Here is a 113,007-nt window from a genome sequence, read left to right as displayed (position 1 = left end):
CCCACCTGCCTTCCAGACCTCGGCGATACCATGTGACCGCCGCCACGGAGCGGGCTCAAAGTCCCCTACACATATAGGCCTCACTCCTACGGTGGAACTACCAGCACACCTCACGAGCATGCGGCTTAGCCCCCGCCATGGAAGGAAGGCTCACATGACTGCTGTGGAAGAAAAGAACGCCGGAGCCCAGGGCGAACAGCTCGACCCGTGGCGCGGTTTTAAGACCGGCGACTGGAACGAGAACATCAACGTTCGCGAGTTCATCCAGCTCAACTACACCCCGTACGAGGGCGATGCCGAGTTCCTCGCGGGTGCGACCGACAAGACTCTTCGCGTGTGGGACACCCTCGAGAAGAAGTACCTCTCGGAGGAGCGCCGCCGCCGCGTCTACGACGTGGATACGAAGACCCCCGCCGACATCGACGCCTTCCCCGCTGGCTACATCAGCGAAGATGACGACGTCATCGTCGGCCTTCAGACCGACGTTCCCCTCAAGCGCGCGATGATGCCCTTCGGTGGCTGGCGCATGGTGGAGACCGCGATCAAGGAAGCCGGTAAGGAACCGGATCCGGAGATCAAGAAGATCTTCACCAGGTACCGCAAGACCCACAACGATGGCGTGTTCGACATCTACACCCCGCGCATCCGCGCAGCACGTAGCTCCCACATCATCACCGGTCTTCCCGATGCCTACGGTCGCGGCCGCATTATTGGCGACTACCGTCGCCTCGCGCTCTACGGCGCGGACTTCCTGATCGCCGAGAAGAAGGCCGCGAAAGACGCGGTTTCGGATCAGCCGTTCAGCGAGCACTGGGCACGCTTCCGCGAAGAGCATGCCGAGCAGATCAAGGCTCTCAACAAGCTCGTCATCCTCGGCGACTCCTACGGCCTTGACCTTCGTCGTCCCGCCGCTACCGCTCAGGAAGCCGTGCAGTGGGTCTACATGGCCTACCTCGCCTCGGTCAAGAGCCAGGACGGCGCCGCCATGTCGATCGGCCGTCTCTCGCCGTTCCTCGACGCGTACATCGAGCGCGACCTGCAGGAGGGCCGCATCACGGAGACAGACGCGCAGGAGATCATCGATGCCCTCGTGATCAAGCTCCGTATCGTGCGCTTCCTCCGCACGATCGACTATGACCAGATCTTCTCGGGCGACCCGTACTGGGCCACCTGGTCGGATGCCGGCCTTGGTGAGGACGGCCGTTCGCTCGTCACGAAGACCTCCTTCCGCCTCCTCCAGACCCTTCGTAATCTCGGTCCGGCGCCCGAGCCGAACATTACGATCTTCTGGGATCCGAAGCTCCCGCAGGGCTACAAGGACTTCTGCTCGGCCATCTCGATCGAGACGAGCTCCGTGCAGTACGAGTCCGATGAGCAGATCCGTAATCGCTGGGGCGACGACGCAGCAATTGCGTGCTGTGTGTCCCCGATGAAGGTCGGCAAGCAGATGCAGTTCTTCGGTGCGCGCGTGAACTCCGCGAAGGCGCTGCTTTACGCGATCAACGGCGGCCGCGACGAAATGAGCGGCAAGCAGGTCACCGAAGAAGGTCTGTTCGCCCCCATCGAGGGCGAGGGCCCGCTCGACTTCGACGAGGTCTGGCAGAAGTACGAAGAGATGCTTGACTGGGTGATCGGCACCTACGTTGAAGCGCTCAACATCATTCACTACTGCCACGACAAGTACGCCTACGAGGCGATCGAGATGGCGCTTCACGATTCGGATATCACGCGCACGATGGGCTGCGGCATCGCTGGCCTCTCGATCGTCGCGGACTCGCTCTCCGCGATCAAGTACGCCAAGGTGTACCCGATCCGCGACGAGTCCGGCCTCGTTGTCGACTACCGCACCGAGGGTGACTTCCCGATCTACGGTAACGACGACGATCGCGCCGACGACATCGCCGCGACCGTTGTGCACACGATCATGTCGAAGATCAAGGCAATCCCGATGTACCGTGACGCGATCCCGACCCAGTCGGTGCTCACGATTACGTCGAACGTCGTGTACGGCAAGGCGACCGGCTCGTTCCCCTCGGGCCACGAGAAGGGCACGCCCTTCGCCCCGGGCGCTAACCCGGAAAACGGCATGGATAGCCACGGCATGGTGGCCTCGATGCTTTCCGTTGGCAAGCTCGACTACAACGACGCGCTGGACGGCATCTCGCTGACCAACACGATCACCCCGCAGGGCCTCGGTCGCACGAAGGACGAGCAGGTCAAGAACCTGGTCGGCATTCTCGACTCCGGCTTCATCATGGACGACGAAGACTGATCGTCTGAACCCCTAAATGTGAATCGGTCGGGCGCGAGCCCCTCGGGCTCGGCCGGTTTTCACCCCCACATTTCCATCACTCTGATTGAGGAGAGAATAATGGCAGTCAAGACTTTCGACGAGCGCCTTGAGTCCATGAAGACCAACCGCGCAGCAAACAACATGGAGTCGGGCCTCTACCACGCGAACATCAACGTGCTCAACAAGGAGACCCTTGTCGACGCGATGGAGAACCCGGAGAAGTACCCGAACCTCACGGTTCGCGTGTCGGGCTACGCCGTGAACTTCGTGAAGCTCACGCGCGAGCAGCAGCTCGACGTTCTCAACCGCACCTTCCACCAGGGCGCCTGAGACATCCCCTTTACACGCATGATGCGCAATAATTGACGCATCGAAGCGTTCACCTGTTGGGCCTGGAAGCTCCGGTTTCCGGGCCCAACTCTTTAGGGCGCATGCCCCCGATCGGCGGCACGTGTGCCCACCACGATTTTCACGAGAGGCGTTTCATGACCGAGTCCGAGGCCAAGAGCATCAGCCAGGTTGACCTTCCGCTTCACAAGAGGCGCCAGGGCGCCGGCATTGAGGGGCTCGAGGAAACGCACCTGGAGCGCCCTGATCGACTCCAGGCGGTACGCGAAGGCGAACTCGCCTCGATTCACTCGTGGGAACTTGTGACGGCAGTCGACGGCCCCGGCACTCGCCTCACGATCTTCTTCAGTGGCTGCCCGCTTCGCTGCCTGTACTGCCACAACCCCGACACGTTCGAGGCGAAGAACGGTCAGGACGTGACCGCTGACGAGATCATTGGGAAGATCCGCCGCTATCGCCGCATTTTCAAGGCCTCGGGCGGCGGCATTACGCTCTCGGGCGGCGAGGTTCTCCAGCAGCCCGCCTTTGCCAAGCGAATCCTCGAGGCTGCCAAGGACATGGGTGTCCACACCGCGATCGATACGTCGGGTTTTCTCGGCCGCAATGCCTCAGACGACCTGCTTGAGTCGGTCGATCTCGTGCTTCTCGACGTTAAGAGCGGCGATCCCGACGTGTATAAGCGCACGACTGGCCGCGACCTGCAGCCGACGATCGATTTTGGCGATCGCTTGAACGCGAAGGGGATCGAGGTGTGGGCGCGTTTCGTGCTCGTTCCTGGACTCACCGACGACTATGACAACGTCGAGAAAGTCGCCGACATCGTTGAGCGGTGGCGCTCGAACGTGAGTCGTATCGAGGTGCTGCCCTTCCACCAGATGGGCACCGACAAATGGGATTCACTCGGCCTCGACTACAAGCTGCGCGATACCCGGCCGCCGGAGAAGGAACTCGTCGAGCGCGTGCGTGAGCAGTTCCGCGCGCGCGGAGGCTTCGAGGTTCATTAATTCCGCCGCGCCGCTGCGCCGCTAAAAACTGAGGGTACGACCCTGCCCGGGTTCGGTACCCACGGGCCAATCTCGCACTTCGCATTCCTTGGGAGCGAAGGCGCGCGACTGTTTCAGATAGATCGCTCGCCCCTCGGCAGAGGCCACGCGATCGTGCACGGGGATCGCCACGGCAGGTTTCACAATTCTGAGGAAATCGATCGTTTCGTGCATTTTCGACCACGGCGCGACGAGGGGAAACGACAGAACGTCAGCCCCGACGATTTCGGGGTGCGGGGCGAGCGAGTCACCGGTGTGCACAAGTGTTTTCTCGCCGGCCGCTTCGACGATAAGCGCCACGTTTCCCACGGGCGGGATAGACGGGTGGATGGTCGCGTGGGCTCCCCCGGCTGCGGTGACGGTGACGGGGAAGGGCCCGACGCTCGCTCGCTGACCTGGCGCGAGAGGCGTGAAGCGCTCCCGAAAGCGTGAGGTCTCGGGGTTGTCGCTTAGAGCCTGCGCGGTTTGAGGCTCGAGAAGGATTGCTGCCTCGGGGTTGTGCGCGAAAAGCTCCGCAAGGAATGGCGGGTGCGCGTGATCGGGATGCTGGTGGCTGATCGCAATCGCGTCAAGATCGGTAAGGTGCGTGAGCGAAGGCTCGCTCAAATTGCCGGGGTCGATGAGGAGCCGGGTGGTGTCGGACTCTCCCGCCCCTCCCTCCCCCGCGCGCGCTCCGGTGCCGCCGCGGTACGAAACGAGCAGAGCGGAATGGCCAAAGTGTGTAATGTCCATGCCGCCACAGTAGGGGCAAAAGATGAGGACAGGCCGCACTGGCCGGTAGAATCATCGTGTGCGCGACGCGCGCAGTTTTCGACGACACTTTCGTGCCTACTGTTTTCTGGAGATGACATGCCCCGCCTCATCGTCGACGTAATGCCGAAACCCGAGATTCTTGACCCACAGGGAAAGGCCGTTCTCGGCGCTCTTGGACGACTCGATTTCGAGAACATCACCTCGGTCCGTCAAGGCAAGCGTTTTGAGCTCGAGGTTGAGGGCGACGTGACCGACGACGTGCTCGAGCGCGTGCGCGAGGCGGCAACCGAGCTGCTCTCGAACCCCGTTATCGAAGATGTCGTGTCGGTGCGCGTCGAGGAGGAGCAGGCCTGATGCCCGCAATCGGTGTGGTGACCTTTCCCGGGACCCTCGACGATCGCGACGCACTTCGCGCCGTCACGATCGCCGGCGGTGAGCCGGTTGCGCTGTGGCACGCGGACGACGACCTGCGTGACGTCGATGCGGTGATCCTTCCGGGCGGCTTCAGCTACGGGGATTATCTGCGGGCGGGCGCTATTTCCCGTTTCGCGCCGATCATGGAACGCGTGGTCGATGCGGCCAAGGGCGGCATGCCCGTGCTCGGGATCTGCAACGGCTTCCAGATCCTCACCGAGACGCACCTGCTTCCCGGTTCGATGATCAAGAATGCGCACCGGACGTTCGTGTGCCGCGATCAGCCGCTTCGCGTTGAGAACACGCGAACGGCGTGGACAACCGCATACGCCGAGGGCCAGATCATCCGAATCCCTCTGAAGAATCAGGACGGCCTCTACGTCGCTGATGAGAAGACTCTCGACGAGCTCGAGGCCGATAATCGCGTGGTGTTCCGTTACGCCGAGGGCGCCGTCGGCGGCCCCGCTGGTTTCGAGGACAACCCGAACGGCTCCTATCGCGGGATTGCCGGAATCACGAACAAGTACGGCAACGTCGTGGGGCTTATGCCGCACCCGGAGCACGCCGTCGAGGCAGGCTTCGGCCCGGACATGCCGGGAGAAGGTACCCGCACGGGCGTGGATGGCCTCGGCTTTTTCACCTCGGTCATGAAGTCGATCCTCGCCTAAGGAGCTCCCCAGCGTCCTTACTTTTTCGCGCTGAGCACGGTGAACGTGCGGTCCCGGCTCACCTCTCGGGTGGCGGCAAATCGCCGCTTAAGGAGGGGCCGGTAGCGCAGGTGCGAGTTATGCACGAGGAGCAGTTCTCCGCCCGGCTCGAGAATGCGGTACGCCGCCTCGATGAGCGGCTCGACGAGCGTCGCATCGATACGCGTGCCGTCGTGGAACGGCGGGTTGAGGAGCACGAGGTCGGTCGAGGATTCGGGGTGCTGGGCAGCGGCAGAATCCCACGTGAGAGTGAGAGTGGCGCCGGGTTGTGCCCGGTAGGGCTCTAGCGTGGCGCGCGTCGAGCGAACCGCATCGAGGTCAATATCCGTCGCGGCGAGCGTGAGGGCACAGGCCGTTCGCGCAGCCGCCTCGCATACCGCGAGCGAGAGCATGCCGTTGCCGCAGCCAAGGTCGAGGACGCGCGTGGCGGGCGCCGCATGCTGTGGGCGGGCCGCGAGCCATGAGGCCGCTGCATTCGCGAGCGCCTCTCCCCCGCGGTCAGGCTTAGCGCCCGAGAACACGCCGCCGAAGGCGGTAAGCGTCCCGCCGCCCCACCGCTTCGTGCGCGGGGGCATTACCGTCACGGATTCGCGCGGCGTGGACGCCTCGAGGCACCTAAATTTCCCCTTTCCCAGAAGACCCCGGACTTCGGTGAAGCCGGTCGCGAGCGCATCGTTCATCGAGCGCGTCATGTGCTTCGTGGCGCCACCGAGCACCACGATCATGTCTGTGCCGCTTCGACGCGCGTGCCTCGCGAGCATCCGCGCGTTCTCTTCTAGCGCGGCGAGTGATTTTGGCAGGTGCCCGAGCACAAGTCTCCCCGAGAATCCGTGGGCGGCAAGGAAGGATTCGAGATCGAGCTCGCTTCCGTCGAGACCTGCGATGAGCACTCGATTTCGATCCGCCCGACCCGACGTCGCGGCGGCCTCGTGCGCCGCCGCTTGCACGGTCGATGCATGAGCGCGCGACACCGTGCGCACGAACACCCGCGAATGCGGCCCCACGTGCGCGAGTGCCCATTGAGTCAGTGCGCCGGAGCGGTCATCGAGAACGAGGATGTCTCCATCGCCGCTACCGGGCTGTGCGACGTGCGCGCTCGCATCGTGCATGATGAGGCGGTCGAGGGCGTCGGTACGTGCGTCGGGAAATGTCATGCTCACGAGCCTACGGCACGTGACGAGGGGGCGCGCCAACCTCCACTGGGTTGGCGCGCCCCCTCAGGTGCAAGGAGCGTTCGCGGGTATGAACGCTTCTTTGCCTTACGCGTTCGCGGCGCGCGGCGCCCCGATGCCCGGATCGATCTTCGGCACGTCGCCTGCGCCGGGGCGCACGTCGATGTCGAAGATGGCGGTCGGGATGTACACGGTCGCGCACGAGTTCGGGATGTCAACGACGCCCGAGAAGCGGCCCTCGATCGGCGCGGCACCGAGCAGGAGGAAGATCTGCTCCGGCGTCCAGCCGAAGGTCGTGAGGTAGTCGATCGCGTGGAGGCAGGCGCGCTGGTAGGCAAGCTGCGAATCGAGGTAGCGCTGCTCGCCGTCGAGCGTCACGGACGTACCCGAGAAGGAAATCCACTCGCTGTAGCGCGGCTCGACATTGCCGGGCATGAAGATCGCGTTTTCCTTGACGTTGTACTTGTCCATGCCGCCAGGGATGACATCCACGTGCACGTCGATGAAGCCCGACATCTCGATGCCGCCACAGAAGGTGATCTCGCCATCGCCCTGCGAGAAGTGCAGGTCGCCTACCGAGAAGTGCGCGCCATCCACGTAGACGGGGTAGAACACGCGCGTGCCCTTCGAGAGGTTCTTGATGTCCTGGTTACCGCCGTTTTCGCGCGGCGGAGCGGTGCGTGCACCCTCGGCTGCGACGCGATCGAAATCGTCGCCGGTGAGCGTGCCAAGAACTGCATCCTTCGGTTCGGGCGGGAGCGCGAGCGGAGGCAGGCGGTTCGGGTCCGTGGCGATCAGCGCGGCCTCGCGGTCGTTCCACTTCTTAAGAAGCTCGTGCGAGGGCGCCGTGCCCATGAGGCCCGGATGGATGAGACCCGTAAACGACACGCCAGGCACGTGGCGCGAGGTCGCGGTCTGGCCGTTGAAGTCCCACACAGCCTTGTAGGCATCCGGGAACTGATCCACGAGGAAGCTGCCGCCATTGTTCTTCGCGAAGATGCCGGTGTAGCCCCAGCCCTGACCCGCGAGGGGGCCCTCATCTTCCTGCGGAATCGGGCCAACGTCGAGGATGTCCACGATCAACAGGTCGCCCGGCTTCGCACCCTTAATGTGGAACGGGCCCGAAAGTGCGTGGACCTTGCTCACGGGGGCTTCGAGGATGTCCTGGGCGCTGTCATCGTTCTTGATGTCGCCGTCGAACCACTCGCGGCAGTCGATGCGGAACGTGTCGCCGGGGTTTACCGTGACAGCCGCCGGAATGTCCGGGTGCCAACGGTTGTGGCCAACGATGTCCTGATCTTTGAACGACTTCGTGGAATCAAGCGGGAAAAGATTCTTAGGCATGGCTCTGTGTGCTCCTTTGCTTGCCTACTCGGGGCGTCAGGGACGCGGAAGTGCACGATGGCGCGGATCGTGCGATACAGGGGTTGGCTTGGCGCCTCGCGAAGAGGGAAGCGAAGAATGAACCTGGGGCTCATAGGCGCTGCGCTTCGCTGAATCAATCGCGTTTGTCAGTGCTGGATCGAGCGACCGCACAGCGGGAGCGCTCACGAGGCGCCTCGCGGTGGTGTCGCACTCGGGGCACTGGCGTTCTCGAGTCGTGCTGCTCATCGGCAGCAGTGCTTCGCTGAGGTGACCTTCACCGCACCGAAACTCGTACAGGGGCATGGCACTCCTTCGTCCGCACCTTCGGCGACGCAATTCCCGCGCCACCTTCGTCTTTGCTTAAATCACGCTAACGCCCACCGCATCGAGGTTCCTGAAATCTTCTTGAGTTTACTGAGGCCACGCGGGGCTCTCATGCGCCTCCAAGGACCGTTACGCGGCCAGAAAAGGCACGGTGCGCCGTGCGATCGGCAGGCGTCGGACCCCGCAGGCTGAAGCCTGAGAACGCGACCGAACTGCCCTTCGTTCCTTCCTTCGGCTCCTCTCGCCCGTACCGCACCCACACCGTTGCGGGCAAAGGCGGAAGCGACGGGAACTCGAGTTCCCACAAAAGCGGAGAGTGCGCCCCTACTCCGGCTTCGCTGAGCGCACGCGATCCCAGGAACATGCCGTGGGCGAGCGGCGAAGGGGCACCAAGCGCACGTGCGCTCAGTGCGCTCACGTGAATCGGGTGGACATCGCCGCTCACTCGTGCGAACTCGCGCCCCACACCCGCGGAGAGCTTCCATCGCGACGGAGACGCCGCCGAGGCGAAAGGAGCCGCCTCGGTCTGGAGAGACTTTGCACGCATCGCAGAATTACCGGAGCCACGCAGCAGGTACGTCGAGACGTCGGTCGCGACGATGTCACCCCCGCTCGACAACACCGAGACCACTTCGCACGCGCTCCCCCGTGAAGAGCGTGCGAGGTCCCCAATACGTGTCTCAATGTCGATCCTCTCCCCTATGCACACTGGCCGGTGCAACAAGAGCGAATTCTTGACGTGCACAAGCCCGAGCGCGGGAAGCGGAAAACGCGGAGCCGCCATGAGCGCGAGCCCGAGCGGATGCGCGAGGGCATGCAAGAAACCGGGATGGGCGAGATGCGCATCAGCCCACGCGTCCCTTCCATGAGGCGCAACGACGCGCGAATAGCGCAGGGCGCGCCGCTCCTCAATGGCAACACCGCGCACGCTATAGCGGCGATCGGGAACGTCCTCGGCGCGCGCGACGGGCGCGCGGGTGAGAATCGCTGCCCACGCGGCGGCAGCGTTCGGCACACGCGCAAGAGTCTTCGTGGAAGGCGACATGTCTCTACTCTGTCATTCCGCGTTACCGTGCGCGACGTCGTAAAATACGAGGTGCTGAGAACAACCGACACGGAGGACAGCCGCGAGCATGAACACGCACGAGCCAGACACGATCGAGCGGGCGCGTGAAACCCCGAACGAACAGCAGCCGTGGGCCGATCTGGGCCTCAAGGAAGAGGAGTACGCGAAGATCCGCGAGCTCCTCGGCCGCCGCCCCACGAACGCCGAGCTCGCCATGTACTCCGTTATGTGGTCTGAGCACTGCTCGTACAAGTCCTCCAAGATCCACCTCAAACAGTTCGGCCAGAAACAGACCCCCGCGATGAAGGAAAACCTCCTCGTGGGTATCGGCGAGAACGCTGGCGTCGTTGATATCGGCGACGGCTGGGCCGTGACGTTCAAGGTCGAATCGCACAACCACCCGAGCTACGTCGAGCCTTACCAGGGGGCTGCGACCGGCGTTGGCGGCATCGTCCGCGACATCATCTCGATGGGGGCCCGCCCCGTCGCCGTCATGGATCAGCTCCGATTCGGCGCGATCGACCACCCGGATACTGCACGAGTCGCCACCGGCGTCGTCGCCGGTATCGGCGGATACGGCAACTGCCTCGGTTTGCCCAACATCGGTGGTGAAACCGTGTTCGACCCCGCCTACCAAACCAATCCCCTCGTCAACGCCCTCGCCGTGGGCGTGCTTCGCCACGAGGACATCCACCTGGCCTCCGCGACAGGCGCCGGCAACAAGGTCGTGCTGTTCGGTGCACGCACAGGTGGCGACGGAATCGGCGGCGCGTCGATCCTCGCCTCCGAAACCTTCGAGGACGAGGGCCCGGCGAAACGCCCGAGCGTCCAGGTCGGCGACCCGTTCATGGAGAAGCTGCTCATCGAGTGCTGCCTTGAGCTCTTCGCGAAAGGCACCGTCGAAGGCATCCAGGACCTCGGCGCCGCCGGCATCTCGTGCGCAACGAGCGAACTCGCGTCCAACGGCGGCTCCGGCATGCACATCGACCTCGAAAACGTGCTCCTTCGCGACCCGACGCTGACCGCGGGCGAGATCCTCATGAGCGAATCGCAAGAGCGCATGATGGCCGTCGTCTCCCCCGACAACCTCGAGGAATTCCTCGCCATCACCGACAAGTGGGGTGTTGAAGCCGCCGTCATCGGCGAAGTCACGGGCGAGGGACGGCTCACGATCGACCACTACGGCAAGCGCATCGTCGACGTCGATCCCACGACCGTCGCGCACGAGGGCCCCACCTATGACCGCCCCTACGCGCGCCCGGCATGGCAGGACGCCCTCGAGGCCGACCACGCCGAAGGCCTCCCCCGCCCTGCAAGCACCGACGAACTCGTCACGCAGCTGTGGGCACTCACGACCTCCCCGAACCTCGCGAGCACCGCGTGGGTCACCGACCAATACGACCGCTACGTCGGCGGCAACACCGCGCTCGCGATGCCCGACGACGCAGGTGTGCTCCGCATCGACGAAAAAACGGGCCGCGGCATCGCCATCGCCACCGACGGCAACGGCCGCTTCGCGATGCTGAACCCGAAAGAAGGCGCACGCGCCGCGCTCGCGGAGGCCTACCGCAACGTCGCCACGGCAGGCGCACGCCCTCTCGCCGTGACCGATTGCCTCAACTTCGGCTCGCCCGAAGACCCGGACCGCATGTGGCAGTTCGTCGAAGCAATCACGGGGCTCGCCGACGCCTGCCAGGAGCTCGAAGTTCCCGTGACCGGCGGCAACGTCTCCCTGTACAACTCCACGGGCGAGCCCGGCCGCCTCAACTCGGCAATCCACCCGACCCCCGTCGTCGGCGTCCTCGGCGTGTTTGACAACGTCGCGACGCGGGTGCCCTCCGGATGGCACGAAGAAGGGCTTGCCATCTACCTTCTCGGTGAAACTCGCGAGGAGCTTTCGGGCTCCGCGTGGGCCGACGCCACCCACGCTCACCTCGGCGGCACACCCCCGCGCGTGTCGCTTGCACACGAAAAAGCCCTCGCTACCGTACTCATCGGTGCGGCCGACCAGGGAATCGCACGCGCAAGCCACGACCTCAGCGAAGGCGGCCTCTTCCAGTCACTCGTCGAATCCACCACTCGATTCGACACGGGCGCATCGATCGACCTCACGACCGTGATCGACCGTGACGGCATCGACGCGTTCACAGCCCTCGTCTCCGAGTCGCACGCGCGGGCCATCGTCGCGGTGCGCCCTGACGATGCTCCTGCCCTCGAGGAACTCGCACGCAGTGCGTCGGTCCCCGCGGCTCGCATCGGCACAAGTGGTGGCGACGGCCTGGAGCTGGCTGGCGTCGGAACGTTCCCCCTCGCGGAGCTTCGCGAGCGCCGCGCCCAAACGCTCCCCGAGCATCTCGCTTAACCCGGTCAGATGACGCACGCGGGCCTTCCCAGCGAAGGCCCGCGTGCGCTATGGTAAGGCCGACTTCCCCTCACAAGAAAGCACTTCCCCATGACCTTCGAAAAATCCCCCCTCAATCGTCGCACCCTACTCAAGGTCGGTGCCGTCACCCCCTTCGCCGCAGCCGGAGTGGGCGCTCTCGGAATGGGCCTTGCCCTTGCCGACGACTCCCCCGCCCCCAGCGGTGGTGACACCGCCGTTGTGGATCGCGACCTCGCGCGCACTAACACCGTCGAAACGCAAGGCGCCTCGGAAAACAACCCCGAACTGAACGGTGCTGCGGCAAAGCATGTCGCCGGCTATGTCACCATGGCCGCGGCAACCTGGCCCGCCGATATCGACGCGCCCGACGTGGTGGAGTTCCAGGGCCAAGACATCAACACTGGCGACTGGGGCGATTGGCTCAGCGCAGAGCTGATGACCGACATTGAGGAAAACGCGAGCGAAGCCGTGTGGGTCGGGCCCTCGAGCGCGGTTAATGTCCGCGCCTTCCGCGATGGCATCGACATTTCCGAGCAGCTCACCGCGCACCTCATCACCACGTCGGAATCACGCAGCGACGTGCGCCTCGCCTCAAGCGGTAGCGGTTCCGGCATCACCCGCATTCTGCCTGCTACCGTGACGCCCGGCACCGGCGCGCCAACGTTCATCACCCGTGAGGAATGGAGCGCCGGCACGGTCAACACTTCACGTTTGAGCTACGCGAAGGAACTCAAGGCGATCTGCATCCACCACACGGGCGGCTCCAACACCTACACCGCGGCGCAAAGCCCTCAGGTTGTGCGCGGGATGTTCACCTACCACACTAAAACCCTCGGTTGGGCCGATCTCGGCTACAACGTCGTCGTCGACAAATACGGACAAATCTTTGAGGGGCGCGCGGGTGGCCTGCACCGCAACGTTGCCGGCGCCCACGCCCGCGGCTTCAACACGGGCTCCTGTGGCATCTCCGTCATGGGTGACTACATGGACATTCCCGTGCCCACCGCGGCGCTCAACGCCATCGCAACCGTGGCTGCGTGGAAGCTCGCCAGCACGTTCACTCAGGACGTGTACGGCACCGAGACCTGGACCGTCACCACCTCGAACGTGAAGCGCAGCGGCACCTTCTCCATGCCCCACCTCTTCGCGCACCGCGACGTGAACTACACGGATTGCCCGGGGGACACCTACTACGGCCAGCTTCCGAAGCTGCGCAGCCTCGTGCAGCAAAAGCTCAACGGATTCAAGGAGCGTTACCCCGAGCACCTCGTTGCCTACGTCAACGGCGGCGGGCGCGGTGCGTTCGGAACCGTCACGCACGTTCGCCGGGCAGAAGGGGCCTACGACGTCACTCGCCTCACGGGTGGGCTCATTCTCACGGCAGGTGGTCGCACGAGCGCTCACAAAAGTGCCTTCGGCGCCGACTGGACGTCTGCCTGGGGACGCCCCCTCGAAAGCACGACGGGCACTACCCAGCGCTTCGAGAACGGCACCGCAACACGCGCCAATGGCAGGGTCACTTTCACGCCGCAGAAGAACACGACCTCGCCTTCAGCCGAAGGCGTCACCGGCGCGATCGGGGCTTTCTACGTGAGCAACGGTGGCGCAACGGAATTTGGTGCCCCGCAAGACGCGGAATTCCGCATCGACGGCGGATACCAGCAGAAATTCGCTCGTTCAACCATATCGTGGCACCCTGCGACCGGCGCTTACGATACGCGTAACGCTATCGGCAACAAATGGGATTCCCTTGGCGCAACCGGATCCAGGCTCGGGTTCCCCACGAGCCGCGAGCGAGTTCTGAGCGACGGAGGATTCGCACAATCCTTCCGCAATGGGCAAATTGTCTGGTCCCGCGCTACTGGAGCCGTAACGGTAAGCGAGGCTATCCTCCACTACTGGAACAAGCTCGGCGCCGAAAAAAGCTGGCTAAAGTATCCCGCCCGAGATCCTTTCGCCGGGCTTAGGAATGGCGGCAGCTCGCAATTTTTCCAAGGTGGAATTGTGCTCCACGATGCAAAGAACGGTAAAACCTTCGCCGTCAAGGGCGCGATCCGCGGTGTTTATGTGCGCGAGAACTTCGAGCGCGGAAGTCTCGGTTACCCCGCCAGCGAGGAAGTCGCTGTCAAGGGCGGTGTATACCAAGCGTTCGAGAACGGTCAACGAGTGTATTGGTCGCGTGCAACCGGCGCACGCATTATTAAGAATGGTTTCCTCACCTATTGGCTTCACAGAGGGGGAGAAAAAAGCACACTCGGCTTCCCAACCACGAACGAGTTCAAAGACTCCCGCGGACGCACCGTTCAAGATTTCCAAGGCGGGCGTCTCACGTGGGATCCCAAGAGGCGATCGGTCGCTTTTACTCGACGCAGCTAAGACTCAGCAGTGTGTCGTCCTGCGTGGTTACGGCTGCGCTTAAGGCACGACCGTAGTCGACAACAATAGAGGAAACGGCCCGACACCCCATTCACGGGGGTCGGGCCGTTTCCTCTACGTGAAGAAGAGCCGTGGATCAGGCCTCGGTGTTCTCCGTGGTCTCCTCTGCAGGCGTTTCCTCAGCCGCGGTCTCTTCGACCTTCGTCTCCTCAGCGGGAGCTTCGTCGGCCTTTGCGGATGCCTTGGCAGCGCCTTCGGCTTCCTTCACGACGGCCTGCTTCGGCGAGTACTCTTCCTCCACGAGCTCAAGAAGAGCCATGGGGGCGTTGTCGCCCTTGCGGTTCTCGAGCTTCGTGATGCGGGTGTAACCGCCGGGGCGGTCCGAGAACTTCGGAGCGATCTCAGTCATGAGAACGTGCGCGGCAGTCTTCGTCTTGAGCGTCTGCATCACGCGGCGGCGATTGGCAAGGTCGCCCTTCTTCGCCTGGGTGATGAGGCGCTCAGCGAGGGGCTGAACGCGCTTCGCGCGGGTATGCGTCGTGGTGATGGCACCGTGCTCGAAAAGGGCAGTCGCGAGGTTCGCGAGAATAGCCTTCTCGTGAGCCGGGGACGAGCCGAGTCGAGCGCCCTTAGTGGGTGCAGGCATGTTGTTTCTCCTCGAAGAAAAAGATGGAAATCAGAACTGCTCGCCGAACTCGTCGTCGCCGTACGAGTCAAGAACAGTGGAAGGATCGAAACCGGCCGGGGAATCCTTGAGCGAGAGGCCTAGCTCAGCGAGCTTCGCCTTGACTTCGTCGATGGACTTCTGGCCGAAGTTGCGGATGTCGAGCAGGTCCGCCTCGGAGCGATTGGTGAGCTCACCAACGGTGTACACACCCTCGCGCATAAGGCAGTTGTACGAACGAACCGTGAGGTTGAGGTCGTTGATCGGAAGCGCAAGGTCGGCGGCAAGGGCCTGATCGGTCGGCGAAGGACCAATCTCAATACCCTCTGCCTCGTGGTTGAGCTCCTGTGCGAGACCGAAGAGCTCCACGAGGGTCTTGCCAGCCGAAGCAATGGCATCGCGCGGGGCGATCGCCGGCTTCGTTTCGACATCGATGATGAGTCGATCGAAGTCCGTGCGCTGCTCAACACGAGTGGCTTCAACCTTGTACGTCACCTTGAGAACAGGCGAGTAGATCGAGTCGACCGGAATGCGGCCAATCTCGCTCTCGGCGCCCTTGTTCTGCTGGGCCGAAACGTAGCCGCGGCCACGCTCAACGATCAGCTCGACCTCGAGGCGACCCTTCGAGTTGAGGGTCGCGATGTGAAGGTCGGGGTTGTGAATCTCGACGCCTGCCGGCGGGGTGATGTCGGCGGCGGTCACGACGCCCTCACCCTCCTTACGCAGGTACATTACGACCGGCTCGTCGTTTTCCGACGACACCACGAGGTTCTTGATGTTCAGGATGAGCTCGGTGACATCTTCCTTCACACCCGGAACGGTCGAGAATTCGTGGAGGACGCCGTCGATGCGGATCGACGTCACTGCCGCGCCCGGGATGGACGAGAGCAGTGTGCGGCGCAGCGAGTTGCCGAGCGTGTAGCCGAAGCCCGGCTCGAGCGGCTCGATGACGAACCGTGAGCGGTAGTCAGAAACGACCTCTTCGGTCAGCGTGGGGCGCTGTGCAATGAGCACGTTGTGTCCTTTCTTGGAACGTCCGCTATATGACGTTCGCGGTGGCGGTACGACACTGATGGATGACGGTTATCGTTTCGCGCACCCGAGCAATGCTCAGTTGCGGCGACGCTTCGGCGGGCGAACGCCGTTGTGCGGCTGGGGGGTAACGTCCTGGATCGAACCGACCTCGAGGCCCGCTGCGGTGAGCGAACGGATCGCGGTTTCGCGGCCCGAACCCGGTCCCTTAACGAAGACGTCGACCTTCTTGAGGCCGTGCTCCTGGGCGCGGCGCGCGGCGGCCTCGGCGGCCATCTGCGCAGCGTACGGGGTGGACTTACGCGAGCCCTTGAAGCCGACTTGGCCCGAGGAGGCCCACGAGATCACAGCACCGCTCGGGTCAGTGATCGACACGATGGTGTTGTTGAAGGTGCTCTTAATGTGTGCTTGGCCGTTGACGACGTTCTTCTTGTCCTTGCGGCGAGGCTTACGCGCCGCGGCGGCCTGACGTGACTTGGGAGGCATGTGCCAAAACTCCTTGAGTTCGTGAAAGGTGATCGATACGGGTCAGTGCCGAACACTGCCCGTGGAGTAACTGCCGCTCAGCGAGCAGCCTTCTTCTTGGCGGCCACGGTGCGCTTCGGGCCCTTGCGGGTACGTGCGTTGGTCTTGGTGCGCTGACCACGGACCGGAAGGCCGCGGCGGTGACGCATGCCGGCGTACGAGCCGATCTCGATCTTGCGGCGGATGTCAGCTGCGACCTCGCGTCGCAGGTCGCCCTCGACCTGGTAGTTCTCTTCGATGTAATCGCGCAGCTTGACGAGGTCCTCATCGGAAACCTGGTGGACGCGCTGGTTGCCGTCAACGCCGGTGGCGTTGAGAGCTTCGATTGCGCGGGTGCGACCCACGCCGTAAATGTACGTCAAGGCGACTTCCAGGCGCTTTTCGCGCGGGAGGTCGACGCCAACGAGACGTGCCATGAGCAGTTCTCCTACTGTTTTACTCAGGGGCCTGATCCAGCATGTCGCTCCCGTCTAGGCGGTGCGCCGCGGCCCCTGGCCCGCGGGTGATCCTCGCAATGAGGTTCATGCTGTCTCTTTACTTATAGGTGCGGCGTGAGCCGCGGGGTGCCTCCCGTTGGAGGCGGTGCACTCAGCCCTGGCGCTGCTTGTGGCGCGGGTTCGTGCAGATAACCATGACACGCGAGTGGCGACGAATCACCCTGCAGTTGTCACAGATACGCTTCACGCTGGGGTAAACCTTCATGATGCCCTTCTACAGTTGATCTGCGCTCAGGCCCTGCGGGCCCGAGAGCGTAGCTGACCGCATGCGCGGCCCGGCTTACTTGTATCGGTAAACGATGCGACCCTTTTCAAGGTCGTACGGGCTGAGCTCGACCACAACGCGATCCTCGGGGAGGATCCTGATGTAGTGCTGGCGCATCTTGCCCGAGATATGCGCGAGTACTTTGTGGCCGTTGTCCAGCTCAACGCGGAAGCGCGCGTTTGCGAGCGCTTCGGTCACGGTGCCCTCGACTTCGATCACGCCGTCTTTTTTCGCCATAGTCTCTACTGTCCCTCTGCCCCTTGCGGGGACTGGTTTCGCATGTGCTACCTTCAAGCGCGCACTTTTCAAGCGGCGAACCGCTTAAATTTTCGGGGTTGCCGAAAGAGCGCACTCGACTGTCAATCGTACACGCGCACGCGGGCCGCGATAAGTGGCTTGGCGCGTGCGATCGCTCACCTTCCGTTGACGGTGTGGTCCGACGGTTCCTCAGCGATCGTCACGCCACGCTTTGCAAGTTCAGCTTTGCCGCCGTCTGCGGCACTGAGCACGAAGATTCCCGTGTCGGTCACCGCGACGGAGTGCTCGAAATGGGCTGCGCGCCCACCCTTTGTCGCCACGACGGTCCACTCGTCGTCGAGGATGTCGAATTCACCGTCGCCTTGGATGAGCATGGGTTCGATGCACAGGGCCATACCGGGCACGATTTTCGGGCCGCGATCGCGCGTGCGGAAGTTCATGACGTCGGGCGGCTCATGCATGGCTCGGCCGATGCCGTGCCCTCCGAATTCCTCGAGGTGCTGGATCCGCTCCCCTGCACAGTCGGCGACGTAGTCTTCGATAGCGGCGCCGATCTCTCCCACGCGGCTCGCGGTGGCAAGCGTCGCGATGCCTTCCCACATCGCGCCCCTGGTTACGTCGACGAGCTCGCGATCGGCTTCGCTTCGCGCCGTGCCCACGATATGGGTGCGGGCGGCGTCGGAGTGCCATCCGTCCACGATGCAGCCAGCATCCACGCTCACCACATCACCGTCGCGAATCACCCGGGTGCCGGGGATCCCGTGCACGATTTCCTCATTCACGCTCACGCACACAGTCGCCGGGAAGCCGTGGTAGCCGAGGAAGTTGGACTTCGCACCGGCTTCGGCAATGACGGCACGAGAGATTTGGTCGATGTCTGCCGTCGTCATACCGCTGCGGAGGTTCTTTTCGATCTCATCGTGGATACGGTCAAGCAGAAGCCCCGCGCGGCGCATTGCCCCGAGCTGTTCGGGGGTTTTGAGGCTCACGCGGGGCTTGCGGCGAAAGGACATCCGGGCTCAGACTCCGAGCGCGACGAGGATATCTGCGGTCACAGCGTCGATATCTTTCATGCCGTCGACGCGCTTGACGAGACCTCGCTTGTCGTAGATATCGATGAGGGGCGTGGTCTGCTCGCTGTAAACGTCGATGCGGCGGCGAATGGTCTCTTCGTTGTCGTCGCTGCGGCCCTGCTCTTTTCCGCGCTGAAGAAGCCGCTGCACGATAGCTTCACTCTCAACGTCGAGGAGAATGACGGCGTCGAGCGCCACGCCGAGCTTCTCGAGAATTCCATCGAGAGCCTCCACCTGCGCCACGGTGCGGGGGTAGCCATCGAGGAGGAAGCCGTTCGCGGCATCATCTTCACCAAGGCGGCTCTCCACCATCTCGTTGGTGACCGAGTCGGGAACGTACTCGCCCTTATCCATGTAGGACTTCGCGAGAACACCAAGCTCAGTTTCATTGGAGACGTTCGCACGGAAAATATCGCCCGTGGAAATGGCGGGGACGCCGAGCTTCTCGACAATGCGCTCCGCTTGCGTGCCCTTGCCGGCACCCGGAGGTCCAACAATGAGGAGGCGGCGGGCCGGAGTGGAGGCGGTCATCGGAGAATCCCTTCGTAGTGATGTTGTTGGAGCTTGGAGCTGATCTGCTTCAAGGTATCGAGGCCAACACCGATGATGATGAGGAGCGAGGTTCCGCCGAACGGGAACTTCTGGTCTGCACCAAGAAGCGCGAACGCGATCAGGGGAACAAGCGCCAAGATACCGAGGTACAGGGAGCCCGCGGAGAGCACGCGGTTGATGACGTACTCGAGGTAGCGCGCTGTTGGGCGGCCCGCACGGATACCGGGAACGAAGCCGCCGTACTTCTTCATGTTGTCTGAGATCTCTTCAGCGTTGAAGGTGATCGACACGTAGAAGAACGCAAAGAACACGATGAGGGCGAAATAGACAAGCGAATATATCCACGAGAAGCCCTGGCCGAGCACGAAGTTGGCGTGGATCCACTGCACCCATCCGGACCTCTGGTCGCCAAACGAGGCTATGAGCTGCGGCAGGGCAAGAAGTGAGGATGCGAAGATAATGGGGATAACGCCGGCCTGGTTCACCTTGATCGGGATGTAGGTCGAGGAGCCGCCCACGAGGCGACGGCCCACCTGGCGTTTGGCGTATTGGACGGGGATGCGGCGCTGCGACTGCTCGACGTAGATCACGGCGATCACGATGATCATGCCGATCAGCATGACGATGGAGAAGGTCATCCACCCCTGGAGCTTCAGGATCTGACCGAACGAGGCGGGAAAGCCCGCGGCGATCGACGTGAAGATCAGCAGGGACATGCCATTGCCCACGCCCTTTTCGGTGATGAGCTCGCCGAGCCACATGATAACGAGGGTGCCGGTCGTCATCGTCAGGATCATGAGGACGAGCATCCACCACGACTGATTGGGCACGAGCGGGAGGTTGCAGCCCGCGAAGAAGGCGCCGCTGCGCACGAGGGTGATCACGGTGGTGGACTGCAGGACCGCGAGGCCGATGGTCATGTACCGCGTGTACTGCGTGAGGGTCGCCTGACCTGCTTGGCCGTCCTTGTGCAGCTCCTCGAACTTGGGGATCACGACGCGTAGCAGCTGCACGATAATCGACGCCGTAATGTATGGCATCACGCCGAGCGCAAAGACGGACATCTGCAAGAGCGCCCCGCCGGAGAACAGGTTCACCATGCCGAGCACACCGCCACCGGCACCGTTCAATGCCTGTTCGGTACACGCAGCGATGTTCGTGTAGTCGAATCCGGGGGTCGGCACGAACACGCCGAAGCGGTAGATGGCGAGCATTCCAAGGACAAACAGCAGCTTGTTCCTGAGCTCAGGGGTTCGGAAGGCGCGCACGAAGGCGTTGTCCACCAGGTTCCTCCTGTCGGGCGGCCCGAGGGGTGGGCCTATCATGCACACGGAGCGCATTTGAACTAGGGGCTATTGGCCTATAAAAACAGGCACCGCGCCTCAAAATATCCTGAGTCGCGGTGCCTGGTCAAAGAAGCACTATGAAAATTGCTTCAACTCACGCCACGGTGATCGAGCCGCCAGCGGCGGTGATCTTCTCCTCGGCCGAAGCCGAGAATTTCTGGGCAGTGATGTCGATCTTCACGGTGATGTCGCCAGAGCCGAGCACCTTGACGGGCTGGTTCTTGCGCACGGCACCCTTCGCGACAAGATCCTCGACGGTGACGGTGCCACCCTCGGGGAACAGCGCTTCGATGGTGTCCAGGTTGATGACCTGGAACTCCACACGGAAGGGGTTCTTGAAGCCACGAAGCTTGGGAAGGCGGCGGTGCATCGGGGTCTGACCACCCTCGAAGCCTGCCTTCACCTGGTAGCGCGCCTTCGTACCCTTGGTACCGCGACCCGAGGTCTTACCCTTCGAGCCTTCACCACGGCCCACGCGAATCTTAGCGGTCTTCGCGCCGGGAGCCGGGCGAAGATCGTGGAGCTTAAGCGGGTTTTCGTTCGCCATGGATCAGTCCACCTCTTCAACCGTCACGAGGTGACGGACGGCATTGATCATGCCGCGAATCTCGGGGCGGTCTTCTTTGACGACGACGTCGCCGATGCGCTTGAGACCGAGGCCTCGCACCGTCGAGCGCTGTGCGTCGTTACCGCCGATTACAGACTTGACCTGAGTAACCTTGAGCTGCATCAGGCACCTACCTTCTCTTCACGCGCCTCGCGAGCCGCTGCGCGACCCTCGGCCTGTGCACGAAGCAGGTAGCCGGGGGCGACGTCCTCGAGGGGAAGGCCGCGGCGAGCTGCCACTGCTTCCGGCTCCTCGAGCTGCTTGAGGGCCTTGACGGTCGCGTGCACGATGTTGATCGTGTTCGAGGAACCGAGCGACTTCGACAGAACGTCGGCGACGCCCGCGCACTCGAGAACCGCACGCACCGGACCACCGGCGATTACACCGGTACCGGGAGCAGCCGGGCGGAGGAAGACAACGCCTGCGGCGTCCTCTCCCTGAACCGGATGCACGATCGTGCCCTGGATGCGGGGAACGCGGAAGAAGTTCTTCTTCGCTTCCTCGACACCCTTCGAGATGGCGGCGGGAACTTCCTTCGCCTTGCCGTAGCCGATGCCAACGGTGCCGTCACCGTCGCCAACCACGACGAGCGCGGTGAAGGCGAAGCGGCGACCGCCCTTGACAACCTTCGACACGCGGTTGATTGCTACCACGCGCTCAAGGAAGGCCGACTTCTCTTCCTGACGACCGCCACGGCCCTCGCCGCGACGCCCGCCCTGGTTGCGGTCATTGCCGCGACCGCGGTTGTTACGATCCTCGTTCTCGCCCCTCCGACCGGAGGCCGCGGGACCATTGTTACGCTGCTCAGCAGCCATGTGAATCCTCTTCTCGTCCTATTTCCGGGGGGTGGTCACAGAGTCAGTCCGGCCTCGCGTGCACCGTCAGCGACGGCGGCCACGCGGCCGTGGTACTTGTTGCCGCCACGGTCGAAGACCACGGCGTCGATACCGGCTTCCTTCGCGCGCTGGGCCACGAGCGAGCCGACCTGCTTGGCCTTCTCGGTCTTCGTGGCTTCCGACGAGCGGAGGTCTGCTTCCATGGTCGATGCCGATGCGAGGGTGATGCCCTTCGTATCGTCGATGACCTGAACGTACATGTGGCGCGCCGAACGGGTCACGGCGAGGCGGGGACGCTCAGCGGTACCCGCAACGCGGCGACGGAGGCGCAGGTGACGACGGCCACGTGCGCGGACGCGGCTCTTGCGGTCACCACGAGTGTGCTTTTCAGCGAAACCCATTATCACTTACCAGCCTTTCCGGCCTTGCGCTTCACGGTCTCGTCGGCGTAGCGCACACCCTTGCCCTTGTACGGCTCGGGCTTACGAATCTTGCGAATCTTCGCGGCGGTCTCGCCGACCAGCTGCTTATCAATGCCCGATACCGAGAACTTCGTGGGGCTCTCCACGTTGAACGTGATGCCCATGGGGGCCTTCACGAGCACGGGGTGGGAGAAGCCGAGCGCGAACTCGAGATCGGTTCCCTTCGCGACGACACGGTAGCCGGTGCCCACGATTTCGAGCTTCTTTTCGAAGCCCTCCGTGACACCCTCAACCATGTTCGCGATGAGAGTGCGTGCAAGGCCGTGGAGGGCCTTGTTCTCACGCTCTTCGTTGGGGCGGCGCACGACGATCGAGCCATCCTCAGCGCGCTCAACGCTGAGAGGCTTCGGAACCTCGTACTGAAGCTCGCCCTTGGGGCCAGCGATCTGGACGTGCTGGCCGTCGATAGTCACACCAGTGACGGAAGCCGGTACGGAAACCGGTCGAAGTCCAATGCGGGACATTACGGTTCTCCTTTCCGGTTACCAGACGTAGGCGAGGACTTCCCCACCCACGCCTTTCTTCGTGGCCTGCTTGTCGGTGAGGAGGCCGGAGGACGTGGACAGGATGGCCACGCCGAGGCCGCCGAGCACCTTGGGCAGGTTGGTGGACTTTGCGTACACGCGAAGGCCGGGCTTCGAGACACGGCGGACGCCCGAGATCGCGCGCTCGCGATCGTCGGTGTACTTGAGTTCGATGACGAGGTTCTTTCCAACCTCGGCTTCTTCCTCGCGCCAGTCCTTGATGTACCCCTCGGCCTTCAGAATCTCCGCGATGCGGGACTTAAGGTTCGAGTACGGCATGGTCACGGAATCGTGGAACGCGGTGTTGGCGTTCCGGATTCGCGTGAGCATGTCCGCGATCGGATCAGTCATTGTCATGTCGAATGCTTCTTTCTCACCGTGGTTTCCCTCGCGTAAAGCGGGGACCTGTGGCGATAGTCCTTACCAGCTGCTCTTGGTGACACCGGGCAGTTCACCGCGGTGGGCCATCTCGCGAAGGCACACGCGGCAAAGGCCGAACTTGCGGTACACCGAGTGCGGGCGACCGCACTTCTGGCACCGGGTGTAGGCGCGCACAGCGAACTTGGGCTTGCGCTGCTGCTTGTTCTTAAGCGCTGTCTTGGCCATATCAGTTCTCCTTGAAGGGGAAGCCGAGCGCACGAAGCAGCGCACGTCCCTCGTCATCGGTCTTGGCGGTGGTCACCACGGTGATGTCCATGCCGCGAACGCGGTCGATCTTGTCCGGATCGATCTCATGGAACATGACCTGTTCGGTGAGACCGAAGGTGTAGTTGCCGTTGCCATCGAACTGCTTCGGCGAAAGGCCGCGGAAGTCGCGGATACGCGGAAGCGCGGTCGAGAGCAGGCGGTCGAGGAACTCCCACATGCGGTTGCCGCGCAGGGTCGTGTGGCAGCCAATGGCCTGGCCCTCACGAAGCTTGAACTGCGCGATCGACTTGCGGGCGCGCGTCACCTGAGGCTTCTGGCCGGTGATCGCGGTGAGATCCGCGATGGCACCGTCGATGACCTTCGAGTCACGTGCGGCATCGCCGACACCCATGTTCACAACGACCTTCGTGAGGCCGGGGATGAGCATCGGGTTGGCGTAGTTGAACTCGCTCTGGAGCGAATCCTTAATTTCTTCGCGGTACTTGGTCTTAAGGCGCGGGGTGGTCGTCTCGGTCATCAGATGTCCTTCCCGGTGCGCTTCGAGTAACGCACACGAATGGTCTTCGTGCGGCCGTCCTCGAGCTCGACCTTCTCTTCACGGAAGCCGACGCGGGTCGGCTTGCCGTCGTCAGCCACGAGGGCGACGTTCGAGATGTGGATCGGGGCTTCGACCTGCTCGATGCCACCAGCCTGGCCGTTGTAGCCGGGCTTGTTGTGGCGGGTGATGCGGTTGACGCCCTCGACGAGCACGCGCTGGGTGTCGGGGAACACCTGGAGCACGCGGCCCTGCTTACCCTTGTCGCCAGCGGCGAGCTCGCCCTTGCCCTTTGCGGCGCGGGTCTCGTTGCGCTTGGCGATTTTGTCTGCGTCGCTCGTGCGACCGGTGATGACCTGAACGAGGTCACCCTTCTTAATCTTCATGCTCATGTCACAGCACCTCCGGTGCCAGCGAGATGATCTTCATGAACCGGCGGTCACGCAGCTCGCGGCCCACGGGGCCGAAGATACGCGTGCCACGCGGCTCGCCGTCGTTCTTGAGGATGACGGCTGCGTTCTCATCGAATCGGATGTATGAACCATCGGCACGACGGCGTTCCTTCGTGGTGCGAACCACGACGGCCTTCACAACATCGCCCTTTTTGACGTTTCCGCCAGGGATTGCATCCTTGACGGTCGCAACGATGGTGTCACCAATGCCGGCGTAACGGCGACCGGAGCCACCGAGAACACGGATGCAGAGGATCTCCTTTGCACCGGTGTTGTCGGCGACCTTGAGTCGCGACTCCTGCTGAATCACTAACGTTCTCCTTGCGTCTCGCCGGTTCTCTCGGCGTTCGCCTCAAGCCTTGCGGAACGGATATCGGACTTGTTTTCCACCGCACTCACGTGGGGCGCAGCGGCTTCCAGTTCCCGGGCATCAAAAAACCCCGAGCCGGACTCAGGCACTGCCGAAAGGCGATGCAAGGTCTCCGACTGGGATGGGTCCCACTTGGGGCCCGAGGACCGGGTCCTGTGCTCAGTGGCGCATCCCGCCAACCTCCCGGTTTTTTGGGTGCGTTCACACAGCAACCCGTCTAGTTTACGGCACGCGGGCACCGAACGTAAGGGGGCGAGGGGCCCTGCGCGTGTGTGCTTGGTCTCGCTGCGTTTGGCACCGCCGGTTCAGCGAGTGCGGGGGCGCCGTTTGTCAGGGTCCGACGGTGGACGGCAAGCGTCGGACCTTCTTTTCATACGTGCCCTTAGCCCGACCCGCTCTTTTTCCAGGTGTTTTACCGCGCGGGCCCCGCAAACGGGAGGGTAAGGCTCACGGATGTCCCTTCGCCATGCCACGACGTGAGGGTCGCAGTGCCTCCATGGCGTTCAACGATCGCTTTAACCATGGGCAACCCGAGGCCCGAGCCCTCGATTCCGCGCACCTCGCTCGCGCGTCCGAGCTCTTCCCATACGAGCGGAAGGTCGTCCGGGGAAATCCCGAGTCCGGTGTCGGCGACCTCGAGCACAATGCCGCTTTCGAGCTGGCGCCCCCGCACTTCGATCGCATCGCCCGGCCGCGAATACTTCACGGCGTTGCTCAAGACGTTAACGAGGCACAGGAAGAGGAGGTCTTCGTCACCGTTGATCGTCGGCAGAGGGCGCGGAGCCGTGGGAAGCGAGACGCGGATCGAGCGTTCGCTCGCACCGGGCACCTCGCGCGCGGTCTCGATGGCATCGTGGACGAGGCGCGAAGGGTCGATCTGCGTAATCTCGAGCTGGGTGTGCTCGACCTCCCCAATTTTGCGCAGGTCGCTCAGAAGGGAGGTGAGGCGGCGTGATTGGGCGTCGATGCTCGAGCGCTGGCGCTCGGACGGTTCGTCGGCAAGCGCCGCTCGAATGCCCTGGATCGGGTTCTTTATTTCGTGGTCGAGTCGGGCGATGAGCCGACGCCGGCTTGCCGTCTGCTCGGCCACTGTTTCGCGCCGCGCCTTGCTCACGGCGTGGCGCGTGTACCACCACGCGCCAAGGGCTGGGAGCACGGCGAGGGTGAGCACCGCGCCAATCGTGAGCGGGAGCCAGGCGAGCGACATAGAGAAGTAGATGTGCCTCGATTCGCCGAGGACGCTCCATACGAGGGACGCCACCACGCCGATCGCGAGGGGAAGCGCGGCGAAAGCCGAGGCGTAGGCAAGTGGGTGTTTCTTCATGAACGTTCGACCTTCTGGGCGAAGCGATAGCCGAGGCTCGGGACTGTCTCGATGTACGTGGGGGAACCGTCGGCGGAACCAATCACGCGGCGAATCTCGGCGATGCGGTGATCAACGGCTCGCGTGGTCACGATCGCATCGAAACCCCACACGGTCTGCAGGAGCCGCTCACGCGTGAACACTTCGCCGGGGTGCGCCATGAGGTACTCGAGGAGCGCGAACGCCCGCGGCGTGAGCTGGTCTTCCTTGCCACCCACGAAGATCCGCCGGGCCGTGCGATCGATGCGCAGCTCACCGGAGGTGAGTGTCGAGGACGTGCTGAGCGGGGCCGAGCCGCGCGAGCTTCGACGCAGAACTGCCCTGATCCGCGCGAGGAGCTCGTGAGGGTCGAACGGCTTATTGAGGTAATCGTCGGCCCCTTCGTCGAGCGCGGACGCACGCTCGAAGCTCTCCCCCACCTGGGTAAGAAGGATGACGGGTAACCATTCATGGCGTTCCCGGATCCGGCGAAGCGCTTCTCGACCGTCCATGACCGGCATCATGACGTCGAGGATGACGAGATCGGGTTCCTCCTCATCGAGCCTCTCGAGTGCCTCGGCACCGTTCGCTGCCATGCGCACATCAAGCCCGCTGCGTGAGAGCACTCCCCCGAGATGCTCGCGAATCGTCTCATCGTCGTCCACGAGCAGGATGCGCTGACGCGCCGGATCGGCCGGCTCCGCTGAACCGGCCGATCCCGACGCGAATGAAGGAGTCTGGCTACCCGTCATAGCGGATCTCCACGCGCCTGTTCTTAGCGCGCCCTTCAGGGTTGTCCTCGTCGCCGTTCTTGTTCGGCTGCACGGGTTTCGTGTCGCCGTGGCCCGCGACCTCGAGCTTGAGGTCAGGGCGGGCCGCGGAGATCGCGTCGGCCACCGCCTGCGCACGCTCCTTAGAGAGCACGTCGTTGCCGCGATGGTACGGAATGTTGTCAGTGTGACCATCGACCTTCACGGTCGCACCCTGCGGAACGTCTTTGACGAGCTCACCGATGCGCTTTTTCGCGGGGTCCGAAAGCTCGTTGGATCCGTAGTCGAAGAGGATGTCCGAGTTCAAGGTGACGACCTTGGTGTTGCCCTCTTGTGTATCGGTGTTGAGGTCTTCAATATTTTGCTCGAGATCGTAAATGTTTTGGTCGAGCGAGTAGATATTGGACTCGTAAGTTCCGATTTGCGACGGTGGCTCGGGGGCGGGCGTTTCGCCGCCATTGTCCGCGAGGGCTGCTGGCCCCGCAGCGAATACGAAAGCCACGGCCGTGAGGCTTACAAGGTGACGCTTTCTCACTTGATTTCGACCCCCTTCGCGACCTCAGTGCCGTCCATAAGACTCACGTCCATCTGCTTGACGTCCGCCGGCGGCGCGGCAAAGGTTGCGAACGCGTACGTGGTTTGACCGGGCATGAGGTCCACGTCTTCCATAGGAGTCATCGCATAGTGCTGGCTATTCGTCGTCGAAAGTGGCGTGTGCTTCTTCAAGTTCACGTTGTCAATAAGGAATGGCTTCCAGATCAGACTCCCATTGAGGAAAAAGAAGTCCTTAGCCTCTTTCGCCGTCGAGTTGAGTGTGAAAGAGACGTAAGCGGTGACCGTATCACCCTCGCGCTTGAGCTGATGAAGATTGACGGTCAATGTTGCGTTCGGATCTTCTTTCACCTCAACAGGACGCTCGGTCGTGAAAATCGGCGCAGGATAGTTCGCCTTATTCTGACCTCCGCTGGCCGGCTTCCCGTTCTCGCCGCCCTGATCGGAACCTGCCGCAGCGCCGCCGTCATCGCTCGCGCCCTGCGCGGGATTCGCGCCGTCGGACCCGCTTCCCTGATCGCCGCCATTGCCGTTGTCTGCCGGGGCTGCCGCGCTCGTCTGTTCCGTGGGCTTCTCATCGCTGCTACCGAGCACGCCGAACGAGCACCCGCTTGCACCGGCAACAAGAAGAGACGCGGCTGCAAGGGCTGCCGCGAGGCGGCGCTTCGTCATCGTGGTCGTCGTCATGGGATTCACTCCTCAAAGTCACGGGAGCCGCTTCTCGCCTCCTCGTTACCTCCACGCTATTGCCCGGATATCGCGGCGGCGTTGCGACGCGGTACCTACTCTGCCATGTCGTGTCGCAGATTTGCGACAACTGTCGTCACGCGTATGACCATCGGTCATCGTAACGCCACGAGGGCGTGAACGCCCGCTCAATAGCGGAAGGGGCCGCCCGCTGAGCAGCGGACGACCCCTTCTCGGAGATCTTTCGGGACTGAGCCCGACAGATTTACTTAGCCTTCTCGATGATTTCGACGAGACGCCAGCGCTTCGAAGCACCCAGCGGGTAAGTCTCCATGATGAGAACGCGGTCGATCTTGTCCTGATCGATCTCATGGAACATGACCTGTTCCGTGAGGCCAAAGGTGTAGTTGCCGTTGCCGTCGAACTCCCTCGGCGACAAGGCCACGGTTCCCACGAAGCTCACCGCCAAGAACAAGAAGACCGGAGAGACGGACACAAAGACCTCAACGTTCACCCTCGTCAAGGAAGATGGAAAGTGGGTCATCTCCGACGGCGGAAACATGTTTGAGAATTAACCCTTTTCCACCGAATGTGGGGCCGGCCGCCTTTGGCCGGCCCTACATTGCCTTGCCAATCCTCGTTGTTGTTCGCGCGTCACACGGGCGAGCTTCTCGCCCGTGACCCCAACCGAAGCCCAAGCCCAAGTTGCGCCCTACCTCCCAATCCCCAAGCCTCCGCAACACATGTTTGCACGTGCAAACTCAAGCGCGTATCTTTGCAACTGTAACGCAGGTCATGCGAAAGGTGCACAATGACCTACCCCCACTACTCCCCTGCACCCCCTCCCCCATACGTCCGCCCCCAAGGTTCCAGTAGGGGCGTTTTTTGTGGCATTTGCGGTTGCCTAAGCTTGCTCAGCCTCGCCGGTATCGCCGCCCTCGTTCTCGTCATCGGCGGTGGAGCGGCCCTCATCCATGGGCCCAAGAACACTGTGGACGACATGTTCGCTGCCATTGAGTCCCAGGATTGTTCGGCATTCACGGGCGCTCTCGAGGATCAAGCGGCTGACAGCGTCGATTGCGAGCGTTTCAAGAAAGCCGCAGCGGAAATCGACCGTCGCGGCGGATTCGACTACGACATCACGCACATCAGCACCGAAAACACCAAGGCCCAGGTGGAGGTCACCACCACACTGCACGACCCAGCCGTGAGCGTCCCCGAGACAGACCACGTCTTCGACCTCGAGCTCCAGGATGGCGAATGGAAGATCACTGGAAGCAAGAGCAGCAACAACAGCTGGAAGATGCCGTGACAGCGAAGCCCAAGGCCGCCATTATCCTCACCGCGTGCACCGCCCTCGTTATCGCTGGGCTTTGTGCCGGAACCCTCACATTGTGGCTGCTGCTCACCCCGGACAGCGAAGAAGACACAATCAAGGAATCCGCTCATGCATGAGCCATGAGCGTCCGGCAAGATTCGTGCCCCGGGTTGAAGGCAACCGTCGGCCCCGCTTCCCGCACAGCTGCAGCGAACTCCAGAAGCCGCTCATTGCACCACCCCGCCCCCGAATGCCCGAAGACGGACGCGTTGCGGGTATCGATGTTCGCGGCAGGATTGCCCGGGTCCAGTACGAGTACGGCGACGCGGCACATATGGGCTTCACGCCCGAACTCACCGGGTCCCTCACGTTGGCAAAGCAGGCCGACGGCAGCTGGCGCGTCACGAACCTCGAACGTGGGAAGCACTCGCAACCCACACCACGAAGGCACAAAAGAGAGGCCGGGGTGGATCCGCATTGCGGGTCCACCCCGGCCTCTCTATGTTCAGGCGAACCTGAGAACGGCTTACTTAGCCTTCTCGAGAATCTCCACCAGACGCCAGCGCTTGGAAGCGCTCAGCGGGCGGGTTTCCATGATGCGAACAAGATCGCCGACACCGGCGGTGTTCTCCTCATCGTGGGCCTTGAACTTCTTGTGCTTCTTCATAACCTTGCCGTACAGCGAGTGCTTCACGCGCTCCTCGACCTCGACGACGATGGTCTTATCCATCTTGTCGGAGACGACGTAGCCGCGCTGAGTCTTGCGGTACGGACGCTCTTCAGCGACCTGATTTTCGTTCATTACCTAACCTCGCTCGTTCACTCGGCCGAACCGGGGGCCTGGCGGATCCCCAACTCGCGCTCGCGCAGGATCGTGTAGATCCGTGCGATGTCCTTCTTGACCGAACGCAAGCGAGCGCTCGACTCGAGCTGACCGGTCGCGCCCTGGAAACGGAGCTTGAAAAGCTCGTCCTTGGCCTTCGCGAGTTCTTCGGTGAGCTTCGCGTCATCGAGCTTGTTGAGCTCGTCAGCGGTAAGCTTCGTGGCTGCCATCAGATGTCACCACCCTCTCGGCTGAGGATTCGGCACTTCATGGGGAGCTTGTGCATGGCAAGGCGCAGTGCCTCGCGTGCAGTCGGCTCATCGACACCGGCAACCTCAAACATGACGCGGCCGGGCTTGACGTTCGCTACCCAGAACTCCACCGAACCCTTACCGGAGCCCATGCGGACCTCGGCAGGCTTCTTCGTGAGGGGGCGATCGGGGTAGATGTTGATGTACACCTTGCCGCCACGCTTCATGTAGCGCGTCATGGCGATACGTGCGGCCTCAATCTGACGGTTGGTGACGTAGGCGGGCTCGAGAGCCTGGATACCGTAGTCGCCGAACGCGAGATCGAAGCCACCCTTGGCCATACCGGTACGGGTGGGGCGATGCTGCTTGCGGTGCTTGGTCCTACGCGGAATCAGCATTGGACTCAGGCCTCCGTTCCCTTATCGGCCGGAGCGGCAGCGGGAGCCTCGGTGGCGGCCTGAGCCTGAGCCGAAGCTTCCGCCTTCTCACGGCGGGCGGCGTTGCGCTCGTTGCGGCGGCCACGGGGGCGCTCAGCGCGCGGACCACGGCCCTGGCGCGGAGCCTGGGCGGCCTGCTGTGCAGCGAGTTCCTTGGACGTGATGTCGCCCTTGTAGATCCACACCTTCACGCCAATGCGGCCGAATGCGGTGCGGGCCTCGTAGAAGCCGTAGTCGATGTTCGCGCGAAGCGTGTGCAGGGGCACGCGGCCTTCACGGTAGAACTCGCTGCGGCTCATTTCGGCGCCACCGAGGCGGCCCGAAACGGCGACACGGATACCCTTCGCGCCAGCACGCTGCGCGGACTGAATGCCCTTGCGCATAGCGCGGCGGAAGGACACGCGGCTCGCGAGCTGCTCGGCGATGCCCTGAGCAACGAGCTGCGCGTCTGCCTCGGGGTTCTTGACCTCGAGGATGTTGAGCTGAATCTGCTTGCCCGTCAGCTTCTCGAGCTGACCGCGGAGACGCTCGGCCTCCGCGCCACGGCGACCGATCACGATGCCGGGGCGTGCGGTGTGCAGATCAACGCGAACGCGATCGCGGGTGCGCTCGATCTCGACCTTCGACACGCCAGCGCGCTCGAGCCCCTCGGAAAGGAGCTTGCGGATGGCGACGTCTTCCTTCACGTAGTCGCGGTAGCGCTGACCTTCCTTCGTGGAGTCGGCGAACCAGCGGCTCGTGTGGTCGGTCGTAATACCGAGACGGAACCCGTTGGGATTGACCTTCTGGCCCACTAGCGGGTCTCCTTCTTCTTCGACGGGGCAACAACCACGGTGATGTGGCTGGTGCGCTTCTTGATCTGGAATGCGCGACCCTGAGCGCGCGGCTGGAACCGCTTCATGGTCGGGCCTTCGTCGACGAATGCAGCGGACACGACGAGATCCTGCTCATCGAAACGCTCCCCTGCTTGATCTGCCTTCACGCGGGCGTTGGCGATCGCGGACTTTACGAGCTTCGAGACGGGCTCGCTGGCGGCCTGCGGTGCGAACCGCAGAATCTCCAGTGCTTCACCCGTGCTCTTACCACGAATAAGGTCAACGACGCGCCGGGCCTTCATGGGCGAAATACGGATGAACCGCACCTGCGCCTTGGCTTCCATTGCTGTCCTGCTTTCTTTAGTGAATAGCGAGGGAAATCATCACTTCGCCACGTGGGCGATCAGCGACGACGTCCCTTCTTGTCGTCCTTGTCATGGCTGCGGAAAGTGCGCGTGGGAGCGAACTCGCCGAGCTTGTGGCCAACCATCGACTCGGTGACGAACACCGAGACGTGCTTGCGGCCATCGTGCACTGCGAAAGTGTGGCCGAGGAAGTCCGGCGTAATGACCGAACGGCGCGACCAGGTCTTGATGACATTCTTGGTACCGGCTTCGTTCTGAGCGTCGACCTTCTTCTGAAGGTGATCGTCAACGAAGGGGCCCTTAGCAATACTGCGTGGCATAACTGTTTATCCCTCGTCCTATCAGCGCTTTTTGCCGGTACGGCGGCGGCGCACGATGAGCTTGTCGCTTTCCTTGTTCGGCTTGCGGGTACGGCCTTCCGGCTGGCCCCAAGGCGAAACGGGATGACGACCGCCCGACGTGCGGCCCTCACCACCACCATGCGGGTGGTCCACGGGGTTCATCACAACACCACGGACGTGCGGGCGCTTGCCCTTCCAGCGCATACGGCCGGCCTTGCCCCAGTTGATGTTGGCTTGTTCGGCGTTGCCCACCTCACCGATGGTCGCGCGGCAGCGCGCATCGACGTTGCGGATTTCGCCGGACGGCATACGAAGCTGGGCGTACTTGCCTTCCCTCGCGACGAGCTGCACGGAGGCACCCGCCGAGCGGGCGATCTTCGCGCCGCCACCGGGGCGGAGCTCGATTGCGTGCACAACGGTACCCACGGGGATGTTGCGCAGCGGAAGGTTGTTGCCGGGCTTGATGTCGGCGCTCGGGCCGCTTTCGAGCACGTCACCCTGGCGAAGCTTCGCCGGGGCGAGGATGTAGCGCTTCTCGCCGTCCAGGTAGTGGAGCAGAGCGATGCGAGCGGTACGGTTCGGGTCGTACTCGATGTGGGCGACCTTGGCGTTGATGCCGTCCTTGTCGTGACGACGGAAGTCGATCACGCGGTAGGCACGCTTGTGGCCACCGCCGCGGTGACGCGAGGTCACGCGGCCCTTGTTGTTACGGCCACCCGTCTTGGACAGGGGGCGGACCAGCGACTTCTCCGGCTCACTACGAGTGATCTCGACGAAGTCGGCGACGCTCGAGCCGCGGCGGCTCGGCGAGGTCGGCTTGTTCTTACGAATTCCCATCGTGGGTTTCCTCAGACTCTCTCGTTTGTCTTCGGGTCACGACCGCTCAGGCGGTCGCGCCTCCGAAGATGTCGATGGATCCGTCCTTGAGGGTGACAATGGCGCGCTTGGTGTCGTTGCGCTTGCCAATGCCGAAACGCGTGCGACGCGTCTTGCCCTGACGGTTGATGGTGTTCACCGAAGCAACCTTGACGTCGAAGATCTCCTCGACGGCAAGCTTGATTTCGGTCTTGTTTGCGCGGCGATCGACGAGGAAGACGTACTTCCCTTCGTCCATCTGGCCGTAGGACTTCTCGGTGAGGACCGGCGCGAAGAGAATGTCGCGCGGGTTCTTGTTAATCGAGGTCACTTGGCTTCCTCCTCATCGGCCGGGCGAACAGCGTTCACGAAGCCGGCAGCTTCCGCTGCTTCGGGCGTCGCGAACCAGACCTCAGCCTTAGTGCGGCCGTACCACGGCGAATCCTCGGTGTGGTACTTCATGGAGTTGCTGTTGCCCTTGATGGTGAAACCTTCGGGGGCCTTGCCACCGTCGAGCGGAAGGGCGCTGCCTTCGCCGTAGGGAGCCTCAACAGCCGCAGCTTCGCTCTTCACCTCAGCCGTGGCGGCCGCCTTGGGGGTTGCCGCAGCCTCGGGCTGCGCGGGAGCCTTCACAGCGGCGAGAGTCGCGCCTGCCACGAAGTCCTCGAGCGCACCTTCGGTGAAGACGACATGGTCGGATGCCATGACGTCGTAGGTGTTGAGCTGATCGGCGAACAGCACGTGCGCGTTAGCGAGGTTGCGCGAGCTGAGCGCGCCGACCTCGTCGTCGCGCCGAACAACCAGGAGGAAGTTCGAGCTGTCCGAGACGGTAGCGATGGTCTTCGCCACAAGCTTCGTCGAGGGCTTGTCGCCGTCGAGAAGCGCGGTGAAAACGTGGATGCGGCCGAAACGGGCGCGATCCGAAAGGGCACCGCGGAGCGCAGCAGCCTTCATCTTCTTGGGCACACGCTGCGTGTAGTCGCGCGGAACCGGGCCGTGAACGACGCCACCGCCGGTCCACTGAGGTGCGCGGATCGAGCCCTGGCGAGCGCGACCGGTACCCTTCTGCTTCCACGGCTTACGGCCGCCGCCGCTAACCTCGCCGCGAGTCTTGGCCTTGTGCGTGCCCTGACGCGCAGCGTTGAGCTGAGCGGTCACGACCTGGTGGATAAGCGCCACGTTGGTCTGAACATCGAAGATGTGAGCGGGCAGCTCGGCAGTGCCGGTCTTCTTTCCTGCGGGGTCGAGAACGTCGACCGTCAGGTTGTTAGCCATGAAAATCAGGCTCCCTTCTTCGGACCCTTGACGGCCGAGCGAACCAGAACGATGCCACCCTTGGGGCCGGGAACGGCACCCTTGATGAGCACGAGGTTCTTCTCGGCGTCCACCGCCTGAACGGTGAGGTTCTGGACGCTATTGCGGTTACCGCCCATGCGGCCCGCCATGCGCATGCCCTTGAACACGCGAGCGGGGGTCGAAGCGCCACCGATCGAGCCGGGCTTGCGGTGGTTGCGGTGCTGACCGTGCGAGGCGCTCACACCGGCGAAGCCGTGACGCTTCATGACACCAGCGTTGCCCTTACCCTTGGTCGTGCCAACGACGTCGACCTTCTGGCCGGCCTCGAAGATCGAAGCGTCGATCTCCTGGCCGAGCTCGTACTCCGCGGCGTCGTTCGTGCGGAGCTCAACGAGGTGACGGCGCGGCGTCACCCCGGCCTTCTCGAAGTGACCCTTGAGGGGCTTCGTCACCTTACGGGGATCGATCGCGCCGTACGCGATCTGGACAGCGTCGTAGCCGTCAACGTCCTGCGAGCGGACCTGCGTGACGACACACGGGCCGGCCTGAACCACGGTCACGGGGACGATGTTGCCGTCCTCGTCCCACACCTGGGTCATGCCAAGCTTGGTGCCGAGCACGCCGTTGATGACGCGATCGCGCTGCCCTGTCAGTTCGTTACTCATGTGTTCCGATACCTCAGAGCTTGATCTCGATGTTGACGTCCGCAGGCAGGTCGAGGCGCATCAGCGAATCCACAGCCTTGGGCGTGGGGTCGACGATGTCGATGAGGCGCTTGTGGGTGCGCATCTCGAACTGCTCACGGGAATCCTTGTACTTGTGCGGCGACTTGATCACAACGAAAACGTTCTTCTCAGTCGGCAGCGGCACCGGGCCCACGACCGTTGCACCAGCGCGGCTGACAGTGTCGACGATTTTGCGCGCCGAGCTGTCAATCACCTCGTGGTCATACGACTTGAGCCGGATGCGGATCTTCTGTCCCGCCATAGCCTAGGTCTATCTCTTTCTCTAAAACCGCTCTTACATGGAGTGGGCCAGACCGACACCCGCGGTCGGGTGTGTCGCTCTTGCGAGGCGCAAAAAGGCCGCGCGAAACCCTTGTCCTTGCGACTTTTCCCTCGAACGATGCGCCCTCAGCGGAGTATCCACACTGTTCGCATCCTTGGGCTGAGCGTCATCCGGTGGTCATTCCCAGAGACGGGGAACGGAACCGGGCATGGCCGCTCGCGCAAGCAACTCATCTAGTTTGCCACGTATCGCAAACGCGCACCAGGGGTCGTGGCGTGGAACGCCTCACAAGCATTCACCGTCGGACATCGACCGTCGGACTCCCCCACCGCGCGCTCTCGCGCTCTGCCGCAGGCTCTCACCCTCGCGTCCTCACACCCTGCCGCAAGCTCACACCGTCGGACTCTCCCGCCGCGCACTCTCGCGCCCTCGCACTCTGCCGCAAACTCGCACCCCCGCGCGCTGCCAAGCTCTCACCTTCGCGCAGGCTCCAGCGCCATGCCACAGCCTCCAGCGCCGGGCGCCTCACTGTTTCGAACAGACGCGCAGGTGAGCATCCTAGAGTGGGCCCATGAGCCAACAGCCGCACAGCCCGCTCCAATCGCAGGCATTTTCACTCGAATTTCCGCAATCGCTCGGCACATATAAGGAGTATGCCGACGTTCAGCGCATGGTCGACATCCTCGCCGACGCCGGTTTTCCAGTACAGAACACCCTCATTGTGGGAACCGACCTGCGCCTCATCGAGCGCGTGACCGGACGCAAGACCTGGGGCCGAGTCATCCTTGGAGGCGCGCTCAGCGGCATGTGGATGGGACTTTTCGTGGGCCTGCTGTTCAGCATGCTTTCCTCGAACTGGCTTTCGACGATCCTCAGCTCCGTTCTCCTCGGCGCCGTGTTCTTCACGGTCTGGGCGGTAATTGGGCACGCCATGAGCGGTGGTCAACGCGACTTCACGTCCATGACCGCAACGGTCCCCATGCACTACGAGCTCCTCGTCGAGCACCGCAACGTCATGGACGCGCGCCGCATCCTCACCGGCGCAGGCATCCGCCTCGGCGACGGCGCCTTTGGGGGCAGCGGCTATGGTGACTCCGCAAAGAATCGACCGACAGGGCCCGGCACACAGTCGCCTGGCACTCAATCGCCTGGCACGCAACCTCTTGGTTCGCCCAGCTACGGCGCGGACGGTCCGTCGTCTGCCCGCTCCAATCGACCCCAGTACGGGCAAAGCGCACCTGAGAGCCGGGATCCGATGGAACCGGCACAAGGTTCGATGGCGTCAGGGGCCACCCGCGACGATGCTCACAGCTTCGGCGATTCCACTTCGCTGAAGAGCGACGATGCCGAAGCTCCGAAGCGACCAACATTCGGGTTGCCGTCGGACCCTGATTCCGCGCGCGGCACCCACGGCGATGACGAGCCGCACCCGCGCGGTTAGACGGAACTGACCTCGGCAGAGCACCGAGCACCCCGACCACCCGGCACCCCGACCCCACCTTCTTCTGAACCAGCAAACTAACCCCAACGTTTGCGGCGGTATCACGCCCAATTCCGCCACAAACGTTGGGTACAGATCCGCGGAAGGGATTCCAGCCCGCCCCGAGCACGAAAGGGACTCCACCCCGCCCCGAGCAGCCGTAGCACCCCGTGGACCTCGGGCGCCCCAACCCTTCTCCCCCTCCCCGCAACGCAAAGAGAGGCGCCCCGGACGAATCCGGAGCGCCTCTTCTCTTAACTCTGCAGGCTATGCAGCGCTAGATCACTTGATGATCTTGGTAACGCGGCCCGAGCCAACGGTGCGGCCACCCTCACGGATAGCGAAGCCGAGGCCCTCTTCCATAGCGATCGGCTGGATGAGCTCAACGGTCATCTCGGTCGAGTCGCCAGGCATGACCATCTCGGTGCCCTCGGGGAGGGTGATAACGCCGGTCACGTCCGTGGTACGGAAGTAGAACTGCGGGCGGTAGTTCGAGTAGAACGGGTTGTGGCGGCCACCCTCGTCCTTCGAGAGGATGTAGACCTGAGCCTCGAAGTCGGTGTGCGGGGTGATCGAGCCCGGCTTCACAACAACCTGGCCACGCTCAACGTCTTCACGCTTGGTGCCACGGAGGAGGAGGCCACAGTTCTCGCCTGCCCAAGCCTCGTCCATCTGCTTGTGGAACATCTCGATACCGGTAACGGTGGTCTTCTGAGCCTCGCGGATACCCACGATCTCGATTTCCGAGTTGATGGCAAGCTTGCCACGCTCGACTTTACCGGTCACAACGGTGCCACGGCCGGTGATGGTGAAGACGTCCTCGATCGGCATGAGGAACGGCTTGTCCATGTCGCGAACCGGATCCGGGATCGACTCGTCGACGGCAGCCATGAGGTCCTGAACCGACTTGACCCACTTCTCGTCGCCTTCGAGCGCCTTGAACGCCGAAACGCGAACGACGGGAGCGTCCTCGTCGAACTCCTGCGAAGCGAGGAGCTCACGGACCTCCATCTCGACGAGCTCGAGGATTTCCTCATCGTCGACCATGTCGCACTTGTTGAGTGCAACGAGAAGGTAGGGAACGCCAACCTGGCGAGCAAGAAGAACGTGCTCGCGGGTCTGAGCCATCGGGCCGTCGGTGGCGGCAACCACGAGGATTGCGCCGTCCATCTGCGCAGCGCCGGTAATCATGTTCTTGATGTAGTCGGCGTGGCCCGGAGCGTCGACGTGAGCGTAGTGGCGCTTGTCGGTCTGGTACTCAATGTGGGAGATGTTGATCGTGATGCCGCGCTGCTTTTCCTCAGGGGCATTGTCGATCGTATCGAAGTTGCGCTGCTCGTTGAGGTCAGGGTACTGGTCGTACAGAACCTTCGAGATGGCAGCGGTAAGCGTGGTCTTGCCGTGGTCAACGTGACCGATGGTGCCGATGTTGACGTGCGGCTTAGTACGCTCGAACTTGGCCTTAGCCATAGTGTGTCCTCCTAGGACTTTGGTTGGGTGTACTTCTATTGAACGGGTGGGGCGCCCCCCGGAAGGGGGCGACCCAAGCGGTCCGAGAATCAGCGAACAGATCTACTCTACCCGCAAATCCTCGTAAGGCTTACTCGCCCCGCGTCTTCGCGATGATCTCTTCCGAGATGTTCCTCGGGACCTCCGCGTAGCTGTCGAACTGCATCGTGTACATCGCGCGGCCCTGCGTGAAGGAACGCAGGTCGCCAATGTAGCCGAACATTTCGGACAGCGGGACGAGAGCACGGATAATCTTGACCCCGCTCGCGTCCTCCATCGACGAAACCTGACCACGTCGCTTGTTCAGGTCGCCGATGACATCTCCCATGTACTCCTCGGGAGTACGAACCTCGACGCTCATGATCGGCTCGAGGAGAATCGGCTGGGCCTTCTTGAGGGCCTCGCGCGTCGCCATCGAACCGGCAATCTTGAACGCCATTTCCGAGGAGTCCACGTCGTGGTAAGCACCGTCGATAAGCGATGCCTTGACATTCACCACCGGGTAGCCGGCGAGAACGCCGGACTGGAGCGCATCCTGAATACCCGCGTCAACGCTCGGGATGTATTCACGCGGGATTCGGCCACCGGTGACGAGATTTTCGAACTCGTAGAACACGCCTTCTTCAGCGTCGGTAAGAGGCTCGAAGGTGATCTGAACCTTACCGAACTGACCGGAACCACCGGTCTGCTTCTTGTGCGTGTAATCGAACTTCTCAACGGTCCTCTTGATCGACTCGCGGTAGGCCACCTGCGGCGAGCCCACGTTCGCTTCGACCTTGAACTCGCGGCGCATACGATCCACGAGCACGTCGAGCTGAAGCTCGCCCATGCCCTTGATGACCGTCTGGCCGGTTTCCTCGTCAAGCTCGACCTGGAAGGTCGGGTCTTCCTTGGCGAGACGCTGAATCGCGATACCGAGCTTCTCCTGGTCGCCCTTGGTCTTCGGCTCGATGGCCATCGAGATCACGGGCTCCGGGAAGGTCATCGACTCAAGAGCGATCGGGTGCTGCGCGTCGCACAGCGTGTCGCCGGTGGTCGTGTCCTTCAGACCGATGAACGCGTAGATGTGGCCCGCGAATGCCTCGTCGACAGGGTTCTCCTGGTTCGAGTGCATCTGGAAGAGCTTACCGACGCGCTCCTTCTTGCCCGTGGTGACGTTGAGCACCTGAGTACCGGTCTCAACGTGGCCCGAGTACACGCGCACGTAGGTGAGCGAGCCGAAGAACGGGTGCGCGGCAACCTTGAACGCGAGCGCCGAGAAAGGCTCGTCAGCCGAAGGCTTACGAGTGAGCTCCTTCTCCTCATCGTTGACGTCGTGGCCCACCATCGGCGGGACGTCGAGCGGCGAGGGAAGGAAGTCAACGACGGCGTTGAGCATGGGCTGCACGCCCTTGTTCTTGAACGCCGAGCCACAGAACACCGGGTAGGCCTGCGAGGAAATCGTGAGTTCGCGAATACCCTTCTTGAGGTCCTCAACCGAGAGTTCGCCCTCTTCGAGGTACTTCTCCATGAGCTCTTCGCTTGCCTCGGCGACGTCCTCGACGAGCTTCTCGCGGTATTCCTCAGCCTTGGCCTGGAGATCCGCGGGGATCGGGATCTCCTTCTGGTACTGACCGAGAGCGGCATCGCCCTTCTTCTTGTTGAATTCAGGGGCGTCCTCTTCGAACTCTTCGGGCCACTCGTAGGCCTTCATCTCGAGGAGGTCGATCACGCCGCGGAAGTCCGCTTCAGCGCCGATCGGCACCTGCATGACGAGCGGCTTCGCCTTGAGTCGGTCAACGATGGTGCCGACGGTGAAGAAGAAGTCCGCACCCATCTTGTCCATCTTGTTGACGAAGCAAATGCGCGGCACGTTGTACTTGTCGGCCTGGCGCCACACGGTCTCCGACTGCGGCTCGACACCTTCCTTGCCGTCGAACACGGCAACAGCGCCATCGAGAACGCGCAGCGAGCGCTCCACCTCAACGGTGAAGTCGACGTGGCCGGGCGTGTCGATGATGTTGATCTGGTTGTCGTGCCAGTAGCAGGTCGTTGCCGCGGACGTAATGGTGATGCCGCGTTCTTTTTCCTGCTCCATCCAGTCCATGGTGCCGGCACCATCGTGGGTTTCGCCAAGCTTGTAGTTGACGCCGGTGTAGTACAGGATGCGCTCGGTGGTGGTGGTCTTACCAGCATCGATGTGTGCCATGATGCCGATGTTGCGGACCTTGCTGAGGTCCTTAAGCACTGCAAGTGCCACGGGCTATGCCTTTCTGCGCTTCGGTTCGAGTACCGCCGGCGATTACCAGCGGTAGTGAGCGAAGGCCTTGTTGGACTCCGCCATCTTGTGGGTGTCTTCGCGGCGCTTCACAGCGGCACCGAGGCCGTTCGAAGCGTCGAGGATCTCGTTCATCAGGCGCTCGGTCATCGTGTGCTCACGGCGAGCACGCGAGTAGCCAACGAGCCAGCGCAGCGCGAGGGTCGTCGAGCGGCCGGCACGCACCTCGACGGGCACCTGGTAGGTGGCACCGCCGACGCGACGGGAACGAACCTCGAGGGACGGACGGATGTTGTCCAGAGCCTTCTTGAGGGTCGCAACCGGGTCCTGACCGTTCTTCTCACGGCAGCCTTCGAGAGCGCCGTAAACGATGCGCTCGGCGACGGTCTTCTTGCCGTCGAGGAGAACCTTGTTGATGAGCTGAGTGACGATGGGCGAGCCGTAGACCGGGTCGACCACGAGCTGACGCTTGGGAGCTGCACCTTTACGTGGCATTACTTCTTCTCCTTCTTCGCGCCGTACCGCGAGCGTGCCTGCTGGCGACCCTTCACGGCCTGGGTATCGAGCGAACCACGAACGACCTTGTAGCGGACGCCCGGGAGATCCTTCACACGGCCGCCGCGAACGAGGACGATCGAGTGCTCCTGGAGGTTGTGGCCTTCACCGGGGATGTAGGCCGTAACTTCGACACCGGAGGAGAGACGAACACGTGCAATCTTTCGGAGCGCCGAGTTCGGTTTCTTGGGGGTGGTGGTGTACACACGGGTGCACACGCCGCGGCGCTGGGGCGAACCCTTGAGCGCGGGCGTGCTCGAGGCGACAGGCTTATCCTGGCGACCCTTGCGCACCAACTGCTGAATAGTAGGCACTTTTTCTCTTTCTGTCGCTAGCCGCGCTCTTCACACGGCCAGATCACCTTCTTTGCCCACAGGCGCCGAAGCACCGGGTCCACGGGTGTGGAGTGGGCCGCGACCCGAGATGACGCCGCGAGGGGTGTCAATCTCGACCCGCACGGACCCCTCATGAGGCCCGGTGACTGCGGTACCGTACCCCCGCTCATTACACTCGCACGAGGCGAGGCCGCGAGAGGGCATAGGGCACCCAGGCACAGTTCATCAGTCTACGTTGCGCCTTTTATTCCGGTCAAAGGACTGGGGCCAGTTCGTCGTACATCACATGCACGGGAACCTGGAAGTGTCGCGCAGGCAACAGCAAAGGAAACGGGCCGACGGTAGCTGAGTACCGTCGGCCCGCTTTTTGTCATGGTGGCTTACTCGACGATCTGCCAGTCGACGCGCGCCACGCCGGAGCTCACGCCGCCGATGCTCTTCATCGCCGCGTAGGAAAGGTCGAGGCAGCGACCGCCCACGTATGGACCACGGTCGTTGATGCGCACGACCACGCTGCGGCCGTTGGCCTTGTTGGTCACGCGCACGCGGGTGCCGAAAGGCAGGCTCTTGTGGGCCGCGGTGTACGCATGCGTGTTGAAACGCTCGCCGCTTGCCGTGGGGCCGCCGTCCGTGCCGTCGCCGTTGCCGTAGAACGAGGCACCGCACGAACGAACGCCGCTCACAGCCTTGCCGCCTTGAGGCGCGGATTCGCTGCGCTTTTTGCGGCTCTGCTTCGGGGCGTCGCCACTATCTTTGCTCACGTTCTCGCTCTTCGGTTCCGCGTTCTTCGGTTCCTCAGCGGGGCGCTTCTTGGTGCCCTTGGCGACGACCTCGGTGACGGGTTCCTTCGTGACCTCTTCCTTCACGACTTCCTCGCCCGTCACTTTCCCGTCGGTCGTCGAAACCTTCTTGACGATAGTTTTTTCGCCCTTCTCACCCTTCGTGACCACGCGAGTTTCGCCTTCGTAGATCGCGTCATCTTTGCGAGTCTCGGTCTTGTAGTCGATCGCGACCTTCTCGGTCTTTTCCTCGGAGCTGAGGCGCACGAGGTGAATCGTGTCGCCATTCTTGAGCACGGTGTCACGCGAGGGCGTGACGTCGTCGTCGGCGTCAACCGAGTCGGCGAAGTACTTATCGAGGAGGTCCTGAACGGTTCGAACGGTCGTGCCCTTCGCAACCCAAGAGCCGTTCATGCCGGTAACGGTGATGTCCTTGGGGGTCGTCACGGTCACAGGACCGTCGACATCCTCAAGTTTGGTGTCGGGCTTCGGGGAAATCGCGGCCCCTTCGGCGTCGATTCCGGCCTGCGCGAGGGCATCTGCAACGGTGTCGCCCTCGACGAGGACCGACTGCTCTGCGCCGTCGACACTGAGCTTGACCTCGTCGCGTTCTTTCACAACGATCTTGTCACCCGAGTCGACGGTCTCGCCGAGAGCCGGCTTCACGAGATCGGTGTGGGAGACATCCACGCCGTGCGCTTCGAGGATGTCGGCCACCTGCGTGTCGAACGTGCGGAACGTTGCCACGCGGCCGTAGGCGTTCACGGTGACTTCGTTCGACATCGCGTAGGCTGCGCCACCGCCACCGCCCGCGAATACGGTCGCGAGTGCGGCTGCGGCGATAATCGGAGTCTTCTTCTTCACGAGTGTCCTTCGCATTGACGAGTGCACGGGAAGCGTCGCGCACGGTGGGCGCGAGTGCGGATTTCGGATGTCTCCATCTTGTCGCGCACGAAAGCGGGACGGTACCCGCAACACCAAGCCTTAAAACAAGACAAACCGCTATTTTGCCAACGCTTGACGCTCGCCGCGGTTTGTCTCACACATGCGCAGGCAGCGCTGCGATCGGCGCGGCAACAGAGAAAAGAGAGGGCCGGCCCTCCCCCGCTTGGGGAAGGACCGGCCCTCCGGTGACGCCCGAAGGCGCGAAGATCAGCGGAAGTCCGTATTGAACGGATCCGAGTAGCTAAAGTCGTCGAGGTTCAGGCTCGAGCCGGCACCACTGAAGTCGGTGAGACCGAAGTCGTCGTATCCGGGAACCGTGTACATCTGCGCCTTCGCCTCGTCGGTCGGCTCCACCTCAAAGTTGCGGAAGCGGGGAAGGCCCGTGCCCGCGGGGATGAGCTTACCGATGATGACGTTCTCCTTGAGGCCCATGAGCTTGTCGCTCTTGGAGCTGAGTGCAGCCTCGGTGAGAACGCGAGTCGTCTCCTGGAACGAGGCGGCCGAAAGCCACGACTCGGTCGCAAGCGACGCCTTCGTGATACCCATGAGCTCGGGGCGGCCCTGCGCGGGCTCCCCACCTTCGGCGAGGGCAGCGCGGTTGGCTTCGATGAACGCGGCGTTCTCGACGAGGTCGCCGGGCAGAAGCTTCGTGTCGCCGGAGGCCACGATCGTCACGCGGCGCAGCATCTGGCGAACGATGACCTCGATGTGCTTGGCGTGAATGTCCACACCCTGGCTGACGTACACCTTCTGGACTTCGTCCACGAGGTGCTTCTGCACGGCGCGCGGGCCGAGGATGCGAAGCACCTGCTTCGGGTCAACCGAGCCCGGGGAGAGCTGCTGGCCGACCTCGACGTGGTCGCCGTCGAAGACGAGCGGGGTCACGCGACGCGAAAGCGTGTAGGTCACGGGTTCGCTGCCGTCATCCGGCGTCACGGTGAGCTTGCGCTGCTTTTCGGAGTCGTCGACGCTCACGCGGCCCGCAACCTCGGTGATCGGGGCGAAGCCCGCCGGGGTACGTGCCTCGAAGAGCTCCTGCACACGCGGGAGACCGTGCGTGATGTCGCCCTCAGCCGACGCCACACCACCGGAGTGGAAGGTACGCATCGTGAGCTGGGTACCGGGCTCACCAATCGACTGGGCGGCGACGATGCCAACGGCCTCGCCGATGTCCACGAGCTGGCCGGTCGCGAGGGAGCGTCCGTAGCACTGCGCACACGTGCCCACGGCGGAGTCACACGTGAGAACGGAGCGGACCTTCACCTCGGTGACACCCGCTGCGAGGAGCTTCTCAATGAGCACATCGCCGACGTCGTCACCGGCGGATGCGAGAACCGTGCCGTCTTCGCCTGCCACGTCCTGCGCGAGCGTACGGCCGTACGCCGTGATCTCAACGTTGTCGGCGGGCACGATGACACCGTCGAGGTCCTGACCGATGGCCATCGTGAAGCCCTTCGAGGTTCCACAATCGCCCTCACGCACAATGACGTCCTGGGAGACGTCCACGAGACGACGCGTCAGGTAACCCGACTGCGCGGTCTTGAGTGCGGTATCGGCAAGGCCCTTACGCGAACCGTGCGAGGCGATGAAGTACTCGAGCACAGAGAGACCCTCGCGGTAGTTCGAGAGGATCGGGCGGGGAATAATCTCGCCCTTCGGGTTGTTTACGAGGCCACGCATACCGGCGATCTGGCGGATCTGCATCCAGTTACCACGGGCACCGGAGTGCACCATGCGGTAAATCGTGTTGTCCACCGGGAAGTTCGCCTTCATCGCCTCGGCAACCTCGTTGGTCGCCTCGGTCCAGATGTCGATGAGCTCGCTGCTGCGCTCAGCTTCGGAGACGAGACCAAGGTCGCGGTTCTCCTCGACCTGCGCGGCCTTCGCTTCGTACTTCGCGATGATCTCCGGCTTGTTCGGCGGCGCCACAACGTCACTGAACGCGAAGGTCACGCCCGAGTAGGTCGACCACGAGAAGCCGTAGGACTTGAGCGCGTCGAGCGAGGCCGACACCTGGCCCTTGTCGTAGCGTTCGGCGAGCGCGTTCACGACGCCACCGAGGCGCTTCTTGCCAACCTGGCCTTCAACGTAGGGGAAGTCCTCGGGGAGGGTCTCGTTGAAGTAGTAGGTGCCGAGCGTGGTCTCGAGGGTGATCGGGTCACCCTCGCTCCAGCCCTCGGGAGCCTTCCAGTCCGACGGCGGCACGACATCGGTGAAGCGCACCTTGATCGGTGCGTTCAGGTCGATCTCGTTGTTATCGAAAGCCATGATCGCCTCGGCGATCGACGAGAACGAGCGGCCATGGCCGAGTGCCTCGGGCTTCGGGGTCGTCAGGTGGTAGAGGCCGATGACCATGTCCTGTGCGGGCATCGTCACGGGGCGGCCGTCCGACGGCTTGAGGATGTTGTTCGAGGAGAGCATGAGGATGCGCGCCTCTGCCTGCGCCTCGGGCGAAAGCGGGAGGTGCACGGCCATCTGGTCACCGTCGAAGTCAGCGTTGAAGGCGCCACACACGAGCGGGTGCAGGTGGATGGCCTTGCCCTCGACGAGCTTCGGCTCGAACGCCTGAATACCGAGGCGGTGAAGCGTGGGTGCACGGTTGAGCAGCACGGGGTGCTCGGTGATGACCTCTTCGAGAACGTCCCACACCTCGGGGCGCGAACGCTCGACCATGCGCTTGGCGGCCTTGACGTTCTGCGCGAGGGAGAGATCCACGAGGCGCTTCATGACGAACGGCTTGAACAGCTCGAGAGCCATGCCCTTCGGGAGACCACACTGGTGAAGGTGCAGCTCCGGGCCGTTCACGATAACCGAGCGGCCCGAGTAGTCCACGCGCTTACCGAGCAGGTTCGCACGGAAACGACCCTGCTTGCCCTTGAGCATGTCGGAGAGCGACTTGAGCGGGCGGTTGCCGGGTCCCGTGACGGGGCGGCCGCGGCGGCCGTTGTCGAACAGCGAATCAACCGACTCCTGAAGCATGCGCTTTTCGTTGTTCACGATGATCTCGGGCGCACCGAGGTCGATGAGGCGCTTGAGACGGTTGTTGCGGTTGATGACACGTCGGTACAGGTCGTTGAGGTCGGAGGTCGCGAAGCGGCCACCGTCGAGCTGCACCATGGGGCGAAGATCCGGCGGGATCACGGGGATGCAGTCAAGCACCATGCCGGCGGGCGAGTTGGTCGTCTGCTGGAACGCCGAAACGACCTTGAGGCGCTTGAGGGCGCGAGCCTTCTTCTGCCCCTTGCCGTTCGCGATGACCTCGCGGAGCTTCTCAGCCTCGGAGTCGAGGTCGAAGTCGAGCAGGCGCTGCTGCACGGCCTCGGCACCCATGCCACCTTCGAAGTAGTGGCCGTAGCGGAGCTTCATCGCGCGGTAGAGCTGTTCGTCGCCCTCGAGGTCGGCAACCTCGAGGTTCTTGAAGCGCTCCCACACGTTCTGCACGCGCGTGATCTCAGCGTCATACTTCTTGCGGATCTGTGCCTGCTCGCGCTCCGCGGAATCGCGAACCTTACGCTTCGCGTCGGCCTTCGCGCCTTCTTCCTCGAGCTGAGCGAGGTCCTTCTCGGCAGCTACCGCGCGATCGTTGATCGCGGCATCGCGCTCATTTTCGAGTTCACGGATCTCGAGGTCGTGGCGGCTCTGAAGCTCGGGCATGTCGGTGTGACGGGCCTCGTCATCGACCTTCGTGATCATGTAGGCCGCGAAGTAGATGACCTTCTCGAGATCCTTCGGCGCGAGGTCGAGCAGGTAGCCGAGGCGGCTCGGCACGCCCTTGAAATACCAGATGTGCGTCACGGGAGCCGCAAGCTCGATGTGGGCCATGCGCTCACGGCGCACGGAAGACTTGGTGACCTCTACGCCACAGCGCTCACACACGATTCCCTTGAATCGCACGCGCTTGTACTTGCCGCAGTAGCACTCCCAGTCGCGGGTCGGGCCGAAGATGCGCTCACAGAAGAGGCCGTCCATCTCGGGCTTGAGGGTGCGGTAATTGATGGTTTCGGGCTTTTTAACTTCGCCGTATGACCAGGAACGGATGTCGTCGGCCGTCGCGAGGCCGATCTTGAGCTCGTCAAAGTGGTTGACGTCGAGCACGTGTGTCCTTCTCTCGTCTAAAAAGTCGTCAAGGTCTGAATGGTTGGGGCTGAGATCTTCGGGGGATGAAGGTCCGACGGTCGCTGGGCAATCGTCGGACCCTCCCCCGACGATCGATCAGACCTCTTCGATATTGATCGCGCCCTCGTTCGGGCGGCTCGACAGGTTGATCCCGAGTTCCTCCGCGCTGCGGAAGATGTCTTCGTCGCGGTCGCGCACCTCGAGGTTCTGGCCGTCGGCGCCGAGGACTTCGACGTTCAGGCACAGGGACTGCATTTCCTTGAGGAGCACGCGGAACGACTCGGGAATGCCCGGCTCGGGAATGTTGTCGCCCTTGACGATCGCCTCGTAGACCTTCACGCGGCCCGTGATGTCGTCCGACTTGATCGTGAGGAGCTCCTGAAGGGCGTAGGCGGCGCCGTAGGCCTCGAGTGCCCACACCTCCATCTCGCCGAAGCGCTGACCGCCGAACTGGGCCTTACCACCGAGCGGCTGCTGGGTGATCATCGAGTACGGGCCGGTCGAGCGAGCGTGCAGCTTGTCGTCGACGAGGTGGTGCAGCTTGAGGATGTACATGTAGCCGACCGAAATCTCGTGCGGGAACGGCTCGCCGGTGCGGCCGTCGAGCAGGCGTGCCTTACCGTTCGGGCGGATCATGCGCTCGCCGTCGCGGTTCGGCCTGTAGTTCTCGACGAGAGCGCCGAGCTCAGTGTCGCTCAGGCCGTCGAACACGGGCACGGCAACCGGGGTGCCGGGCTCACCGTGCAGGGCGTCCTTCGGGAGATCCTTAGCGGCGGGGTTGGATTCGTCGATGTCCCAACCGGACTTCGCAACCCACCCGAGATGAGTTTCCATCACCTGGCCGATGTTCATACGACCGGGCACACCCATCGGGTTGAGGATGATGTCCACCGGGGTGCCGTCTTCGAGGAACGGCATGTCCTCGACGGGCAGGATCTTCGCGATGACGCCCTTGTTGCCGTGGCGGCCAGCGAGCTTGTCACCGTCGGTGATCTTGCGCTTCTGCGCGATGTACACGCGCACCATCTCGTTGACGCCGGTCGGGAGGATGTCCGAATCTTCTTCCGAATCGAACACGCGCACGCCGATCACGGTGCCGGATTCACCGTGGGGAACGCGAAGCGACGTGTCGCGCACCTCGCGGGCCTTCTCACCGAAGATCGCGCGCAGGAGGCGCTCCTCGGGTGTCAGCTCAGTTTCACCCTTCGGGGTGACCTTGCCGACGAGGATGTCACCGGGGACAACCTCGGCGCCGATACGGATGATGCCGCGCTCGTCGAGGTCGGCGAGAACGTCTTCGCCAACGTTCGGGATGTCGCGCGTGATCTCTTCCTTACCGAGCTTGGTATCACGGGCATCGACTTCGTGCTCCTCGATGTGGATCGACGTGAGCACGTCGTCCTGGACGAGGCGCGAGGACAGGATGATGCCGTCCTCGTAGTTGTGGCCGTGCCACGACATGAACGCCACGAGGAGGTTCTTGCCGAGCGAAAGCTCGCCGTCTTCGGTCGAGGGGCCATCGGCGAGGACCGAGCCGGCCTCAACGCGGTCACCTTCGTCGAAGAGAACGCGGTGGTTGTAGCAGTTACCGGCGTTCGAACGCTGGAACTTGTCAATGCGGTAGGTCTGGTTCGTGCCGTCATCCGCCGCAACGGTGATGAGGTCGGCGGAAAGCTCGGTGATCACACCGGCCTTCTCCGCAACAATCACATCGCCGGCGTCAACAGCTGCACGACGCTCCATACCCGTACCCACGAGAGGCATCTCGGTGCGCAGGAGCGGGACGGCCTGGCGCTGCATGTTCGAGCCCATGAGAGCACGGTTCGCGTCGTCGTGCTCGAGGAACGGAATCATCGCGGTTGCGACCGACACCATCTGTCGAGCCGAAACGTCCATGTAGGTGACGTCGCTCGGGTCGATCAGCTCGGGCTCGCCACCGGGCATACGCGAGAGCACCTGGTCTTCGAGGAACTTTCCGTTCTCATCGATCTTGGCGTTTGCCTGAGCGATGATGTGGCGATCCTCGTCGTCAGCCGTCAGGTAGACGATTTCGTCGGTCACGACACCGTCAACAACCTTGCGGTACGGGGTCTCGACGAAACCGAACGGATTGATGCGCGCGAAGGTTGCGAGCGAACCGATAAGACCGATGTTCGGGCCTTCCGGCGTCTCGATCGGGCACATGCGGCCGTAGTGCGAGGGGTGCACGTCTCGAACTTCCATGCCGGCACGGTCGCGCGACAGGCCGCCCGGGCCGAGCGCCGAGAGGCGGCGCTTGTGGGTGAGGCCCGAAAGCGGGTTGTTCTGGTCCATGAACTGCGAGAGCTGCGAGGTTCCGAAGAACTCTTTGATCGCCGCGGTCACGGGACGGATGTTGATGAGCGTGAGCGGCGTGATCGCTTCGACGTCCTGGGTCGTCATGCGCTCGCGAACGACGCGCTCCATGCGGGACAGGCCCGTGCGAACCTGGTTCTGGATGAGCTCGCCTACGGCGCGAATACGACGGTTGCCGAAGTGGTCGATGTCGTCCGTTTCCACGCGGATCTCGGTGCCGAAGCTGTTCTCCATGCTGTCCATGCCAGCGTGGAGAGCAACGATGTACTTGATCGTCGCGATGACATCCTCGAGGTTGAGCACGCTCTCACTGAGCGGGCCTTCGAGACCAAGCTTCTTGTTGATCTTGTAGCGGCCGACTTTCGCGAGGTCGTAGCGCTTGTCATTGAAGTAGAGGTTGTTGAGCATCGTCTCGCCAGCATCGCGACTGGGCGGTTCGCCCGGGCGCTGCTTGCGGTAGATGTCCATGAGGGCCTCGTCCTGAGACTCAACCTTGTCCTTTTCGAGCGTGGCGCGCATCGATTCGAACTCGCCGAACTCCTCGAGGATGTCGCTCTTGGACATGCCGAGCGCCTGGAGGAGGGTCGTCACGGACTGCTTGCGCTTACGGTCGATGCGCACACCAACCTGGTCGCGCTTGTCGACCTCGAATTCGAGCCATGCACCGCGCGAGGGGATGACCTTCGCGCTAAAGACGTGCTTGTCGCTCGTCTTGTCGATGCTCTCTTCGAAGTACACGCCGGGCGAGCGCACGAGCTGCGAAACAACGACGCGCTCGGTGCCGTTGATGATGAACGTGCCCTTGTCGGTCATGAGCGGGAAATCGCCCATGAACACGGTCTGGGTCTTGATCTCACCGGTCTCGTTGTTCATGAACTCCGCCGTCACGTACAGCGGGGCGGCGTAGGTGAGGTCCTTTTCCTTGCACTCCTCGACCGAGTAGTTCGGCTCTTCGAAGGAGTGGTTCCTGAAGGAGAGCGACATATTTCCGGCGAGATCCTCAATGGGCGAGATCTCTTCGAAAATGTCGGCGAGGCCAGAGGTCTGCGGGACGTCTTCGCGTCCGGCCGCTTCTGCTTCGGCCGCGCGCTCCTGCCAGCGCTCGTTACCGAGCAGCCAGTCAAACGAGCTCGTCTGGAGCGAAAGAAGATCGGGAACTTCGATGGGATCGCCAAGCTTCGCGAAGGTGACGCGGGGCGAGGCGGTGCGCAGTGCAGTGGTGTGAGAATCGGTGCTCGAGGCAGCCAAGGGTTATCCTTCCACGGGATGAGGACTCGTACACGCTTCGATAGACTCGATGTGCTTCGGCCCCTCATTCACGACCAACCCCGCTATATGAGTCGAATGAGTTGAAAAAGGGCGCACGAAACACGGGCGCTAAGTTTCAAGAGTATGCGAGAGTGGCTCCGCCCTCAAGACCTCGCACGAAAAAACTGGCGAGACTGTGGTCACGTCAGCAGTCGAGCCGTCCCGCGTGGGCCGGTCGTATCGACTCGACAGCCGCGCACGTCGCCTCGGTGGGAAGGTCGCGCCTGGATGCACGTGCGGGGTTCCTCACGCCGCTTCACGCTTGAATTTTTCGATCTGCGCTTTGATGAACGGGGCACTGGTCGGAGCGTCGATGTTGTCCACCTGGATGAAAATGTGGTTCTTTCCTCGGGACACTACGCCGAAGTAGGAGGTCGAATACATGCCTTCACCGTCGGAAAAGTGCATGTACACAAACGTGTCCATATCTTCGCCGCCCGGGGTGATGTATTCGTAGAAGCTCGGCTTCTCCCCTCGCTCGTCGGGGCACGTTCCCCACGGGAGACGAAAGACCTCCATGATATTGACGTCCTCGTCGGTCTGGAACGCGATGACCCGAGCCTTCGGGGGTTCACCCACACTCCCCTGCCAGTCGGGGTCTTCCGTGTATTCAGCCGTCACGACTGTGTGCACGCCGGATTGCGGTGTCTGCATCGCTTCCACTGCCGCTTTGCATTCTTTTCTGTAGTCCGCCTCAAGGTAGCTTGGGTCGGGGATTTCAATAGGGAAAGATATCTGCTTATTGGCTGGTCGCTCCGTTGTGATGTCGACCTCGCTAAGGATCAGCAACTCGCCCGAGTCCTCTGGCGTGAGAAGCCACTTTGCGGGCTCGCCCACCGGCTCTTCGGGGGAATCTTGGTCCGACGGCTGCTCGCTCGGCACAGCGCTCGTGGGTGCGGGTTGTCCACCCGCGCCCACGCTCTTCAGTGCTCCACAGCCTGATGCAGACAGCGTCAGGGCGAGTACGGCAAGCGCTACGGAAAACCTCCGAACCGTGAGAAGACCAGGTTCGTTCACGACAAAGCACTTCACGACACCTACGTCCTTTCCAAGCGCACACCCGGCCTCGGCGCTACAAATGTCTACCCGGCAGAGTCCACTGATCGATCGAAAAGGTCTACTTGAGCTTTGATGAAGGCGACCGCTTGGGATTCTTCGACGCCCTGAACATAAAGGAAAAGTTGCGCCTTGCCGGCGGAGCGCCCACCAATATAGAAGTGCTTTCCATCAGCCATGATGTGAACAACGTCAAGGTCGTCGACCTGCTCGACGCTCACGTCGAATTTCCCGCCGATATCGCCACATGCCTTCGCCGCCTGGCTATAGAGCGTCATCACGTCAGTTTCCTCGTCAAGGATGACCGTCGCAGCATTGATGCTCACGTCCTCGCCGGGTGTCACAGGTGCGATATCACCTTTATACGTCGCAATCGCACCTTGAGCGATAGTGCCGTGAAAGCTCTCGATCTTCTGCGAAACCTCGGCGCACTCGGGAATCTGTGCGGCTTCGGCGCCGAGTGTAAATTGCAGTGTGAAGTCTCGATCGCTTGAGTCCTCAATCGAGGTCTTGAGGTCGTAATCCTCGACGCCATCGATGAGGGTATTCTCGGGCTTCAGAATCCACGTCGCCGGGTCGTTCACGTCGCCCGCCTCTTGCTCACCAACTCCACCGGCTGAGGTTTTGCCCGTTCCGCCCTTGCTTGAGGATCCGGAGTTTTCTGCGCCCGCCGAAGAGTCAGCGGAAGTGGAGGAGGCGTCGGACTTTTCCTGTTCCCTCGCACTGAGCGCGCCACACCCGCCCAGAGCGCCGACAAGGGCAAGTGCGGCGAGGGCTGAAACCCACGCGCGCGGGCGCAAGAGAGCAGTGGGAAAGATCGTCTGAGTCATGGGGAGCACCTCGCCATTACGTTGCGTTACCTACGGAGCGTTCAAAAAGGTCGATCTGGGCATCGATCACGGCCTTGGCCTCGTCATCACCGACATCGGACATGACGACAAAGATATGGCGCTTGCCGCTGGACTTTCCAGCGAGGAAGAACTCTTCGTCGGGAAGCTTGACGTGCACCCCTTCACCACCAAAAGGTTTTTCAACGGTGACCGGGGGCGCGCCCTGGATATTTCCGCACTTTTGCACAACATCGTTGTAGAAGTCCATGACGTTCATGTCGTCGGGGGTCGTCAGCGCGACAATCTTAATCATCGACTCCGCATTGACGGAGCCCGGAGCGGGCTGCCCTCGAAGCACACTGGTCGCAACAGCCTCGGACGTAAACGATGTATTGTCGAGCGTGGTGACTGCGTCTGTGCATTCTGCTGAAATATTCGGGTGCTCGAGTGAGAAGCTCAGCTCGAAGTCGCCCTCCTCCTTGTCGACTTCTACCTCCCTGGGCTTCATGCCGTCCACCGGCAAATGCTCCTCGGTAAGAAGCCATGACTTCACATCATCGGGATTGCCCGCGGGCTGCTTTTTCCGGTCGGGAACGCCGCGCCCGCCGCTCCCCTTCGTTTGCCCGTTGTCGCCTGCATTATGCGAGTTCGACGAGGAGCCCGCTTGGTCGTTCTGTCCAGCATCGGTAAGCGCTCCGCACCCAGTCAGCGATGTGGCTAGGGCGAGAGCGGCGAGGCCCGAAAACCACACACGTGGGCGGCGAACAGACATGAGCGCAGTTGAGTTGATCATGAAAAGCCTCACCGGTCAGGCGGCATTCGTCACAGTGCGATCAAAAAGATCGATTTGGGCATCGATGTATGTTTTTGCTTGCTCAGGCTCGACATTCGCAAGGATCATCCAGACGTGCCGATTGCCGTGCGATTTACACACAATTAGCAGGTCCGCAGACCCCAATCGGGCGTGAATACCGTCGTGCCCGGGAAGCTTTTCCACGACCGACTTCGGCTCCCCGGGGGTGTTCGCACACTCACTGATGACGTCGTTATAGGCATCGCCGAGATTCAAGTCCTCTTTGGTCACAACCGCAGCTGACTGCACGGTCGCTGCCCCTTCCGTCTCATCCAACGCCTCGAAGTCACCTTCGTACTTCGCAATAGCCATGCCCTGGATGGGAACTTCAAACTCGTTCAATTTAGCCACAGCGTCCACACAGCTCTGCGATGCATTCGGATGTTCGAACGTAAAGCTCAGGGTGAATGTTCCGTCGCCGGATGGGCCGCCTTGCAGCACATCGACCGTCACACCTTCGATGCCCTTGAGCGGAACGTAAGGAGTGTTCGCAAGCCACGTCGCGGGATTGTCCACGCTGCCGGCAGGCTGCTCCTCCCCTTGAGCTGCGGGGGCGCTTTCATCGTCGGTGGGAGATGCAGAGGAGGTGCCCCCCGGCGTGGCGCTCGACGTATCGCTTGGATCGCTACTCGCCCCCTCGCTCGGCTCGGCAGATCCTCCACTCGAGCTCGAAGTGGTGGCTGCGGGAGAGGTTTCCTCCTTTTTAGCGACGCTGCTCCCGAGCGCCCCGCAGGCTGCGAGGGAAGTTGCAAGCAGCAGCGCGGCGACGCCTCGCGCGGCGCGGGTCAACGTGGGACGTGTACGTGACATGGGGGTCCTTAGGGCAGGGGGCAAGGTCCGGGCATACCTTACCAGCCACCCTTGAGAGCCTCCTCACACCTTCGGGCTCGTAGCAAAAAGGGCCGCCCCCAGGGGCGACCCTTTCGCTATGAAATGCGCCTAAAGCGCAGGAATCACTTGAGGGTGACGGTTGCGCCAGCGCCCTCGAGCTGCTCCTTGGCCTTCTCAGCGTCTTCCTTCGAGGCAGCCTCGAGAACCGGCTTCGGAGCGCCATCAACGAGGTCCTTCGCCTCCTTGAGGCCGAGACCCGTGAGAGCGCGCACCTCCTTGATGACGGCAATCTTGGCCGAACCGACCGACTCGAGGATGACGTCGAATTCGTCCTTCTCCTCAGCAGCGGCAGCTTCGCCACCGGCAGCGCCGCCAGCAGCGGCAACGGCAACGGGGGCAGCAGCGGTCACGTCGAAGACCTCTTCGAACTGCTTCACGAACTCGGAGAGCTCGATGAGGGTCATTTCCTTGAAAGCTTCGATGAGCTCTTCGTTGGTGAGCTTAGCCATTGGGCTAGTCCTTCCTGTCAAGTGGCACCCACGGGTGCCAGGCGCGTGTGCGCCGAGTGTATGTGTAAAAGGTTGTGCCGAGCGCGTGCATCACGCCTCGGGATGAGACTCGAAGCCTCAGCCCTCGTTCTTGGCACGCAGGGCGTCCACGGTGCGCGCGGTCTTGGTGAGCGGCGCAGCGAGAACGAAAACAGCCTTCGACATCGATGCCTTGAGAGCACCGGCAGTCTTGGCAAGAAGAACCTCGCGCGATTCGAGATCGGCAAGCTTCTCAACGTCGTCAGCCGTGAGGGCTTTGCCCTCAAAGTAACCGGACTTGACGACCAGCATGGGGTTGTCCTTGGCAAAGTCACGCAGAGCCTTAGCCGGTTCGACCGGCTCGCCCTTAATGAACGCGATCGCAGTAGGGCCGTTGAGATCGCCCTCAAAGGCGTCGATCCCAGCTTCCCGCGCCGCGATAGCAGCAAGCGTGTTCTTTACCACGGCGTAGGTAGTGTCGGCACCGAGCGAACGACGCAGCGTCTTGAGCTGGTCAACGCTCAGCCCGCGGTACTCGGTCAGAATTGCCGCGCTCGACTCGCGGAACAGTTCCGTGAGCTCGGCAACGGCAGCTGCCTTGTCAGGCCTCGCCATGGCCCTCCTTCCAGAGGTCTCGAGGCCGGCCTGAAAGCTTCAGTCATGAAAAAAGCCCTGACCGCAGGGTCAAGGCTTGAGCACGCACGTATATTGCGTATCGCTTCTTGAGCACCTGCGCAGGCCGTTTCACCACAGTGAAAGCTTTCGGTCCCCCTGATGGCAGGGCGACGACCGGCGGTCTTCGGTGAGATCAACTTTACCCCCACACCCGCGGCAGCGAAACCCCACGAGCGGTGATCCCTCCCACAAGCAAGCCGCACTTCATGCCGACGTGAATCGGGCCACAGTTCAAAAATGGGGACCAATATCCCTTCGGCTGCCGTCGGACCCTAACCGGCACGTTACCGCGCTTCCATTCCGGCCTCGTCACCCTCTCTCGAGGTCCAACTTCACCCACTATTCATGGTCTCAATGAACATGCAGGTCATTCGGGGACCTTATACCCCTAGAGCGCTAGACTGGCGCTTGTGGCCGAGACCAAAGCTGGTCCGGGCCCACTATTTCCAGATCCGCACACCACACCCCCAACCTTCCGCAAACAAACTCTCTGACCTGCACTTTTGCTTAATCTAGACAGCTATCAAACGTTGTTGAGTGCACCACGGCAGCCACGTAGGTTGGAGTCACAACGACGTACTTATCTATTCACTCCACCCGCAGAAAAGGATGGACACGCTCATGGCAGACGCCAAAGCTACGCCCGATACGGACACGCAGGCGATGATCGACGCTCTCGCAGACAAGGGCGCGACCGCGCTCAAAGAGTTCCGCGACTTCACACAAGAGCAGGTCGATCACATCGTGCACCAGGCGGCCCTCGCTGCCCTGGACCAACACATGGCGATCGCCAAGCACGCCGTCGAAGAGACCGGTCGCGGTGTGTACGAAGACAAGATCATCAAGAACATCTTCGCTTCCGAATACATTTGGAACTCGATTAAGCACGACAAGACCGTCGGCATCCTCCACGAGGACAAGACTCGCGGCGTGATTGAAGTTGCCGAACCCGTGGGCGTCATTGCTGGCGTCACGCCCACCACCAACCCGACCTCGACCACGATCTTCAAGTCGCTCATCGCCCTGAAGACCCGCAACCCGATCATCTTCGCGTTCCACCCGAGCGCCCAGGAAAGCTCCGCCCACGCCGCACGCGTCGTGTACGAAGCCGCCATCGAGGCCGGCGCGCCCGAGAACTGCGTGCAGTGGATCGAAACGCCGTCGCTCGAAGCGACCGGCCTGCTCATGAACCACGACAAGGTCGCCCTCGTTCTCGCCACCGGCGGCTCGGGCATGGTCAAGGCCGCCTACTCCACCGGCAAGCCCGCCCTCGGCGTGGGCCCCGGTAACGTTCCCGTATACGTGGACAAGACCGCAAAGATTTCCCGCACCGTCAACGATCTTTTACTGTCGAAGACCTTCGACTCAGGCATGATCTGCGCATCCGAACAGAGCGTCCTCGTTCACACCGACATCAACAAAGAATTCGTTGCCGAATTCGAAAAGTACGGCGGCTACTTCCTGAACAAGACCGAACGCACGAAGCTCGAGAAGTTCATGATCACCGACAAGGGTGGAGTCAACCCCGCACTCGTCGGCTCGAGCGCCCTCAAGATCGCCGAAGGCGCAGGGCTCAACGTTCCCGACTACACGAAGGTTCTCCTCGTGCCGATCGACGGCGTGGGCAAAGACCACCCGTTCAGCCAGGAAAAGCTCATGCCGGTACTCGGCTACAAGGTCGTCAAGGACGCCGCCGAGGGCTTCGATCTCGCCGATCAGCTTCTCGAACACGGCGGTCTCGGCCACACCGCCGTCATCCACACGAGCGACGAGAAGCAGGAGCGCGAATACGGCATCGCGATGCGCGCATGCCGCATCGTCGTCAACTCCCCGAGCTCTCAGGGCGGCATCGGTGACATCTACAACGGCCTCATCCCTTCGCTCACCCTCGGCTGCGGCTCCTACGGCCACAACTCGGTGTCGCGCAACGTGTCGGCCATCGATCTGATCAACATCAAGCGAATTGCGGAGCGTCGTAACAACATGCAGTGGTTCAAGGTTCCGAAGACCTACTTCGAGCGCTACTCCACCCAGTACCTGCGCGACATGGAAGGTATCAACCGAGCCTTCATCGTGACCGACCCGGGCATGGTCCAGTTCGGTTACGTCGACATCGTTCTCGAGCAGCTTCGCGAACGCCGCAACCCAATCCAGTACCAGATCTTCTCGGACGTCGAGCCCAACCCAAGCTCCGACACCGTTTTCCGCGGCGTCGAGCAGATGAACCAGTTCAAGCCCGACACGATCATCGCCCTCGGCGGCGGCTCCGCAATGGACGCCGCGAAGGGTATGTGGATGTTCTACGAGGACGGCAACGCTTCTTACTTCGGCATGAAGCAGAAGTTCCTCGATATCCGCAAGCGCACCTACACCTTCCCGAAGCTCGGTGAAAAGGCAAGCTTCGTGGCGATCCCGACGACCTCGGGCACCGGCTCGGAGTGCACCCCGTTCGCGGTCATCACCGACTCCGAGAACCACGTGAAGTACCCGATCGCCGATTACGCGATTCTTCCCGACGTCGCCATCGCCGATGCGCAGTTCGTGGACACCGTCCCCGCCCGCACGGCGGCTGACTCGGGCATGGACGCGCTCACCCACGCGATCGAATCCTATGTCTCGACCATGGCCTCGGACTACACAAAGGGCCTCTCGCTTCGCGCGATCCAGATGATCTTCGCGAACCTCCGCAAGTCTGTCCTCGAGGGCGACCGCGAGGCCAAGGAGAACATGCACAATGCCTCCACCATGGCGGGCATCGCTTTCGCGAACGCCTTCCTCGGTATCGTGCACTCGCTTTCGCACAAGGTCGGCGCCGAGTTCAACCTCGCGCATGGCCGCACGAACGCGATCTTCCTCCCGCACGTCATCAACTACAACGCGAAGAAGCCCGTGAAGCACGCGCTCTTCCCGAAGTACGAGTCGTTCCGTGCCGATGAGGACTTCGCCGAGATTGCCCGCGCACTCAACCTCCCGGCGAAGACCACGGAGGAAGGCGTCGCCTCGCTCGTCAAGGCCGTCACCGAGCTCGCCGAGGACATCGGCATCGAGATGTCGCTCAAGGCGAACGGCGCGACGCTCGAGCACCTCGAAAAGACGATCGACACTCTCGCCGATCGCGCCTACGAGGACCAATGCACGCCGGCAAACCCGAAGCAGCCTCTCGTGAGTGAACTCAAGGCGCTCATCCGCGACGCATTTGAGGGCGAACTCGACTACAGCGAGAAGAACGCGAAGTAAGCGCGGGATTTCCGCCGCAACGGTATGAGGGGTGGCTCCGCTTGGCGGGGCCACCCCTTCTCACTGCCTCGGCACCGTTTGTGCGTCCGTTCGGCTAGACCTGCCCCGAGTCGAAATACTCGCGAATGTTCGCGGGCACGGGAGGAATCTCGAACATCTGCCCGCCCTCGCGGATCGAAAGAGCACCGTACACGCCCGTGGCGACCGCCTCGCGCGCGGCAATCACCGACACATCCGTACGGCCACCGTTCCTCGCGAATTCGAGGAATTCATTGATGAGCCGTGGATCAGCACCGCCGTGGCCACCGTCGGCCCTCGCGATCACCTCCACCTGATCCGGGCGAGCGGCACCCGAGTAGCGCGAGTTCCACAGGTAGATCTGATCCCCGGCATTGTCGCCCATGTTTTCGATCCGCCCTTCGTCGCCGATGACCGTATAGTTGCGCCAATAATCCGGGGTGAAATGGCACTGCTGGTACGAGGCATAGACGCCGTTGTCCAGCGTCATATGGAGCATCGAGATGTCCTCGACGTCGATGACAGGATTGAGTTCCCTCTGCTTCGACGGCGGATAGACGTCCGCATCGAACCAGTCCCACATAGTGCGATCGGAGTTATCACGTCGGTCCTCGATGTCGCCGTAAACCTCGAGGCCGCCGATACCGGAAACCCGGCGGGTGTAGCCACCGGCGAGCCAGTGAATGACGTCGATGTCGTGAGCGCCCTTCTGCAGCAAGAGCGAGAACGCGCGCGCACGCTCGGCGTGCCAATCCTTGAAGTAGAAGTCGCCGCCGGCCCCCACGAAATGCCGGCACCAAATGGCACGCACGCGACCGATTAACCCGGCATCAATCATGTCCTTCATCTGGCGGATCACCGGCATATGGCGAATGTTGTGGCCCACGTAAAGCCGCGTGCGCTTCTCGTAGGCAAGGTTTAACATCGCATCGGTGTCCTCGACAGAGATCGCCATGGGCTTTTCGGAAAACGTCGGTATACCCGCCCCGAGCGTTGTGAGCGCGATCGAGGCGTGTAGGTCGTCGGGAGCGAGGATCATGACCGCATCAACGTCGTGGCTGCCCAGCAGATCATCGACGGTGTTCACCGTGTGGACATCCTCGCCAATGATCTCGCGCGCTTTCTTTTTGCCTCGCTCGGTGGGATCCGCGACGACCGTGACGCGGGCTCCCTCTCCCGGTTTATGCGCGTAACGCGCCAGAGCGCCACGAGCGCCAAAACCCACCACTCCTACTCGTAGATCGGCGTTCTGAGTCAACGAGATCCCCTTTCAACAGCGGTGCAAGCACAGCCTTCACTGGGCGACCACGCGACGCACCGATCACGTGGCCTTGGCCGCTAACAGTATCCAATCAGACGGCGCGAGCTCAGCAACCGCGGCGTGACAAATGAGCGTCCCTTCGATAACTGTCGTGCCCTAGGTCCCTACATCTCTTACCGATCCGGGCAACCGGATTACGCATAAAACTACGTCTCCTGCACCCGTCTCCTGAGCCTGCGGGCGTCCCGTTCGTCTGATGTCATGGATGTGGCGCATATCCCGCGCAGCCCGGCCACACACCGTGCGCCGGTTGGCCCCCGCGATACGCGATTGATAGGAACGACACAGCAAGGATTTATCGATGACGACCAATCCGACCGCACAAGATTCAGCGGTATACAAGTACCGGCCCTCAAAACTACGCACGGGGCCCTCCAAGAACGATAAGTCCTTCATTGGCCACCCGGGCGGCCTGCCCTGGATGCTCCAGGTCGAGATGTGGGAGCGCTTCAGCTGGTTCGGCATGCGCGCGATCCTGCTGTACTTCCTCACCGACGTCGCCGCCAACCAGGGCCTCGGCCTTTCGGATACCGCGGGCCAGGTCATCGTCTCCGCCTACGGCGCTGCCGTTCTCCTCATGACCATTCCGGGCGGCATCATCGCTGACCGTATCCTCGGCCCGTGGATTTCTGGCCTCATCGGTGGATCGGTCATCATGCTCGGCCACGTGCTGCTCGCGTTCCCGGCCGCGATCACCTCATGGTCGGGCCTGATCTGCATCGCTATTGGTACGGGCCTCATCAAACCGAACCTCGCGACAATCGTGGGCGGCCTCTACGATGAGGACGACCCGAGGCGCGATGCTGGCTTCCAGTACTTCTACATGTCGGTGAACGTCGGCTCGCTCGTTGCCCCGCTGATCGTGGGCTTCCTGCGTGGCCACTTCGGCTACCACGTTGGCTTCCTCGCCGCTGCCGTCGGCATGGCGCTTGCACTCGTGTCGTTCTTCTACGGCCGCCACAAGCTCGGCGAGTTCGCCTACCGCATCCCGAACCCGCTCCAGAAGGGTGAAGGCGCGCGTCTCGCCCTCGGCGGCCTCGGCATCGTCGTCGTCGCGACGCTCCTGGTGCTCGGTTTCAATGCCCTCCTCGGCGAGCTTCACTCGGCGATCGCCTACTCGCTGTTCACCTTCGCTCTGATCATGAGCGCCTACTACTTCCTCACGATGTTTAAGAGCCCGAAGGTCACCGCACAGGAGCGCACGCACCTCGGCGCATTCCTGCCCCTCTGGGTTGGCCAGATTCTGTTCGTCGTGATCTTCGAGCAGGCTGCCGGCAAGATGGCCTTCTTCGCCGAGAACAACACGGACCGCACGATCGGCGCACTGAACCTCTCCCCCGAGGTCTACCAGTCGATCAACCCCGCCGCGGTGCTCTTGCTCTCGCCGGTGATCGCGTGGATCTTCACACGCCGCAAGGGCAAGTTCCCGAACACAGCCGCAAAGTTCGCGCTTTCTCTTATCATCATCGCGCTGTCGGCCGTGCTCATGGGCTACGGCTTCGGAACGTGGCCGGGCGCGGGCATGCTCGCCCCGTTCTGGTACCTGGGCCTCGTGTTCGTGGTGCAGACGGTTGCCGAGCTGTTCATGAATCCCGTGGGCCTCTCGGTGACGACCAAGCTCGCACCGAAGCAGTTTGCCTCGCAAACCATGACCCTTTGGTACCTTGCCCCGAGCGTCGGCATGGGTCTCACGTCGGTGATTATCGACCAGGTCAAGAGAGCAAACCTCGGTGACGCCGTCTACTACTACGGCCTCGGTGCCGTGACCATCGTCGTGGCGATCATTATGTTCATGATTGCCCCCTGGGTGCAGGCGAAGATGGACGACGTCGATCAGCGCGAGCTCAGTGGAGCGCGCGAGGTTGGCGTGAAGGTCGCGAAGTAGTCTCACACCCTCATATACGAGAGCGGGCCCCGCGCATTGCGCGGGGCCCGCTCTTTTATGCTGTGCTCTCCGAGAGCTTCGAGACTCAGGCCTCGTCGGTCTCCTCGGTGAGGTTGCGCGTACGGTTCACGTCGATCGGAACACCGGGACCGAAGGTCGTGGACATCGTGACCTTCGAGATGTAGCGGCCCTTCGAGCTCGCCGGCTTGAGGCGCAGGATCTCCTCGAGAGCTGCAACGTAGTTCTCCACGAGCTGCTTCTCGGTGAACGAGGCCTTGCCGATGATGAAGTGAAGGTTGGCAGCACGGTCAACGCGGAAGTCGATCTTGCCGCCCTTGATGTCGCTGACAGCCTTCGCGGTGTCCATCGTGACGGTGCCGGTCTTGGGATTCGGCATGAGGCCACGGGGACCGAGCACGCGGCCAAGGCGGCCCACCTTACCCATGAGGTTCGGGGTTGCCACGGCGGTGTCGAAGTCGGTCCAGCCGCCTGCAACCTTCTCGATGAGGTCGTCGTCGCCGACCTCGTCGGCGCCTGCGGCGCGTGCTGCTTCGGCCTGGGGGCCGGTCGCGAACACGATGACGCGGGCGGTCTTACCGGTGCCGTGCGGGAGGTTGACGGTGCCGCGCACCATCTGGTCCGCCTTGCGGGGGTCAACGCTCAGGCGCATGGCGACCTCAACGGTCGAGTCGGTCTTCTTGGAGCCGGACTTCTTGACGATGCGCACGGCATCGAGGGGCGCGTAGTGGCGGCCTTCCTCAATAAGTGCGGCGGCGTCCTGGAATGCCTTTGATTTCTTTGCCATTTGGATCAGCCCTCCACCGTGATGCCCATGGAACGCGCGGTTCCAGCCACGATCTTCGCGGCGGCGTCAATATCGTTTGCGTTGAGATCGGGCATCTTGGTCTGCGCGATCTCCTTGACCTGCTCCATGGTCACCTTGCCCACCTTCTGGGTGTGGGGCACGGGTGAGCCCTTGTCAAGGCCGGCGGCCTTGAGGAGGAGGCGTGCAGCGGGCGGAGTCTTGGTGATGAACGTGAACGAGCGATCCTCGTACACGGTGATCTCAACCGGGACGATGTTGCCGCGCTGGCTTTCGGTGGCGGCGTTGTAGGCCTTGGTGAACTCAACGATGTTCACACCGGCGGCACCGAGTGCCGGGCCGATCGGCGGGGCAGGCGTCGCCTGTCCAGCCTGGATCTGGAGCTTGATAATGCTCGCGACCTTTTTCTTGGGAGCCATTGCTCTTCCTTCTTGTCGTGGTTCGGGCGGATGCCGTTCGGCACCCTCCCACTACGGTCCCGCGAGTGCGGGCGGGCGTTTTCAGATCTTGGCGACCTGCTCGAAGCCCAACTCGAGCGGGGTCTCGCGGCCGAAGATCGACACGAGAACCCGAAGTTTCTGGTTGGTGTTGTCGATGTCCGCGATCGTGGCGGGCATCGTTTCGAAGGGGCCGTCCATGACGGTGACGGACTCGCCCACCTCGAACGCCGGGATGGCCTTTTCCTTGGCCTTGGAAGAAGAGGACTTCTTCTTCTCGGGGAGGTTGACCGACGGCGCCAACAGAGAGTAAATCTCATCGAACGAGAGAGGTACAGGATCGGTGCTGTTTCCCACAAACCCGGTCACGCCCGGGGTGTCACGCACCACGCGCCACGAAGCTTCGGTGAGATCCATGCGCACGTACACGTAACCGGGAATGCGCACGCGGCGCACGATCTTCTTTTGACCGTTCTTGACCTCGGTCGCATCCTCCATGGGCACCTCGACCTGGAAGATGTAATCCTCCATGTCCTGGGTTTCGGTGCGCGTGAGCAGCTGGGTCTTCACACGGTTTTCGTGACCCGAGTAGGAGTGGATGACGTACCACTCGCCGGGTGCGGAACGCAGGTGACGCTTGAGGGCCACAACCGGATCCTCAACCGCGCTCTCCGAGTTTTCGTCGAGAACGACGGGGGCCTCTACGCCCTCGATTTCCTCCGCTGGCGCTGCGTTTTCGGGAGCTTCGCCGCTCTCGGGGGCGTCGGCCACTTCCGGGGTGGTGTCGAGGGCCTCGTTTGCGAGGTCGTCGTGCATATCTTCTGCCACGAGTATCGTTTCCTTACTCTCGAAAATCTCAGTGCGCCGTGAACAGTGCGCGCGTGAGCGAGCCGAACACGAAGTCCATGCCGAACACGAGAAGGATCATGAACACGACGAACGCGACAACCGCAATCGTGTAGGTGACCATTTCGCGACCGGTCGGCGTGACAACCTTGCGCAGTTCCGTGAAAACCTGCTGGAGGAAGACCCAGCACGCCTTGAAGGGGTTCTTCGTGCCGATGGTCGACTCTTGCTCGAAGTCGCCACGAGTGGGGTCGGTCTCGGGGTGAACGCTCATCGTTTTCCTTCTCCATCTCGACGTCGGCAACGTGTCGATCGGGCGCTGGGGATTACCGCTTAAAGAAAAAGCAGGGCAGACAGGACTCGAACCTGCAACCTACGGTTTTGGAGACCGTTGCGCTACCAATTGCGCCACTGCCCTGTGCTTCACGAGCACTGCCCGAGGAGCGAAGCCCTCAAAAAGGGCCAGATACGATCATAGGGCAATTGAACGCCGCGGTCTAGTCATGAGGGCCCTTATCGCGATTGTGTGACGCACTCGGCTTGAATCAGGCGCTAGCGTCCTTTGCGGGCGCATGACGCACGGGTTTCACGCGACGCTCTGCTTTTTCTGACAAGATCGAATCCATGAGCTTCGATGACTCCACCTCCACACCGCACGAACGGCGCCTTTCTGCGCGCCTCATATCGATCGCTGAGTCGGCCACTCTCGCCGTTGACGCGAAGGCGAAGGCTCTCGCCGCACAAGGAGAAGACGTCATAGGCTTCGGCGCTGGCGAGCCAGATTTCCCCACGCCCGAGCACATCGTCGAGGCTGCGATCGCCGCCGCTCGCGATCCAAAGAATCACCGCTACTCCCCCGCGACCGGCCTTCCAGAGCTCAAGGAGGCGATCGCGCACCAGACCTATGAGAGCGACCGCGTTCGCGTCGATGCCTCACGCATCATCGTCACCAACGGCGGGAAGCAGGCTGTATACGAAGCACTCGCAGCGCTCCTCGATCCGGGCGATGAAGCCATCCTGCCAGCGCCCTATTGGACAACGTATCCGGAGGCAGTTCGGCTTGCGGGCGGAGTTCCCGTCGCCGTACGCACGGGCGCTGACCAGGGCTATATCCCCTCGATCGAGCAGCTCGAGGCCGCCCGCACGCCGCGTTCGAAGGTCGTGCTGCTGTGTTCACCGTCGAACCCTACGGGGGCGGTCATGAGCCGCGCTCAGGTGGAAGAGTTCGGGCGTTGGGCACTCGAGAACGATCTGTGGGTGCTCTCCGATGAGATTTACCAGAACCTTGTCTATGACGGCGCGACGTTCCATTCGATCCTTGACGTGGTGCCCGAGCTCGAGGATCGCACGATCCTCGTCAACGGCGTCGCCAAGACATTCGCCATGACCGGCTGGCGCGTTGGCTGGTTGATCGCTCCGCCGGACATCGCCCAGGGCGTTGCGCGGCTCCAAAGCCACCTGACCTCGAACGTCAACAACGTTGCCCAGCGCGCCGCCATCGCCGCGCTGACGGGCCCCACCGAACCGCTCGACACAATGCGTGAGGCGTTCGATCGGCGACGCCGCACAATGGTCGACATGCTCAGCGAGATCGAAGGTCTCACGCTGCCGACTCCTCGCGGGGCGTTCTACGCCTTCCCAGATGTCACGGGCCTTCTGGGGCGCGAGATCGACGGTACGTGCGTCACCACGTCGGCCGAACTCGCCGCACTCATCCTCGAGCGCGCGAAGGTCGCACTCGTGCCCGGGGAGGCTTTCGATGCGCCGGGTCACCTCCGCCTCAGCTATGCACTTTCCGACGCCGACCTGGCGAAGGGCGTTGCTCGACTTCAGAAGGTGCTCGGCTAGCCATGGCAACCGTCGGAAATCCACACCCCAATCGCGAAGGCAAGCGAGACCTGCGCGCGCTGCCCAAGGCTCACCTGCACCTGCACTTCACGGGCTCGATGCGCCGCGACACGTTGCAGGAGCTCGCGGCCGCACAGAAGTTGCGGTTGCCGCGCACGCTCACGGAACAGACCGCGCTCAAGGTCGAGCCGAGCGCGCGTGGCTGGTTCCGTTTCCAGCGTTTCTACGACGCCGCACGCACCGTCGTCAACAGCGAGACGATTATGCGCCGCCTCCTTCGCGAGGCCGCCGAGGATGATCTCGCCGAGGGCTCCGTACGGCTCGAGCTGCAAATTGATCCCACGAGTTACGCACCGTTCGTGGGCGGCATTACCCCCGCAATCGAGATCATCGTGGACGAAGCCCGCGCGATCGAGCGCGACCTCGGAATCTCCATGGGGATCATCGTCGCGGCGAGCCGCATGCGCCACCCGCTCGATGCCCGCATCCTCGCCCGCCTTGCCGTCAAGCATGCGGGCACCGTGATCGGATTCGGGCTGTCCAACGACGAGCGGCGCGGGGATACGAGTGCGTTCGCGGGCGCGTTCAGAATTGCCCACAACGGAGGCCTCGCCGCGATGCCCCACGGCGGCGAACTCCTCGGCCCGCCGCATATCCACGAGGTCGTCGAGGCATTGAGGCCCACGCGCCTCGGCCACGGCGTGCGCGCGATCGAGGATCCTCGGCTCCTCGACACACTCGTGGAGCGCGACATTGCCCTTGAAGTGTGCCCGGCCTCAAATGTTTCACTCGGCGTGTATGGCGATATCGGCGATGTGCCCGTACCGCAGCTCGCACGCTCCGGTGCCACGATCGCCCTCGGCGCGGACGACCCGCTCCTGTTCGGTTCGCGCCTTCTCGCCCAATACGAAGCCGTGCGCGCAATGGGCATGAGCGATCGAGAAATCGCCGATCTCGCCGCCGGATCGATCCGCGCCTCGCGCATGAGCGACGCGCACAAGGTAGCGCAGCTTGAACGCGTGCGCGAGTGGTACGAAGGCGCGGCTTGAGCGCGTCTTAGCGGTCTCGGCCGGCGCCGCGACTCGGCGTTGCGAGGAAGAACGCCGGGGCGGCGAACGAATGCTCGGCGAATGCGTGTGCCACCGCGCCCGCGACGGCCTCCACCCTGTCCGCATCGACGAGAGCGATCACGCTACCGCCAAAGCCGCCGCCGGTCATACGCGCGCCGTGCGCCCCCGCTGCGCGCGCCGCATCGACGGCGACGTCGAGCTCGGGAACGGTGACCTCATAATCATCTCGAAGCGAATCGTGCGAGGCGTTGAGCAGCCGGGCAATCGTGTCGAGGTTGTCGCGGATAGAGCCCGCCTCGAGCGCCGCGGCAAATTCGCGCACGCGCTCGATCTCGTGAATGATGTGGCGACTGCGCTTTTGCACGACGGGATCGGTGAGGCCCTCGCACGCGTCTAAAGCCTCCTCGAACGGCACGTCACGAAGACTGTCCACGCCGAGCGCTCGGGCCCCCGCCTCCGCTTGCGCCCTGCGCTGCGCGTACTCGCCACCCACGAGGCTGTGAGGAGCCCGCGTGTCGATAATGAGCAGCTCGAGGCCCTGTCCCGCGAGATCCCACGGGACAGACGTCGTCGAAAAGTCCCGGCAATCGAGAACGATGGCGTGTCCCTCCTCGCACAGGATTGAGGCCGACTGATCGAGCCCGCCGGTTGCCGCACCAGCGAACTGCGTTTCCGCCTTGATCGCCGCGCGAATACGGTCGTGGGGAGTAGTTCCGAGTTCGCACAGCTCATCGATCGCGGCCGCGACCGCGCATTCGAGAGCTGCGCTCGAACTGAGGCCGGCGCCGAGGGGAACGTAGCCATCGATCAAGAGATCGAAACCGCACGGTGTTTCGTCTTCGAAGTGTTCCGCGAGCGCCCACACGACCCCCGCGACGTAGGAAGCCCAACCTTCGACGGCCCCCGGGGCGAGAGTCGCAACGGGCACCTCAACCGTCTCGCCGGACTGCACGGACCGCATCCGCACGACGCCCGCGTCAGTGCGGCGTGCCGCGACGAAGCAGCGATGCGAGATCGCCATTGGGACGCACAGCCCCTGCTGATAATCGACGTGCTCGCCGATGATGTTCACCCGGCCGGGCGCAGAAAACACGCCTTCCGGATCGCCGCCAAAGGCCTCGCGAAACTCGCGAGCAGCCTTGTCGATTGCCTCAACGTCACGGGGAGCAGCATGTAGTTCAGTCATGCCTCAAGTCTAGAGGTGCTCGACGCCATTCGCGTCCTCATCTGCGCTCTCGTCGGAGCGGATGGCCGGCATCCCGACGTCTTCGGGGTCCATTTCGACAATCTCGAATCCTGATTCGCGCGCTTCCGGCTGAAGGTTGTCGAAATCCTCGCGCCACTCCGGGCCGGCCTCAAGATCGATCGTGGGGTCAAGTTCACCGGGATCGAGGTGAACGACTGGAATCGCGGTGGTGAGAGCGCCGGGCTTTCGACGACGCCTGAAGGTCACCATGCGGCGGCGCCGATTGGTGCTAAACGGCTGTGAAATTGCAGGCACGCGCACGCGCCCGCTCGCCAGGAGTGTCACCGCACGGCTCGCCACGAGCTCACCGAGGATCACGCCCGCCGAGATCGCAATGGCGATCTCACACGCAAGCAAGAGATAGCCGGCACCCGTATTGCTCCCGTCGCTCAGTCCCAGAAGGCCTCGATAAATAACCGAGCCCGGCACCATCGTGATGATCGCGGGGGCGATGAGGATGTTCACGTATGCCTTTGCATATTGCGAAATGGCGACCGCGAACACGCCCGTGAAGAACGCGGTAATGCCGGTAGCCCACGCCCGCTCGAGACCCGCGACCTCGATGAGGAACGATGCCGTAGCCGTGAAACCCGGCAGGAGCGTCACCCAGTGCAAAAGGCGCGGCGGGACCTGAAAACCTACGGCGAAACCGAGCCCGATGAACGCTCCCGCGATCGCCACGAGGAGCGTCGAAATCAGGGTGGCCGGAATCGTCGACGTGATCGAGATGTCCGCGCCGACCCACTCGGCGATGAGCATGCCGCCACGAATACCGATGACAGCGCCCACGGTCAGCATGAACGTCTCAAGCACTCGCCCCGCGGCAGTCACGTACCATCCCGTGATCGCATCCTGCATCGCCCCGACCGACGTCGAGCCCGCAAGCACCATGACGAGACACGCGACAACGACGAGTGACGAATTCGCCGTCGGGTCCAGCCAGTTCACGACGAGGGAAATGAGCACCACGATGAATCCCCCAGCGATTTGCGCATAGAACACGGGAAGTCGCAGCTTGTCGAACAGAATGTAGACCTGCCACAACACGCCCGCCGCGAAAGCCGCAAAAGCTGTCACGAGAATCCCCGCGCCGAAGAACATCGCGCACGCGCCGCCCATGAGCACCCACGCGAGAGTGGTCACGATCGGGCCGTAATACCGCTTCATTGAGCGCACGCGATCAACCGCGAGGAGCGCCTCGTGAAGATCCATCTCGCCCTTCACGTATTTTGTGGTGATCTCGTCGACGCGGTCGAGCTTCGTAAAATCGTACGTGTAGCCGCCCGCGGTGCTGATGCGCGTGAACGGTGCCGACTGCGTGTCCGGGTAGTAGGAGACCGACACTTCCGTAAGAGTCGTCTGCACCGACACATTTCGAATGCCGGAGGAGGCCGTCACGCGTAGCATTGTCGCGGTCACGTCGGCCGCCGCGGCACCGTTGGAAATCATGACCTCGCCAATGCGCATGGCGAGTTCGAATACCTGGTGCAGACGGGTCAGGGAAGTGCTCACACTCATATCGTGGCACAGGCTCGCAGGCCGCGCACGGAAAGGATCAGCGAATGACACACACCTCGATCGACGCTCGCGCTGCACTCGCACGCCTGCGCGAAGGCAACGCTCGATTTGCGAGCGGAACGACCCGTCACCCGAATAGCGACGAGGATCGACGCCTCGACCTTTCCTCGGGGCAAGCACCGTTCGCGGCGATCCTCGCGTGCGCCGATTCACGCGTCCCGCCCGAGATTGTGTTCGACTGCGGGCTCGGCGATCTATTTGTTGTGCGTTCGGCTGGACAGATGGTGGAAAACGCCGTCCTAGCCTCGCTGGAATTCGCGGTGCATAAGCTCGCTGTTCCGCTGATCCTCGTCCTCGGCCACGACAACTGCGGGGCTGTCGCCGCGGCCGAGTCCCTCATGGAAGAGCGCGCCAGCGGGACGTCACTAGCCCTCCTCCCGGGACACCTCAACGCGCTTGCCGAGCAGATTTCGCGGCGTTTGGGGTCCGACGCTTGCCAAGCGGCCGTCGGAAACCCTCCCCTTTCCGGGGCAGACGCACCCAGGGACTCCGCTGCCGTGAATGCCGCCGCGGCGAAAGCGGAAGTGTGCGCGCGTTCCCCGCTCATACGCGCGGCGCACGAGTCGGGCGAGCTCGCGCTTGCCCATGCGATGTACACCCTCGATACGGGGCGCGTCGATTTCGGCGACTAATCCACCGCTCAGAGACCGGGGCTCGAGGAAAGCGCACAAACGAGAACGGCGAGGATGAGAATCGTCGCGACATCGATCGACCGGCGCCTCACCACGAGCGCTCCGAGAGCATCCACGGGCAGGATGAGCCGCACCACGGCGAGAGCAAACAGCAACGCCGAGAGCGCGTATCCGGCGGTCGGGACAGAAAAAAAGACCCCGATCGGTAGCACCACGAAAAAGACAATGCCCAGCGTCACCAGCAAAAGTCGCTGGCGGTGCACGGCGGCGCCGAAGGAATAGGGCGATCGATTCACACAACCATCGTAGCCCGACGTGGTTACGCTAGTGGGGTCGCACCCCGTGCAACGCAACGAGGCACTACCGCTACCAACCCACCACAAGGACGTGAACCACAATATGACCGCCGTGCGCATCGAGCATGACCTCCTCGGAGACCGCGAGGTACCAGCCGACGCCCTCTACGGGGTCCAAACCCTCAGGGCGCTCGAGAACTTTCGCATTTCCGATTTCCGCCTGAACCACTTCCCCTCGCTCGTCACGGCACTCGCGTATGTCAAGCACGCGGCGGCCCGCACCAACCAGCGACTCGGCGGCCTCGAAAAGACCAAGGCCGATGCAATCGCCCAGGCTTGCACCGAGATCGAAAACGGAGAGCATCACGAGCACTTCGTCGTCGACCTCATCCAGGGCGGCGCGGGCACGAGCACCAACATGAACGCCAACGAGGTCATCGCAAATCGCGGCCTCGAAATCCTCGGGCACGAGCGGGGCGAGTACGAATACCTCCACCCGAACAACGACGTGAACTTTGGGCAGTCCACCAACGACGTCTACCCGACGGCGGTGCGCCTCGCGATCCTCTTGAGCTTCCCCGATCTTGCCGACGCGATGCAGGGCCTAATCGAGGCGCTGCGCGCCAAGGGCGACGAGTTCGAGCACGTCCTCAAAATGGGGCGCACGCAAATGCAGGACGCTGTCCCGATGACCGTGGGGCAGGAGTTCCACGCGTGGGCGACGACCGTGAGCGAGGACGTCGAGCGTCTCACGCGAACCGCCCGATTCTTCCGGGAAATCAACATGGGTGCGACCGCGATCGGCACGGGCATTACGACCGACCCGAAGTATGCCTCGCTCGTCGTTGAGGAGCTCACGCGGATCACGGGAACAGAGTTCACCCTCGCCGCCGACCTCGTGGAGGCCACGAGCGACACGGGCGCGTTCGTCACCTTTTCGGGCGTGCTCAAGCGGATCGCGGTCAAAGTCTCGAAGATCTGCAACGACCTGCGTCTGCTCTCCTCCGGCCCCCGCGCAGGTTTCAATGAGATCGACCTTCCCGCGGTCCAGCCGGGCAGCTCCATCATGCCGGGCAAGGTCAATCCCGTGATCCCGGAGGTCGTCAATCAAGTGGCCTTCCAGGTGATCGGAAACGACCTCACGGTCACGCTCGCCGCTGAAAGCGGACAGCTTCAGCTCAATGCCTTCGAGCCGGTGATCGCCTACAACATCCTCACTTCAACCCGCATCATGACCCGAGCAATGCGCACACTGACGACGCGCTGCATCGAGGGCATCACCGTGAACGAGGACGTTCTCGCGGGCAACCTCGAGCGCTCGATCGGGATTGTCACGGCGCTCGTGCCCGTAATCGGCTACTCGGCGTCCTCGGAAATTGCCTCGCAGGCCCTCCACACGGGCAAGTCGGTGCGCGATATCGTACTCGAGCGCGGCCTCGTGAGCGAGGGGCACCTCGATGAGATCCTGACGCCGGCTCGCATGACCCAGCCGTACAGGGCAACCGCAACGGGGGCGATCCCCGCGCTCGACAGTTCTGACCCGATCGCCCAGGACGACCTCGAGCTCTAGCTCGGGCCGCCCCCGCTTAGCGGGCTATTCGTCGGCCTCTTCGTTCTTGCCGCGCATCACGAGCAGCGGATCGGGCGTGCCGACGACCTCGTGGTCCTTCCCCTCGTATTCAAACTGCGAGAGGAAGTACTTCATCGCGTTGATGCGAGCGCGCTTCTTGTCGTTCGAGCGGATGATCGTCCACGGCGCATACTTCTTGTCGGTGCGGCGGAACATTTCTTCCTTTGCCGCACCGTACGCTTCCCAGCGGTCGAGCGATTCGAGGTCCATGGGCGAAAGCTTCCATTGGCGGACCGGATCGAGCTGGCGGATCGCGAAGCGGGTGCGCTGCTCCTTTTGCGAAACCGAGAACCAGAACTTCGTGACGTGGATACCAGAGTCGACGAGCATGCGCTCGAAGTGCGGCACCTGGTTCATGAAGGTTTCGTACTCCTCATCGCTCGCGAAGCCCATGACGCGCTCGACACCGGCACGGTTGTACCACGAGCGGTCGAACAGCACCATCTCGCCTTCGGTCGGCAGATGCTCGACGTAGCGCTGGAAGTACCACTGGCCCTTCTCTCGCTCGGTCGGCTTGTTGAGGGCGACGACGCGCGCCATGCGCGGGTTGAGGTGTTCGGTGAAGCGCTTGATCGTACCGCCCTTACCGGCAGCATCGCGCCCCTCAAAAATGATGATCGCTTTCTTCTTCGCGTCCTCGAGCCAGTACTGGAGCTTGAGCAGCTCGACCTGAAGGAAATACTTCTCGCGCTCGTACTCGTCGCGCTCCATGCGTGTCTCGTAGGGGTAGCCCTCCTGCCACGTGTACACGGGGTTGCCATGCGGGTCGATCAGGTCAGGATCGGGCGAGTGGCCATCGGCAACGGTATAGCCGAGTTCGCGAAGGTGCTCGATAAATTCGCGAAGGTTGCTGCTGTGCGGCAGTTCGCCGTTGAGATCGAGTTCGGGCACGGGGGCTTTCTTGCCTTTTTTCATCGCTCGTCTTTCGCTCGTGGGGGCGGGGATTGGGGTCTCAGGGCTGGGATCGACTGGCGCCGGGGCGGGGTCGATGGAAGGTTCCGACGGCTGCTCTGCTTCGGTGCGCTTGCCAAAAATCCGCGCGATAAAGGCGATCAGTGCGCGAAGTGGCGAGTTCCCGTCATGTACATGGTGATTCCCGCGCTCTTGCATGCCTCGATCACCTCCTTATCGCGGATCGACCCTCCGGGCTGCACGATGGCGCTCACGCCCGCGTCGATGAGTTGTTCAGGGCCGTCAGCGAAGGGGAAGAAAGCGTCGGAAGCCGCCACCGCACCGCGTGCGCGCTCCTCGCCCTCGCCGCCGAGGGTGTTGGCGCGCTCCACCGCAAGGCGGCACGCGTCAACGCGGTTCACCTGACCCATGCCTACGCCCACGGCCGCGCCATCTTTCGCGAGCAGGATCGCGTTAGAACGGGGGGCCCGCACGGCGCGCCACGCGAAGGCGAGGTCGGCGAGGGTTGCGGCCGAGGCCGGCTCACCGCACACGAGCTCCCAGTTCGCGGGGTCGTCGCCCGGTGCCTGGTAGCGGTCGGGCTCCTGGTAGAGCACGCCGCCCCAAATCTCGCGGCCGTCGAGGGTGGAATCAGTGCGGGGCGCACCGGAGATCTCGAGGATGCGCAGGTTTTTCTTCGCTTTGAGAGCGTCGAGTGCGCCGTCCTCGTAGCCGGGGGCGACGATGACCTCGGTGAAGACCTCGCTGACGCGCTGTGCCATGTCGAGGCTCACGGGGCGGTTCGCGGCGATCACGCCACCGAAGGCGGATACCGGGTCGGTTGCGTGGGCCTTCGTGTAGGCATCGGCGATGTCGGCATCTTCGGAGGCGATGGCAATGCCGCACGGGTTGTTGTGCTTGATGATCGCGACGCACGGCTCGGGGTGGTCGAAGGCAGCGCGCAGCGCGGCATCGGCATCGACATAGTTGTTGTAGCTCATCGCCTTGCCGCCAAGCGGTTCCGCCTCGGCGAGGGTCGTCGAATCCTCGAACAGCGAACGGCTCGAATCAAGGAAGGCCTTCTGATGCGAGTTTTCGCCGTAGCGAAGCGGCGTGAGGTCCTCGTCTTCAGGATCGACGCCGAGGGCTTCGTCGGCACGGTCCGCCATCCACTCCTCGATAGCGGCGTCGTATTCGGCGATGCGCGAGAAGGCGTCTGCGGCCAGAACGAGGCGTTCTTCGCGTGTGAAGCCACCGTCGGCGACGGCTCCTTCGACCAGGTCGTACTGTTCGATGCTTGTCACCACGGCGCACGTGGAGAAGTTCTTTGCGGCACTGCGCACCATTGCGGGGCCGCCAATGTCGATCTTTTCGACGATGTCGTCGAACGATGCGCCGCTCGCGACGGTGTCCTCGAAGGGATAGAGGTTGCACACGAGCAGGTCGATCGGGGCGATCGCATGCTCCTCGAGCGCGGCGACGTGCGAAGGCTTGTTGCGGTCGGCGAGAAGACCACCGTGGATCTTCGGGTGGAGGGTTTTCACGCGGCCGTCGAGAATTTCGGGAAAGCCCGTCACGTTCTCCACGGCCGTCACGGGGATTCCTGCCTCGGCGATCGCCTTCGCGGTGGAGCCGGTCGAAACGATCTCGACGCCGTTCGCATGGAGACCGGTCGCGAGCTCGATGAGACCAGTCTTGTCGTATACAGAGACCAGGGCGCGCGTGACGGCACGCTTGGACATGCGGGGCTCCTTCGTCGTGGTGTGATTGGGCGATTTGCCCTTTAAACCTATCGCGTTCGCGTGAACGCGATGTGACGTTGAGCTGTCGCGGCGTTTATTCGTTGCGGGCTCGGCGGGCGATGACGTCCACGAGCATCTCGCGTTCGATGACCTTGATCCGCTCGTGAAGCTCTTCTTCGCTTTCACCCGGCCGAATGGTGAGGGCACGCTGATCGATGATTGCGCCGGTATCGACCCCTTCATCGACGTCGATGACCGTCGCACCCGTCACCTTCACGCCGTAGTTGAGGGCGTCGCGCACCCCGTGGGCGCCCGGGAAAGCGGGAAGGAGCGCCGGGTGAGTGTTGATGATGCGCCCCCGGAAGGCTTCGAGCATGGGGGCTCCGAGCAGACGCATGAACCCCGCGAGCACGACGAGGTCGGGGGCGTAATGTGCGGTGCAGTCGACGAGTGCGCGGTTCCAGTCCTCGCGCGTGGAGTAATCGGCGAGCGGAACAACGTGCGCGGGAATCCCGCGATCGCGCGCGAAGCTCAACCCGGGGGCGTCGACGTCGGCGATGACGGCGGCGACCTTCACGCCAGCAAGCGCCCCTTTCTCGATTGCTTCAAGGATCGCTCGAAGATTGCTCCCCGTTCCGGAAATGAACACGACGCACGTGAAATCGTTCATGTCTTAACAGTAGCGGGGCCCGTGCCTGGGGCGCGTGTAGGTTTCGGTAGGCGCCCATGCGGCACAATGGAATTCGTGACTTCCGAACCGAACCACCCTCAACAGGACCAGCCAGCCTTTACCCCCGAGCGTCAGCAAGCGTTCTCTCGTGCACTCCTGCTTGCCGCGACGTGCATGATCCTCGCGTGGGGTGCGACTCTCCTGCCCCTACCCTTTAGCCTGCTCGCGGGCCCCGCGGGCATCGGCGCCCTCGTGTTCCTCGTGCGCCTTTTGATTGTGGCGTGGCCGACGCCAGCCCGGCGTTCAGCGAGTGTCACGGCAGCCTTCGGGATCCCCGCCTCAATCGTGGTCATCGGTCTCGCGCTTGTTTCGCTCGTGTTTTACGGCCCGATGACCCAGTACCAGGAGTGCCTCGATTCCGCGCTCACCAACGCGGCAGTGTCATCGTGCGGCAAGGACCTGCCGGGCGCGATCCTCGAGTGGCTGCACCTCTAGTCTGACTCGCGCAAAGGGGAGGGTGCGCTCTGCGCCTCGCCGCCCTCGTCTGCGTCGCTCACTGCGCGCTCGGGTTTCTCCTCACGCTCGAGCGTGTCTTCAACGGCGTCAGCCTTGATGCCCTCACCGCCCGAGTCCACGCTCCTCTCGGAGCCTTCGCTCGATGAGTCCGCCACGCTCTCGGCGGCGTCACTCTCACCGCGTTCCGCGCCCTCATCTTTCGATTCGGCTTCTTCAACCCGTGCGCGAAGAGCGGCCGCTCCCTCCCTCACGCGGGCACGCCCCGCGCGGAACTGCGAGAAAACCCAGGTGTCGAGACCCGTTTGGCTCCATCCCGCAATGAGAGCGGCAGGCACGGACACGAGAAGTGCCACGGGAAGCACGAGAGTCGTGAGCCGCGGGCCCACGTGCGCGAGTTGAGCCGTGCCGATTGTCCCGCTTCCGAGCAAAAACAGCACCGCGAGAACGATCAGGGCGCCGATCGCGTACGTGAGCCAGGACGTGACCTTTGCGCGAACGTCGAAGTCACGGGTCTGACGGGCAAGGACTACAGCGGCGGCGATCGAGGCGAAGATCGGTATCAGAAGAAAGGCCCACACCCACGGCGAAAAGTGGCCCGGCTCAGGGACCGCGCCGAGAATCGGGAACGCGGGCAGTACCCCCGTCAGCGATCCCTCGAACGACGTGTGCGTGTGAGGGCCGAGCGTTACCGTCCCCGCGCTCACGAACGCCACCATCCACACGAGCATGGTGGGGAAGAAGGCAAGGGCCGCAAGCACGAGCGCAACCGTGCCAAAAAAATCCGGTTCGAGGCCCCGATGAAGGTGAATAATCGCGTCACGGCGAATCACCATCCACACCGTTAGGGCAACTGTCGCGCCGCCGAAAAGTCCAAGTACGAGCACGCCGATCGAGCGCAGCGCCGCTGCGTACTTCTCCGGCACGAGCGCGAGCAGCCCCACGCGCGGCGCCGTCCCGCTCTTGCGCCGCACGAGCGACGCCATGAGGCCGGCAGCACCGGCGATCACCGAAAGCGCGAGTGCACTCACGCCAGCGCTCACCGTCACGGGCTGAACGCCCGGAGTGCGGGCAAGCAGAGAGGCAACTGTCGCCATAAGCGCGTACGAAATTCCAAAGCCCGCAAGGATCAGCCCGAGCGCCGTGAGCGCACCGCGTTTGAGAGCTCCCGAGGTCTCCGTGAGTGTCAATGAGCGACCAGTGCGCAGCATCGTCGCGCCACACACGAGCGCGAACACGAGCGTCAGCCCAAGCGGCGGGAGTACCACCGTGCCATCGATCCCCACATCCTTAAGCGACAGCGCGCCACCATGACCGAGCACGACGAGGCACAGCGACACAATCACGGCATCGAGCGTGCTCGCCTGGGTAAGGGTGTTGAAGCCATGCGCAACGAGCACCGGGACGGCGACGATCGAAAGGTTGATCGTGAAAGCGATTGCGGCGGCCGTGACTCCGAGGAAGATTGGGGTCGCGTCATTTCGCCTCATCGCGGCCCCTGGCTGGTCGTAGAAACCGCGGTAGGTGCGAGAGCAAAACAAACGGTGCGCAATAATGTGGACATCATGCCCATCTTATTAGCCCCTGACGCCCATCCCCCGGTAGATCCCCCACGTTTTTCTGTGCGATCGGTCCAGCTTGACAGCCCCGTCACCATCGCCGAGCGCATCCCGGAGGACCCAAGCGCGCTATGGCTCCACGGATCGGGGGGCCTCATCGGAATCGGTGAGGCTGCAAGGCTCGAGGCCACTGGTGCCGACCGTTTCGATGCACTCGCGCGTGCGTTTCGCGCCGTGAGCGACAATGCCGAGGTAGAAGACCTCGCCAATCTCCGCGGGAGCGGCCTCGTCGCCTTCGCGTCATTCTCCTACTCCCCTGGATCCTCGCGCCCCTCACGCCTCGTGATTCCACGCTACCTGCTCGGCTCCGTAGACGGCTGCGCCTTCCTCACGATCGTGAGCACCGAAAACGAAGCAGCCGTCGGAACCTCCCCCACCTCAGCCGAGCAGGTCCTCGCGCTTTTTCAGGCCGGAAAGTCCCCGACGGTTGCCCCTCGCGCAATGCGACCCGCGCATTCGGGCGAGGCCTACCGCGGGCTCGTCAAAGAAGCCGTCCAGGAGATTGACGACGGCGTGGCCGAAAAGATCGTGCTTTCGGAGCGATTCGAGATCGACCTCGGCGCACTCGAGGCGAAAAGCCTCGTGCCAGCGCTCGCCTCCCAGCTCAGTCGCCGCTACCCCACCGCGTGGACATTCGCACTCGACGACATTGTGGGCGCCTCCCCCGAGATGCTCGTGCGCACAGAGGGCTCGACCGTGTTCTCGCGCGTTCTCGCGGGATCGCGGCCCGTGAGCGGGGACGAGGAACTGAGCGCCGAGGAGCGAGAAACGTTCCTCCACGACCCCAAAGAGCGCTCCGAACACGATTTCGCAGCACGCTCGGTGCGCGAACCGCTCGAAAGGCTCGGCGTGCGCCTGGCGCCGTCGGAAGGCCCCTTTGTGCTGCATGTGCCCGGAATCGAGCACCTGGCGACCGACATTCGGGGCGTCGCGCCCGAGGGCCTCGGGATTCTCGAGATCGCCGGGGCGCTGCACCCGTCCGCAGCCGTCTCGGGCACGCCACTTTCGGTCGCGAACGAGGTCATCGCGCGCCTCGAGCGCGTTGACCGCGCCGGCTACGCCTCCCCCGTTGGCTGGATCGGCGCGGACGGCGACGGCGAGCTTGCCATTGCCCTGCGCATGGCCCACGTGGGCGCCACTACGCTCACAGTGCAAGCGGGCGGCGGGCTCGTGAGCGATTCCGATCCGCTCACGGAGCACGCAGAAGCGCTCGCCAAAACCCGCCCGATCGTGCGCGCCCTCGAGGCGCTTAGCTCCCCTGAAGCGTGATATCGACGGTCCGCTCTTTCCCATCGCGCAGCACGGTAAACGTGTGGGTGCTGCCCACCTCGAGACTGCGAACATACGCGGTCAGCGCTGACGAGGAGCCGATCTGAACGTCGTCGACCTTCGTCACGAGATCCGCATTGGCGATTCCTGCCTTGGCCGCGGCGCTATCCGCAGTCACATCGACGACGTGGGCGCCCTGAACCACGGCCGACCCCGTGTTGGCCTCGCCGTCCTTGATACGCACGCCGAGGAACGCGTGCTTGGCCTTGCCGTTTTTCGCAAGCTGCTCCGCGATGAGCTTCACGGTGTTTGAGGGGATCGCGAACCCGAGGCCAATGCTCCCCGCTCCCTCGCTCTTCGACGCGTTCGACGCGATCGAAGAGTTAATGCCGATCACCTCGCCGGCGCGGTTGACGAGCGGGCCGCCCGAGTTACCGGGGTTCACCGAGGCATCGGTCTGGATCGCTGACGTGTACGACGCGGTCGAGGGGTCTTGGTTTTCGCTGCGCTCCGGGCGCGTAACAACGGGACGGTTGAGCGCCGAAACGATGCCGGTCGTCGCCGTGTTCGCGAGACCGAGAGGCGTGCCCATCGCCATGACATCCTGCCCCACCGTAAGGGCGGAGGAATCCGCGAACGTCGCCGGGGTGAGATCCTTCGGCGGGTTCGAGAGGCGAACGAGTGCGATGTCGGTGCTTTCATCCGAACCGATGAGGGTCGCATCGAACGTCCGCCCATCGGAGGTTGTCACGTTAATGAGGACCGCGCCCGCGACTACGTGCGCGTTCGTCACGATCGTGCCCTTGCCGTCGTACACGATGCCCGTGCCTTCTGAACCGCCGTTGCCGGTATCAACGCGAATCGAAACCGTGCTCGGCGAGATGACGCGGGCGGTATCGACCCACGAGTCCTCGACAACGTCACCACCGTGGCCGACCCTTTCAGCCGGGGTCCCCGACTGCGCCTTGCTGCGCGAGGCCTCACCGGGCGCTCCCCAGAACATAAGACCGAGGCCGGTTGCCGCGCCGATCGTGAAGATCGACGAGAGGAGCATGCCAACGATGACGAGGGTGGCGGTCGCAAGCCACGACGGTGATTTCTTCATAGGCGTGATCTAAACCCCGTTTCCTGAACGTTCGCTTCCGATATCCACAAAAAACACCCGGCGGCGAGCGTTGTGTGAGGCGGTCGACAGGCGCCCTGAGAGTTCACCGGGAGCACACCGCTCAACCTGAACGCCGAGCCCCTCGATCGCCGAAGCCAAATCAATCCCATGAGGCGTCGTGAAAAACCGTTCGAGAACCGAGCTCGGCGCCCCCTGGTGCTCAAGGCCCGAGAAGATGCGCCCGCCGTTGTCGTCCACGATCACAATGTCGAGTTCGGGCTCGCGCTCGGTGGGGCCGATGACAAAACCCGTGAGATCGTGAATCGCGCTCACATCGCCGAGGAGGACGCGCGTGCGATTCCGTTCGGCGAGGGCAATGCCGCTCGCCATCGACACTGTGCCGTCGATTCCCGCGAGGCCGCGATTGGCGTACACGCGCGCGCTATTCGATCCCGCGTGCTGTTCGAGGTCGCGGATGAGGGAACTCGCGCCGAGTACGAGTGGGGCGCGGTCCTGCGCGCATGCCTCCCATACCGCGAGCGCGGCCACGGCTTGCGGCGCGAGACGCTCACGGCCCCGCGCGTCGAGTTCCCTGCCGAGGTCCTTCCACGCGTCGAGGTAACTCGGCTGTTCCTCGGCGAGGCTCGAGGTTTCGACGTCGATCAAGGGAATGATGTGCGAGGCGTTGCGAGGCGCATCGGGCCATTCAAGGCGGCTGCTTTCGAGGATGACCTCGATGTCGCTCGCGCCGAGAAGTTGCCGCATCACGGGCCGAGAAAGCGTGGGGTGGCCCACGACGATGACAGTTCGCGGTCGAAGCTCGTGGGCTTCCGCGCCCATGACGTGCGCGATCGCCTCCGGATACATGGGCACGAGGACGTCTGCGCACGCGCGTGCATAGCTGCTCGGCTCGGCGAAAAGCGGCAGGCCCAAGCGTGTGGCGAGCGCGCTGGCTCGGCGCCCGGAGTCATACCCGTCGCCGGCGACGACCACGGTGCGGGCGGGCAGGTCGCGAAGAGGAACACCGGCGCGGTCCGCCGAAGCGGTGTGCTCGGGAATGCGGAGCACTTCCTCGACACGCTCGACTGTCGCCCACGTCGCCGCGAGCGGATCGCGAAAACCGAGGTTGAGGTGCACGGGCCCTGGAGATTCGAGGGTGGCGTGGGCCGCGCGCGCAGCCGTGTCGACCGCGAGCCGAACATCGGTGTGGCTCGCCTCGTGAGCACCGGGCGCGGGAAGGTCGACGTTGAGCACGGTGAACGGCGAAAAGAGCCCCGCCTGGCACGTCGTTTGGTTCGCACCGGTCCCGCGTAGCTCGGCCGGTCGGTCGGCCGTGAGCAGCACGAGGGGTATACCGCTATGGTGGGCTTCCATGGCGGCGGCAAGCAAGTGCGCGGTCGCGGTTCCGCTCGTCGTTCCGACGGCGGCCAGCTCCCCAGCTCGACTAAGTCCGAGGGCCGTAAACGCCGCGGATCGCTCATCGTGGCGCACGTGCACCTCGAATGCCGTGCTTGTGCGCTCGGCGAGGGCACTGGCTGCATAGGCGAGCGGAGCCGAGCGCGATCCGGGGGCAAGCACGAGGTGGCGAAGCCCGCACGCGATGAGGGAGGAAAGAAGGGCGTGTGCGGCCTCAAGCGCGCCCGAACCGGCACGAGGCGGGGCAGAAATATGCATGTCCCCAGCTTACCGGGCTACCGCGTGCGCGCCTCGAGCACCTCGGCTGCCTGGGAAATGCGCGCATGCCATTCGCGCGCGCGACTCTCACTCGCGCGGTACTTCTCAATGAACTCCTCGCTCACGTCGATGCGCCCCGCGGGAAGCGTGCCGTCGTCACTCACGAGCGGACGCTCGCACACGTCCCCTTCGAGGAGTCTCGCCGTGCCGAGCCCGCACGCATGCTCGAGCTCAGGAAGGGCCGCCGCGAACGCGAGACCAGCGCTGAGGCCGACCGACGTTTCGAGCGCGCTCGACACCACAACCGGAAGCCCCGTTTGCTCCGCGAGCGCAAGGGCTCGCCGCACTCCACCGAGCGGCTGTGCCTTCATGACGAGGATGTCGGCGGCTTTCGCTCGCGCCACGGCGAGGGGATCGTCGGCTTTGCGCACCGATTCGTCCGCGGCGATCTTCACGTGGACGCCGCGCCTCACCTCGGCAAGCTCGCGGACGCTCGCGCACGGTTGCTCGACGTATTCGAGACCGCCAGCCGCGCGATCGAGTTCGCGAATCTTCTCGATCGCCTCGTTCACCTCCCACGAGGCGTTCGCATCCACCCGAATTCTGGCCTCATCACCCAGGGCCTCCCGCACGGCCGCGACTCGCGCCACATCATCGCTGTGGGCGCAGCTAGCGTCGGACACCTTCACCTTCGCGGTGGCGGCGCCGAACGACCGGGCAAGCGCGTACGCGCGCTCCGGACTCACGACGGGGATCGTCGCATTGATGGGGATGCGGGGGCGCAGGGGCTCCGGGAAGGGAAGGGTGGCCTGCTCGAGAGCGGCGGCGAGCCAGGCCGAGGCCTCCTCTGGGCCGTATTCGAGAAACGGCGAGAACTCGCCCCAGCCTTCGGGGCCGAGCAGGAGGGCCGCCTCCCGCACGTCGATGCCGCGAAAGCGCGTGCGCATGGGGATGCGCACGATCTCGATGCGCTCGATCTGTCCTTCGAATTGCATAGGAGTTTTGGGGGTAATGGTGGTTCCGTTCGCGCGACTAGGCGGACAAGGGCCACCCGGATTGCATAAGGGTTGTGGGGGTTATCCGCGAGGTCTCGCCCCTCGCAAACCCCCACGACCTCTATGCAATTCAGGAAAGGGGAGGTGGCGGGGAGCTACTCGTTGTCGCCGCCCGTCACGTTCACGGCCTCGCTCGCGATAACCGCATCGTGCTGCTCATCGTCCCACACCCAGTTCGCGACCTCGGGAATGTCGGCGCCGTGCGTGAACGCGTACTGCCGGGCGCGAATACGCTCGTCAGACATGCGCTGGCGCAGTCCCGCGTACCGCGTACCGAGCGAATCGACGTGGTCGATCACATCCATGACGAGGTGGAAACGATCGATGTCGTTGCGCATGAGCATGTCGAACGGCGTCGTCGTCGTGCCCTCTTCCTTGTACCCGCGCACGTGGATGCGCGCGTTCGGGTCGTGGCGGTAGGCAAGGCGGTGAATGAGCCAGGGGTAACCGTGGTAGGCAAACACGACCGGGATGTCCTTGCCGAAGAGGCCGTCGAAGTCCTTCTCGGAAAGACCGTGCGGGTGCTCACGCTCATGCTGGAGACGCATGAGGTCAACGACGTTCACAACGCGCACGCGCAGCTCGGGGATCTCCTCGCGGAGGATTTTCGCGGCCGCGAGAGTCTCGATCGTCGGGATATCGCCCGCGCAGCCGAGGACGACGTCCACGCCCTCACCGTTCACCTCGGTGCCTGCCCACTCCCAAATGCCGATGCCGCGCGTGCAGTGCACGATCGCCTCGTCCATCGTGAGCCAGTTCGGGTTCGGCTGCTTGCCGGCGACGACCACGTTGATGTACTGGCGCGAACGCAAGCAGTGATCGTACGTCGACAACAGCGTGTTGGCGTCCGGCGGAAGGTACACGCGCACAACTTCGCTCTTCTTGTTCACCACGTGATCGATGAAGCCCGGATCCTGGTGGCTAAAGCCGTTGTGGTCCTGGCGCCACACGTGCGAGCTCAGGAGGTAGTTGAGCGAGGCGATGGGGCGCCGCCACTCGATCTCATTTGTAACCTTGAGCCACTTGGCGTGCTGGTTCACCATCGAATCGACGATGTGAATAAATGCCTCGTAGCTCGAGAAAAGGCCGTGGCGGCCAGTCAGCAGGTAGCCTTCGAGCCAGCCCTGCATCTGGTGCTCGGAGAGCATCTCCATGACGCGGCCCTCTTGCGCGAGATTCTCGGAGGCGTCATGGTCCTCGAACTCGCCATTCCACTGCTTTCCCGAGACTTCATAGATCGCCTGGAGACGGTTCGAGGCAGTTTCATCAGGGCCGAACACGCGGAAGTTATGCATGTTGTTCTTGACGACGTCGCGCAGCCACGTGCCAAGAACGCGAGTGGCCTCGGAATTCGTTCCACCGTGATGAGGCACGTCAACGCCGTACTCGCGAAAATCGGGGAGCACGAGGTCGTGGAGGACCTCGCCGCCGTTCGTGATCGGGTTGGCGCTCATGCGCTTGAGCCCCTCCGGCGCAGCATCGACGACCTCGTCGATGAACGCGCCGTCCTCGTCGACGAGCTCCTCGATCTTGTAGGACTCGAGCCATTCGCGCAGGTCGTTCAGGTGCTGATCGGTGTCGCGTGCGCTCGCGAGCGGCACCTGGTGGCTGCGCCACGAGCCCTCGGTTTTCTTCCCGTCGATCTCCTTCGGGCCAGTCCAGCCCTTCGGCGTGCGGAACACGATCATCGGCCACATCGGGCGCTCGATGTCGCCTTCGGCGGCGCGCTTTTTAATGTCGGCGATCATGTCGAGCGCCTCGTCGAGCACCGCAGCGAAACGCTTGTGCGTCTCTTCGATCGGTTCGTCGTCGAAGCCACCTTCGAAGAACAGAGGGGTGTGACCGTAGCCCACCATGAGCGAGCGAAGCTCATCCTCGCTGATGCGCGCAAGAACGGTGGGATTCGCGATCTTGTACCCATTGAGGTGGAGAATCGGCAGCACAACGCCATCGTTCTTCGGGTTGAGGAACTTGTTCGAGTGCCAGCTCGTCGCGAGCGGGCCCGTCTCGGCTTCGCCGTCGCCCACGATCGTGAAGGCGATCTGGTCGGGATTGTCGAGCACCGCACCGTACGCGTGCGAGAGCGCGTAGCCGAGCTCACCGCCCTCGTGGATGGAGCCCGGAGTTTCGGGGGCGACGTGCGAGGGGATACCGCCGGGGAACGAGAACTGCGTGAAGAGCTTCTTGAGGCCGCGCTCATCCTTCGTGATGGCCGGGTAGGTCTCGGTGTAGGTGCCTTCGAGGTAGCTCGCGGCAACGAGGCCCGGGCCGCCGTGGCCTGGGCCCGTCACGTAAAACGCGTTGAGGCCGCGCTGTTTGATCGCGCGGTTTGCGTGCGCGTACAGGAACGTGAGCCCGGGGGTAGTGCCCCAGTGACCGAGAAGGCGCGGCTTCACGTCATCGCGCGAAAGAGGTTCGCGCAGGAGCGGGTTGTTCATGAGGTAGATCTGGCCCACCGAAAGATAGTTCGCGGCGCGCCACCACGAATTGAGCTGATGGGCTTCTTCGGCGGTAAGTGGATGGGATGGCTCGTTCGGCCATTCGCGTGCGGAGCTCATGTCTCTCCCTGCCCATGACTGGGACTTGCACTAGTGGGGCGACACGGCGCAGGGCGGCAGGCCGCTCATGCGCCAATGCCGATTGCTTAATGTAGTCTACGCCTCATTTTTCACGAGCGCTTGGGTGGTTTCAGGCCTGCGACGGCGCGCTTTTCACACGAAGCTTTAAACTTGACATCATGACTGCAGCGCCACTTCCCGCCCCCGTATCAGCGACGTTCGACCCCGATCGTTGGCGTGACATCGACGCGGCCGAACTTGGCTCCGCACCGTTCACGGACATCACCTACCATCGCGCTGTCGAGCGCACGCGCGATGAGTACGGCGAGGAACAGTGCCGGGATCTCAACGCCGTACGCATCGCGTTTGACCGGCCCGAGGTGCGCAATGCCTTTCGCCCGCACACGGTCGACGAGCTGTACCGCGCGTTCGATCACGCACGCCTCGACCCGAGCGTGGGCGTCATCATTCTTACGGGCAACGGTCCCGCCCCCAAGGACGGCGTGTGGGCGTTCTGCTCGGGCGGGGACCAGCGGATCCGCTCGCGCAGCGGGTATCGGTATGCCGACGGTGACACGGCCGAATCGATCCGCCCGGAAAGCGCAGGCCGCCTCCACATCCTCGAAGTTCAGCGTCTCATCCGCACGATGGGCAAGGTCGTGATCGCTGCGGTCAACGGCTGGGCTGCCGGCGGTGGCCACTCACTGCACGTCGTCGCCGACCTCTCGATCGCGAGTAGGGAACACGCGCGCTTCAAGCAGACCGACGCGAATGTGGGCAGCTTCGACGGCGGCTACGGGAGTGCGTACCTCGCGAAGCAGGTCGGGCAGAAGCGCGCGCGCGAAATCTTCTTCCTCGCCGAGGAGTACTCGGCGGAGGATGCCTACAACTGGGGGGCCGTCAACCGCGTCGTGCCTCACGAGGAGCTCGAAAACGAGGCCCTGCGCATGGCCCGCGTGATCGGCACGAAATCCCCGCAGGCAATTCGCATGCTCAAGTTCGCCTTTAATCTCGCTGACGATGGCCTCATGGGCCAGCAGGTTTTCGCGGGTGAGGCCACACGCCTCGCCTACATGACCGACGAAGCGGTCGAAGGGCGCGACGCGTTCCTCGAAAAGCGCGAGCCGGATTGGTCGGCCTTCCCCCACCCGCAAGGCTAGGGTTCCGACGGTTGCCGGCAAGCGTCGGATCGACATTCTTCACCGAAAGGAGCACGCGTGAGCACCTCACATACCCCCGACCGCGAGTCGCTTCCGTGGCTAACGCCCGGCCCGTTCGATGGGACCGTGTGCTCGCAAGCTCAGTACGCGCGCGGCATCGGCGAGGCCCTCGCTGGTACCGCTCGCCTCTGGCTCGGCGCCCATGAGCGACCTGAGCTGATCGGCCCGCTCGAATGCGCGAAACCGCGCGAAAACGCGTGCGCGGGCTGTACGTGTGCGCGTTCTAACGCGGGGGTACGTGAGCCCGATCCGCGCGAGATCGCCCTCGTGGTGCCGACCTCCGGTTCCACCGGGACGCCGAAGTCTGTCGCGCACTCGATCCAGAGCCTCAAGGCCTCGATTCACGCGACGGCCTATGAGTTCGGTTCGCACGGTGCCTGGATGCTGTTTCTTCCCCCCACGCACATCGCGGGCGTGCAGGTCATCGCTCGGGCGAGCGTGGCAAGCACACTTCTGGGACTCGACGATCACGACGGGCTTCCTGGCGCACTCGCGCCGCTCGTGGATCTTTCGGGTCATTTCGATGCGGCGGTGCTGACGGGTGCAATGGAGCGCTGGAACGCACGTGTCCGCAGCGATCAGGCCCTTGCTGACCTGCCGCTTTACACGTCCTTCGTTCCCACGCAGCTCGAACGAATCGTGAGCGCGGCCGAAGCAGGTGATGCTGCTGTATCGCGCGCCCTCTCCCGTTTCGAGGCGGTCCTCGTGGGCGGCGCCGCGACTGCCCCTGAGCTCCTCGATCGCGCGCGAAAGCTCGGCGCACGGATCGTCACGACCTACGGCTCGAGTGAGACCGCCGGTGGCTGCGTCTACAACGGTCTCCCCCTCCAGGGGGTCGAACTCAAGGTCAACGATGAGGATCAGCTCATGATTACGGGGCCGTCGATCGCGCTCGGATATATCTACGAGACGGGCGCGTTCACGAATGTCGACGGCAACGATGCCGATACGCGCCGCCGCTTCTTTTCGACACCCGAGCTCGCCGCAACGCGCCTCTTGCGCACGCGTGACCTCGCACGCCTCACTCGCGACAAGGCCACTGGTCTCACGCGCCTCACCATCCTGGGGCGTGCGGATGACGTCATCATTTCGGGCGGGCGCAAAATCGTTCCGCAGGCACTTGAGCGCGTACTCGAGGGCACGGGCGAGTTTCGCGAAGTTCTCGTCGTTCCCGTCGAGTCGAAGGAGTGGGGCCAGATGGCTGTGGCCCTCACCGTCCCAAAGGTTGAGGGGGCGATGCCCACCCAAACCTGGACGGCGGATCTCCAGGCGCAGCTGACGGTCGCGACCGCCCTTACCGATGCCGGTTTCGCGCGGCACGAAATTCCCCGCAGCGTCCTGACGACGGGCTCCCTCCCCCGCCTCGACAGCGGAAAGGTGGACCGCAAAGCCGCCGCTGAGCTAGCGCACGAGGCGCTGCTCAATATCGAGGCTTTCGAGTACGCGAAGAGCCTCGGCACACGTTTCAGCGCCGACGGGCACCACGAGCTCGAATTCGGCGGGCCCGACGAAGAGGACAACGAGTAAATGGCGAGTGCAGCACAATGGATCGAGGGGGCCCGGCCCCGCACGCTTCCCGCGGCCATCGCCCCGGTCGCGGCAGGCACGGGCCTCGCCCTCATGCACGGGGGTTACCAGGGCAGCGTCACCGTCGGGCGGGCCCTGCTCGCGCTCGTGCTCGCTCTCGCCCTGCAGGTGGGCGTCAATTACGCGAATGATTATTCCGACGGTGTCCGCGGCACCGACGATGACCGCGTCGGCCCGTTCCGGCTGACCGGTTCGGGGGCGGCGCGGCCCATGGCCGTGAAGCGCGCGGCTTTCGCGTCATTTGGGGTGGGGGCCCTCGCGGGCCTCACGCTCGTGATCCTCGCGGGCGCGTGGTGGATGATTCTGGTCGGGATCGTGTGCATTCTCGCGGCGTGGTACTACACGGGCGGCAAGCACCCTTACGGCTACATGGGCCTCGGCGAGGTCATGGTGTTCGTGTTCTTCGGGCTCGTTGCGGTCATGGGAACGAGCTATCTCCTATCTGGGCGCACTGGGCTCGACGACCTGCTCGTTGCGAGCGGCGTTGGCCTGTGGGCCTGCGCGGTCATGCTCACGAACAACCTGCGCGATATCCCCTCCGACCGCGTCTCCGGCAAGCGCACACTTGCTGTCCGGCTCGGCGACGGTGCCACGCGCCTGCTGTATGCGGCGATGATCCTCGTGCCGTTCCTTTTGCTGATTCCCGTGGTTCCGCACGCTCCACTCGTGGCGCTCACGTTCCTCGCACTGCCCCTTGCGATGGCGCCCATCCGGCGCGTGATTGAGCAGCGCGCTTCGGGCCGAGAGTTAATTCCCGTGCTCGCGGCGACGGGCAAACTTGAACTCGTGGCCTCGCTCCTCATGCTCGCGGGGTTCGCCCTGAGTTCGGCGCTCCTCTAAAAGCAGGGGCTACTCACCGCGGTCGATGAGGCTGTCCTCTTCCTCCGCATCGAGCTCGGCGTCAGATTTGTGACCCCGCTTTTTCTCTCGTCGCTCTTCGACGGAGTGCTCAAGGTTCGAGGCAACCCCCTGGCGTAGTTTTCCGAGCGCAAGGATCGAGATCAGCATCGCGATGACCGCGGCGAGCGTTCCTGTGAAGAGCCAATGCACGCCGGGCATGAAGAAGTACAAGAGTGCCCACACCCCGGCAAAGAGGGCGAGGCGGATGACCGAGTAGAGAACATAATTTCGCATTACCTCCATTATCCCTCGTCGTGAAAGAATGGCGAGCATGCCTCGCTTGATCCTGGTTCTCGCCTACGTTGCCCTCACGGTATATGCCCTCGCGGATGTCGCGAACACTCCCGAGTCGCGCTCTAAGGGGCTGCCGAAGCTCGGGTGGCTCCTCGTGATCGTGTTCGTCCCTTTCCTCGGGGCGTTCCTGTGGCTTCTCGCAGGAAAAGACCGAGGTTCACAGTCGAATGCTGCTCGCGCGCCCCGCTCGCGTGCACCTCAGCGCCCGCTGGCCCCGGATGACGACCCGGCTTTCCTCGCGAAGCTCGACCAGGAAAACCGCGCGCGCCGCCGCGAGCACATTCAGGAGGAGATGCGCCGCAAGAAACGCGAAGAGGGCGCCTTAGGTAGTTCCGCAGCGTCGAACAAGCCGCGCCCGGCGCCTGGGCGCACACCCGCGCCAAAAGACGATTCGAGAATCACCCCTGCCAAGGGACCGCGTGATTACACTGTGCGCGACTACGAGCGCCCCGAAGACAAGCCAACGGGCGACCTTGAGGGCCCCGACGACGATGGCGCCCGCCGCTAAGGTCACTTCCCGTCGCTGACGCTAGGTGCCCTGCCCGCGCACGGCGCCGATATCGCCCGCCTGAGCTAGAGGCGGTTTGCCGGCGCTCCGGGCTCGGACATGAGGGTTGTAGCAGAGTGCTGCGGGTATGTTGCCTCGTATTCGCGCTTCCACTGGCGCGCAAACGCCGCGGCATCCGCGCGAGAAACGAGCGCCCACACGCTCCCGCCGAACCCTGCACCGAACGCGGAGGCGGCACGAGCCCCGAGCGCGCGTGCCGAGCGAACAAGCTCGATGGTTTCCGGAATCTGGTTGCCGAGCTTTCGTTCCGCAAGGTCCTGCGAGCGCAACACGATCGCCGAAAACGCGTCGATATCCCCTCGATTGAGGGCTGCGGCAGCCTCGGGCACGAGCACCTCGGACTCCTCGATGAACTGCTCGAGCCTCTGACTCGCATACCCCTCGGGAGCGACGCGCCTGAGCGGATCGAGCTCGCGCGAGGAGCGATCCACGGGCAATGAGGGATCACTGCTCCCGGTCAGCTCTCGCAAGACGCGGTGAAGCGATGAATCATCGCGTCCCTGCTGCTCGTTCCACGCTTCGAGCACCGCCCCGAGCGCAGCAGGCCCACGGTTGTACGCCTCGCGCGCCGCACCCGTCTTTTCGGCGAGGACCCCGCTCACGGCGATGACGAACACCAGATCTTCAGGAAGCGACGAGGTGCCGAGAACCGTCGGCGGATCAAACACCACGTGGCTGAGCGCGCCCGGCTGCGTCGCGAGCATCCCGGTGTGATCGAGCGACCCGCCCGACGTGCCCACGCCCGTGAGACCCGCGAGGTCTTTGAACCGCTTCCCGTTTTCGATCGAGGCGGCGTACCCCGCGAGATCCACGCGATTGTCGATGTTTCGCGTCCACTCTTCACGCGCGGGAAGGTCGTTGAGGTCCGCGAGAGTGAGTGCCACCGCCGTGAGGACCGCGGACGAACTGCTCATCCCCGAGGCGGGTGGCAGATCCGAGTCAATGGTGAGTTCAGCCGGAGCAAGCGGACCGAAGTTCGCCGTGAGGCGGTTGAGCGCCGTTTGCACGTAGTGGGCCCAGTGGCCGTTCGGCAACTTTGGGTCGCGCAGCGGGGTGAGTTCGGCCGGCTCGCTACTGAGCGACGTGCGGATGGTGAATGTCGAGGAAGCGTCGGGCTTGTTCCGCCCGCGCACCGTCACGGCCCGGCTCACCGCCGATACGAGCACCTGGCCGCCCCCGTAGTCAGTGTGTTTTCCGAGGACTTCGATGCGGCCCGGAACCCGCCACCCGGTCACAGGCGCACGTCCACGTGGGAGAGGCGCGCCTGAACATCGGCGATATCATCGCGGCGCGAGAGGTCGAGCACCCCGCCCGACACCGGCACGACCTGCACGCTTTCGAGCGCCATGACGGCATCGACGATCTCGTACTCGCCGCGGGCCGACGGCGCGATGCTTCGGCACGCCTCAAAGATGGACGGATCGAACGCGAAAAGGTTCATCGACACCGGTGCGCTCTCGCCAAACTCGGCACGTTCGGACTCGGACGGTTTCTCGATCATGCCGGTCAGGCGGTTGCCCTCGTGCCTGATGAGCGCGAACGAGGCGATTCTCTCGGCGGGAATGTTGCTGTTTTCGATGAGCGACGCCCGGTCAAAGCCCGCGATTGCGCTCCCCGACACCTTCGCCATGGCCTCGAGGGCTTCGCGCGGGTAGAGGTTATCGCCGTTGACCATGAGCATCGACTCCTCCACCACGACGCTCGCAGCGCTCGCGAGGGCGTTCGCCGTGCCGAGAGGCTCATCCTGGACCGCAAAGTCAATGCGCAGGCGGCTCGGCGCGAGCGCGCGGACATGCGCGCTGAACGCCTCGTGTTCGGGCGCGACAACGACGACGGCCCGCGTGATGCCCGCATCCGCAAGCGCACTGAGCGAATAGTCGATGAGGCGATGCGCGCCGATCGGCATGAGCGCCTTGTAGCCGAGGCTTGCGGCGGCAGCCTGCTCGGCACTCAAGCTCGTGCTTTCGCCCTCAGCGCGCATGCGCGTGCCAAGGCCGCGGGCGAGAATTACAGCGGTGGTGATCACGGGGTTCCTCCGAACCAAGGGTTGTTCCCTGACGGGTATTAATCCTAGGCGTAGCGCCGCGCGATCGTGAGCGCCTCGCCGGCGTACCCGCCGCCAAAAAGTGCGGCGTGCAGGAGCACAAGATGCAGCGAATGGAGAGCGAGAACGTCTCGCCACTCATGCGCGAGTGGATGCGCTGCTTCGTAGCCTTCGACCACGTGGGCGAGATGCGGCGCTCCGAACAAGTGAAGGGCCGCGAGGTCATCCAGACGGTGGCCGGAATACGCCGCGGGATCGATCAACACTGCCCCCTCGGAATCAAAAAGCACGTTGCCCGCCCACAGATCACCGTGGACACGTGCGGGAGGCTCGTCGTCATCAAAATCACCGGCGCACAGCCTCGACATGAGACGCCTGAAAACTTTGCGCTGCTCCGCGTCGAACAGATCCCCCGACGCGCGCACGAGCGGGTCGACCCGCGCATTCGCGAACATCGCGCCCCACGAAAGGTACTCGCCTTCCTGCGCGAGGGGAAGCGCAAGCTGCTCGCCCGCGGGCCCCTGGAGACCGTCTCCCCGCCACGCGCGGCCTTCGGCATCGACCGGCCCGAGCCCGAAACTCCGCTCGCCACTCTCACTCGCGCGGCCGCAACCAGCGCCATGCGTCACGGCGAGTGCCGCGCCAAAGTCGCGCGCCGCACGCGCGCTAGGCGCTACGTGCGAAATGCGTTCGAGGCACAGCTGGGAGGCGTCGGACCCCACGATCCCGACCACCCGAGCACCACCGCTCGTCGCGGCCTCCTCAAGCCACTCGAGACCCGCGCGTTCCCACTGGATCGCGCGCGCGGTCCCAGGTTTGCGGAAGACGTCGCACTCACGCACCGACATTTACAGGCCCGAGTACGAATGCAAGCCGTTGATGACCGTGTTGACGATCGTGTAATTGAAGATCACGCACACGAAACCGGCGATGCAGAAGTACGCGGCGGTCTTTCCTCGGAAACCCACCGTCGCGCGCGCGTGGAGGTACACCGCGTACACGATCCAAATGACGAACGTCCACGTTTCCTTCGGATCCCAGTTCCAGTAGCGCCCCCACGCATAGTTCGCCCAAATAGCACCAAAGATCAGCGTGAACGTCCACAGCACAAAGCCCACGGCCGTCGTTTGAAATGCAACCTGCTCGAGGCGCTTGGCGTTGGGAACCCGCTCGAGCACCCGCTCGAGAAGCGACGAGCCCGCCTCATTCCCCGCCTCGAGGCGACTCTCACGCGAATGCTGGAGCAGCTGCAGCAGCGCGACAACGGCGGACAGGGAGAACAGGGCCATCGAGAGGATCGCCACGATCACGTGAATCACGAGCCACGGCGAATTCTGGAGGCTCGGCGTGAGGTGCGCGGCCGGCAAATACCACGACGTGTACGCGATGACCATAATGAAAAGGACGGGCGTAAGCACGAAGAGTCCAAGCCTACGCATGTCCCGCACTCGGTGCGCGAGCAGCAGAAATATTGCCATGATGACGGCCGCCCCGGTCATCGAGAACTCGTACATGTTGCCCCACGGCACACGCTGAGTCGCGATACCGCGCGCAATGACGCCGAGGAGCTGGAAGGCGGTCGCGATCGTCGCAGCCCCCAGGGCGAAGCTCAGCGGACTCATTCCACGTGCAGGCGTGAGTTCGGCCTCGGCATCGTCGGCGCCGTCAGAAAGGTCGAGATCCGCGGCAGGGGCAGAGCCGGCGAAATTGGAGCTCGCAGGCGCGCCGACGGTGGCGAGCTCACGCTCGCGCGCTTTCTTCGCGAGGCGCACATCCGAGCGCACCCGAACCGCTTTCGCGAGATCGATGGCAAAGGCGACGAACGCCATCATGTACACGACCATCGCGAGCAGGATGAAGAAATCCGATGCCGCGGCGAGCTGCTGAAAATTCACTGACGGGGTCCTTTTCCTCGAGGAACGGCGGAGGGGGAGGCAGGCGCGAGGTGGTCGGCGAGGCGGGCCACGTCGTTCGCGAGGGCGAAGTCTTCGCTACGCGCAAGACCAGCAACCTCGATCTCTACGCCTTCGCCCGCGGGGATCGCGCGCACCCACAGGCGGCGGCGCGGGATGAAGAGCGAAAGCATGAGGCCAGCGGCCGCGGTGAGCGCCATCGCAAGCGTGAAACCCTGCCAGGGGTCATGCTTCACGTCGAAAGCAGCATAGCGCTTGACGCCGCGAAACTCGATGCTCGAGCCATCGGGAAGATCGAAGCTCTCCCCGGGCGAAAGGCTCATGAGCAGAGGTTTCCCATCGGCTTGGGTCACTTGGTCAAGCGTGGAGACGTCGATCTGATAGGCGTTGGTGGGCACGCCGGCATCGAGGCCCAGGTCACCGGTGTGCGCCGTGAGGAAGAGCTTCGGTTCCACGAGGCCCGCGTATGTCGAGTGGGGGCCGCGCTCATCGACGACGGCCGTCGGCGCGAAGATCCCCACGAGAGCCATTTGCTTCGGGGACGCATCGGGTATCTTCAACACGATCTGGCCGGTGTAGTTTTTGTCGTTCGAGACGGCACGAACGGGCCCGTCCGCGACGACGTTCCCCTCGGGGTCACGCACGGTGAGGATGGGGGCGTAGCCGTTGCCGAGAAGAAACGCGCTCGCGCCATCGACCTCGAGGGGCTCGTTCACGCGCACGCGCTTGCGGAATGTTTCGCGGCTCGGTGCCTCAACGGTAAGGTCCGCCTCGAACTTCGTGGGCAGCCCGAAGGCCTTCGGATTCGAGGTATCGGTCGAGAACTCCGCGCGAAACTCGTCGAGCGTGAAGCGGAACGGCGGGAGATCGTCGGGATTGAACCACGCGCCCGACTCAAACGTGTCGTAGCCGGTCAGAGAGTTCGCAAACCCCTCCCCCTCGACGACGGTGATTTGCCCGCGATATGACGTGAGATAGCCGAGCCCCACGCCGATGAGGACGCCGAGGAGCGCGATGTGAAACACGAGATTGCCGGCTTCGCGCAAATACCCGCGCTCGGCGCTCACGCTCAGCGCACCCGTTTCCTCCTCGAGGTGCCGCACGCGATAGCCGGTCCGCTTGAGGCGCTTTCCGGCGCGATCCTGGATATCCTTCGCCGTGGCTGCCTCGACAGGACGTCTCGTGTAGCCAGTGAAGCGCGTAAGCCGGCGCGGCGTGCGGGGCGGCTGCGCGACAACCTGACGCGCGTATGTCACGCAGCGCGGAAGCACACAGCCCACGAGGGAAATGAACAGCAGAAGGTAAATCGCGCTAAACCACGGCGAGGTAAAAACCTCGAAGAATCCTGCCCAGTCAAGAAGCTCGCCCCACCAGCCGTTCTCGGCCAAGAACTGATCCGTTTGCGCGGGATTCACGGAGCGTTGCGGCAAAAGCGACCCGGGCACAGCCGCGACCGCGAGCAGAAGAAGCAGCACGAGCGCCGTGTTCATGCTCGTGAGCTGGCGCCAGATGAAGCGCAAGCTTCCGCGCAGGCCGAGACGCGGCAGGGTGGGCTCGCTAGCGGGAGTGGGGTCGGGGGTGTCCGACGCTTGCTGGGCTTTCACCGCGGCTTCTCCTTTCGTGTGATTCGGGCCGGTCATATGACGGTCGTAAACGAGCCGGTCCACGTGGCAAGCTGCGCCATCCAGGCGCTCCACTGCCCCGTGAGAAGCAGCGTGCCGATCACGATGAGTAGCGCACCGCCGGCCACGGTGACGGATCGACGATGACTCTTGAGCCACGCCGACCACGTCAGTGCGCGGTCAAAGAGAAGGGCGAACGCGAGAAACGGGAGGCCGAGACCGAGCGAATAGGCGAGGGCGAGGAGCGCGCCGCGACTCGCGCTCCCGCCGTCGAGAGCGAGCGTGCTCACGGCGGCGAACGTCGGTCCGATGCACGGCGTCCAACCGAAACCGAAGATGATGCCCATGAGCGGGGCGCCCCACAGTCCGGCATCGGGCCGTTTCTTCACGCGCATCTCCCCGCTCAGACGCGGGAAGAGGCCGATGAACAGGAGTCCCATAAGAATCACGAGGACGCCTGCAATGCGGTTGATCCACGTGGTGTGTGCGCTGAGGGTGTACCCAATGGCCCCAACGAAACCGCCCATGACCATGAAGATCGCGGTAAAGCCCAGCACAAACAGAAAAGCTCCCAGGGCGAGGCGACCGGTGCGATTATTCTTCTCTTCCCTCTGGCCGGCCAAGCCGGAGACGTAGGCGAGGTAGCCGGGAACGACCGGGAATACGCACGGCGACATGAATGCCACGATCCCCGCGAGCGCGCTCACGGCAGCGGCGAGAAGAAGCGAACCGTCGAGAACAGTGCTCGCAAACACGTGCTGGATTTCGGTCATTCGGAGAGGACCCGATCGATCATCGCGCCAAGGATCGAGGGGTCGGCGAGGCCGGAGATACGCGCGGCAACCCTCCCCTTCGCGTCAAACACGAGAGTTGAGGGCACGGCATTCGGGGAGACCTGCCCGCGAAGTGCATACATGATGGTGCCGTCCCGGTCGGGGATCGACGGGTAGGGAATCGAAAACTTTTGCTCAAACGCCTGGGCAGGACCGGCTTCGTCTCGCACGTTCACGCCGACGAACGTCACGCCTTTGCTCGCGTAGGTGTCGTGGAGTTTGACGAGGTCGGGAGCCTCCTTGCGGCATGGTGCACACGAGGCGTACCACACGTTGAGCACGACCGGGGCGCCACGCTTCTCACTCAGCGTGAAAGTCTCGCCACTAAATGTCTCGCCCGAGAAGTCGTAGGCATCGCCGCGCTTGTCGACCGCGATTTCGGTGCTCACGCCCGAGCCTTCAACGTAGCCGGTGTCGTAGCGCGCGGAGGTATCCGTGCTCGCGCAACCCGCGAGGCCCACAATCCCCAAGGGAAGAGCCAGCGCCGCACGACGCGTGAAAGATACGTTCCTCATGTGAGCTTCCCTCCCGTGGCATCCACCGCGCCCTCGTAGAGCGCGGCGGCAGGCTCCGCATACTCGACGTGATCAAGATGCTCCCCGCTGAACACGAGGGAGGTCACGGATGCGAGGCCGCATTCACGCTTGCGCGGGTCGTGCAACATCGGCTTGTGCTCTGCGGCGCGGCGCGTGAGCCAGATTGGCAGCTGGTGCAGCACGAGCACTGCCTCGTGCCCCTCGGCGGCGTATCGAGCATCGCGCACCGCCGCCATGACGCGATCCACCTGGTCGCGGTATCGCTCGCCCCAACTCGGGCGAAACGGGTTCACGAAGTACTTCCAGTTCTTCGGATTGGTGAAGCTCGCTTCGCCGTGGCCAATCCTGTGGCCTTCAAAGTGATTGAGGGCCTCCGTGAGGCGTTCGTCAGTCTCAATCTCAAGCCCGTGCGGTTCAGCGATCGGCTTTGCCGTTTGCTGCGCGCGCAACAGTGGAGAGGCCACCACCTTCGCGATGTCACGCTCCGCAAGAGCCGCGCCCGTCAAGCGGGCCATCTGTTCACCGCGCTCCGAAAGGCGATAGCCGGGCAGGCGTCCATAGAGGATCTTTCCCGGGTTATGCACTTCACCGTGCCGAACCAGGTGAACGATCGTCTCAGTCATAAGCCCCTCTCGAAGGTAGAAAGAGTGGCCACGAAGCGACCACAAAGCCTTGGCCGTCCAGCCTAGCCTCTAGTCCCGCTCGCCGGCGGAAAACTCAATGCACTCGCGGTCCTCATCACTCACGAGCTTATCGAGGATGCGAGCAAGCTCGAGAAAATCCTCTCTACCCAGCGGCTCCAGAAGAAATTCACGCACGCTTCTCACATGCACCGGCGCCGCTTGCTCGAGCAGCTCGCGGCCCGCGGCCGTCAACACGGCGACGCGCCCGCGACCGTCGGACACCGAACGCTCCCGCGCCACCAGACCGCGCTTTTCCATGCGCGCCACCGTGTGCGTGAGCCGAGAGCGCGAGTGGACGACCTGTTGGGCGAGATCCGACATGCGCACGCAGTCGCTTTCGCTCTCGCTCAGCCGTACGAGAATTTCGTACTCGGGGAGCGAAAGGTCGATTCGTGGATCCTGCTCGAGGGTCTGCGAGAGGCGATCCTTGAGGCGCGTGGTCGTGAAAAGGTAGGTGCGCCATGCCTCTTGTTCCTCGAGGTCGAGCCACGGGACCTCCTGCCCGACGTCCTCGTTCGCCACCTGCGGCCCCTTTCGCTCAAACTCTCGGATAGTGCATGAAAACGCCTCCTATTATGCGCGTATGGGGACCCGGGTGCACGAAAGGGTGTCCCCCACCTCACCTCCTGAGCGGCAGCGAGGGCAGGTCGCGAGGGTTGACAACACCACACATCAGGTTTTAGTTTAGTTTTCAACTTCTGGGGTTGTGGAACACGCCCGCCCCAATCCACGGCAGAAAAGGAGAACCCCATGACCGCACTTCCCGAAGGCCTCACGCAGGGAACCTGGACCCTCGATGCCTCGCACACCACCGTCGCCTTTACCGTTCGTCACGCCGGCGTTTCGAAGACTCGCGGGCAGTTCACCGACGTCTCCGGCCGCATGGTCATCGGCGAAAAGCTCGAGGACTCTCGCGTCAATGCCGAGATCCAGATTGCCTCCCTCACGACCGGGAACGAGGATCGCGACAACCACCTCAAGAGCGCCGACTTCTTCGACGCCGAACAGTTCACCGCCATGGCCTTCACCTCGACGGCCTTCGACGGCACAACCCTCAAGGGTGATCTCTCGATCAAAGACGTCACCAAGGAAGTCGAACTTGACGTCGACTACGAAGGCGCCGCAACCGATCCCTTCGGCAGCTACCGCGCGGGCTTCTCGGCGACGACCAAGATCTCCCGCAAGGAATTTGGACTCACGTGGAATGCGGCCCTCGAAGCCGGCGGCGTTCTCGTGGGCGACACGGTCACGATCACGATCGACGTCGAGTTCACGGCGCCCGCGGCAGCATGACACCCCCCGAAGGATCCGCCGAGCCGGGCCTCGTCTCCTCGAGCGGCGCGCGCATTGTGCTGCTCGAAAGGCCCGGCTGTCACCTGTGCGAGGAAGCAGCCGAGGTAGTCTCGCGCGTCGCCGCGCTCACGGGTGAAGAGGTCGAGCGCGTCAACATTGAAGCCAATGATGAGCTCGCGCGGCGTTGGTCGATTGAGATTCCCGTTGTCGCCGTCGACGGCGACGTTGTCGCCGTCTATCGCGTGAACGAAGAGGAGCTCAAGGCTGCCCTCGTACGCGGCCTGAGGCGCCCGAATCCGCTCTTTGGTGCGGCAGCGCGCATTTTCCGCCGCGGCTAGCGTAGGGCTGGGTGCGGCAACACCGCCCAGTAACTCCCGGTTCAGGCACTAGGGCCCCTCCTCATGAGGAGGGGCCCTAGTGCTTTGTGTGCCTCACCATCCCCCCTATCCATCCCCCTTCTCCTCTCCGCCCCCTCCCTTTCCCCTCTCCGCCTGCCTTTTCGAAAGTGGTGAAAAACGGCGTGAGAGTTGCGTTTTGGCGCGCCAGGAGGCGATTTTTCGCCACTTAGAATCCGGGAGCGAGAACAGAAACCAGGGGCCGAGATTGAAACCGGGGGCTATAGCCTGGAATGAATCACAAAGAAGGCCGCCGCCCTCCGGATGGAGTGGCGGCGGCCTTCTGCACAAGCGGGCTTTGGCCCGCTGCGCCTTACTTCTTGTTGCGGCGCTGGTGGCGGGTCTTGCGGAGAAGCTTGCGGTGCTTCTTCTTCGACATGCGCTTGCGACGCTTCTTGATCACGGAACCCATGATTGCCTCTTTTCTTACAGTACGTGGTGGCGGCGGCACCGCCCAGGTGTCAGTGGCCGGCACGCGCCGAGCGCAGCCGGGGCGGCCACCCTCTCGCGGGGCAGCGGCCACAAACACAGACAATGAACTATTTTAGCGCTGCACCCCAATGCGCTCAAAGGGCATTGACGAAGCGTGAGGGGCTTCACGCGCACGTTTCAGACCGACGCCACGAGCGTGGCAAGGGAAGCCTCAAGGCGCGCCGCCCGATCAAGCTCCCCCTGGGCACGTGCAACGACTGTGCGCTCCGCTGCCTCACGAAGCGAGGATCGCAGCGCGCGACGAGCCCGCCGCTTCCGGGAAGCCGCAACGAAAGAATTGAGAACCGCGGCAAGGGCACCCAACACGATTCCGAGCCCAAGCCCCGCAATAATCATCGCCGTCGGTACGGGCACGGGAACCCACAGCCCCTCAAGCATCGGCATGGGCGGCTTCGGCACCTGAAGGAAGTCGAAGCCAGCAAGGGCGAGAAGCCACAAGAGCCCCGCTATTGCCATTAGGAACGAGAGCCACTGCACGATGTTGAGCGGGAGCCACGTCCACGACTTTTCGGCTCCGCGAAAGTCTGTATGGGTGAGGGCATAATCGACCTCGTCGGGAAGGGCGTCCTTCTCCTCTTCGAGAGCGTCCGCGAGACGACCCGGCCACGGATCCGGTGCCTGACCGGCAAGAGCCAACGCGAACTCATCGACCGCGCGATTCATCCGGGCACGTGCGCCAGGGGCATCGATCGAAAGTGAGGATCGTGCGACGAATTCGTCGTCCGAATCTCCCTTGCGGTGCCTGTTACCTCCCCGCCCGACGCGCATGCGCTCGAGCGGGTCAATCTTAAACGCGCCAATCCACCGCAGCGCCGGCCAGCCGGTATGGCGACCCGCGCGCGTGCGGTAGCTTTGCGCAACTGCTTCAGAGATTTTGTCCACCTGGGCCGCGGTAGCGCAGGCATCTTCGAGTCGGTCGAGCTCGACGGTTGGTACTTCTCGCGCGAGCCGAGGAATCTCGGCGGACTTACGCGAAACGGTCACCCCGGTCGCACGCGCGATGGCCTCCCCCTCGGCGCGAGCGTCCGCGAGCAGACGCTCGAGAACAGCGCGCTTCGACTCGACAACGGTGGCGATCTGAGCTCGCAAGTGAGGGAGCCCGGTGCCATCGACGGCACTCACGAGGCATACCTCTGTTTTCGCAAGACCGTCCTCGGCAAGCAGTGCCTTCATCGAGGAGCGCACCGCCGCACCGTCGGCCTTCGTGAGGCGATCGGCCTGGTTCACGACGACGATCGTGACCGCATCGTGGCGCGCGAAGCGGCTAATGAACTCGGTGTGCAGCACGGCGTCCGCATACTTTTCGGGATCCGTAACCCAGACGAGCACATCGACGGTGCCGGCGAGACGCTCGGCAATCTCGCGGTTAGCGCTCTCGACAGAATCGAAGTCGGGGAGGTCCACGAGGATGGCTCCCTGCGGGAGGGATCCGCGGCCCACCGTGTGCCGCTCGCGAATCTCGAGCCAGTCAAGGAGCGAGGCCGCTGAGCCGTCCACGTGTTCATCCGCAGACTCGGGGAGGATCGCGAGAGCTTTCGAGGTCGTGGGGCGCCTGTGCGCAACGCGCGCGATGTCCTCACCGACGATCGCATTCACGAGCGAGGATTTCCCCGATCCCGTTGCCCCGAAGAGCCCGATCACGGTGTGCTCGCTCGAATGCTCGAGACGCTCCGTGAGCCGCGCACACGCGGCACGCGCGCCCTCGAGCGTCGCATCGTCGAGGAGCGGCTCCGCCTCCACAACCGCGCCGCTCAGGGCCTCCACGGCAGTGTCGAGTCGGCCGCGGGTCTTCGTGACGGATCGAGTGCTCACTATTGCCCACCCCTTCGGGGAGCAGCGGAGGGGCCACCCAGGTTCTCGATGAGTTGACGCACGGTCTCGGCATCGCTGTGAATCGTGCTCGATGCCGTCGCGATGGGGTGCGCAGCGAGTGCCGTAGCGAAAGCTGTTGCTTGTGTGTCCACGACGTTGCCGATGCGCGAATCGAGCATTCCGCGCGCTTTCTTCGCGAGCCGCCTCACGGCCTCATCGCCAAAGATCGATTCGAGAAGTTTCTGCCCCACGAGCGCCGTCGCCGTTCCCGCGCCTACCTCGAGGCCAGTCGGCATGAAGGCGGTGGAGGCGAACACCACGACCATGAGCGCGATGCCCACGACGTTCACGCCGAGGGACAGCACTCGTGCCTGCGTGCGGCGGTCTGAACCCTCTGATTCGACGAGGTCAAGGACGTCCTTTTGCCACGCCCGTACCTGATCCTCAACAGTGCGGCGGAAGCCTTCGGGCACCTGCATAAGCGTGACGGCAAGGCCGGGGCTCGACTGCAACAGGGACGCGCCTGCCGCATGCGAGTTCCACGCACGAACGGTACGCGAGCGAGCGTTGGCAACCTGGTCGATGACGACGGTCACGAGGCCCGTCTCAATCGCGTTCTCGGCTGCGACCACCGGGCGCGTGCGTCCCGTAAGAGCCGCGGTGATGCGGTCGCGCGTGCGCGACACCCACCCCTGTACGCCCTTGAAAAACTCACCGGTGCCAACGACGTCCTGCCAGCGCGCGAGAACCTCACCGCGCAGCAGCGCACCGTCGCGCGTAAGGTTCGCGATCGAATCCTTCGCCGCATCGAATTCGGCGCGCGCGAGCGCCGCAAGCCGATCCCGTTCGTCTTCCTGCGCGGCGACCGCTTCGCCGAGTTCGTCGAGAGATTGCGCTGTCGCCACGAGCGCCCCGCGCAGGGTGCGCCGCGCGATCGCGCTGCGCGCCTCCTTATCGCGGGCGAGCGCCCCCAGCCACGCCGAAAGCTCGCGCACCTCATCTGTTTCGAGGATCTCCCCCTCGCCGAGCTCCTGCTCGTGGATCGCAAGCAGTCGCTCCGTCATAACGCCGCGCTCCGCGAGCATCGCTCCCAGGTGCGACGTCAAATCTTCGGCAACCCCGTCCTTGTGCGGGATGCGATTCATGATGACGACCACGGTCACCTCGCGCTCCGCGGCTTGCGCGAGGGCGAGCCACGGCACCGCATCCGCGTACCGATGCGCGGTTGTCACGAAAATCCAGAGGTCTGCCGCACGAAGTAGCTGGCCAGCAAGCTCGCGGTTTTCGCGGCTGACCGAATCGATATCGGGCGCGTCCAAAAGTGCGATTCCCTGGGGCACGCGTTCGCTTTCGACCAGGTGAAGGGCCGTGCCGAATCCAGCTCCGCGTTCGCGCGCTTCGGGGCTTGACGCACTCATGTGCACGCGAGGAAGCGAGGGCAAGATTCTGTCCCCTTCGAACCACTGCGCATCAGAGGGATTGTGCACGAGAACCGGTTGGCGCGTCGTCGGCCGCAAAGCCCCCGCGCGCGAAATGTTCTCCCCCACGAGGGCATTGACGAGCGTCGACTTACCGGAGCCGGTCGAGCCGCCCACTACCGCGAGAAGCGGCGCCTCGAGAGAGGCAAGCCTCGGTGCGAGGTGGTCCTCAATCTGCTGCGCAATATGCCCTGCCTTTTCGCGCGCCTCAGCCGCGCCGGCGATGTCAAAAGGGAGACTCGCCTCGCGCGTGCGTCGCGCGAGCGGCGACAGAAGGGGGGAATCGGCACGTGCATCCATGACACAAGCCTACCGAACTGGGCCTGCAGTGGAGCGCGACAACCGTCGGACCCGAGCGGCCCACCGGTCCCCCACAAACATGCCCCGCGCCCTGAAAGGGAATAGAGTAAACGCGGCTCCACTTCTCGCGCCGAAAGGAGGCTCCGTGGGAGCACCCGTCATCCCCCGCCTAAAACCACGGCGCCGCCTCAACGCGATCACGTCTTTTATTTCGCGCCTCGTGCGCGAAGCGGCCCGCACCTCCCCCGCGCGCCTCGCACTGTTCGTGTTCACGGCAATGATCCTGCTGTTCACGATCATCCTGGAACTGCCCATTTCAAGCGTGTCCGGTCAGCGCACCCGCTTTGCTGACGCCCTCTTCACCGCTGTGAGCGCCATGTGCGTCACCGGCCTCGTCACCGTACCCACGCAAACCCACTGGTCAACGTTCGGGCTCGTCGTACTCATGGCAGCGATCAAAGTGGGCGGTCTCGGTGTTTTGACTCTCGCTTCGCTCCTTGGCCTGAGCGTGATGCGGCATATGGGCTTGGCTCAGCGAATCGTGACGGCCCGCGAAACCAAGGCCGCTAAGCTCAGCGAGGTCGGCGGGGTTTTGCGCACGATCGTTATCACCTCAACGGGGTTCGAGATCGCGACGTTCATCGCCCTCGTCCCCTTCCTCTTGCGCCACGAAACGAGCCTCAAGTACGCCCTCTTCAATTCGATTTTCTACGCGATCTCGGCATTCAATAACGCGGGGTTCATCCCGGAGGTTGGCGGCATTTCGCGCTACATGGCGGATCCGTGGTTTTCGATCCCGATCGCCACGTCCGTGTTCGTGGGCGCGCTCGGCTTCCCGGTCATCCTCGTGCTCGTGCAAAACTGGCGCACGCCCGAGCGCTGGAGTCTTCACGCGAAGCTGACGATTTGGACCTCGAGCATCCTGCTGGTCGCGGGCACCGTCGGAGTTCTGCTTTCCGAGTGGGACAACCCCGCCACCCTTGGTGGCCACGGCTTCGACACGAAGCTGCTGTCGTCAACATTCGCGAGCGTCATGACCCGCTCCGGCGGCTTCTCCACTCTCGATATCGGCGCGATGAACACCGACACGTGGCTCATCATGGATCTGCTCATGTTCATCGGCGGCGGCTCAGGGTCGACGGGTGGTGGCATCAAGGTCACGACGTTCGCCCTGCTCGTGCTCTCGATCATCGCGGAAGCACGGGGCGACCGCGACATTGAGATTTTCGGTCGCAGCATCCCGTACGACACGATTCGCCAGGCGATTGCCGTTCTCGTGATCAGCGTGCTGTTCGTTGCGATCGCAACGTGGACGATGCTGCGCCTGACGGATTACCCGCTCGATCGCGTCCTGTTCGAGGTCCTGAGCGCGTACGGCACGGTTGGGCTCTCGACAGGGATCACGAGCGATCTCAGCCTTGCCGCGAAGTACGTCATCATCGTGTGCATGTACGTGGGGCGTATCGGTCCAATGACCCTTGGTGCGGCGCTCGCGCTGCGCAGCCGCCGACGGGTCATCCACCTGCCCGAAGAACGGCCCGTCGTCGGCTGAGTCCGGTAGGCTGGAACACATGGCAAACTCCCGCTCCTTCGGCCGCAGCGTCCTGATCGTCGGCCTCGGTCGTTTCGGGGCGTCGATGGCCCTCAACCTCGAATCGCTCGGCACGAACGTGCTCGCGATCGATAAACGCGCTGATCTCGTCCAGGATTACTCGGGCAAACTGACCCACGTGGTCGAGGCAGATGCCACCAATATTGAAGCGCTCAACCAGGTTGGCGCGTCCAGCTTTGACGTCGCCGTCGTTGGCGTCGGCACGTCGATTGAAGCGAGCGTGCTCATCACCGCGAATCTCGTGGACCTCGCGGGCCCCGTCATTTGGGCGAAGGCCATCTCGGTTGCCCACGGCAAGATTCTCGAGCGCATCGGCGCGCACCACGTCGTGTTCCCCGAGAAAGACGCGGGTCAGCGGGTCGCGCACCTCGTCAACGGTCGCCTCCTCGACTACATCGAGTTCGACGACGGGTGGGCGATCGTGAAAATGCATCCGCCGCGCGAGATCCAGGGCTTTTCCCTTGGCGAATCAGACATTCGCACGAAGTACGGTGTCACGGTCGTTGGCGTGAAGTCTCCGGGCCGCGACTTCACCTACGCTGAGCCCGAAACGGTCGTCTCCTCGCACGACACGCTCATCGTTTCCGGCCACACCGAGCTGATCGAGCGTTTCTCTAACCGCCCGTAGCACGAGTTTCCGGGTAAAGGGTTCCGACGATTGCCTCGCCCCTAGCGCTCTTCCATTTTCCGCGACGCCTGTGCGGCCGCTCTCATGCCGCGTGCCATGAGCGCACGGATCCCGCCTTCTTCAAGTGCGGCGATGGCCTGCGCGGTCGCACCGCCCGGTGAGGTCACGGCGTAACGCGCACTCGTGGGCGTTTCACCGGTCTCGTGCAGGAGGGTTGCGCTTCCAAGCATGGTGCCCACCACGAGATCCGTGGCAACGGCCCTCGTGAAGCCTTGGGCGACGGCTTCGTCGATCATCGCCTCGACGATGAGGAAGAAGTACGCGCTTGCGCTCCCGGCGGCGCCGATCACGCCGTGAACCTGATGTTCGGGAATGTCGACGACGGTCGCGGACTGCGCGAAAAGGGCGTGCGCAAGCGCGCGCTCAGCCTCGCTCGCGTGGTCGCCCGGCATGAGGCCCACGACGCCGCGACCGACCGCGATGGGCGTGTTCGGCATCGCCCGCACGAGCGCCGTGTGCCCGTCGAAAGCATCGCCGAGCGTTGCGAGACTCGCTCCGGCGAGAAGCGACACAATGAGCGTGTCCTTCCGCACGTGCGGGGCAATCGCGGGGGCCATGTCGTCGAGGTGGTACGGCTTAAAGCCGAGCACGATCACGTCGGATTCGGCAACGGCGGCTGCGAGGGTGTCGTCGGACCCGAAGCGTTCAAACGCACTCGTGGCGCCGATCTCCTGAGCGGCCACTTGCGTGGACGTCGCACTCGAGTTGAGAAGAACGAGTCTGTCGGCGCCGACGCCGGCCTTGCGGATGGCACGCGCGACCGCGCCGCCCATGTTGCCGGCGCCGATCACGGTGACGGTGAGGTCAGTAAGGTTCGCCATTGCACGCATCCTTCGCTATCGAGTGCGGCCCCAGTGCGGCGGCACGTCCCGCATGAGCCGCTCGTCGTTTGAGTCGTCGCCGCGATCGGCCGGTGCCCGCTTCGGGATCACGCGGTCCTTCGCTGGCTCGACCTCCATGGGCTTTCCCGTGATGGAGGAAACGACGAGCCTGCTGCGAGCCTTTTTCTCGCTCACCGAGCCTCTCCCTCGCTTTGTTTCGCGAGGTAGCGGCGAATCGCGGCTGAAACTGACACGTCGAGCAGGACGCTGCGCTCGGTAAACGCCAGGAACTCGCGCACCTCCGTAGCGAGTTGCTCGGAGAATCGAGCCTGACCGTCCGAGCATATGTAGGCGACGACCTGATCGAAGTCGTCCGGTCCGTAGAAGCTCAACGGGTGACCGGCCGGGATCTTCGGCTTCGGCAAGCGATGGCGGGCAGCGCCCCGCCCGATTTTGATGTCCTGCTGCTCGAGGTAGTCGTGGTAGGCGCGCTCGACGCTCTTGATCACGCGTTCTGCTTCGCCCTCGGGATCGATGAAGAGGGCCCACGACCAGACGCGCTCAACAGTCCATCCCGCCGCTTCAAGGCGCTCTGCGCTCAAGCGGTCGCGTTCACGCTGGTCCGTGATTTCGCGGTAGCGCGGGCCGTCTGTCGCGACGGCGACGAGGTAGCGCCCGGGAAGCTCGGGGTGGGCGATCGCGAGTTCGACGCGCTCGCTCGACAGGCCGTAATCGAGTTCGACCGTGTAACCGGCGCGCCACAGGCGGTCGGCGAGGTCAGCGACGAGCGCTTCGGAGCTATCGGGGATGTCCGGTTCGGCGGGATGCTCAGGAGCATTATCGTCGGTAGCCTCGCCCTCGACCGCAGTTCCGGGTTCGCCTTCGTCAGCCGGCTCGTCGCCCTCGCTATCCTCGCCGGCGTCGACCGGTTCCGAGGGTTCGGTTTCGGCGGGGCTAGCGTCGGCACTCTCGTTCTGCTCGGCAGGTTCCGACGGCTCCTCGATCTCTACCGCAGCCTCGTGATCAAGCACGCTTTGCGAGAATCCAGCCTCGAGGAATTCAAGCAAAAGCCGCAGGTCACGCGCGCCCTCCGTGCGAAGCCTATCCACCTCGAGATCGCTGCTGCGCACGGCGCTTACGACGCTCGTGTGGAAGCGGGCTCGGGTCAAAACCGTGAGGAGGGCCCTGCGGCCGGCGTCCGTCGACAGCGGGCCGAAGCGATGCAAGAGGCGATCGTGGGGGGTGAGACCGAAGCCGAGTGACACGATGACGTCGTCGCGCACGATCGCTGTTGCCGCCTGCGCGGGCACGACCGTGAAGAATTCTTCGCGCTCGGGGTTGAAGAAGTCGTGTAGATCGGGCAGGCGACTCACGGACCGCATGACCGAGTCCTGGACGGCCTTGGCATGCGTGGGTGTGAGGGTCAGGACCGCGAGTGAGCGCTCGGGGTTGTGGCGCGCGTGGTAGATCACGAGGTCGGTGACGCGGCGAAGCTCGGCGTCGGTCGACTCCACAAATTCCGCGCCCTGGCGCACGGGGCCCCTGCCATCCGGGACGTAGATGAAGGTGTCCTCGTCGATGTGCTCGGGGCTCGGCGGCGCGAGCAGCGCACCCCATCCCGCATCGAGCGCCTTCGCGCGGTTCTCGACGAAGCGTCGCACGCCGCCGGTCGCGGGATGCGTGTCGCGCACGAGCCGCAGCACGGGCGCGACTTCACTCGCTTCGTCGAGGAGGCGGGCCATGCCCGAGTGGTGGGCGCGAACATCGTCGCCATCAACGAAGTCAAACGGGTCGCCGACGATCACGGCCTGGCTCGCTCGCGACACTGCCGGGATCGCCGCGGCCGTGGGGAGTCGCGCAGCATCGGCGAGAATGACGAGATCGAAGTGGCGCCCGGCGGGAATCATTTGCGGCACCATGAACGGCGAAGCAAGCCACAGTGGCCGCGCACGGAACATGATGTCCTGATACTTCCCGGCAGTGTCGCGCACGCTCATCGTTCCCGGAGTATTGAGCTCAATAATCGCGCTGCGCGACGTTTCCGGGAAACGCTTCATGGTTTCCACGAGCAGCTCGTCCACGCGCTTGCGAACCCGGAAGCGACCGGCGTTGAGATTGTGCACGTCGAGGCGGCGATAGCGCTCGGCCACCTGGGAAAGCTTCGTACCGTCGTACTGCGAAAGGGTCGGTTCAGCGCGCGCGATGAACTCGAGCACGCTCACCCACCACGCGAGATTGAGCTCGGCGACGGCGAGGTCACTTGTGATTTCCGGGCCGCGAATATCGCGAAGGAGCGCCGTGAATCCCTCAAATTCAAGTTCACGCATGACCTTCGTGCGGCGAGGGAGAACATCGAGCACCTCACTTCGCGCGTTGAGCTCCTTCATGCGTTCGTGAAGCGCGCCAAGTTCGGTGTTGTCGAAGTCGGTGCCCTGCTCGGTGCCCGCGAGAAGAACCTGCAGTTCATCGAGGCTCTTTTGTGTGCTACCCACGAGCGCCTCAACCTCACCGAGCGACTTCGGTACAACCGGGGTGAGGCCAGCGTCGGTCGCGATCGCTTCCCACTGGCGGTGGATGTCCTGAGCGGCCAGGAGGTGCGCGCGCAAGTTCTCCGTGTTTTCCGACGGTTGCAGCATCGATTTTGCGAGCTTCTTCCAGCGGCGACGCTCGCCAAAGCCCATGACCGCCCCGTGTTCCTCGCGGAAGGTTTTGTCGGAAACCGCTGCGAGAAGCATGTCGATTTTCTCGTTGAACAGCTCCGGGCGCACGTGGCGGAAAAGGGAGCGCATGGCATCGAGAACGCGCACCGTGTGCCGAAGCTCCGCGAAGCTGCGGGCCTTTTCAAGGTTGCACGGCGCACCGAGAGCCTCGGCGTGCTCTATAAGCTGCGGAAGTGAGGCCTCATCGAGCTCGGTCACGAGTTCGAGTGCGCGCTTGGCCTGGTGCTCGCTCGTGATCGAGGCCCCGTACCACGGGGTGTCCTCGGGAACCATGCCGAGCGCGCCCGATTCGACTGCCTCGCGCATGAGTCGCTCGTACCGTTCGCGATCCTTGAGGATCGCCACGGCGACGTTCGACGTCAGTCGCACGCCCGTGCGCGGCGCGGGGCGGCGGCGTGCAAGATCGGCCAGTTCATTGATCGCTTCGTGGGCGCTCACACCCCACGGTTCCTGCACACGGTGCATCGCCTCGACGTGCCCCGTGAGCACGTCGCGCGCCTCTGCCAGCCCTTCGGGCTCAGCGAGACTGACGGGCGGCACGAACGAGCTTGCTTTCGCGAGCGAGAGCAGCATCGAGCGGCTCGCCTCGCGCTGGAGATGCGGGTCGGGGACGAGGCTAAGGAGGATGTCCTCGAGGCCCGCGGCCTCGATTTCTGACTGAAGCTCGGCGAGTCGACTCGAGCTTTGCGACACGAGAAGCACGCGTTTGCCGGCGGCGATCTGTTCAGCCGCGAACGCCACGACGGTGGGCGCTAGTGGGCGACCTGGCGCGCCGTGAACCACGAGTGCGGGGCGCCCCTGGAGGTTTTCGGCAATGAGGCGCGCATCGGCATCGGCGCTCGCGACCGACTCGGGCACCTCCTCTTCTGAAGAAGGCTCAACTGCGAGTTCATCGCGTGATTCTTCGTCACCCGCGAGCGCGCCGATGATCGGCAGGTCCGCGAGGTCCTCGGCCGGAACATCGAAGTCTTCGAGCATGGGGCCCGAGGTATCCACGAGGTTGCCAACGACAAGAGCGTGGGAGATGCGGAAACCGGGAAGCGGTTCCCCGAGCGAGCGGAACGCGTCGAGGACCGGCTGCGGATCGAAACCGTGGTGAGAGTCGGTGAGTTCGAGTAGCGCACGGGCGTCGATGAGGACGCCTTCGTCGCGAAGGGCCCTCAGCACGAGGGGGTTGAGGTCGACAGCGGCGTCAAGGTCGATGTCGATGTCCTCGCGGGCGCCACCTCGCACGTGCAGGTTGAGCGGACGCAAAAGGAGCGGCGCATGCACCTGCTCGCCCGAAAGATCCACCCAGGTTGCCTCCCCGATCGCGAGGTGGCACGTCGTGAGACCGCGGTTTTCGGCGTGGGCGAGGGCACTCTCGCGGATCTGGAATGCGGCTTCACGCGCACGCTCGAGGGAGGCTTCCTCGCGCACGAGCGAAGAGAGTCGTGTGGAGCCGCGGCTCGCAAACAGGTGGGCGAGCCCCTGCGGATGCGAGTTCGTGAGGTCGAGAAACACACCCGAGCGCATGTCTGTCAGGAAGTCGTGGTCTCCGGCGAGTGACGCGAGAGCCGTGCGCCACGTCGCAAGCGATTCCTCGATCCGTTCCTCGCGGCTGGCTTCCGTCACGAGCACGCGCGAGAGGGCACCCTGCAGGTCGGTGACGTCATCATCGTCGTCGAACGCCGCGGGGGTGAACACGTGCGCGCCGGTGTCCTCGACACTGCTTTCGGTGTACTCGTGCATCGTTTCGCGCGTCTCATGCGGGTCACGAATCTCGAGCGTGGGCTCCTCGGCCGCATGCGAGCCGCCGTCATTTTTCGCGTTTTCGGTCTCGCTAGCATCCCGGGCGCCCTCGGCGCTCGCCGATCGCCCCACCCACGCGTGACTTTCGCGCGCGCGTGAAGTCAGCGCGTCATCCTCGGCCTTCTTACTGCCCTGAGATTTCGCGCGTTTTGAACGTCCAAACCAACTCACCTTCCCACGGTATCCGAGCCGAGCCCCTGAGCCACTGAGGCGGGCATGTGGCGCGCCGCTCCTTACCGCATTTTTACCCTCGCGCACTCTTCTCTGACGACGTTCACGAACCCTCCAGGTTTCTTCCCTAGCGTTTTCGTCGTAGCTTCCACACGGGAGGCTCACGCAGTTGAGACTCTACGAAAGGACTTGACATGGGATTCGATGATGCACTGAACAAGGCCAAGGGCGCGTTCGAACAGAACGAAGATAAGGTCAAGGATTTCGCCAAGGAGCACGACGCTCAGGTTGACGGCGCGATTGACAAGGCGAGCGAGAAGGCTCAGGACGTCGCTCCCGACCAGCTCGGCGACAAGATTGCTGACGGTGCCGACAAGGGCAAGGACGCATTCGACAAGTTCCACGGCTGATCCCCATTGACTCGTCGCTAGCGCCACGGCGTTAGCACTGAAGGGGCGTTTCCCGATTCCGGGAAGCGCCCCTTCTTCAATTCCATAGAGGTTGTGGGGATTTTCAAGGTTCGTGGTGAAGGGGAGCGTCGCGTCGCTGACGTAGAACGGCTCGTTGCCCTGCTGTGATGGGTGTTGTCAAGTCATCCACATCTCGGAGGACCACGAGCCTGTGCACGAGAATAATGGTTCGCAGCGCGATGCTGCGAGCTCTCTCCACTCTGATCCCTCGTGCCCTCGCTTAGGCTTCACGTCAGAATCAACTACTCAGTCCGCCAAATCGGGAAGTATAAGCTTCCGACGCTCGAACCACTCCAGGGTACTCGCAATACCGTCCTCAAGAGATGACGATGCAGTCCAGTTCAAGAGCTCCGCCGCCTTCCTGGAACGAGTAAACGCCCCAGCGCTGTCGCCAGGACGGCGCGGAGCTTCAACGACACGCACACTCTCCCCGACCACGCTCTCGAACGCGGCGACTAGCTCACGAACGGTAGTTCCTTCACCTGTGCCCAAGTTGATAACTTGATAGGCGGAGTCGGCTGCGATTTTTGCACCCTCCCTGACTGCAGCAACATGCGCCTCTGCGAGATCCCAAACATTGACATAATCTCTAATTCCCGAACCGTCCCGAGTGGGATAATCAGTGCCCGTGATTTGGAATT

General features: G+C 63.5%; 113 protein-coding genes, 1 tRNA gene and 1 pseudogene (1 of these 115 cut by a window edge). 28 read left to right on the top strand and 87 right to left on the bottom strand.

Annotated elements, in window-relative coordinates:
• The first annotated feature begins 154 nt into the window (after positions 1–154).
• From HMPREF1484_RS05655 to pflA, 3 genes are all read left to right on the top strand, one after another.
• Positions 155–2,272 (top strand): pyruvate formate lyase family protein, encoded by a 2,118-nt coding sequence (locus HMPREF1484_RS05655; RefSeq protein WP_016664067.1) that lies wholly within the window; start codon positions 155–157, stop codon positions 2,270–2,272.
• A 99-nt stretch (positions 2,273–2,371) separates the two neighbouring features.
• On the top strand, positions 2,372–2,623 hold the full coding sequence (gene grcA2, locus HMPREF1484_RS05650) for an autonomous glycyl radical cofactor GrcA2 (RefSeq protein WP_016664066.1): 252 nt from the start codon (positions 2,372–2,374) through the stop codon (positions 2,621–2,623).
• Between the two features lie 155 nt (positions 2,624–2,778).
• Positions 2,779–3,645: a pyruvate formate-lyase-activating protein gene (gene pflA / locus HMPREF1484_RS05645; protein WP_016664065.1), complete on the top strand. Its 867-nt coding sequence runs from the start codon at positions 2,779–2,781 to the stop codon at positions 3,643–3,645.
• Positions 3,646–3,666: 21 nt separating this feature from the next.
• Here pflA and HMPREF1484_RS05640 read toward each other — a convergent pair whose 3' ends face one another.
• A complete protein-coding gene (locus HMPREF1484_RS05640) occupies positions 3,667–4,416 on the bottom strand; it encodes an MBL fold metallo-hydrolase (protein ID WP_016664064.1) in 750 nt (249 codons plus the stop codon).
• A gap of 117 nt (positions 4,417–4,533) precedes the next feature.
• On the opposite strand from HMPREF1484_RS05640, the gene purS reads away from it, so the two are divergent.
• Together purS and purQ are read left to right on the top strand one after the other, a co-directional pair.
• Positions 4,534–4,791, top strand: a complete 258-nt coding sequence (purS, locus tag HMPREF1484_RS05635; RefSeq protein WP_016664063.1) for a phosphoribosylformylglycinamidine synthase subunit PurS — start codon at positions 4,534–4,536, stop codon at positions 4,789–4,791.
• Positions 4,791–5,519, top strand: a complete 729-nt coding sequence (gene purQ / locus HMPREF1484_RS05630) for a phosphoribosylformylglycinamidine synthase subunit PurQ (RefSeq protein ID WP_016664062.1) — start codon at positions 4,791–4,793, stop codon at positions 5,517–5,519. Before purS ends, purQ begins: the two co-directional genes overlap by 1 nt.
• A 17-nt stretch (positions 5,520–5,536) precedes the next feature.
• On the opposite strand, the gene HMPREF1484_RS05625 is transcribed toward purQ, so the two are convergent.
• From HMPREF1484_RS05625 to HMPREF1484_RS10945, 4 genes are all read right to left on the bottom strand, one after another.
• Complete coding sequence (locus HMPREF1484_RS05625; protein WP_016664061.1) at positions 5,537–6,712, bottom strand: class I SAM-dependent methyltransferase; 1,176 nt, start codon at positions 6,710–6,712, stop codon at positions 5,537–5,539.
• A gap of 105 nt (positions 6,713–6,817) precedes the next feature.
• Positions 6,818–8,074, bottom strand: a complete 1,257-nt coding sequence (fmdA, locus tag HMPREF1484_RS05620; protein ID WP_016664060.1) for a formamidase — start codon at positions 8,072–8,074, stop codon at positions 6,818–6,820.
• Between the two features lie 36 nt (positions 8,075–8,110).
• On the bottom strand, positions 8,111–8,398 hold the full coding sequence (locus tag HMPREF1484_RS05615; protein WP_016664059.1) for an FmdB family zinc ribbon protein: 288 nt from the start codon (positions 8,396–8,398) through the stop codon (positions 8,111–8,113).
• A 130-nt stretch (positions 8,399–8,528) separates the two neighbouring features.
• Positions 8,529–9,464: a MaoC/PaaZ C-terminal domain-containing protein gene (locus HMPREF1484_RS10945; protein WP_016664058.1), complete on the bottom strand. Its 936-nt coding sequence runs from the start codon at positions 9,462–9,464 to the stop codon at positions 8,529–8,531.
• Between the two features lie 88 nt (positions 9,465–9,552).
• On the opposite strand from HMPREF1484_RS10945, the gene purL reads away from it, so the two are divergent.
• Positions 9,553–11,847, top strand: a complete 2,295-nt coding sequence (purL, locus tag HMPREF1484_RS05605; protein WP_016664057.1) for a phosphoribosylformylglycinamidine synthase subunit PurL — start codon at positions 9,553–9,555, stop codon at positions 11,845–11,847.
• A 90-nt stretch (positions 11,848–11,937) separates the two neighbouring features.
• A complete protein-coding gene (locus tag HMPREF1484_RS10940; RefSeq protein WP_016664056.1) occupies positions 11,938–14,244 on the top strand; it encodes an N-acetylmuramoyl-L-alanine amidase in 2,307 nt (768 codons plus the stop codon).
• Positions 14,245–14,380: 136 nt separating this feature from the next.
• On the opposite strand, the gene rplQ is transcribed toward HMPREF1484_RS10940, so the two are convergent.
• The 24 genes and pseudogenes from rplQ to HMPREF1484_RS11260 form a co-directional block, all read right to left on the bottom strand.
• Positions 14,381–14,890, bottom strand: a complete 510-nt coding sequence (rplQ, locus tag HMPREF1484_RS05595; protein WP_016664055.1) for a 50S ribosomal protein L17 — start codon at positions 14,888–14,890, stop codon at positions 14,381–14,383.
• Positions 14,891–14,920: 30 nt separating this feature from the next.
• Positions 14,921–15,922, bottom strand: a complete 1,002-nt coding sequence (locus HMPREF1484_RS05590; protein WP_016664054.1) for a DNA-directed RNA polymerase subunit alpha — start codon at positions 15,920–15,922, stop codon at positions 14,921–14,923.
• Positions 15,923–16,018: 96 nt separating this feature from the next.
• Entirely contained in the window at positions 16,019–16,426 is a 408-nt protein-coding gene (gene rpsK / locus HMPREF1484_RS05585) for a 30S ribosomal protein S11 (protein WP_016664053.1), read from the bottom strand.
• 77 nt (positions 16,427–16,503) lie between these two features.
• Positions 16,504–16,881 carry a 30S ribosomal protein S13 gene (gene rpsM, locus HMPREF1484_RS05580; protein WP_016664052.1) on the bottom strand — a complete coding sequence of 126 codons (378 nt, stop codon included), beginning with the start codon at positions 16,879–16,881 and terminating at the stop codon, positions 16,504–16,506.
• A 172-nt stretch (positions 16,882–17,053) separates the two neighbouring features.
• Positions 17,054–17,167, bottom strand: a complete 114-nt coding sequence (gene rpmJ / locus HMPREF1484_RS11265) for a 50S ribosomal protein L36 (protein WP_016664051.1) — start codon at positions 17,165–17,167, stop codon at positions 17,054–17,056.
• 75 nt (positions 17,168–17,242) lie between these two features.
• Positions 17,243–17,464 (bottom strand): translation initiation factor IF-1, encoded by a 222-nt coding sequence (infA, locus tag HMPREF1484_RS05575; protein ID WP_016664050.1) that lies wholly within the window; start codon positions 17,462–17,464, stop codon positions 17,243–17,245.
• A gap of 176 nt (positions 17,465–17,640) precedes the next feature.
• Positions 17,641–18,498 carry a type I methionyl aminopeptidase gene (gene map / locus HMPREF1484_RS05570; RefSeq protein WP_016664049.1) on the bottom strand — a complete coding sequence of 286 codons (858 nt, stop codon included), beginning with the start codon at positions 18,496–18,498 and terminating at the stop codon, positions 17,641–17,643.
• 6 nt (positions 18,499–18,504) lie between these two features.
• Positions 18,505–19,089: an adenylate kinase gene (locus tag HMPREF1484_RS05565; protein WP_016664048.1), complete on the bottom strand. Its 585-nt coding sequence runs from the start codon at positions 19,087–19,089 to the stop codon at positions 18,505–18,507.
• On the bottom strand, positions 19,086–20,393 hold the full coding sequence (gene secY, locus HMPREF1484_RS05560; protein WP_016664047.1) for a preprotein translocase subunit SecY: 1,308 nt from the start codon (positions 20,391–20,393) through the stop codon (positions 19,086–19,088). The genes HMPREF1484_RS05565 and secY overlap by 4 nt, the downstream gene beginning before the upstream one ends.
• 157 nt (positions 20,394–20,550) lie before the next feature.
• Positions 20,551–21,003, bottom strand: a complete 453-nt coding sequence (gene rplO / locus HMPREF1484_RS05555) for a 50S ribosomal protein L15 (protein WP_016664046.1) — start codon at positions 21,001–21,003, stop codon at positions 20,551–20,553.
• 3 nt (positions 21,004–21,006) lie between these two features.
• Positions 21,007–21,189, bottom strand: a complete 183-nt coding sequence (gene rpmD, locus HMPREF1484_RS05550; RefSeq protein WP_034372287.1) for a 50S ribosomal protein L30 — start codon at positions 21,187–21,189, stop codon at positions 21,007–21,009.
• Entirely contained in the window at positions 21,186–21,878 is a 693-nt protein-coding gene (gene rpsE, locus HMPREF1484_RS05545; protein WP_016664044.1) for a 30S ribosomal protein S5, read from the bottom strand. The genes rpmD and rpsE overlap by 4 nt, the downstream gene beginning before the upstream one ends.
• A 35-nt stretch (positions 21,879–21,913) precedes the next feature.
• Positions 21,914–22,300: a 50S ribosomal protein L18 gene (rplR, locus tag HMPREF1484_RS05540; RefSeq protein WP_016664043.1), complete on the bottom strand. Its 387-nt coding sequence runs from the start codon at positions 22,298–22,300 to the stop codon at positions 21,914–21,916.
• A gap of 2 nt (positions 22,301–22,302) precedes the next feature.
• Positions 22,303–22,845 carry a 50S ribosomal protein L6 gene (gene rplF, locus HMPREF1484_RS05535; RefSeq protein WP_016664042.1) on the bottom strand — a complete coding sequence of 181 codons (543 nt, stop codon included), beginning with the start codon at positions 22,843–22,845 and terminating at the stop codon, positions 22,303–22,305.
• 18 nt (positions 22,846–22,863) lie between these two features.
• A complete protein-coding gene (rpsH, locus tag HMPREF1484_RS05530; protein WP_016664041.1) occupies positions 22,864–23,262 on the bottom strand; it encodes a 30S ribosomal protein S8 in 399 nt (132 codons plus the stop codon).
• A 63-nt stretch (positions 23,263–23,325) separates the two neighbouring features.
• Positions 23,326–23,511: a type Z 30S ribosomal protein S14 gene (locus HMPREF1484_RS05525; RefSeq protein ID WP_016664040.1), complete on the bottom strand. Its 186-nt coding sequence runs from the start codon at positions 23,509–23,511 to the stop codon at positions 23,326–23,328.
• A gap of 1 nt (position 23,512) precedes the next feature.
• Positions 23,513–24,070 (bottom strand): 50S ribosomal protein L5, encoded by a 558-nt coding sequence (rplE, locus tag HMPREF1484_RS05520; protein ID WP_016664039.1) that lies wholly within the window; start codon positions 24,068–24,070, stop codon positions 23,513–23,515.
• On the bottom strand, positions 24,070–24,480 hold the full coding sequence (rplX, locus tag HMPREF1484_RS05515; protein WP_016664038.1) for a 50S ribosomal protein L24: 411 nt from the start codon (positions 24,478–24,480) through the stop codon (positions 24,070–24,072). Before rplX ends, rplE begins: the two co-directional genes overlap by 1 nt.
• 1 nt (position 24,481) lies before the next feature.
• The gene (rplN, locus tag HMPREF1484_RS05510) at positions 24,482–24,850 is read right to left on the bottom strand and encodes a 50S ribosomal protein L14 (protein ID WP_016664037.1); all 369 of its coding nucleotides are present in this window, start codon (positions 24,848–24,850) and stop codon (positions 24,482–24,484) included.
• A gap of 472 nt (positions 24,851–25,322) precedes the next feature.
• Positions 25,323–26,234, bottom strand: coding sequence for a sensor histidine kinase KdpD (locus tag HMPREF1484_RS05505; RefSeq protein WP_016664036.1), 912 nt, complete (start codon positions 26,232–26,234; stop codon positions 25,323–25,325).
• The gene (locus HMPREF1484_RS05500; RefSeq protein ID WP_016664035.1) at positions 26,231–27,004 is read right to left on the bottom strand and encodes a response regulator transcription factor; all 774 of its coding nucleotides are present in this window, start codon (positions 27,002–27,004) and stop codon (positions 26,231–26,233) included. Before HMPREF1484_RS05500 ends, HMPREF1484_RS05505 begins: the two co-directional genes overlap by 4 nt.
• Positions 26,994–27,524, bottom strand: a complete 531-nt coding sequence (locus HMPREF1484_RS05495) for a flagellar motor protein MotB (protein ID WP_232049688.1) — start codon at positions 27,522–27,524, stop codon at positions 26,994–26,996. Before HMPREF1484_RS05495 ends, HMPREF1484_RS05500 begins: the two co-directional genes overlap by 11 nt.
• A 29-nt stretch (positions 27,525–27,553) precedes the next feature.
• Positions 27,554–28,261, bottom strand: a complete 708-nt coding sequence (locus tag HMPREF1484_RS05490; protein ID WP_016664033.1) for a hypothetical protein — start codon at positions 28,259–28,261, stop codon at positions 27,554–27,556.
• 328 nt (positions 28,262–28,589) lie between these two features.
• Positions 28,590–28,700, bottom strand: a pseudogene (locus HMPREF1484_RS11260) (50S ribosomal protein L5); the annotation flags it as partial.
• Here HMPREF1484_RS11260 and HMPREF1484_RS11550 point away from each other — a divergent pair.
• From HMPREF1484_RS11550 to HMPREF1484_RS11545, 3 genes are all read left to right on the top strand, one after another.
• On the top strand, positions 28,675–28,836 hold the full coding sequence (locus HMPREF1484_RS11550) for a hypothetical protein (RefSeq protein ID WP_156979624.1): 162 nt from the start codon (positions 28,675–28,677) through the stop codon (positions 28,834–28,836). The pseudogene HMPREF1484_RS11260 and the gene HMPREF1484_RS11550 sit on opposite strands and share 26 nt — an antisense overlap.
• A 335-nt stretch (positions 28,837–29,171) precedes the next feature.
• Entirely contained in the window at positions 29,172–29,573 is a 402-nt protein-coding gene (locus tag HMPREF1484_RS05485; RefSeq protein ID WP_040386478.1) for a hypothetical protein, read from the top strand.
• Complete coding sequence (locus HMPREF1484_RS11545) at positions 29,570–29,716, top strand: hypothetical protein (RefSeq protein ID WP_168161673.1); 147 nt, start codon at positions 29,570–29,572, stop codon at positions 29,714–29,716. The genes HMPREF1484_RS05485 and HMPREF1484_RS11545 overlap by 4 nt, the downstream gene beginning before the upstream one ends.
• A gap of 389 nt (positions 29,717–30,105) precedes the next feature.
• Here HMPREF1484_RS11545 and rpsQ read toward each other — a convergent pair whose 3' ends face one another.
• From rpsQ to rpsJ, 11 genes are read right to left on the bottom strand one after another with little or no spacing between them, the layout of a single operon-like run.
• Positions 30,106–30,381, bottom strand: a complete 276-nt coding sequence (gene rpsQ / locus HMPREF1484_RS05480; RefSeq protein WP_016664029.1) for a 30S ribosomal protein S17 — start codon at positions 30,379–30,381, stop codon at positions 30,106–30,108.
• A gap of 17 nt (positions 30,382–30,398) precedes the next feature.
• Positions 30,399–30,632, bottom strand: coding sequence for a 50S ribosomal protein L29 (rpmC, locus tag HMPREF1484_RS05475; protein WP_016664028.1), 234 nt, complete (start codon positions 30,630–30,632; stop codon positions 30,399–30,401).
• Complete coding sequence (gene rplP / locus HMPREF1484_RS05470; RefSeq protein ID WP_016664027.1) at positions 30,632–31,051, bottom strand: 50S ribosomal protein L16; 420 nt, start codon at positions 31,049–31,051, stop codon at positions 30,632–30,634. The genes rpmC and rplP overlap by 1 nt, the downstream gene beginning before the upstream one ends.
• Positions 31,052–31,056: 5 nt before the next feature.
• The gene (rpsC, locus tag HMPREF1484_RS05465; RefSeq protein WP_016664026.1) at positions 31,057–31,884 is read right to left on the bottom strand and encodes a 30S ribosomal protein S3; all 828 of its coding nucleotides are present in this window, start codon (positions 31,882–31,884) and stop codon (positions 31,057–31,059) included.
• Positions 31,884–32,249, bottom strand: coding sequence for a 50S ribosomal protein L22 (rplV, locus tag HMPREF1484_RS05460; RefSeq protein ID WP_016664025.1), 366 nt, complete (start codon positions 32,247–32,249; stop codon positions 31,884–31,886). Before rplV ends, rpsC begins: the two co-directional genes overlap by 1 nt.
• A gap of 59 nt (positions 32,250–32,308) precedes the next feature.
• Positions 32,309–32,590: a 30S ribosomal protein S19 gene (rpsS, locus tag HMPREF1484_RS05455; protein WP_016664024.1), complete on the bottom strand. Its 282-nt coding sequence runs from the start codon at positions 32,588–32,590 to the stop codon at positions 32,309–32,311.
• Positions 32,591–32,611: 21 nt separating this feature from the next.
• Entirely contained in the window at positions 32,612–33,448 is an 837-nt protein-coding gene (gene rplB / locus HMPREF1484_RS05450; protein WP_016664023.1) for a 50S ribosomal protein L2, read from the bottom strand.
• A 46-nt stretch (positions 33,449–33,494) separates the two neighbouring features.
• Positions 33,495–33,797, bottom strand: a complete 303-nt coding sequence (gene rplW / locus HMPREF1484_RS05445) for a 50S ribosomal protein L23 (protein ID WP_016664022.1) — start codon at positions 33,795–33,797, stop codon at positions 33,495–33,497.
• The gene (gene rplD / locus HMPREF1484_RS05440; RefSeq protein ID WP_016664021.1) at positions 33,794–34,741 is read right to left on the bottom strand and encodes a 50S ribosomal protein L4; all 948 of its coding nucleotides are present in this window, start codon (positions 34,739–34,741) and stop codon (positions 33,794–33,796) included. Before rplD ends, rplW begins: the two co-directional genes overlap by 4 nt.
• A 5-nt stretch (positions 34,742–34,746) precedes the next feature.
• Positions 34,747–35,427, bottom strand: coding sequence for a 50S ribosomal protein L3 (rplC, locus tag HMPREF1484_RS05435; RefSeq protein WP_016664020.1), 681 nt, complete (start codon positions 35,425–35,427; stop codon positions 34,747–34,749).
• 13 nt (positions 35,428–35,440) lie between these two features.
• A complete protein-coding gene (gene rpsJ / locus HMPREF1484_RS05430; RefSeq protein ID WP_016664019.1) occupies positions 35,441–35,749 on the bottom strand; it encodes a 30S ribosomal protein S10 in 309 nt (102 codons plus the stop codon).
• 592 nt (positions 35,750–36,341) lie between these two features.
• On the opposite strand from rpsJ, the gene HMPREF1484_RS11255 reads away from it, so the two are divergent.
• Positions 36,342–37,211 (top strand): general stress protein, encoded by an 870-nt coding sequence (locus HMPREF1484_RS11255; protein WP_016664018.1) that lies wholly within the window; start codon positions 36,342–36,344, stop codon positions 37,209–37,211.
• A 321-nt stretch (positions 37,212–37,532) separates the two neighbouring features.
• Here the strand turns inward: HMPREF1484_RS11255 and tuf are convergent, their stop codons facing one another.
• The 13 genes from tuf to rplJ all read right to left on the bottom strand — a co-directional run bounded on the left by tuf (position 37,533) and on the right by rplJ (position 56,100).
• Complete coding sequence (gene tuf, locus HMPREF1484_RS05420) at positions 37,533–38,720, bottom strand: elongation factor Tu (protein WP_016664017.1); 1,188 nt, start codon at positions 38,718–38,720, stop codon at positions 37,533–37,535.
• Positions 38,721–38,850: 130 nt separating this feature from the next.
• The gene (gene fusA, locus HMPREF1484_RS05415) at positions 38,851–40,998 is read right to left on the bottom strand and encodes an elongation factor G (RefSeq protein ID WP_016664016.1); all 2,148 of its coding nucleotides are present in this window, start codon (positions 40,996–40,998) and stop codon (positions 38,851–38,853) included.
• Between the two features lie 42 nt (positions 40,999–41,040).
• On the bottom strand, positions 41,041–41,511 hold the full coding sequence (rpsG, locus tag HMPREF1484_RS05410) for a 30S ribosomal protein S7 (protein WP_016664015.1): 471 nt from the start codon (positions 41,509–41,511) through the stop codon (positions 41,041–41,043).
• The gene (gene rpsL / locus HMPREF1484_RS05405; protein WP_016664014.1) at positions 41,511–41,885 is read right to left on the bottom strand and encodes a 30S ribosomal protein S12; all 375 of its coding nucleotides are present in this window, start codon (positions 41,883–41,885) and stop codon (positions 41,511–41,513) included. The genes rpsG and rpsL overlap by 1 nt, the downstream gene beginning before the upstream one ends.
• A gap of 401 nt (positions 41,886–42,286) precedes the next feature.
• Positions 42,287–43,549 carry a septal ring lytic transglycosylase RlpA family protein gene (locus HMPREF1484_RS05395; RefSeq protein WP_016664013.1) on the bottom strand — a complete coding sequence of 421 codons (1,263 nt, stop codon included), beginning with the start codon at positions 43,547–43,549 and terminating at the stop codon, positions 42,287–42,289.
• Positions 43,550–43,837: 288 nt separating this feature from the next.
• On the bottom strand, positions 43,838–47,725 hold the full coding sequence (locus tag HMPREF1484_RS05390; RefSeq protein ID WP_016664012.1) for a DNA-directed RNA polymerase subunit beta': 3,888 nt from the start codon (positions 47,723–47,725) through the stop codon (positions 43,838–43,840).
• 117 nt (positions 47,726–47,842) lie between these two features.
• On the bottom strand, positions 47,843–51,328 hold the full coding sequence (gene rpoB / locus HMPREF1484_RS05385) for a DNA-directed RNA polymerase subunit beta (protein WP_016664011.1): 3,486 nt from the start codon (positions 51,326–51,328) through the stop codon (positions 47,843–47,845).
• Between the two features lie 306 nt (positions 51,329–51,634).
• Complete coding sequence (locus HMPREF1484_RS05380) at positions 51,635–52,405, bottom strand: hypothetical protein (RefSeq protein WP_141740593.1); 771 nt, start codon at positions 52,403–52,405, stop codon at positions 51,635–51,637.
• Between the two features lie 65 nt (positions 52,406–52,470).
• Positions 52,471–53,274: a hypothetical protein gene (locus HMPREF1484_RS05375; protein WP_016664009.1), complete on the bottom strand. Its 804-nt coding sequence runs from the start codon at positions 53,272–53,274 to the stop codon at positions 52,471–52,473.
• Positions 53,275–53,290: 16 nt separating this feature from the next.
• Positions 53,291–54,067, bottom strand: coding sequence for a hypothetical protein (locus HMPREF1484_RS05370; RefSeq protein ID WP_016664008.1), 777 nt, complete (start codon positions 54,065–54,067; stop codon positions 53,291–53,293).
• Between the two features lie 15 nt (positions 54,068–54,082).
• On the bottom strand, positions 54,083–54,937 hold the full coding sequence (locus tag HMPREF1484_RS05365; protein WP_016664007.1) for a hypothetical protein: 855 nt from the start codon (positions 54,935–54,937) through the stop codon (positions 54,083–54,085).
• Positions 54,938–55,080: 143 nt separating this feature from the next.
• On the bottom strand, positions 55,081–55,467 hold the full coding sequence (rplL, locus tag HMPREF1484_RS05360) for a 50S ribosomal protein L7/L12 (protein ID WP_016664006.1): 387 nt from the start codon (positions 55,465–55,467) through the stop codon (positions 55,081–55,083).
• Between the two features lie 117 nt (positions 55,468–55,584).
• Entirely contained in the window at positions 55,585–56,100 is a 516-nt protein-coding gene (rplJ, locus tag HMPREF1484_RS05355; protein WP_016664005.1) for a 50S ribosomal protein L10, read from the bottom strand.
• Positions 56,101–56,781: 681 nt separating this feature from the next.
• Here rplJ and adhE point away from each other — a divergent pair.
• Positions 56,782–59,397, top strand: coding sequence for a bifunctional acetaldehyde-CoA/alcohol dehydrogenase (gene adhE, locus HMPREF1484_RS05350; protein WP_016664004.1), 2,616 nt, complete (start codon positions 56,782–56,784; stop codon positions 59,395–59,397).
• A 94-nt stretch (positions 59,398–59,491) separates the two neighbouring features.
• On the opposite strand, the gene HMPREF1484_RS05345 is transcribed toward adhE, so the two are convergent.
• The gene (locus tag HMPREF1484_RS05345; RefSeq protein ID WP_040386476.1) at positions 59,492–60,673 is read right to left on the bottom strand and encodes a Gfo/Idh/MocA family protein; all 1,182 of its coding nucleotides are present in this window, start codon (positions 60,671–60,673) and stop codon (positions 59,492–59,494) included.
• A 364-nt stretch (positions 60,674–61,037) separates the two neighbouring features.
• Between HMPREF1484_RS05345 and HMPREF1484_RS05340 the strand changes: the two genes are divergently transcribed.
• Positions 61,038–62,621, top strand: coding sequence for a peptide MFS transporter (locus tag HMPREF1484_RS05340; protein ID WP_016664002.1), 1,584 nt, complete (start codon positions 61,038–61,040; stop codon positions 62,619–62,621).
• An 85-nt stretch (positions 62,622–62,706) separates the two neighbouring features.
• On the opposite strand, the gene rplA is transcribed toward HMPREF1484_RS05340, so the two are convergent.
• The 5 genes from rplA to HMPREF1484_RS05315 all read right to left on the bottom strand — a co-directional run bounded on the left by rplA (position 62,707) and on the right by HMPREF1484_RS05315 (position 65,145).
• Positions 62,707–63,426: a 50S ribosomal protein L1 gene (gene rplA, locus HMPREF1484_RS05335; protein WP_016664001.1), complete on the bottom strand. Its 720-nt coding sequence runs from the start codon at positions 63,424–63,426 to the stop codon at positions 62,707–62,709.
• A 5-nt stretch (positions 63,427–63,431) separates the two neighbouring features.
• On the bottom strand, positions 63,432–63,863 hold the full coding sequence (rplK, locus tag HMPREF1484_RS05330) for a 50S ribosomal protein L11 (RefSeq protein ID WP_016664000.1): 432 nt from the start codon (positions 63,861–63,863) through the stop codon (positions 63,432–63,434).
• An 81-nt stretch (positions 63,864–63,944) separates the two neighbouring features.
• A complete protein-coding gene (gene nusG / locus HMPREF1484_RS05325; protein ID WP_016663999.1) occupies positions 63,945–64,709 on the bottom strand; it encodes a transcription termination/antitermination protein NusG in 765 nt (254 codons plus the stop codon).
• Between the two features lie 28 nt (positions 64,710–64,737).
• Positions 64,738–65,001, bottom strand: coding sequence for a preprotein translocase subunit SecE (secE, locus tag HMPREF1484_RS05320; protein ID WP_016663998.1), 264 nt, complete (start codon positions 64,999–65,001; stop codon positions 64,738–64,740).
• A 71-nt stretch (positions 65,002–65,072) separates the two neighbouring features.
• Positions 65,073–65,145 (bottom strand) — tRNA-Trp (locus tag HMPREF1484_RS05315).
• Between the two features lie 206 nt (positions 65,146–65,351).
• On the opposite strand from HMPREF1484_RS05315, the gene HMPREF1484_RS05310 reads away from it, so the two are divergent.
• Both HMPREF1484_RS05310 and HMPREF1484_RS05305 read left to right on the top strand, forming a co-directional pair.
• Entirely contained in the window at positions 65,352–66,575 is a 1,224-nt protein-coding gene (locus HMPREF1484_RS05310; RefSeq protein ID WP_016663997.1) for a pyridoxal phosphate-dependent aminotransferase, read from the top strand.
• Between the two features lie 2 nt (positions 66,576–66,577).
• Positions 66,578–67,624 (top strand): adenosine deaminase, encoded by a 1,047-nt coding sequence (locus tag HMPREF1484_RS05305; RefSeq protein WP_016663996.1) that lies wholly within the window; start codon positions 66,578–66,580, stop codon positions 67,622–67,624.
• A gap of 7 nt (positions 67,625–67,631) precedes the next feature.
• Here the strand turns inward: HMPREF1484_RS05305 and galK are convergent, their stop codons facing one another.
• Positions 67,632–68,831, bottom strand: a complete 1,200-nt coding sequence (gene galK / locus HMPREF1484_RS05300) for a galactokinase (RefSeq protein ID WP_016663995.1) — start codon at positions 68,829–68,831, stop codon at positions 67,632–67,634.
• Positions 68,832–68,840: 9 nt separating this feature from the next.
• Positions 68,841–70,403, bottom strand: coding sequence for a threonine/serine exporter ThrE family protein (locus HMPREF1484_RS05295; RefSeq protein ID WP_051120633.1), 1,563 nt, complete (start codon positions 70,401–70,403; stop codon positions 68,841–68,843).
• Positions 70,404–70,453: 50 nt separating this feature from the next.
• Between HMPREF1484_RS05295 and HMPREF1484_RS05290 the strand changes: the two genes are divergently transcribed.
• On the top strand, positions 70,454–71,101 hold the full coding sequence (locus tag HMPREF1484_RS05290; RefSeq protein WP_016663993.1) for a carbonic anhydrase: 648 nt from the start codon (positions 70,454–70,456) through the stop codon (positions 71,099–71,101).
• An 8-nt stretch (positions 71,102–71,109) separates the two neighbouring features.
• Here the strand turns inward: HMPREF1484_RS05290 and HMPREF1484_RS05285 are convergent, their stop codons facing one another.
• A complete protein-coding gene (locus tag HMPREF1484_RS05285) occupies positions 71,110–71,397 on the bottom strand; it encodes a DUF3017 domain-containing protein (protein WP_034372174.1) in 288 nt (95 codons plus the stop codon).
• Positions 71,398–71,500: 103 nt separating this feature from the next.
• Here HMPREF1484_RS05285 and HMPREF1484_RS05280 point away from each other — a divergent pair, with 103 nt between their 5' ends.
• The gene (locus HMPREF1484_RS05280) at positions 71,501–72,967 is read left to right on the top strand and encodes an aspartate ammonia-lyase (protein WP_070435469.1); all 1,467 of its coding nucleotides are present in this window, start codon (positions 71,501–71,503) and stop codon (positions 72,965–72,967) included.
• Positions 72,968–72,991: 24 nt separating this feature from the next.
• Here HMPREF1484_RS05280 and ppk2 read toward each other — a convergent pair whose 3' ends face one another.
• The 3 genes from ppk2 to purN form a co-directional block, all read right to left on the bottom strand.
• The gene (gene ppk2, locus HMPREF1484_RS05275) at positions 72,992–73,942 is read right to left on the bottom strand and encodes a polyphosphate kinase 2 (protein ID WP_051120632.1); all 951 of its coding nucleotides are present in this window, start codon (positions 73,940–73,942) and stop codon (positions 72,992–72,994) included.
• 137 nt (positions 73,943–74,079) lie between these two features.
• Positions 74,080–75,660: a bifunctional phosphoribosylaminoimidazolecarboxamide formyltransferase/IMP cyclohydrolase gene (gene purH / locus HMPREF1484_RS05270; protein ID WP_016663989.1), complete on the bottom strand. Its 1,581-nt coding sequence runs from the start codon at positions 75,658–75,660 to the stop codon at positions 74,080–74,082.
• A gap of 94 nt (positions 75,661–75,754) precedes the next feature.
• Positions 75,755–76,330, bottom strand: a complete 576-nt coding sequence (purN, locus tag HMPREF1484_RS05265) for a phosphoribosylglycinamide formyltransferase (protein ID WP_016663988.1) — start codon at positions 76,328–76,330, stop codon at positions 75,755–75,757.
• Between the two features lie 75 nt (positions 76,331–76,405).
• Between purN and HMPREF1484_RS05260 the strand changes: the two genes are divergently transcribed.
• Positions 76,406–76,825, top strand: a complete 420-nt coding sequence (locus HMPREF1484_RS05260; protein ID WP_141740596.1) for a hypothetical protein — start codon at positions 76,406–76,408, stop codon at positions 76,823–76,825.
• Here the strand turns inward: HMPREF1484_RS05260 and HMPREF1484_RS05255 are convergent.
• The gene (locus tag HMPREF1484_RS05255; protein WP_016663986.1) at positions 76,822–78,333 is read right to left on the bottom strand and encodes a DUF6350 family protein; all 1,512 of its coding nucleotides are present in this window, start codon (positions 78,331–78,333) and stop codon (positions 76,822–76,824) included. The two genes, HMPREF1484_RS05260 and HMPREF1484_RS05255, sit on opposite strands and share 4 nt — an antisense overlap.
• A 132-nt stretch (positions 78,334–78,465) precedes the next feature.
• Between HMPREF1484_RS05255 and HMPREF1484_RS05250 the strand changes: the two genes are divergently transcribed.
• A complete protein-coding gene (locus HMPREF1484_RS05250) occupies positions 78,466–79,731 on the top strand; it encodes an isochorismate synthase MenF (protein WP_051120631.1) in 1,266 nt (421 codons plus the stop codon).
• Here the strand turns inward: HMPREF1484_RS05250 and HMPREF1484_RS05245 are convergent.
• The 4 genes from HMPREF1484_RS05245 to HMPREF1484_RS05230 all read right to left on the bottom strand — a co-directional run bounded on the left by HMPREF1484_RS05245 (position 79,712) and on the right by HMPREF1484_RS05230 (position 86,123).
• Complete coding sequence (locus tag HMPREF1484_RS05245) at positions 79,712–80,836, bottom strand: S1C family serine protease (RefSeq protein WP_016663984.1); 1,125 nt, start codon at positions 80,834–80,836, stop codon at positions 79,712–79,714. The two genes, HMPREF1484_RS05250 and HMPREF1484_RS05245, sit on opposite strands and share 20 nt — an antisense overlap.
• 9 nt (positions 80,837–80,845) lie before the next feature.
• Complete coding sequence (gene menD, locus HMPREF1484_RS05240) at positions 80,846–82,510, bottom strand: 2-succinyl-5-enolpyruvyl-6-hydroxy-3-cyclohexene-1-carboxylic-acid synthase (RefSeq protein ID WP_016663983.1); 1,665 nt, start codon at positions 82,508–82,510, stop codon at positions 80,846–80,848.
• 17 nt (positions 82,511–82,527) lie between these two features.
• Positions 82,528–83,505, bottom strand: coding sequence for an o-succinylbenzoate synthase (locus tag HMPREF1484_RS05235; RefSeq protein WP_016663982.1), 978 nt, complete (start codon positions 83,503–83,505; stop codon positions 82,528–82,530).
• Positions 83,506–83,660: 155 nt separating this feature from the next.
• The gene (locus HMPREF1484_RS05230) at positions 83,661–86,123 is read right to left on the bottom strand and encodes a phosphoketolase (protein ID WP_016663981.1); all 2,463 of its coding nucleotides are present in this window, start codon (positions 86,121–86,123) and stop codon (positions 83,661–83,663) included.
• Between the two features lie 179 nt (positions 86,124–86,302).
• On the opposite strand from HMPREF1484_RS05230, the gene HMPREF1484_RS05225 reads away from it, so the two are divergent.
• The 3 genes from HMPREF1484_RS05225 to HMPREF1484_RS05215 are packed head-to-tail and all read left to right on the top strand — an operon-like array spanning position 86,303 to position 89,770.
• Positions 86,303–87,283: a 1,4-dihydroxy-2-naphthoyl-CoA synthase gene (locus HMPREF1484_RS05225; RefSeq protein WP_016663980.1), complete on the top strand. Its 981-nt coding sequence runs from the start codon at positions 86,303–86,305 to the stop codon at positions 87,281–87,283.
• A gap of 57 nt (positions 87,284–87,340) precedes the next feature.
• Positions 87,341–88,870, top strand: coding sequence for an AMP-binding protein (locus HMPREF1484_RS05220; RefSeq protein WP_016663979.1), 1,530 nt, complete (start codon positions 87,341–87,343; stop codon positions 88,868–88,870).
• On the top strand, positions 88,871–89,770 hold the full coding sequence (locus HMPREF1484_RS05215; RefSeq protein ID WP_016663978.1) for a 1,4-dihydroxy-2-naphthoate polyprenyltransferase: 900 nt from the start codon (positions 88,871–88,873) through the stop codon (positions 89,768–89,770).
• A 9-nt stretch (positions 89,771–89,779) separates the two neighbouring features.
• On the opposite strand, the gene HMPREF1484_RS05210 is transcribed toward HMPREF1484_RS05215, so the two are convergent.
• Positions 89,780–90,064, bottom strand: a complete 285-nt coding sequence (locus HMPREF1484_RS05210) for a DUF4229 domain-containing protein (protein ID WP_051120630.1) — start codon at positions 90,062–90,064, stop codon at positions 89,780–89,782.
• A 37-nt stretch (positions 90,065–90,101) separates the two neighbouring features.
• On the opposite strand from HMPREF1484_RS05210, the gene HMPREF1484_RS10935 reads away from it, so the two are divergent.
• Entirely contained in the window at positions 90,102–90,632 is a 531-nt protein-coding gene (locus HMPREF1484_RS10935) for a PLD nuclease N-terminal domain-containing protein (protein ID WP_051120629.1), read from the top strand.
• 65 nt (positions 90,633–90,697) lie between these two features.
• On the opposite strand, the gene HMPREF1484_RS05200 is transcribed toward HMPREF1484_RS10935, so the two are convergent.
• The 9 genes from HMPREF1484_RS05200 to HMPREF1484_RS05160 form a co-directional block, all read right to left on the bottom strand.
• The gene (locus tag HMPREF1484_RS05200; RefSeq protein ID WP_016663975.1) at positions 90,698–91,927 is read right to left on the bottom strand and encodes a galactokinase family protein; all 1,230 of its coding nucleotides are present in this window, start codon (positions 91,925–91,927) and stop codon (positions 90,698–90,700) included.
• On the bottom strand, positions 91,924–92,718 hold the full coding sequence (locus HMPREF1484_RS05195; protein WP_016663974.1) for a nucleotidyltransferase family protein: 795 nt from the start codon (positions 92,716–92,718) through the stop codon (positions 91,924–91,926). The genes HMPREF1484_RS05200 and HMPREF1484_RS05195 overlap by 4 nt, the downstream gene beginning before the upstream one ends.
• A 44-nt stretch (positions 92,719–92,762) precedes the next feature.
• A complete protein-coding gene (locus HMPREF1484_RS05190) occupies positions 92,763–93,584 on the bottom strand; it encodes a fructosamine kinase family protein (protein WP_016663973.1) in 822 nt (273 codons plus the stop codon).
• Positions 93,585–94,631, bottom strand: coding sequence for a c-type cytochrome biogenesis protein CcsB (ccsB, locus tag HMPREF1484_RS05185; RefSeq protein ID WP_016663972.1), 1,047 nt, complete (start codon positions 94,629–94,631; stop codon positions 93,585–93,587).
• Complete coding sequence (locus tag HMPREF1484_RS05180; protein WP_016663971.1) at positions 94,628–96,253, bottom strand: cytochrome c biogenesis protein ResB; 1,626 nt, start codon at positions 96,251–96,253, stop codon at positions 94,628–94,630. Before HMPREF1484_RS05180 ends, ccsB begins: the two co-directional genes overlap by 4 nt.
• Positions 96,254–96,285: 32 nt before the next feature.
• Positions 96,286–97,035, bottom strand: coding sequence for a cytochrome c biogenesis CcdA family protein (locus HMPREF1484_RS05175; RefSeq protein ID WP_156979633.1), 750 nt, complete (start codon positions 97,033–97,035; stop codon positions 96,286–96,288).
• Positions 97,036–97,040: 5 nt separating this feature from the next.
• A complete protein-coding gene (locus HMPREF1484_RS05170) occupies positions 97,041–97,619 on the bottom strand; it encodes a TlpA disulfide reductase family protein (protein WP_016663969.1) in 579 nt (192 codons plus the stop codon).
• The gene (locus tag HMPREF1484_RS05165) at positions 97,616–98,263 is read right to left on the bottom strand and encodes a histidine phosphatase family protein (RefSeq protein WP_016663968.1); all 648 of its coding nucleotides are present in this window, start codon (positions 98,261–98,263) and stop codon (positions 97,616–97,618) included. The genes HMPREF1484_RS05170 and HMPREF1484_RS05165 overlap by 4 nt, the downstream gene beginning before the upstream one ends.
• A gap of 69 nt (positions 98,264–98,332) precedes the next feature.
• Positions 98,333–98,845, bottom strand: coding sequence for a MarR family winged helix-turn-helix transcriptional regulator (locus tag HMPREF1484_RS05160; protein ID WP_016663967.1), 513 nt, complete (start codon positions 98,843–98,845; stop codon positions 98,333–98,335).
• A gap of 228 nt (positions 98,846–99,073) precedes the next feature.
• Between HMPREF1484_RS05160 and HMPREF1484_RS05155 the strand changes: the two genes are divergently transcribed.
• Entirely contained in the window at positions 99,074–99,616 is a 543-nt protein-coding gene (locus HMPREF1484_RS05155; protein ID WP_016663966.1) for a YceI family protein, read from the top strand.
• Positions 99,613–99,954, top strand: a complete 342-nt coding sequence (locus HMPREF1484_RS10930; protein WP_016663965.1) for a glutaredoxin family protein — start codon at positions 99,613–99,615, stop codon at positions 99,952–99,954. The genes HMPREF1484_RS05155 and HMPREF1484_RS10930 overlap by 4 nt, the downstream gene beginning before the upstream one ends.
• Positions 99,955–100,324: 370 nt before the next feature.
• On the opposite strand, the gene HMPREF1484_RS11250 is transcribed toward HMPREF1484_RS10930, so the two are convergent.
• The 3 genes from HMPREF1484_RS11250 to HMPREF1484_RS05140 all read right to left on the bottom strand — a co-directional run bounded on the left by HMPREF1484_RS11250 (position 100,325) and on the right by HMPREF1484_RS05140 (position 104,093).
• Positions 100,325–100,423 carry a 30S ribosomal protein bS22 gene (locus HMPREF1484_RS11250; protein ID WP_005504750.1) on the bottom strand — a complete coding sequence of 33 codons (99 nt, stop codon included), beginning with the start codon at positions 100,421–100,423 and terminating at the stop codon, positions 100,325–100,327.
• 197 nt (positions 100,424–100,620) lie between these two features.
• A complete protein-coding gene (locus tag HMPREF1484_RS05145) occupies positions 100,621–102,315 on the bottom strand; it encodes a GTPase family protein (RefSeq protein ID WP_016663964.1) in 1,695 nt (564 codons plus the stop codon).
• Complete coding sequence (locus tag HMPREF1484_RS05140) at positions 102,315–104,093, bottom strand: dynamin family protein (protein ID WP_016663963.1); 1,779 nt, start codon at positions 104,091–104,093, stop codon at positions 102,315–102,317. Before HMPREF1484_RS05140 ends, HMPREF1484_RS05145 begins: the two co-directional genes overlap by 1 nt.
• A 145-nt stretch (positions 104,094–104,238) precedes the next feature.
• Here HMPREF1484_RS05140 and HMPREF1484_RS05135 point away from each other — a divergent pair, with 145 nt between their 5' ends.
• Both HMPREF1484_RS05135 and HMPREF1484_RS05130 read left to right on the top strand, forming a co-directional pair.
• The gene (locus tag HMPREF1484_RS05135; RefSeq protein ID WP_016663962.1) at positions 104,239–105,645 is read left to right on the top strand and encodes a TrkH family potassium uptake protein; all 1,407 of its coding nucleotides are present in this window, start codon (positions 104,239–104,241) and stop codon (positions 105,643–105,645) included.
• 19 nt (positions 105,646–105,664) lie between these two features.
• Positions 105,665–106,333 carry a TrkA family potassium uptake protein gene (locus tag HMPREF1484_RS05130; RefSeq protein WP_016663961.1) on the top strand — a complete coding sequence of 223 codons (669 nt, stop codon included), beginning with the start codon at positions 105,665–105,667 and terminating at the stop codon, positions 106,331–106,333.
• A 41-nt stretch (positions 106,334–106,374) separates the two neighbouring features.
• Here HMPREF1484_RS05130 and proC read toward each other — a convergent pair whose 3' ends face one another.
• Genes proC through HMPREF1484_RS05115 form a run of 3 tightly spaced genes read right to left on the bottom strand, consistent with a single transcriptional unit; the run spans position 106,375 to position 111,896 of the window.
• On the bottom strand, positions 106,375–107,214 hold the full coding sequence (gene proC / locus HMPREF1484_RS05125) for a pyrroline-5-carboxylate reductase (protein WP_016663960.1): 840 nt from the start codon (positions 107,212–107,214) through the stop codon (positions 106,375–106,377).
• 15 nt (positions 107,215–107,229) lie between these two features.
• The gene (locus tag HMPREF1484_RS05120; RefSeq protein WP_016663959.1) at positions 107,230–107,409 is read right to left on the bottom strand and encodes a hypothetical protein; all 180 of its coding nucleotides are present in this window, start codon (positions 107,407–107,409) and stop codon (positions 107,230–107,232) included.
• Positions 107,406–111,896, bottom strand: a complete 4,491-nt coding sequence (locus tag HMPREF1484_RS05115) for a hypothetical protein (protein ID WP_051120628.1) — start codon at positions 111,894–111,896, stop codon at positions 107,406–107,408. The genes HMPREF1484_RS05120 and HMPREF1484_RS05115 overlap by 4 nt, the downstream gene beginning before the upstream one ends.
• A 194-nt stretch (positions 111,897–112,090) precedes the next feature.
• On the opposite strand from HMPREF1484_RS05115, the gene HMPREF1484_RS05110 reads away from it, so the two are divergent.
• A complete protein-coding gene (locus HMPREF1484_RS05110; protein ID WP_016663957.1) occupies positions 112,091–112,306 on the top strand; it encodes an Rv0909 family putative TA system antitoxin in 216 nt (71 codons plus the stop codon).
• A gap of 306 nt (positions 112,307–112,612) precedes the next feature.
• Here the strand turns inward: HMPREF1484_RS05110 and galE are convergent, their stop codons facing one another.
• Positions 112,613–113,007 carry the final stretch of a UDP-glucose 4-epimerase GalE gene (galE, locus tag HMPREF1484_RS05105; RefSeq protein WP_016663956.1) on the bottom strand. 619 nt of this gene lie beyond the right edge of the window, so only the last 395 of its 1,014 coding nucleotides appear in the window; its start codon lies off the right edge, out of view; the stop codon is at positions 112,613–112,615.

Origin of the sequence: Dermabacter sp. HFH0086, assembly GCF_000413375.1 — a bacterium.
GTDB lineage: Bacteria > Actinomycetota > Actinomycetes > Actinomycetales > Dermabacteraceae > Dermabacter > Dermabacter hominis.
Note: the sequence above shows the minus strand (reverse complement) of the source record. Positions and strands in the feature narration are given on the sequence as shown.

Bases quoted from the DNA above. Each gene is read 5' to 3' on its own strand.
- HMPREF1484_RS05565 (WP_016664048.1), bottom strand. From the start codon at position 19,089: ATGACCGCCTCCACTCCGGCCCGCCGCCTCCTCATTGTTGGACCTCCG.
- secE (WP_016663998.1), bottom strand. From the start codon at position 65,001: ATGAGCGTTCACCCCGAGACCGACCCCACTCGTGGCGACTTCGAGCAA.
- rpsE (WP_016664044.1), bottom strand. From the start codon at position 21,878: ATGGCTGCTGAGCAGCGTAACAATGGTCCCGCGGCCTCCGGTCGGAGG.
- HMPREF1484_RS05215 (WP_016663978.1), top strand. From the start codon at position 88,871: ATGGCGAGTGCAGCACAATGGATCGAGGGGGCCCGGCCCCGCACGCTT.
- HMPREF1484_RS05255 (WP_016663986.1), bottom strand. From the start codon at position 78,333: ATGAGGCGAAATGACGCGACCCCAATCTTCCTCGGAGTCACGGCCGCC.
- purL (WP_016664057.1), top strand. From the start codon at position 9,553: ATGAACACGCACGAGCCAGACACGATCGAGCGGGCGCGTGAAACCCCG.
- tuf (WP_016664017.1), bottom strand. From the start codon at position 38,720: ATGGCTAAGGCCAAGTTCGAGCGTACTAAGCCGCACGTCAACATCGGC.
- galK (WP_016663995.1), bottom strand. From the start codon at position 68,831: ATGACTGAACTACATGCTGCTCCCCGTGACGTTGAGGCAATCGACAAG.
- purQ (WP_016664062.1), top strand. From the start codon at position 4,791: ATGCCCGCAATCGGTGTGGTGACCTTTCCCGGGACCCTCGACGATCGC.
- rpsK (WP_016664053.1), bottom strand. From the start codon at position 16,426: ATGCCTCCCAAGTCACGTCAGGCCGCCGCGGCGCGTAAGCCTCGCCGC.
- rpmC (WP_016664028.1), bottom strand. From the start codon at position 30,632: ATGGCAGCCACGAAGCTTACCGCTGACGAGCTCAACAAGCTCGATGAC.
- HMPREF1484_RS05170 (WP_016663969.1), bottom strand. From the start codon at position 97,619: ATGAGGAACGTATCTTTCACGCGTCGTGCGGCGCTGGCTCTTCCCTTG.
- HMPREF1484_RS05310 (WP_016663997.1), top strand. From the start codon at position 65,352: ATGAGCTTCGATGACTCCACCTCCACACCGCACGAACGGCGCCTTTCT.
- HMPREF1484_RS05640 (WP_016664064.1), bottom strand. From the start codon at position 4,416: ATGGACATTACACACTTTGGCCATTCCGCTCTGCTCGTTTCGTACCGC.
- rplB (WP_016664023.1), bottom strand. From the start codon at position 33,448: ATGGGAATTCGTAAGAACAAGCCGACCTCGCCGAGCCGCCGCGGCTCG.
- HMPREF1484_RS05190 (WP_016663973.1), bottom strand. From the start codon at position 93,584: ATGTCGGTGCGTGAGTGCGACGTCTTCCGCAAACCTGGGACCGCGCGC.
- HMPREF1484_RS05370 (WP_016664008.1), bottom strand. From the start codon at position 54,067: ATGATCAACTCAACTGCGCTCATGTCTGTTCGCCGCCCACGTGTGTGG.
- HMPREF1484_RS05165 (WP_016663968.1), bottom strand. From the start codon at position 98,263: ATGACTGAGACGATCGTTCACCTGGTTCGGCACGGTGAAGTGCATAAC.
- HMPREF1484_RS10935 (WP_051120629.1), top strand. From the start codon at position 90,102: ATGCCTCGCTTGATCCTGGTTCTCGCCTACGTTGCCCTCACGGTATAT.
- rpsG (WP_016664015.1), bottom strand. From the start codon at position 41,511: ATGCCACGTAAAGGTGCAGCTCCCAAGCGTCAGCTCGTGGTCGACCCG.
- rplV (WP_016664025.1), bottom strand. From the start codon at position 32,249: ATGGAAGCCAAGGCGCAGGTGCGGTTCATCCGTATTTCGCCCATGAAG.
- HMPREF1484_RS05110 (WP_016663957.1), top strand. From the start codon at position 112,091: ATGGGATTCGATGATGCACTGAACAAGGCCAAGGGCGCGTTCGAACAG.
- rplX (WP_016664038.1), bottom strand. From the start codon at position 24,480: ATGAGCATGAAGATTAAGAAGGGTGACCTCGTTCAGGTCATCACCGGT.
- rpsS (WP_016664024.1), bottom strand. From the start codon at position 32,590: ATGCCACGCAGTATTGCTAAGGGCCCCTTCGTTGACGATCACCTTCAG.
- HMPREF1484_RS05525 (WP_016664040.1), bottom strand. From the start codon at position 23,511: ATGGCCAAGACAGCGCTTAAGAACAAGCAGCAGCGCAAGCCCAAGTTC.
- rplL (WP_016664006.1), bottom strand. From the start codon at position 55,467: ATGGCTAAGCTCACCAACGAAGAGCTCATCGAAGCTTTCAAGGAAATG.
- HMPREF1484_RS10930 (WP_016663965.1), top strand. From the start codon at position 99,613: ATGACACCCCCCGAAGGATCCGCCGAGCCGGGCCTCGTCTCCTCGAGC.
- rpsM (WP_016664052.1), bottom strand. From the start codon at position 16,881: ATGGCACGTCTCGTTGGCGTCGACCTCCCGCGCGAAAAGCGCCTGGAA.
- HMPREF1484_RS05625 (WP_016664061.1), bottom strand. From the start codon at position 6,712: ATGACATTTCCCGACGCACGTACCGACGCCCTCGACCGCCTCATCATG.
- purS (WP_016664063.1), top strand. From the start codon at position 4,534: ATGCCCCGCCTCATCGTCGACGTAATGCCGAAACCCGAGATTCTTGAC.
- HMPREF1484_RS05490 (WP_016664033.1), bottom strand. From the start codon at position 28,261: ATGACGACGACCACGATGACGAAGCGCCGCCTCGCGGCAGCCCTTGCA.
- rpsH (WP_016664041.1), bottom strand. From the start codon at position 23,262: ATGACAATGACTGATCCGATCGCGGACATGCTCACGCGAATCCGGAAC.
- HMPREF1484_RS05615 (WP_016664059.1), bottom strand. From the start codon at position 8,398: ATGCCCCTGTACGAGTTTCGGTGCGGTGAAGGTCACCTCAGCGAAGCA.
- HMPREF1484_RS05210 (WP_051120630.1), bottom strand. From the start codon at position 90,064: ATGCGAAATTATGTTCTCTACTCGGTCATCCGCCTCGCCCTCTTTGCC.
- HMPREF1484_RS05130 (WP_016663961.1), top strand. From the start codon at position 105,665: ATGGCAAACTCCCGCTCCTTCGGCCGCAGCGTCCTGATCGTCGGCCTC.
- HMPREF1484_RS10945 (WP_016664058.1), bottom strand. From the start codon at position 9,464: ATGTCGCCTTCCACGAAGACTCTTGCGCGTGTGCCGAACGCTGCCGCC.
- menD (WP_016663983.1), bottom strand. From the start codon at position 82,510: ATGCATATTTCTGCCCCGCCTCGTGCCGGTTCGGGCGCGCTTGAGGCC.
- HMPREF1484_RS05235 (WP_016663982.1), bottom strand. From the start codon at position 83,505: ATGCAATTCGAAGGACAGATCGAGCGCATCGAGATCGTGCGCATCCCC.
- HMPREF1484_RS05290 (WP_016663993.1), top strand. From the start codon at position 70,454: ATGACACACACCTCGATCGACGCTCGCGCTGCACTCGCACGCCTGCGC.
- rplK (WP_016664000.1), bottom strand. From the start codon at position 63,863: ATGGCTCCCAAGAAAAAGGTCGCGAGCATTATCAAGCTCCAGATCCAG.
- rplA (WP_016664001.1), bottom strand. From the start codon at position 63,426: ATGGCAAAGAAATCAAAGGCATTCCAGGACGCCGCCGCACTTATTGAG.
- HMPREF1484_RS11255 (WP_016664018.1), top strand. From the start codon at position 36,342: ATGAGCCAACAGCCGCACAGCCCGCTCCAATCGCAGGCATTTTCACTC.
- rplP (WP_016664027.1), bottom strand. From the start codon at position 31,051: ATGCTGATTCCGCGTAGGACCAAGCACCGCAAGCAGCATCGCCCCACC.
- proC (WP_016663960.1), bottom strand. From the start codon at position 107,214: ATGGCGAACCTTACTGACCTCACCGTCACCGTGATCGGCGCCGGCAAC.
- HMPREF1484_RS05305 (WP_016663996.1), top strand. From the start codon at position 66,578: ATGGCAACCGTCGGAAATCCACACCCCAATCGCGAAGGCAAGCGAGAC.
- rplE (WP_016664039.1), bottom strand. From the start codon at position 24,070: ATGACCGAGACGACCACCCCGCGCCTTAAGACCAAGTACCGCGAAGAA.
- HMPREF1484_RS05225 (WP_016663980.1), top strand. From the start codon at position 86,303: ATGACTGCAGCGCCACTTCCCGCCCCCGTATCAGCGACGTTCGACCCC.
- grcA2 (WP_016664066.1), top strand. From the start codon at position 2,372: ATGGCAGTCAAGACTTTCGACGAGCGCCTTGAGTCCATGAAGACCAAC.
- rplJ (WP_016664005.1), bottom strand. From the start codon at position 56,100: ATGGCGAGGCCTGACAAGGCAGCTGCCGTTGCCGAGCTCACGGAACTG.
- rplF (WP_016664042.1), bottom strand. From the start codon at position 22,845: ATGTCCCGCATTGGACTTCGACCGGTTTCCGTACCGGCTTCCGTCACT.
- HMPREF1484_RS10940 (WP_016664056.1), top strand. From the start codon at position 11,938: ATGACCTTCGAAAAATCCCCCCTCAATCGTCGCACCCTACTCAAGGTC.
- rplR (WP_016664043.1), bottom strand. From the start codon at position 22,300: ATGGGTTTCGCTGAAAAGCACACTCGTGGTGACCGCAAGAGCCGCGTC.
- fmdA (WP_016664060.1), bottom strand. From the start codon at position 8,074: ATGCCTAAGAATCTTTTCCCGCTTGATTCCACGAAGTCGTTCAAAGAT.
- map (WP_016664049.1), bottom strand. From the start codon at position 18,498: ATGTCCTTTCGCCGCAAGCCCCGCGTGAGCCTCAAAACCCCCGAACAG.
- rpmJ (WP_016664051.1), bottom strand. From the start codon at position 17,167: ATGAAGGTTTACCCCAGCGTGAAGCGTATCTGTGACAACTGCAGGGTG.
- HMPREF1484_RS05505 (WP_016664036.1), bottom strand. From the start codon at position 26,234: ATGAAGAAACACCCACTTGCCTACGCCTCGGCTTTCGCCGCGCTTCCC.
- HMPREF1484_RS05280 (WP_070435469.1), top strand. From the start codon at position 71,501: ATGACCGCCGTGCGCATCGAGCATGACCTCCTCGGAGACCGCGAGGTA.
- HMPREF1484_RS05365 (WP_016664007.1), bottom strand. From the start codon at position 54,937: ATGTCACGTACACGTCCCACGTTGACCCGCGCCGCGCGAGGCGTCGCC.
- rplD (WP_016664021.1), bottom strand. From the start codon at position 34,741: ATGGCTAACAACCTGACGGTCGACGTTCTCGACCCCGCAGGAAAGAAG.
- rplC (WP_016664020.1), bottom strand. From the start codon at position 35,427: ATGAGTAACGAACTGACAGGGCAGCGCGATCGCGTCATCAACGGCGTG.
- rpsJ (WP_016664019.1), bottom strand. From the start codon at position 35,749: ATGGCGGGACAGAAGATCCGCATCCGGCTCAAGTCGTATGACCACGAG.
- HMPREF1484_RS05245 (WP_016663984.1), bottom strand. From the start codon at position 80,836: ATGAAGAAATCACCGTCGTGGCTTGCGACCGCCACCCTCGTCATCGTT.
- pflA (WP_016664065.1), top strand. From the start codon at position 2,779: ATGACCGAGTCCGAGGCCAAGAGCATCAGCCAGGTTGACCTTCCGCTT.
- HMPREF1484_RS05230 (WP_016663981.1), bottom strand. From the start codon at position 86,123: ATGAGCTCCGCACGCGAATGGCCGAACGAGCCATCCCATCCACTTACC.
- HMPREF1484_RS05500 (WP_016664035.1), bottom strand. From the start codon at position 27,004: ATGACGGGTAGCCAGACTCCTTCATTCGCGTCGGGATCGGCCGGTTCA.
- rplO (WP_016664046.1), bottom strand. From the start codon at position 21,003: ATGGCGAACGAAAACCCGCTTAAGCTCCACGATCTTCGCCCGGCTCCC.
- HMPREF1484_RS05340 (WP_016664002.1), top strand. From the start codon at position 61,038: ATGACGACCAATCCGACCGCACAAGATTCAGCGGTATACAAGTACCGG.
- HMPREF1484_RS05140 (WP_016663963.1), bottom strand. From the start codon at position 104,093: ATGGATGCACGTGCCGATTCCCCCCTTCTGTCGCCGCTCGCGCGACGC.
- HMPREF1484_RS05375 (WP_016664009.1), bottom strand. From the start codon at position 53,274: ATGACTCAGACGATCTTTCCCACTGCTCTCTTGCGCCCGCGCGCGTGG.
- HMPREF1484_RS05655 (WP_016664067.1), top strand. From the start codon at position 155: ATGACTGCTGTGGAAGAAAAGAACGCCGGAGCCCAGGGCGAACAGCTC.
- infA (WP_016664050.1), bottom strand. From the start codon at position 17,464: ATGGCGAAAAAAGACGGCGTGATCGAAGTCGAGGGCACCGTGACCGAA.
- purH (WP_016663989.1), bottom strand. From the start codon at position 75,660: ATGTCCAAGCGTGCCGTCACGCGCGCCCTGGTCTCTGTATACGACAAG.
- rpsQ (WP_016664029.1), bottom strand. From the start codon at position 30,381: ATGAACGAAAATCAGGTCGCTGAAGAGCGTCCGTACCGCAAGACTCAG.
- HMPREF1484_RS05155 (WP_016663966.1), top strand. From the start codon at position 99,074: ATGACCGCACTTCCCGAAGGCCTCACGCAGGGAACCTGGACCCTCGAT.
- rplQ (WP_016664055.1), bottom strand. From the start codon at position 14,890: ATGCCTGCACCCACTAAGGGCGCTCGACTCGGCTCGTCCCCGGCTCAC.
- HMPREF1484_RS11250 (WP_005504750.1), bottom strand. From the start codon at position 100,423: ATGGGTTCCGTGATCAAGAAGCGTCGCAAGCGCATGTCGAAGAAGAAG.
- ppk2 (WP_051120632.1), bottom strand. From the start codon at position 73,942: ATGAAAAAAGGCAAGAAAGCCCCCGTGCCCGAACTCGATCTCAACGGC.
- purN (WP_016663988.1), bottom strand. From the start codon at position 76,330: ATGAACGATTTCACGTGCGTCGTGTTCATTTCCGGAACGGGGAGCAAT.
- adhE (WP_016664004.1), top strand. From the start codon at position 56,782: ATGGCAGACGCCAAAGCTACGCCCGATACGGACACGCAGGCGATGATC.